Below are 113,081 nucleotides of genomic sequence, written 5' to 3' on the forward strand. Positions count from 1 at the left end.
CCGGTGATGACAAAGCTCAGGGCAGCCAAGGACAGGAGTTGCACGCGCCAGCGCGGTAGTGCGAACGCGGCCAGACCGAAGACCACGGCCGCGATATGCGGCCAGCGTTGCCAGTGGCACATCTCGCAGGGCGGCAGGCCGAAGCCGTATTGCGCAATCAGCACCAGCGCCAGCGTGCCGGCAGGGGCCAGGGCGACCAGCAGGCCGGAGCGATTGGGCTTTAGCAGGCTATCGATCATGGTTCAGAAGACATAGCGCACGGCAACGAAGCCGCCAATCAGGGCGATGAGGAATATCCAGCCCAGGATAGCCAGCCGCTTCTCGATGAAGGCCTGAATGGGGGCGCCATAGGCACGCAACAGGCCGGCCAGAACGAAGAAGCGCACGCCGCGGGTGACGATGGAGGCGATCACAAAGACGCCCAAGCTGAAATGTGCGGCACCGCTGGCGATGGTGACGATTTTGTAGGGGATCGGCGTCAACCCCTTGATCAGGATGATCCAGACGCCCCATTCGTCATAGGCGGCTTCGAAGGCATGCCATTTCTCGCCATAGCCGTAGAGGTCGATGATCCAGCGGCCGGCGGTCTCGATCAGGAAATAGCCGATGGCATAGCCGAACAGGCCGCCGATCACCGAGGCGGCCGTGCAAACGAAAGCGTAGTAGAAAGCGCGCTGGCGGTTGGCCAAGCACATCGGGATCAGCATCACATCGGGCGGGATCGGAAAGACCGAGCTTTCCAGGAAGGACACCACGGCAAGCGCGCGGTCGGCCCGCGGGCGGGCGGCCTGACGCATGGTCCAGTCGTAAAGGCTGCGGAACACGGCTTGGATTTCTCCCGAACGGGCTACGTGTATGCCGGAGCCATCGCACCTTGTCCATGCGCCGTCCGGTCGCAACTGCGTGACAAAGATATGTTTTCGGGGATTTTTACGTGCGGGCCGGTGGTTGATTCGGGCCGCGCCTCCGGTAATATCCGGCCGCCGACTGCCGGGCCCCAGTGGTGAAATTGGTAGACGCGACAGACTCAAAATCTGTTATCCGCAAGGGTGTGCTGGTTCAAGTCCGGCCTGGGGCACCACCTTCATCCGCGCAGTCGATCATGAAAAAAGCCGGGCACCCTTTCGGGTGTCCGGCTTTTTCGCATTCAGTCAGTGGAGTCAGTGCCGCGGCTTGTTAGCGTCGCGCAGTGCATCCTTAGCGCCGCCCACGGCATTCTGAATCTTGCCTTCGACCTTATCGACCTTGCCCTCGGTCTGCAGCTTAGCGTCGCCGGTCAGTTTGCCGGCGCCTTCCTTGATGGCGCCCTTGACCTGCTTGGCCGTGCCTTCGATGCGATCCTTGTCCATGATGCTCTCCTGTCTGTGCTGTGGTAACCTTTAACCAACGGTCTCGCACCCCGCACGTTCCGGTCAGATTGTCGCAGCAGATAAAGGCTTATCCGCTGTTTTCTGCGATCCCGTTTTTGGAACTCTGCTTTTCTTTGCGGGTTGTCCTGATAACAGGCAAAGGAGAGCGCCATGGGACAGCAAGCCAAACCGGGAAAACCACAATCGGTGAAAGACCCGACGTCTGCCGATACCGATCACTCGCGTCTGCGTCGCCGCCGTCGCGCGGATGATATGGCGCAGCAGGAGAAAGCTCAGGCGGCGAAGGATCATTCCGAGGTCGGTCAGCAGGGCAACATCAGGCAGAATACGCATAATCAGGGTTACCAGCAGGATCGCTAAGCATGGAGCGCGCACCGCAGATCGTATTTCGCAACATGGACAGTTCTCCGGCTCTGGAAAATGCCATCTTGGATCGCCTCAACCGGCTGGAGCAGTTTCATTCCAACATCATCGGTTGCCGCGTGGTGGCGGAAATCCCCCATCGCAGTGCTGGCGGCGCCAAGCCACCGCTGGCATTGTCAGTTGAGGTGGAAGTGGGCGGTCGCCCGCTGATTATTGCCAAGGACAGCGAGACCCGCCGTGACGCTAAGAATGACCAGAGCGCCATCATCACGCATGTGTTCGGCAGCATTGAACGTCAGCTGCGTGAAACGGCGGCCGTGCAGAAAAGCACCGTGAAGGCCCAGACCGACAATAGCCTAATCGACGGCACTTAGCGGTCGCGCCACGCCTTCCAGCGCCTTGCGCTCCGCGGCCGTCCCCCAGATCGCCTGCACGATGCCGGCGACCAGCATCAGGCCTGCGCCCAACAGGTAGCCGGCGAAGACGCTGTTGCGAGAGCCGGTCTCGATCAGCGCGCCGAACAGCGCCGGAGCGGCAACGCCGCCGAGTCCGGTGCCGATCGCGTAGAAGATCGCAATCGCCAGCGCGCGGATTTCCAGCGGGAAGGTTTCACTCACCGTGAGATAGGCCGAGCTGGCGGCGGCAGAGGCGAAGAAGAAGATCACCGTCCAGGCCATGGTCTGGGTCCGGCTGGTCAGCAGGTCCTGCTGGAACAGCCAGCCGCTGAGCGCCAGCAGCAGCGCGGAGATGATGAAGGTGCCGGCGATCATGGGGCGGCGCCCCACGCTGTCGAACAGGCGGCCGAGTAGCAGCGGCCCCAGTACATTGCCTACTGCGAAGGGCAGGATATACCAGCCGACATCGGCCGAGGGCACGGCATAGAAGTCCGTCAGCACCAGGGCATAGGTGAAGAAGATCGCGTTATAGAAAAAGGCCTGCGCCGCCATCAGGCAGAGGCCGACCAGTGCCCGTTGGCGATGCTGGCGGAACAGGATATCGGCCAGTTCGCGCAGGCTCACATGGTCGCGCTGCCGGATGTTGATGTGCCTCACTTCTGCCGTCGGGATCGCTTCGGCTTTTGCCTCAATGTCCCTGACAATCGCTTCCGCTTCGACGTGGTGGCCATGGATGATCAGCCAGCGTGGACTTTCCGGCAGCCACAGGCGCATGGCGAGGATGGGCAGCGTAAGAACCGCGCCGATCAGGAAGCAGATGCGCCAGCCCCAGTCAGGTCCGAAATACGCCGTATCCAGCAGCACCAGGGTGCCGCTGGCGCCGAGCGCTGCACCAACCCAAAAGGTGCCGTTGATGGTGAGGTCGCTCCAGCCGCGATAGCGGGCGGGGATCAATTCCTGGATCGTGGAGTTGATGGCGGTGTATTCGCCGCCAATGCCGCCGCCGGTGAGGAACCGGAACAGCGCGAAGCTCCATATATCCCATGAGAGGGCCGTGCCCGCTGTCGCCAGACCGTACAGCGCCAGCGTGATGAAGAAGAGTTTGCGACGGCCCAGCCGGTCGGTCAGCCAGCCGAAGAACAGAGCCCCCAGCACGGCACCGGCCAGATAGGCGCTGCTGGCCAGGCCGATTTCCAGATTGCTGAAGGCCAGGCTTGGGCTTTCCTTCAGGGCACCGGCCATAGCGCCGGCCAGCGTGACCTCCAGTCCGTCCAGAATCCAGGTGATGCCCAGCGCCACGACCACCAGGGTGTGGAAACGTCCCCAGCGCAGGTTATCCAGACGGCAGGGGATATCCGTGCGCAGAATGATCATGCCTGATGCTTCCGCAGGGACGGCGCGGTTTTCGGCCGGGATTCAGTCCTCTTGCCATTCCGGACAAAATAGTTATGCTTCATAACAATTCTTTACCGGACAAAAAAGATAACCGCCATGCGTCTCGATCCTGTTGACCGCCGTCCGACCGCCGAATTCAGCCTGCCGCCTACCCTGGGTGTGGTTGTGCAGGACGATATCGCTCTGCTGACCCTCAAGCGGGCTGAAAAGCGTAACGCCCTGGACAACGCCACGGTTCTTGGGCTGCAGACCTTTTTCCTCAGTCCGCCCGATGGCGTGAAGGTTGTAGTGCTGGCCGGCGAGGGCGATCACTTCTCTGCCGGGCTGGATCTGAGCGCGACGCAGGAACTGTCCTCCACGGACGGCGTGTTCCATTCGCGCATGTGGCATGAAGCGTTCCGTCATATCCAGTTCGGCAAGGTGCCGGTGATTTCGGTGCTGCATGGCGCGGTGATCGGCGGCGGCCTGGAACTGGCGGCTTCCACCCATATCCGTGTGGCCGAGGCCAGCACCTTTTATGCATTGCCGGAAGGCCAGCGCGGCATCTTTGTGGGCGGCGGCGGTTCGGTGCGCATCCCCAAACTCATCGGGGTTGCGCGCATGATGGACATGATGCTGACCGGCCGCGTCTACAAGGCCGAGGAAGGCCACGGCATCGGCCTGACCCATTATCTCGTTGGCGAGGGTCAGGGCATGGCCACAGCGATGGAACTGGCGAAAAAGATCGCCGCCAATGCACCGATGACCAATTTCGCTGTGATGCATGCGTTGCCGCGCATTGCCGACAGTTCGCCTGAAGCCGGCTACATGATGGAAGCGATGATTTCCTCCATCGCCCAGGCTGATGTGGAGGCGAAGGTGCGCATCAAGGATTTCCTGGAGAAGAAGGCCGGCAAAGTCGGCAAGGACTGACAATCGTTATAGGCCCGACTGCGTATACCGCAGCGGGCGACCCGGGCCGGCTTCCGGAAGCGGTCGGCCAGTCATTACGGGTCATTCGGGAGGAGTGAACGCGTATGACGCATCCGCATCGTCAGGTCCGCTACGGTCGCGCCGATACCGAACTGACGCGCCTGCCTGACGGCACCATCCTGATGCGCTCACCCGAAGCGCTGGACGCCTATCCCGACAAGCTGACCGAGCGGCTGGTGCACTGGGCCCGCGTGGCGCCCGACCGCACCTTCATGGCGCAGCGTGACGGGAACGGCGAGTGGCGGCGACTGACCTATGGCGACCTGCTCGGCCGCGTGCGCGCCATCGGTCAGGCGCTATTGGACCGCAAACTGTCTGCGGAACGCCCGGTCGCGATCCTGTCAGACAATGATCTCGAGCATCTGCAGCTGGCGCTGGCCGCGCAGTATGTCGGCGTACCATCGGCAGCCATCTCGCCGGCCTATGCGCTGGTCTCGACCGACTTTGCCAAGCTCAAACATGTGCTGGGTCTGCTCAAGCCCGGTCTGGTCTTTGCCGCCGATGGTGCGCGCTTTGCCAAGGCGATTGCTGCCGCTGTACCGGCCAATGTCGAAGTGGTGGTGACGACCGGCGTAGCCGGCCGGGTTGCGACCGCCTTCGAGGCTCTGCTGGCAACGCCGGCCACGGCTGCGGTCGAACAAGTCCATGATGCGGTCGGCCCGGATACGGTGGCGAAATTCCTGTTCACCTCGGGCTCCACCGGGATGCCTAAAGGCGTGATCAACACACAGCGCATGCTGTGCAGCAACCAGCAGATGATCGCGCAGTCCCTGCCGGTTTTTGCCGAGGAGCCGCCGATCTTCATCGACTGGCTGCCGTGGAACCACACCTTTGGCGGCAACCACAATATTGGCATCACATTGTATAACGGCGGCTCGCTTTACATCGATGACGGCAAGCCGGTGCCGGCGCTGATCGAACGCACTGTGCGCAATCTCAAGGAAATTGCACCCACGGTGTATTTCAATGTCCCCAAGGGCTTTGAGATGCTGGTGCCATACCTGCGCGCCGACAAACAGCTGCGCGAGACCTTTTTCAGCCGCCTGAAGATGATCTTTTTTTCCGGCGCCGCGCTGCCCCAGCATGTCTGGACCGCGCTGGAAGAGCTGGCCGTCGAGACCATCGGCGTGCGGATTCCGATCATCAGCGGACTGGGCTCGACCGAGACCGCGCCTTTTGCGCTCTGCGCCAACTGGCCGGTGGATCGCTCCGGCGTGATTGGTCTGCCGGCGCCGGGGTTGGAGCTCAAGCTGGTGCCGAATGGCCAGAAACTGGAAGTGCGTGTGCGCGGGCCGAATGTCACGCCCGGCTACTGGCATATGCCTGAGATCAGCGCCAAGGCCTTCGATGATGAAGGCTATTACATGATGGGGGATGCGGCGCGCTTCATCGATCCGGCTAGCCCTGAGAAGGGCCTGATGTTCGATGGCCGCATCTCTGAGGATTTCAAGCTCACCAGTGGCACCTGGGTCAGTGTCGGACCGCTGCGCGGCAGGTTCATCGCGCATTTTGCGCCCTATGTGCGCGATGTGGTGATCGCCGGCCATGACCGCGACGCTCTGGCCGGCCTGGTTATTCTCGACCTCGACAACTGCCGCGCCCTTTGCCCCGACCTGCCGGCGAATGCTGGTGTCGAACAGTTGGCCCATGCGGCGCAGGTGCGGATGGCCTTTGCCCGTCTGCTGGCCGATTTCATCGCCCAGGCTACCGGCAGCGCCAGCCGCATCGAGCGCCTGGTGCTGCTGGACGAATTGCCCTCGCTGGATGTCGGCGAGGTCACCGACAAGGGATCGATCAATCAGCGCGCCGTGCTGAACCATCGCGTGGCGCTGGTCGAAGACCTCTATGCCACTTCTCCCTCAGACCGTGTCATCACCGCCAACGAGAGAATCGCCCATGTCGCCTAATCCCGGCCTTGCCCAAAGCTATAACGACATCTGGCTGCTGGATGGCGTGCGCACCCCCTTTGCCGATTACATGGGGCCGCTGGCCGATATCTCGCCCATCGATCTGGGCATCAAGGTGGCGCGTGAGGCTCTGAAGAAAGCCGATGTGCCGGCTGCCGATATCGGCACGGTCGTCGCCGGCAACATGGCGCAGGCGTCCTACGATGCCTACATGCTGCCGCGTCATATCGGGCTTTATGCCGGCGTGCCACTCGAAGTGCCGGCGCATCTGGTGCAGCGGGTCTGCGGCACCGGCATCGAGGCGATCATGCAGGTGGCAGGGCAGATCATGCTGGGGCAGACCGAAGCTGGTCTGGCCGTCGGCGCGGAATCGATGAGCCGCAATCCGGTGGCGTCCTACACCCATCGCAACGGCTTCCGCATGGGGCAGGTGGAATTCAAGGACTTCCTGTGGGAAGCCCTGATCGATCCGGCGCCCGGCATCATGATGGGCGACACGGCCGAGAATCTGGCGCGCGAATACCAGATCACCCGCGAAGAGGTGGATGCCTATGCGGCCGAAAGCTTCGGTCGCGCCGTGAAAGCGAAGAAGGACGGATTCTTTGCCGGGGAGATCACCAGTGTTGGCAGCGAGGAGTTCGCGCTGTCCGGCTATAACAGCCGTGGCATCAAGATGAGCCGCAAGGCGCCCGAGGTCAGTGAAGACACTCACGTACGGCCCTCGCCGGTGGAGGCGCTGGCCAAGATCCGTGCGGCCTTCGGCGGCGTGCAGACCGGCGGCAACTCATCAGGCGTGGTGGATGGTGCAGCTGCCGCCATTGTCGTGTCGGGCGGCTATCTCAAGGCTAAGGGCAAGGCGCCGCTCGGCCGCATCGTGGCGGGTGCCAGTGTCGGCGTGAAGCCCGAGGTCATGGGCATCGGTCCGGTGCCGGCGATCCAGGCGCTCTGCGCCAAGGCTGGCATTACCGTCGACCAGATCGACCGCTTCGAGATCAACGAGGCCTTCGGGGCGCAGGTGATGGCCTGCATGCGGGCGCTGAATATTCCGCGCGAGAAGCTGAACGTGAATGGCGGTGCCATTGCCATCGGCCATCCGTTGGCGGCGACAGGTATCCGACTCTCGGTGACGGTCGCGCGCGAGCTGAAGCGGTCCGGCCTGCGTTACGGCGTGGCCTCGGCCTGCATCGGCGGCGGCCAGGGTATTGCGTTGCTGATCGAGAATCCGGACGCAGTGAGGGATTAAAGCGTGTTGAGCTTTTCCAGCAGAGAGAGCAACTGCTGTTTGTCGGGACCAAGTACGGCCTCGACGCGTTTCTCATGGTGCATCAGCAGGCGCTTGTAGGCGTCCTTCAGGAACGTCTCGCCCTTCGGCGTCAGGTAGAGTGCGTTCGAACGACGGTCGTCGGGCGCGGGTTCGCGACGCGCTAATTTACGCTGCTCCAGTTCATCCAGCAGGGCGACGAAATTGGCACGGTTGATCCCCAGCGCTTCGCTGACACGGGATTGCTTCAGGCCCGGATTGGCGTCGATGATGGCCAGTACCGAGAATTGCGCCGGCCGCAGGTCGAAGGGCTTCATCACGATGAGGAAGTCCTGGAACACCGCGAGCTGGGCACGGCGCAGGCGATAGCCGAGCAGGCCCTGCAACGGGCCGAGATCGACGGCCGGATCAGTATCGGCGACCAAAGCGGTGGTGGCAGGTTTGCGACGGGGCGAGGCCATATCTGTGCTTAGACAATAATATGGCCGGGGGCAATCTTCGTCATTACGCCAAGTCTATCAAGCCAGGGCCATCCGGATACCTTCGGCGGCATAGAGCAGCGGCGAGAGGTAGCGTTGCTGCATTTCCTCCGCGGTGATGCGGGTGGCATGGCCGCTGACATTCATTGCCGCCAGCACGCGGCCGGCCTGGTTGCGGATCGGCACGGCGATCGAGCGCAGGCCGATCTCCAGTTCTTGGTCTACCATGGCATAGCCGACGCGGCGCGCCTCACCGATCTCTGTGCGCAGGCGCTCCGGGTCGGTGATGGTATGCGGCGTCAGTGCGCCGAATGTGGTGTCGGTGAAATACTGGTCCAGCTCGCTGGGGCGCAGATCGGCCAGTAGCACGCGGCCCATCGAGGTGCAGTAGGCGGGCAGGCGGGTGCCAATGCCCAGCGCCACCGACATGATACGCTTGGTCGGCACGCGCGCCACATAGACGATATCGCTGCCTTCCAGCACCGAGATCGAGCAGGACTCGTTCACTTGCTCTGTGAGGCGTTCCATGAAGGGCTGCGCACGTTCCCAGATATGCATCGAGGTCAGGAAGGCGAAGCCGAGCTCGAGCACGCGCGGGGTGAGGCGGAAATACTTGCCGTCGCCGGTGACATAGCCAAGCTCGCACAGCGTCAGCAGATAGCGGCGGGCGGCGGCGCGCGTCATGTCGGCGCGGCGTGCGACTTCACTGAGCGTCATTTCGTCATTGTCGCGGTCGAAGGCGGTGATGACCCGCAGGCCGCGGGCCAGCGAGGTCGAAAAGTCGCGTGCATTGATGGTCGTTGACATCGTCGGACGACCTCCCCGTAATGTTTCTTTATAAAACTATTGTGCGTTATACGCACATTAAGTCAAGGAAATGTCGAAATTTTTGACGAAACGAGCGTCAAATCCGCTCCAGCGGGCTATAAAGGTTCAAAGAGTCAGGAGGAAACCAATGTCCCAGATCAGCGGCTACAAGCGCCCCGCAGCGGGCACCCAGCCGAACTACCTGCATGCCCCCTACCAGTCCTCAATCAAGCGCGCGCCCGGCAAACCGCTGGTGTTGCTGCCGCATACGCTATCCGAGGTGACGGGCCCGCTGTTCGGTCATGAGCTGGTCGGTCCGACCGACAACGACCTGACCAAGCAGCATGCCTCCGAGCCGCTGGGTGAGCGCATGATCCTCTCGGGCCGTGTGGTGGATGAGGCCGGTCGGCCGGTGCCGCGCACCCTGATCGAGCTGTGGCAGGCCAATGCCTGCGGTCGCTATCGCCATGCGCTGGACCAGCATGATGCGCCGCTCGATCCGAATTTCACCGGCTACGGCCGCACCGTTACCGACGACGAGGGCCGCTACCGCTTCGTCACCGTGAAGCCTGGCGCCTATCCGTGGCGCAACCATCATAATGCCTGGCGTCCACAGCATATCCACCTGTCGCTGTTCGGCCCCAGCTTTATGACCCGCCTGGTGACGCAGATGTATTTCCCGGGCGATCCGCTGCTGCCGCTCGACCCGATCTTCAATTGCGTGACCGACCAGCGCGCGCGCGACAGCATGGTCGCCACCTTCGATCTGGAATCCACCATCCCCGAATTCGCCCTCGGCTATCGCTGGGATATCGTTCTGCGCGGCCGCGACGCCACGCCGGCCCACGCCTGATCACGGATTTTCTGTCATGACGCTCGTTCCCACTGCCTCGCAGACGGTCGGCCCCTACCTGCATCTCGGCCTCACCGTCATCACTGTCGCCGATATCGCCAAGGATGCTTCCAAGGGCGAGAAGATCGTGATCTCCGGCCGCGTCTTCGATGGTGAAGGCCAGCCGATCCCCGATGCGCTGCTGGAATTCTGGCAGGCCAATGCCGATGGCAAATACGCCCATCCGGAAGACACCCAGTCCAAATCGCTGGATGGCAAATTCATTGGCTTCGGCCGCGTGCCGACCGACAAGGAAGGCCGCTACAGCTTCACCACCGTGAAGCCGGGCACCGTGCCGGGCGGCGACAATAGCCAGCAGGCCCCGCATATCGTGGTCTGTCTGTTCATGCGCGGCATGCTGCGGCATCTCTATACCCGCATTTATTTCTCCGATGAGACCGCCGCCAACGCCAACGACCCGATTCTAGGTCTGATCGAGGATGCCGGCCGGCGCCCGAGCCTGGTCGCCGAGCGAATCGCCGGCAAGGCGGAGTATCGCTGGGACATCCACATGCAGGGTGCGCAAGAAACCGTCTTTTTCGATTGCTGATCCGGTCGCGGCTCAGCAACATGCATCCATGACAAACGATAACAAGACGGGCCTGCTGGGCCCGCTATTCCACGGCACGGCCATCGGGGCGGTCTTCACCGATCGCGCCCATCTGCAGGGCATGCTGGATTTCGAGGCCGCACTGGCCCGTGCCGAGGCGAAGACCGGCGTGATCCCGGCCGCAGTCGCTGCGCCTATCGCGGCGCAATGCGATGCCGGGCTTTATGATCTGGATGACCTGGCGCAGGCGGCGGCGCGCGCCGGCAACACCGCCATCCCGCTGGTCAAGGCGCTGACCGCTAAGGTCGCAGCCAAGGACAAGGAGGCGTCCGGCTATGTGCACTGGGGCGCCACCAGCCAGGATGCGATGGATACCGGGCTGGTTCTGCAGCTGCGCAAGGCTGTCGGTCTGATCGAAGCCGATCTGTCGCGGCTTTCGGCTGCTCTCACCGTTCTGGCGAAGGCACACCGCCAGACGCCGATGGTGGGGCGCACCTGGCTGCAACATGCGTTGCCGATCACCTTCGGCCTCAAGGTTGCTGGTTGGCTCGATGCCGTCGAGCGTCACCGCGATCGCCTGAATGAACTGAAACCGCGCCTGCTGGTGCTGCAGTTCGGCGGCGCGGCTGGCACGCTGGCAGCACTGGGCGATAAAGGTCTCGCCGTGGCCGAAGCCCTGGCCGCTGATCTGAAGCTCGGCCTGCCGGCGATGCCCTGGCATGGCGCGCGCGACCGCGTCGTTGAACTGGGCGCCCTGCTGGCCCTGCTGACCGGAACGCTGGGCAAGATGGCGCGCGATATCGCGCTGCTGATGCAGACCGATGTGGGCGAGGCTTTCGAGCCCGCCGGCGAAGGGCGCGGCGGATCGTCGACCATGCCACACAAGCGCAACCCGGTGACGGCGGCCTGCGTGCTGGCGGCTGCCACCCGTGCGCCGCATCTGGCCGGCAGCCTGCTGTCGGGCATGGCACAGGAGCATGAACGCGGCCTGGGGGGCTGGCATGCCGAATGGACCGCCCTGCCTGAACTGGTGCAGATCAGTGCCGGTGCCCTGCAGCAGATGGCAGACACCATTGCCGGGCTCGAAGTGCAGGCTGACCGGATGCGAGAGAATCTGAATGCGACCGATGGTCTGATCATGGCCGAGGCCGTGACCATGGTGCTGGGCGCGAAGATCGGCCGCAGCGCGGCGCACACGCTGGTCGAAGCAGCCTCGAAGAAAGCCGTCACCGAGAAACGTCATCTGCGCGATGTGTTGGCCGAAGACAAGGACGTCATGGCGCAGATCGACCGTGCTGCGCTGGACCGCCTGTTTGACCCGCTGGGTTACAGCGGCGTCGCGACCGGCTTCGTCGACCGTGTGCTGGCGGCGCGCAAGCCGTAAAGGTTCAGGAGAGTTCCATGTCCCACATCACCACCGATGATGACGTATCCATCCATTACAGGCTGGAAGGCCCGGAAGATGCACCGGTGCTGGTGATGTCCAACTCGCTGGGCACCGATCACACCATGTGGGACCCGCAGATGCCGGCGCTGCTGCAGCGTTTTCGTGTGCTGCGCTACGACACGCGTGGTCATGGCAAGTCTTCGGTCCCCAAGGCGCCGTATCAGGTTGATCGCCTGGGCAGGGATGTGATTGCGTTGATGGATGCGCTGGATATTCCGAAGGCGATGTTCTGTGGCCTGTCCATGGGCGGCATGACCGGCATGTGGCTGGGCGTGCATACACCAGATCGCTTCAGCAAGCTGGTATTGTGCAACACGGCGGCCAAGATTGGCACGGCGCAGGTGTGGAATGACCGTATCGCCACAGTGCGCAAAAGCGGCATGGCCGCGATCACGCCGGGCGGAATCCAGCGTTGGCTAACCGAATCCTTTATCAAGGCCAATCCGGCAGTGGTGGAAAAGGTCTCGGCCATGCTGCTGTCGACCAATCCCGAAGGCTATTGTCTGGCCTGCGAGGCCGTGCGCGACATGGATCAGCGCGAAAGCATCGCTGCTATCCGTGCGCCCACGCTGGTGATCGCCGGCACTCATGATGTGCCGACACCACCTGCCGACGGCAAGGCGGCGGCCGATGCCATCCCCGGTGCCCGTTATGTCGAATTGCCGGCCGCGCATCTGTCCAATGTGGAAGTGGTGGCCGATTTCACCAAGGAACTGACCGGCTTCCTGGCCGGCTGAGGAGAGTGCGCATGGACGATAAGCAGCGTTACGATGCCGGCATGAAGGTGCGGCGCGCCGTTCTGGGCGATGCCCATGTCGACCGTTCAATAGCCAAGATCACGCCCTTCAACGAGGAATTCCAGAATTTCATCACCCGCTATGCCTGGGGTGAAATCTGGACTCGGCCAGGCCTGGAGCGCAAGACACGCAGTTGCATGACGCTGTCGATGATGATCGCACTGAATCGTCCCGACGAATTCAAACTGCATGTGAAGGCGGCTTTCAACAACGGCCTGACGCGCGACGAGATCAAGGAAGTGATCATGCAGGCCGCGATCTATTGCGGCGTGCCGGCCGGCAACAGCGCCTTCCACTGGGCCGAGGAAGTTTTCGTCCAGATGGAGAAGGATGGCCTGAAGACCTGAGGCCGCTGTACCTGACCGAAAAGAAAACGGCGCCGTGAAGGCGCCGTTTCCGTATCTGCTATGCAGAATAAAGGTCAGTGCGTGGTCGCCTTGGCCTGCTGACCACCATTGTGGCGGGGGCGTTGGCCCTGGCCGCCCTGCTTGGGGCGGTTCTGCTGCGGGCGCTGGCCGTCGCGCTGACCGCCGCCACCTTCGCTGCGCGGGCCGCCGTGACGCTGTCCCTCGCTGCGACGCTGGTTGTTGCCGCGCGGGTTGTTGCGGTTCTGGCCATGCGGACGCTGCTGCTGCGGGCGGTTCTCACCCTTGGGCTCGGCAGCAGTGGCCGCTGCCAGTTTCGTGTCGCCGCGACGGTCGGTCGTGACGATGCGCTGGCGGGTAATGCGCTCGATGTCACGCAGATAAGGACGCTCGTCCTGGGCGCAGAACGAGATCGCCTGGCCAGCGGCGCCGGCGCGCGCGGTGCGGCCGATGCGGTGGACGTAGCTTTCCGGCACGTTCGGCAGTTCGAAATTCACCACATGGCTGACGCCGGTGACGTCGATGCCGCGGGCGGCGATATCGGTGGCGACCAGCACGCGGATGCGACCGGCCTTGAAATCGGCCAGGGCCCGCTCGCGCTGGCTCTGCGACTTGTTGCCATGGATGGCAGCGGCGGGGACGCCGCCGCCGACCAGATGACGGGCCACCTTGTCGGCACCATGCTTGGTGCGGGTGAAGACCAGGGCGCGGGTGATGGCCGGGTCGGCCATGATTTCAGCAAGCAGGGCGCGCTTGCGCTCGGCTTCGATGAAGATCACCTGCTGTTCGACACGCTCGGCCGTGGTGGCGACCGGAGTAACTTCCACGCGGACCGGATCCTTCAGGAAGCCGGCAGCGAGCTGGGCGATGTTCTGCGGCATGGTGGCCGAGAAGAACAGGCTCTGGCGCACCTTCGGCAGTGCCTGCGAAATGCGCTTGATGGCATGCACGAAGCCCAGGTCCAGCATCTGGTCGGCTTCGTCCAGCACCACGGTCTCGACCTGATCGAGCTTCAGGTTGCCCTGCTGCATATGGTCGATCAGGCGGCCCGGCGTGGCGACGAGGATATCGACGCCGCGATGCAATGCCTGGGTCTGCGGGTGCATGCCGACGCCGCCGAAGACGGTGACGACATTCAGCTTGGTCTCGCGGCCATAGGCGCGGAACTTGTCGGCGATCTGCGAGGCCAGCTCGCGGGTCGGGCTCAGAATCAACGCGCGGCAGGTCTTGGGCGCCGGACGACGGTTGCCGGCGGCCAGACGCTGCAGGATTGGCAGGGCGAAGGCAGCGGTCTTGCCGGTGCCGGTCTGGGCGATGCCGAGGATGTCGCGGCCGGCGATCACCGGCGGAATGGCCTGCGCCTGGATCGGCGTCGGCTGGGTGTACTTGCCCGCGGCAATAGCGTTGAGCAGGGCCTGGTCGAGACCAAGGTCATTGAAAGTAGTCAAAGGAAAATCCTTGAAACAAGGCGTACGACGGCGCGGGGCGGGATTCCGCCTGCAGCACAACGGTCATACGCGGGGACCGATGAAACGCCCCGCGTGACCTGGGTCGTATATGAAGAGAACTGAAGGCGCTGGCAGGACGAAAGAGCGGTTGGAGTGCTCCTCGTTCACGCGGCCCGGCGCGAAAGGCCATCGACGCCCAGAAGAAGATCTGACGGTCGAACGGCAGGCGCTATATGGAGTCTGGAGCGCCCGCCGTCAAGTGAAATAACCGGTAATGCCTAGAAACCGTACAGTTCGACGGGGTTATCGACGAAAATCCGCTTCCGGTCCGCCTCACTGGGCACCCAGTCAAGCATGAGGTCGAGCAGGGCGGCTTCGTCCGGATAGCCGAATTTGTCGGCCTGGGCATGCGGGAAGTTGCTGGCCCAGATCATGCGCTGGGGCGCGTGCTTCACCAGCGTCTTGGCCAGTGCGCCGACGTCTTCGTATGTCGGCTTGCCGGTCTTCGAGGTCTCATACACGCCGGCCAACTTGACCCAGACATTGCCGGTATCCACCAGGCGCAGCAGCGACTGGAAGGAGGGGTGGTCCACCGGCACCGGGTCGATGAACTTGCCCACATGATCGATCACGACGCGGCAGGGCAGGCGCTTGATCATCGCCTCATGCTCGGGCAGTTCGCGGCCGTTGAGCTGCAGCAGGATGCTCCAGCCGAATGGCGCGATCCGGTTGGCCATCTCTTCGGCCACATCCAGTTTCAGAGTGCCGCCCAGCAGGTTCATGGTGCGCAGGCCGCGCGCACCGCCCTTGGTCAGGCGCTCGAGTTCGGCGTCAGGGACGCCGGGTTTCACCACGACGACCGCGCGGGCCTTGTCGCCCAGCTCGGCCGTGGCATCCATGACCAGACGGTTATCGTCGCCGTAGGCATTGGCCTGCACGACGATGACGCGTTCGATACCCAGCCAGTCCATCACCTGACGATACTCGGCCACGCCCACGGCCGGCGGCGTCGGCGTATTCGGCAGGGGCTTATAGCGGTCATCGTAGAAATGGATGTGGGTGTCGCAGGCACCTTTGGGCATCTGCAGCTTCGGCTTGGGGCCGGTAAAGACGCGGGTATAGGTCATGATGCGCTCCGCTTAAGGCAGCTTTTTCAGTTTTTCGAAATCGCCATCGAATTCCTGGCTGCAGAAGGGTGTGCCGCCCTGGAAATAGCCGCCGATGGGATCGACCGGCAGCGACTTCTGCGCTTCGATGGCTTCTGCTGCGAAGTCTTCCGACTGGCCGGCCGGCTTGTAGCCCAGCGACAGCGCATGGCTGTTGTCCCACCAGGCGCGCTTGTTGTCGGACATGCCGTAGACGACCTCGTAGACCAGGCCGGGCTTTTCCAGGCCGAGGCGGATCAGCTGCACCAGATCATCGGGCCGCAGCCAGATCGCCAGGCGCCGCTCGTCGATCGGCTTGTCGCCGAAGTTGCCGATGCGGATCGACAGCACGCCCATGCCATGCTTGTAGGCATAGAGCGAGCCCAGACCTTCGCCAAAGAGCTTGCTGAGTCCGTAGCGCGTATCGGGCAGGGGAATGGCTTCGGTATCGATCTTCTTGCTGCGCGGATGGAAGCCCATCACGTGGTTGGACGAGGCAAAGACGACCCGCTTGGTGCTGGCCTTGTGCGCGGCCTCGAACAGATTGTAGCAGCCGATGATGTTGGAATTCAGGATGGTTTCCCAGGGACCTTCCACCGAGAAGCCGCCCAGATGCACGATACCGTCGATGCCCTTCACGATTTTCTCGACCGCACCGTAATCGGCCAGATCGGCGGCAATGAATTCCTCGTCGCTGCGCAGGTCGGCGGGCGACTTGAGATCACTCAGTACCAGTTCAGGGTACAGGGGTTTCAGCAGCTGGCGGAGACGGGTGCCGACGCCGCCGCTGGCGCCGGTGAGCAGAACGCGCTTCATCGTCGTTTTCTCCTTTGGGTCTTTTATTGCGGGCCCATCTTGTCGATCAGGGTCTTGAGCATCTTGTGCTCTTCTTCGCTGCAATCAACCAGCGGGGTGCGCACCGGGCCGGCATCATAGCCGACCAGCCGTGCGCCGGCCTTGATGATGCTGACAGCATAGCCCGGGCGGCGGTTGCGGATCGCCGAATAGGGCATAAAGAACTCGTCCAGGATCTTGGTCCAGGTGGTGATGTCATCGGCGGCGATGGCGCGATAGAAGTCCATCGCGGTCTTCGGGATGAAGTTGAACACGGCCGAGGAATAGACCGGCACGCCCATCGCCTTGTAGGGCGCGGCGAAGAATTCGGCTGTCGGCAGTCCGCCCAGATAGCTGAAGCGGTCACCCATCTTGCGGCGCACCGCCACCATCAACTCCAGATCGCCAATGCCATCCTTGAAGCCGATCAGGTTGGGGCACTGGTCGGCCAGCTTGGCCAGATGATCCGGACCGAGGCGGCAGATGCCGCGGTTATAGACGATGACGCCGATCTTCACGCTCTTGCAGATGGCGGCGACATGGCGGCTGATGCCCTCGGCATCAGCTTCCACCAGATAATGCGGCAGCACCAGTAGGCCGGCCGCGCCCAGGCGTTCGGCTTCTTGCGCATAGGCAATGGCCTGGCGCGTGCCATAACCAGTGCCGGCGATGATCGGCACCTTGCCCTTGCAGGTGTCGACGGCGATCTTCACTACGGCGCTGTATTCATCGGGCGCCAGCGAGAAGAATTCGCCAGTGCCGCCGGCGGCGAACAGGGCGGTCGCGCCATAGGGCGCCAGCCATTCCAGGCGGCGGCGATAGCCCTTGGGCTCGAAATTGCCGGCGGCATCGAAATCGGTCACCGGGAAGGAAAGCAGCCCCGACGAGATCGCGGCCTTCAGCGCATTGGGTTCCATGTTTCACCTCTGAACGAAAACGGGGAGGCGGCTTCAGCCGCGTGCTGCGGGTTGATCCCGCGTCTGTTCCATGGCGCGGCGCAGGCGCTCGCGGCTATTGCTCAAATGCAGGCGCATGGCCGAGCGGGCGGCATCACTGTCCTGACGAAGGATCGCCTGATAGATGTCTTCATGCTCGCTGTTGACGCGATTGAGATAGGCGGTGCGGTCATCGGCGAAGAAGCGGAAAGTCTGCACGCGGGCGCGCGGGATCATCAGCGCGCCGAGATAGCCGAACAGATGCGTGAAATGCACGTTGCCGGTGGCCTCGGCGATGGTCTGGTGGAAATCCAGGTCCGGCGCCACGGCGTCTTCGGAGGCAGCGATCGCCCGCGCCATGCGGTCAAGCGCCTGGCGCATGGCTTCCAGATGTTCGGGCTTGCGGCGCTGGGCAGCGAGTGCTGCGGCTTCGGCCTCCAGGCCGGTACGCAGCTCCAGCACATTGATCACTTCCTTGATCAGGTCGAGGCTGGTCTCGTCGATGCGGAAGGGCTGGGCGGCGGCGGCAGCCTGCACGAAGGCGCCGACGCCCTGCTGGGTAGCGACCAGGCCGGCGGCGCGCAGGGACGAGATCGCCTCCCGCACTACGGTGCGGCTAACGCCAAATTCCCCAATCAGTTCCTGTTCGCTCGGCAGCTTGTCGCCGGGCTTGAGCACGCCCTTGGCGATGCGCTCGGTCAGCGACTTGCTCAGCTGCGAAGTCAGGGTTTCGCGTCGGCGTAGGGCCGTCACGGCATGCTCCTCAAATCCGGACGGCCAGCGGTCGGCCTTCCCCTTGGGGCAAGCTGTAGCATCCGTCTACTTGTATGACAACTGATGGGTTTGGGAAATTAACGCACATGACCGAGTCGGAGCTAGGATCCGCAACTCATGCCTGTTTCACATAAAAACGGCATAAAACTGGGTAATACTTGAGAGTGAGGGGAAAGTGGTGGTCGGCCCGTTGACTCTAATTCTTAAAACTGTTGTATGATAACACGACGACTAAAGGTCGCTTAGGGAGGATATAATGACCATGCGCACAGCAACCCGCGCCCTTATTGGGCTCGCCATCGCCACCGGTTTCGCCGGCGCGGCCTCGGCCAAGGAATTCCGCTCCGCCGACGTGCATCCGGCGGATTATCCCACCGTGCAGGCGGTCGCCTATATGGGCAAGCTGATCGCCGAGCGCACCGGCAACAAGCACAGCATCAAGGTCTTCGGCCAGAGCGCGCTCGGCTCGGAGAAGGACACCATCGAGCAGACCAAGCTCGGCGCGCTCGACATGGTGCGCGTCAACATTTCCGCCTTCAACAACATCGTGCCCGAGACCATCGTCCCGGCGCTGCCTTTCGTCTTCAAGTCGACCGAGCATATGCGCCGCACGCTGGATGGCGCTGTGGGCGAGGACATCCTGAAGACGCTGGAGCCGCAGGGCTTCATCGGGCTGGCCTATTACGACAGCGGTTCGCGCAACTTCTACAACACCAAGAAGCCGATCAAGACCGTGGCCGACATGAAGGGCCTCAAGGTCCGCGTGCAGCAGTCCGACATGTGGGTCGCCATGATCCAGGCGATGGGCGCCAACGCCACGCCGCTGCCCTATGCCGAAATCTACACCGCGCTGAAGACCGGCGTGGTGGATGCGGCCGAGAATAACTGGCCGTCCTACGACAATGCGCGCCATTACGAAGTGGCCAAGCATTTTAGCCTGACCGAGCATTCGCTGGCGCCGGAGCTGCTGGTGTTCTCGAAGCGCATCTTCGACGGCCTGTCGAAGGAAGAGCAGGCGGTGATCCGTCAGGCCGCCAAGGACTCGGTGCCCTACATGCGCAAGCTGTGGGACGAGCGCGAGGCGGCGTCGCGCAAGACGGTCGAAGCTGGCGGTTCGCAGATCACCACCGATGTCGACAAGAAGTCGTTCCAGGATGCGATGAAGCCGGTCTATGACAAGTTTGCCGGCGAAGCCAAGCTGCAGACGCTGGTCAAGCGCATTCACGACAGCAACTAAGTCGCATACAGCAACAGTCGAAGCCGGGAGTATCCATGCTGAGTTTGTTGAATGCGCTCAATGCCTGGATTTCCCGGCTTTGCATGTATGTGGCGGTGGCGGGCCTGCTGGGCATCGTCACCGTCGTTACCTACCAGGTCTTCGGCCGTTATGTGCTGAACGACACGCCCACCTGGGCCGAGAGCTTCGCCCTGGTCCTGGTGCTTTACGTCACCATGTTCGGCGCTGCCGTGGGCGTGCGCGATGCAGGCCATATCGGCCTTGAATCGGTGCTGGTCATGATCATGCCCGAGCGGCACCGCATCTGGGTCGAGATTCTGATCCATGTGCTGGTCGCAGTCTTCGGCATCGTCATGGGCTGGAATGCCTGGCTGTTGGCTGAATCCGTCATGCCCTACAAGATTCCGAACCTGGGCCTTTCCGAGGGCCTCAATCACATTCCCCTGGCGATTGCCGGCGTGCTGATCACGCTATTCTCGCTTGAGCACATCCTGGCCCTGTTCGCGGGCAAAGAGGTTCGCCCGTCATGGCACTGACCATTCTGGCCGTCAGTTTCTTCGGCTTCCTGGTTCTCGGCGTCCCTGTCGCCTTCGCAATCGGACTCTCGGCGGTCGCCGCCATCGTTTATGAAGGCCTGCCGCTGGCCGTCGTGTTCCAGCGCATGTCGGCTGGCATGAACATCTTTTCCTTCCTGGCGATCCCGTTCTTCATCTTTGCCGGTGAACTGATGCTCTACGGCGGCGTCGCTGACCGCATCGTGAAATTCGCCAAGGACATGGTCGGCCATATCCGCGGCGGCCTCGGCATGTCGAATGTTGTGGCCTGCACGCTGTTCGGCGGCGTATCCGGTTCGCCGGTCGCCGACGTCTCGGCCATGGGCGCCGTCATGATCCCGATGATGAAGAAGGAAGGGTATGACGCGGATTACGCCGTCAACGTCACCACCCATGCCTCGCTCGTCGGCGCATTGATGCCGACCAGCCACAACATGATCATTTATTCGCTGGCCGCCGGCGGGAAGGTCTCGATCGCCGCGCTGATTGTGGCCGGCATGATCCCGGCGGCGCTGCTCACGCTCTGCATGCTGGTGGCGGCCTATCTGGTGGCGATCCGGCGCGGCTATCCCGCCGGCACCTTCCCGGGCTGGCCTGTAGTGCTGGGCTCGGGTGCGGCTGCCCTGCCGGGCCTGTTCGTGGTCGTCATCATCATTACCGGCATTCTCACCGGCGTGTTCACGGCGACCGAGTCTGCCGCCATCGCGGTGGTCTATGCCATCCTGCTGGCGACCCTGTTGTACAAGTCCCTGACCTGGCCTCAACTGCTGAAGGCGGCTGCCAAGGCTGTGAAGACCACTGGTATTGTTCTCTTGCTAATCGGCGTATCCAATACGTTTGGCTATCTGATCAGCCTGTATAGTGTGGCCGAGCTGACCGGCGAGGCGCTGTCCAAGATCACCACCAATCCCTGGCTGATGTTCTTCCTGGTCAACCTGATCCTGTTCGTGCTGGGCACTTTCCTCGACATGGCAGCAACCATCCTGATCTGCACGCCGATCTTCCTGCCGATCTGCATGCAGTACGGCATGGGGCCGGTGCAGTTCGGCATGCTGATGCTGATCAACTGTGCACTCGGCCTGAACACGCCGCCGGTTGGCACCACGCAGTTCGTCGGCTGCGCCATCGGCGAGGTCTCGATCGGCCATGTGATGAAGACGATCTGGCCATTCTACGGCGCGCTACTGGCTGCGCTGTTCCTCGTCACTTATGTGCCGCAATTCTCGCTGTTCCTGCCCAACCTGATCATCGGGCCGACTCACTGATCGGGATTGCACAGAAAAATCTCGTGAAAGGCTTGGCGGCAGAGGATCCGATGGCTATGGCTTAAGGCCAGCCAGAAGGAACCATCGCATGTCCGTCGCCCCGGTTCAGAATTCTTATCCGCGGGATTGGGTCAACGAGGCGCTCCGCCGCATCGAGGCCGATTTCAACCGTTCAGCCGATACGCATCTCTTCCGTCTCGAGCTGCCGGCCTTTGCCGGGCTCACGCTCTATTTCAAGGATGAATCGAGCCATCCCACCGGCAGCCTGAAGCACCGGCTGGCGCGGTCGCTGTTTCTCTATGGCCTGTGCAACGGCAAGATCGGTCCGCAGACTACCGTCGTGGAGGCTTCGTCCGGCTCGACTGCCGTGTCGGAAGCCTATTTCGCCCGGCTGCTGGGATTGCCCTTCGTCGCGGTGATGCCGAAGACCACCTCAGCCGAAAAGATCGCGCAGATCGAATTCTACGGTGGCCGCTGCCATCTGGTGGAGCAGGCCGGCCATGTCTATGCCGAGGCCGAGCGGCTCGCCCGCGAATGCGGCGGACATTACATGGATCAGTTCACCTATTCCGAGCGCGCCACCGACTGGCGCGGCAACAACAACATCGCGGAATCGATCTTCGAGCAGATGGCCCATGAGGAGCATCCTGAGCCGCGCTGGATCGTGGTGGGCGCGGGGACTGGCGGCACATCCGCCACCATCGGCCGCTATCTGCGCTACAATCGCATGGCCACCGAGCTCTGTGTGGTCGATACGGAATATTCCGTCTTCCACGACTTCTGGCGGCTGCGCGACCCATCGCTGGTCTGCGACCGCGCCTCGCGCATCGAAGGCATCGGCCGCCCGCGCGTGGAAGCCTCCTTCCAGCCTGAAGTCGTGGATCGCATGGTGACTGTGCCTGATGCGGCGTCGCTGGCGGGCATGCGATTGCTGTCGCGCCTGCTGGGCCGCAAGGTCGGTGGTTCCACCGGCACCAACTTTGTCGGCGCATTGCAACTGTTGTGTGAGATGAAGGCGGCGGGCGAGCGCGGCAGTGTGGTCACGCTGCTCTGTGACAGCGGTGAGCGCTATGCACGCACTTACTGTGACGATACCTGGTTGGCTGCACAAAACATGGATATCGCACCGCATCTGCAGCGGTTGGACTCCATTGTCCGGGATGGCCGCTGGCAGTAATCTGCAGCCGGAGGTTCCCGTACATGTCCGACGCTGCGTTGCCTGAATCCGTCGATATGGTCATCACCCCGCGGCTGCGTGATCTGGGTGAGGGCTTCAGTGTCCGCCGCGTGCTGCCGGTGGCCAAACACCGCCATATTGGGCCTTTTGTCTTTTTTGATCATATGGGGCCGGTGCAGTTCGAGCCCGGCCATGGCCTGGAGGTGTGGCCACATCCGCATATCGGTCTGGCCACGGTCACTTACCTGTTCGAAGGCGAGATCATGCATCGCGACAGTCTGGGCGTGGTGCAGCCGATCCGGCCGGGCGATGTGAACTGGATGGTGGCCGGTCGCGGCATCGCGCATTCAGAGCGCACCCGACCTGAAATTCGCCAGTCCGGCTCGCCGTTGCACGGCATCCAGTCCTGGTTCGCGCTGCCGCAGAGCCATGAGGAAACCGAACCGACTTTCCATCATCATCCGGCCAGCACACTGCCCCAGATCGAGAAGCCGGGCGTCCACCTGCGCCTGATCGCCGGCACGGCTTTCGGGGTCACCGCTCCCGCGCAGACTTTCGCGCCGATGTTCTATCTGGATGCCCAGCTGCAGGATGGCGCGGTCGTGCCGCTGCCGGATGGTTATGAGGAACAGGCCGTCTATGTCGCCATCGGCAAGGTGATGCTGGATGGTGTGGTGTTCGAGAGCGGTAACATGCTGGTGCTCAAGCCCGGCGCGCGGCCGCAGATCACGGCGGATGGCTCGGCGCGGCTGATGCTGCTGGGCGGTGCACCGCTGGATGGCGAACGGCACTTGTGGTGGAATTTCGTGTCATCGTCAAAAGATCGCATCGAGCGGGCCAAGGCCGATTGGCGTGCGGGCCGTTTCGACAAGGTGCCGGGTGAGACCGAGTTCATTCCACTGCCGGAGGGCATGTGAGCAAGGCCGGCAGCGAGGGCGACTATCGCGCTGAGTTGCGCGACCTGCAGATTGAATTGGTCCGCCTGCAGCGGTACCTGATCCGCACCGGCGGCAAGCTGCTGATCCTGTTGGAAGGCCGCGACGGCGCCGGCAAGGATGGCGCGATCAAGGCCATCCTGGAGCATATGAGCCCGCGCGAATCCCGGGTGGTGGCGCTGGGCAAGCCATCGGACCGCGAAGAGACCCAGTGGTATTTCCAGCGCTATGTGGCGCATCTGCCGGCTGCCGGCGATTTCGTCCTGTTCAACAGAAGCTGGTATAACCGCGCCGGCGTCGAACGCGTCATGGGGTTCTGCAGCAAGGGCGAATACGAGGATTTTCTGGCAACCGTCCCTGTTTTTGAAGACATGCTGATCCGGTCCGGCATCCAGCTGTTCAAATACTATCTCGATATCGACAAGGCCGAGCAGAAACGCCGGCTGGATGCGCGCCGCAAGGATCCGCTCAAGCAGTGGAAGATCAGCCCGATCGACGAGGCGGCGCTGAAACACTGGAAGGATTATAGCAAGGCACGCGATGTCATGCTGAGCCGCACCAGCACGCCGGCATCGCCCTGGACCGTCGTGCGGGCGAATGACAAGCGCATGGCGCGGCTGAACCTGATCCGCGACCTGCTGGCCCGGGTCGATTACAAGGACAGGGCCAAGCCGGCGCTGCTGACGCCGGATCGCAAGATCGTGTTTCCGTTCCAGCCACGCGCCCTGCGTGACGGCCGTTTGGCCGAATAACCGCTGAAATTGCAGCATTATCACGGCCCCGCCACTGGAAGGGCGGGGGCACGCGCGCTACCTTTTCGCAAAACAAGAGGAGCGCCGCCATGACCCACATCAAACATGCCGACCTGCTGCGTCGTCAGGCCTATATCGACGGTGCCTGGGTAGGGGCTGATAGCGGCAAGACTTTCAAGGTGACCAATCCTGCCGATGGCGCGGTGATCGCCGAAGTGCCGGATATGGGCCGTGCCGAAACCAAACGCGCCATTGATGCGGCAGCGGCGGCGGGTGCCGGCTGGGCGGCGCTCACTGCCAAGCAGCGCACAGCTATCCTGCGCAAATGGTACGACCTGATCCTGCAGCACCAGGATGATCTCGGTGCGCTGATGACCCTGGAGCAGGGCAAGCCGCTGGCCGAGGCCAAAGGCGAGGTGGTCTATGGCGCCAGCTTCGTCGAGTGGTTTGCCGAGGAAGCGCGTCGTATCTATGGCGACACCATTCCCGGTCATGCTGCCGACAAGCGCATCGTGATAATCAAGCAGCCCATCGGCGTGGTGGCGGCGATCACGCCGTGGAATTTCCCGATCGCCATGATCACCCGCAAGGTTGCGCCGGCACTGGCCGCCGGCTGTACCGTGGTGGTCAAGCCGGCGGAAGACACGCCGCTCTGCGCCCTGGCGCTGGCCCATCTGGCGGCCGAAGCCGGTATCCTCAAGGGCGCGTTCAATATCATCACCTCGTCGCATGGCGCCGAGGTCGGCACCGAACTCACCACCAATCCGATCGTGCGCAAGGTTTCCTTCACCGGCTCCACCGAGGTCGGCAAGATTCTGATGCGTCAGAGTTCGGATACGCTCAAGAAACTGTCGCTGGAGCTGGGCGGCAATGCACCCTTCATCGTGTTCGACGACGCCGATGTTGATGCCGCCGTGACCGGCGCGATGATCTCCAAATACCGCAATACCGGGCAGACCTGCGTCTGCACCAACCGCTTTTTCGTGCAGGAAGGTGTTTACGACGCCTTCGCCAAGAAGCTGACCGAGGCCGTGAAGAAACTGAAGACCGGTCCGGGCTTCACCGATGGTGTCAATCAGGGACCTCTGATCAACACGGATGCGCTGGACAAGGTCGAGCGGCTGGTCGCCGATGCCAAGGCCAAGGGCGCCAAGGTGCTGGTCGGCGGCGAACGCCATGAGTTGGGCGGCACCTTCTACCAGCCTAGTGTGATCGTCGACGCCACGACGAAGATGGATTCCGCGCAGGAAGAAATCTTTGGTCCCGTCGCGCTGATTTACAAGTTCAAGGACGAGGCCGAGGCGATCCGGCTGGCCAACGACACCGTGTATGGCCTGGCCGCCTATTTCTACAGCCGCGATATCAGCCGGGTCTGGCGCGTGGCCGAGAAGCTGGAATACGGCATGGTCGGCATCAACGAGGGCCTGATCTCGACGGCCGAAGCGCCCTTCGGCGGCATCAAGGAATCTGGCCATGGCCGCGAAGGCTCGAAATACGGCATCGACAGCTTCGTTGAGCTGAAATACCTCTGCTTCGGCGGGGTCTGACGTCGCAGGATTGAGTTTTCAGACATCGTGTCATGACCTGAAGGCATTGGTTATGGCGGATGCCGGGTCCTATAGTCGAGGAACGCTGACGGCCCGACAGAATGGCTGCGGCGCTCCCCGGACTGAAAGAGGATCGCATGACGGACCGTTGTGACGTGGTGATTATCGGCGGCGGGATTGCCGGTGCCGGTGCGGGTTACACGCTGGCGCGTGAGGGCAAGAAGATTGTCCTGCTCGAGCGCGAAAGCCAGCCGGGCTATCACACCACCGGCCGCTCGGCGGCGCTGTTCGCCGAAACCTACGGTAATGCACCGATCCGCGCGCTCACGGTTGCCAGCCGCGACTTCCTGATGAACCCGCCGGCCGGCTTCGCGTCCGTGCCGATCCTCACGCCGCGCGGCGCGCTGCATATCGGCAGCACGGAGCAGGCGGCCGAGCTGGATCGCAAATACGAGGACATGCGCAGGCTGGTGCCGAGCGTGAAGCGGATTTCGGCTGCCGAAACCGCAGCGCAGGTCTCGGTGCTGAAGCCCGATGCCATCGCCGGTGGGGCGCTGTCGGAACCCGATGCCATGGATATCGAGGTGCATGCCCTGCATAACGGCTTCCTGCGCGCCATGACGGCAGCCGGCGGCCGCATGATCACTGATGCGGAGGTCACCGGCCTGCAGCAAGCAGCAGGCAACGACTGGATTGTCGAAACCACCAGGGGCGCATTCTCGGCGCCGGTGGTGATCAATGCTGCCGGCGCCTGGGGCGATGTGGTGGCGCAGATGGCTGGCGCCGCGCTCATCGACCTGAAGCCGAAGCGGCGCACCGCCGTCACCTTCGATCCGCCGGCTGGCACTGATATTCATGGCTGGCCGATGGTGATCGACGCCGACGAAGCCTATTACTTCAAGCCTGACGCCGGCCGCATCCTGCTCTCGCCCTGCGACGAGACAGATTCCGAGCCCACCGATGCGCAGCCGGACGAGATGGATATCGCCATCGCAGTCGACCGGCTGGAAGCCGTCTCCACGCTGCAGGTGCGTCGTCTGGCGGCGAAATGGGCGGGGTTGCGCAGTTTCGTCGCTGATCGCACCATTGTTTGCGGCTTTGATGCGCAGAAATCAGGATTCTTCTGGCTGGCGGCGCAGGGCGGCTATGGTATCCAGACATCTGCCGCCATGGCCCGGGTCGCCGGAGCGCTGGCGCAGGGCCGGGGCCTGCCGCAGGATGTGGCTGATCTCGGTGTCACCGAACAGAATCTGAGCCCAAGTCGTCTGAGATAGTTGGCAGGTTGAGATGAACGCGCCTTTCGCCCCCAAGCCGACCATCGGCCACAGCGCCTGCCCGCATGATTGCCCTTCGACCTGCGCGCTGGAGATCGAGCTGCTGCCGAATGGCCAGATCGGCAAGGTGCGTGGCGCGGAAGAGAACAGTTACACCGCCGGCGTGATCTGCGCCAAGGTCGCGCGCTATGCCGAACGCGCCAACCACAAGGAGCGTCTGCTGCAGCCCATGCTGCGGACCGGTCCGAAGGGCAGCGGGCAGTTCAAGCCGATCTCGTGGGAGGAAGCACTCGACCGCACGGCCGAGGCTTTCCTGGCGGCCGAGAAGAAGCATGGCAGTGAAAGTGTCTGGCCATACTACTACGCCGGCACCATGGGTTTGGTGCAGCGCGATGGCATCAATCGCCTGCGGCATGTGAAGAAATATTCCGGCCAGCATTCCACCATCTGCGTGACGCTGGCGCGTGCCGGCTTCATCGCCGCGACGGGACATCTGAGCGGTCCCGATCCGCGCGAGATGGCGAAAAGCGATCTGGTGGTGATCTGGGGCACCAATGCGGTGCATACCCAGGTCAACGTGATGACGCACGCGATCCGCGCCCGCAAGGAGCGCGGCGCCAAGATCGTTGTGATCGACGCTTATCACAATGCCACCGCCCAACAGGCCGATATCGCGCTGATCGTGCGGCCGGGTACCGATGGCGCGCTGGCCTGTGCCGTGATGCATGTGCTGTTCCGCGACGGCCTGGCCGACCGCGACTACATGGCGCAATACACCGACGCGCCGGCCGAGCTGGAAGCGCATCTGCAGAGCCGCACGCCGGCATGGGCCGCAGCCATCACCGGCATTCCGGCCGCCGAGATCGAGGCCTTTGCGCATCTGCTGGGCGAGCGCCGCCGGCACTATATCCGGCTCGGCTACGGCTTTGCGCGCAGCCGCAACGGCGCGGTCAACATGCATGCCGCCACCTGCATCGCCAGCGTGACCGGCGCGTGGAAATACGAAGGTGGCGGCGCCTTCCACAATAACGGCGCGATCTTCCACTGGGACAAGACACTGATCGATGGCCTGGATGCGGTCGACCCGACGATCCGCCAGCTCGACCAGTCGCAGATCGGCCCGGTGCTGACCGGCGATGCGGCAGCCCTGAAGAACGGTCCGCCGGTCACCGCGCTGCTGATCCAGAACACCAATCCGATGGAAGTTGCGCCGGAATCGCTGCTGGTCAAGCGCGGCTTCGAGCGCGAGGATCTGTTCACCTGCGTGCATGAGCAGTTCATGACCGCCACGGCGAAGATGGCCGACATCCTGTTGCCGGCGACGATGTTCACCGAGCATGATGACATCTACCAGGCCGGCGGGCAGCAGCACATCCTGCTGGGGCCGAAGCTGGTGGAAGCACCGGGCGAGGCGCGCGAGAATCATTATGTGCTCTCGGAGCTGGCCAAACGCCTGGGTGCGACGCATGCGGGCTTTGACATGACGGCGGAAGAAATCGTCGAGGCGACTCTCAAGGCCTCGGGCTGGCCCGATGTGGCGACCTTGCGCGCGCAGCGCTGGCACGACTGCCAGCCGGACTTCGACACCGCGCATTTCCTCGGCGGTTTCGCCTGGCCCGACAAGAAATTCCGTTTCAAGCCCGATTGGAAGGGCATGGGGCCGAATGCCGCGGGCATGCCGGCGCTGCCCGATCACTGGCTCAGCATCGAGACGGCGACGGCGGAGCATCCATTCCGCATGATCACCTCGCCGGCGCGCAACTTCCTCAACACCAGCTTCACCGAAACTCCGACATCGGTGAAGAAGGAAAACCGCCCGACGCTGTTCATTCACTCCGAGGACGCGGCGGCGCTGACCATCGCCGATGGCGATCTGGTGCGGATCGGCAACACGCGCGGTGACATCCGCATCCATGCCAAGCTGTATGACGGCGTGCAGCGCGGCGTGGTGGTGGTGGAAAGCATCTGGCCGCATGCGGCCTTCGTCGACGGCATGGGCATCAACGCGCTGACCGGCGCCGATGCCGCCCAGCCCAATGGCGGCGCCGCATTCCACGATAATGCTATCTGGATTCGGGCGGCATAGCCGCCCAGGGCCATCTGGATTCGCGCGTCTTAAACGCTAAGTCGCTGTAATCACTGATCCGGTGCGGGCCGATTGAAGCCCGTTCAGGGCCTGTTGCGTCCCATTGAGAGCCAATTGGGAGCCAGTTCGAGCCCATTCAGGACCAATTGAGTCCCATTCGGAGCCAGTTCGGGCCAAGTCTGTCCCGTTCCGGACAGGCAGGTCTTCACGATGGGCAACAGCGGCGCTTCAGAGGTAGGGCGCCTTGGTCGCCGATCAAGACTTGCGGGTCTTGAGTAGGTCGACCAGGTCGTCGAAGACGAAAGCGCCGGTGGCGATTACCGAAGGATGCCGGTGCGTCGCGGTGCTGTAGGTGAGCGGTGCGCCATCGGCCGTGGTGACGCGGCCGCCGGCCTCGCGCACCAGCAGGTCGGCGGCGGCGATGTCCCAGTCGCTTTTCTCGGTCAGGCTGATGGCGGCATCGAACCTGCCGGCCGCCACCAGCGCCATGCGATAGGCGATGGAGTTGCGATAGCCGAAATCGGCCTTGGCAGCGCGGCTCAGCCAGCCGTGCTTTTCAAAGGTGCGGCGCGAAGCAAGGAAGCGCGCTTCCATCAGGCTGGCATGGCCCGAGGCATGGATGCTCTTGCCGTTCAGTTTGGCGCCGCCGCCATGGGTAGCTTCGAAGAATTCCTCGCTGGCCGGATTGTAGATGGCGGCGAGGATGGGCTGGTCATCCTGCAGCAGGGCGACGCAGACGGTGAATTCCGGCTTGCCTTCAAGAAAAGCGCGGGTGCCGTCGATGGGATCGACCACCCAGATGCTACGGCCCTGTGAGGGACGACGTTCGCTTTCCTCGCTGAGCCAGCCGTAATCGGAACGGGCCACGGCCAGCCGTTCATGCAGCAGCCTGTCAACGGCAATATCGGCTTCCGAGACCGGATCGTTCGGCTTCTTGTGCCAGGACTTCACGCCGTTGTTGAAATAGCCCAGCGCCAGCGCGCCGGCCTCGCGCACGGCGGCGAGCAGGAGATCGCGATCCTGAGTCAGGATGCTCATCAGCGACCGGCGACCGTCATGCCCTCGACACGCAGGGTGGGGGCATCGACGCCATGGCGGAAGCGCAGGTCGTTGGCGGCGGTGATGTTCATGAACATCTGCTTCAGGTTGCCGCCGATGGTGATTTCCGACACCGGTTCGGCGATCTGGCCGTTGCGGATCAGGAAGCCGGCGGCGCCGCGGCTGTAATCGCCGGTCACGCCATTCACGCCCTGGCCCATCAGGTCGGTCACGTACAGTCCTTCCTTGATATCGGCCATCAGTTCGGCCGGGCTGAGTTTACCGGCCTTCATGTAGACATTGGTGGCACCGGGCGAGGGCGGCGAGGATGTCCCGCGCGAAGCATGGCCGGTGCTGGTCAGGCCGAGCTGGCGCGCGGTGGCGCAGTCGAGCAGCCAGGTGAGCAGGCGGCCGTCCTCGACCAGTGCACGCGGCACGCTGGCCACGCCTTCGCCATCGAACCAGCGCGACCGCAGGCCACGCTTGCGCAACGGATCGTCCATGATGGTGATGCCGGGTGCGAAGATGATCTCGCCCATCCTGTCTTTGAGGAAGGATGTGCCGCGCGCCACCGAGGCGCCGTTGATGGCGCCCGTCAGGTGGCCGACGAGGCCAATGGCGACACGCGGATCGTAGACCACCGGCATCGGCTTGCTGTCCAGCTTGCGCGGATTGAGACGCTTCACCACGCGTTCACCGGCCTTGCGGCCGATCTCTTCCGGCGAGGGCAGGTCGGACAGGTAGAGCCGGGATTCGGACTCATAGTCGGTTTCCATGCCGGTATCCTTGCCGGCGATGCAGGAGACCGAAAGGCTGTGCCAGCCGGCCCAGTTGGCGCCGCTGAAGCCTTCGCTGTTGGCATAGGCCGACATGCTGAAACCGCGACCGGCGCTGCCGCCGTCGGAATTGGTCACGCCGGAGACGGCCAGAGCCGCTGCCTCGGCCTCACGCGCGCGTTCCAGCAACTGCGGCATTTCCAGTTCGACGCCGTCGAAGAGATCCAGGTCCTGCCGCTGCGTCGCCAGCTGGCTCGCATCAGGCAGGCCGCAAAATTTGTCCTCGGGCGCGGCGCGCGCCATGCTGACCGCGCGGGTCACCAGTTCGTCCAGCGTGGCGGCGGCGAAATCGGTGGTGGAGACGCAGGCCTGCTGCCTGCCGACCAGCACGCGCAGGCCAAGATCGCGGCCTTCCGAGCTCTCGACATCCTCGGGCTTGCCATGGCGTACACCGGCGCCCAGGGAGCGTGATTCGTAATACAGCGCATCAGCCGCATCGGCGCCGGCCTTGCGGGCAGCCTTGATCAGGTCGGCAACGAGGGTCTGTGCCTTGGCGGCACGCTGGGCGGTATCGGACATTCCGGGCTCAATTTGAAAAACGGTGGGAGACGGATCAATCGGTCTTATCGTCCATCCTGTAGGACATATATGCAACGAAGGCGACAAAACAACCGATGGCCCAGGCAAAGGGCTTGAGCGGATCGTGCCACTCCATCCAGTCGCCGCCAGCCAGCTTGGCCGCGATCTGGGCCGCCAGGTCGAGCAGGATGGCGCCAATGGCGGCGCCCAGGCCGGCGGAAAAGGCGAGATTCCATCCGGCCCGCATCAGGCTGGCAGGATGCCACCAGGGCAGCAGGTCGCGATCAGCCGGTTTGGCTTTGCGGAACAGGGAGAGCGGTGGACGGAACGGCATGTGCTCAGGCTGCCGTATTTCGGGCCGCAGCGCTAGTCCATGGGCCGGTCAGCAGGCTGGCCAGTCAGTGAATGGTGGGAATGGCTTCCGGTGCGTCAGGCTCGGGCGACAGCGCCGGGCGGGACAGGATCCACAGCACCATGCGGTCGCGCAGGCCGCGGATCGGCTGCGGCTTCAGCGCCACCAGATCACGCACGGCGCCGAGATCGCCGCGGGTTTCATCGCCCAGCTTGTCGATGAAGGCCTGGCTCAGGCAGAGCTGGGCATTCAGCGAGCGGGTCATCTGTTCCAACCGGTGCGCCACATTCACGGTCTCGCCGATCAGGGCGTATTCCACCCGGGTCTCGTCGCCGATATTGCCCAGCGTCAACGGGCCGTAATGGATGCCGACGGCCAGATGCAGCGGCGTCTGGTGCAGCAGTTTGCGCTGGCGATTGAGATGCTCCATCTCGCGCAGCATGGCGCGGGCGGCCAGCAGGGCGGCAGAGGCATCGCGCGGGCCGGGGCGCGGCGTGCCGAAGGAGGCCATGATGCCGTCGCCCAGATACTTGTCCAGCGTGCCGGCATTGTCGTTGACGGCGCGGGTGAGGCGCTGGTGTACCTCGCGCAGGATGGCGATGGTCTGCTCGGGCGTGTGGTCGTCGGCGATCTGCGTGAAGCCGACCAGATCGGCGAACAGCACGGCGGCGTCCAGTTTTTTCACCTGGCCCATCGCGTCATCCATCTTCGACAGTTCCTCGGCCATATGCGGCGAGAAGTGGCGCGACAGGTTGCGGCGCGCGCGTTCGCTTTCCACCTGACGGGCGATCAGGTGGCGGGCGCGCTGCACGGATACGGCCAGCAGGATGCCGATCATGCTGATCAGGATCATGCGCGGCAGGAATTCACCCAGCCGCACATTCCAGGGGTCGAGGATGTAGGCGATGCGGTCCTGCACCGGCATATGCAGGATGTTGTCGAAGCGGCTGCCGAAGGTGACGCCGTCCTGCATGACGACATAGATGGTACCGATGGTCCAGGTGATCACAGCGGCCAGCGTAGTGGCGAGCACGGCGCGCGGAGATTGGCCCAGCGCCGACAGCACGACAAACAGCGCGACGTAAAGAATGGTGTCGAAGCCGAGCCGCATGGGCGCCGGCAGCGGATTGATATCGAAGGGATTGGGCAGGGCGATGGCGGCGATGAGCAGCGCCATGTCGATGAAAGGAAACAGCCAGAGCATCCATGGCTGGTCGGTGCCGGGCTTGCGCATCAGCATCTGCAGGTAGGATGAGAAGGCGAAGCCGCCGAGATAGCCGTAGTAATTATAGGCGAGCGGGAAGCCCATCTCGACGCTAAGGATGCAGGCGACGATAAAGCAGACGGCGAAGCGCAGGCCCATGGTCATGCGCAGCGCGTCGTATTCCTCGGCCTGGAAGGCGGTTTGCAGACGCGCGACCTCGGCGGCGTCGGGCTGCACCTTGTGCCAGCCGCCGCAGATTCGTGTGTGCATCAGGTCATGCAGGCGCTTCAGCAGCCGCATGGACATCACCCTTAAATCCCTGTTCTATCAGGCGATTGCAGCAGTGAACGAGACTGCCGTCAATCGGCCGCCCTGTGACTTAGGCCACAGGACAGGCCGAATTGATCATTTCCAGATCGGCTTGCCGCTGCCGGGCAGGCCGAGTTTGGCCCATTTCTCGGTCACGGTGCGGATCACATCCTCGTCCATGCGGATTTTCTCGCCCCATTCGCGCTTCGTCTCAGGCGGCCATTTATTGGTGGCATCCAGACCGATCTTGCTGCCAAGGCCGGATTCCGGCGAGGCGAAATCCAGATAGTCGATGGGGGTGTGCTCGACGAAAGTGATGTCGCGGGCAGGGTCCATGCGGGTCGACATCGCCCAGACCACATCCTTCCAGTCGCGGGTATTGATGTCGTCGTCCACCACGATGATCCACTTGGTGTACATGAACTGGCGCAGGTAGGACCACACGCCCATCATCACGCGCTTGGCATGGCCGGGATAGGCCTTTTTTATGCTGACCACGGCGACGCGATAGGAGCAGCCCTCGGGCGGCAGCCAGAAGTCGACGATCTCGGGGAACTGCTGGCGGATCAGCGGCACGAAGACATCATTCAGCGCCTCGCCCAGCACGCTGGGTTCATCCGGCGGCCGGCCGGTGAAGGTGCTCAGGTAGATCGGCTGCTTGCGGCGGGTAATCGCCGTGACGGTGAAGACCGGGAACTGCTCGACCGAATTGTAATAGCCGGTGTGGTCGCCATAGGGGCCTTCGTCGCGGTAATCCTCCAGCGACACATGGCCTTCCAGCACGATCTCGGCTTCGGCCGGCACTTTCAGCGGAATGGTCTTGCAGTCGACCAGCTCGACCCGCTTTCCGCGCAGGAGACCCGCGAACTGGTATTCCGACAATGTCTCGGGCACCGGCGTGACAGCGGAAAGAATGATGCCGGGATCGGCGCCGATGACCACAGCGGCGGGAAACGGCTCGCGTTTGCCGGCCTGCTTCCAGCGCTGGTGCTGCTGCGCGCCACCGCGATGCTTGAGCCAGCGCATCAGGGTCTGGTTCTTGTTCAGCACCTGCATGCGGTAGATGCCGAGATTGAAGCGGTCGGTCTTGTCCGTCTTGCTCGGACCCTGGGTCACCACCAGCGGCCAGGTGATCAGCGGTGCCGGCTCGCCCGGCCAGCAGGTCTGGATCGGCAGCGCGTTCAGATCGATGTCGTCGCCCTGCAGCACGACTTCATGCACCGGCGCGCTGCTCACCGTTTTCGGCTGCATTGCCATCACGGTCTTGACCAGCGGCAGCAGGTTCAGCGCTTCGCGGAAGCCGCCGGGCGGTTCGGGCTGGCGCAGGAAGGCCAGCGTCTCGCCGATATCCTTCAGCTCTGCCGGCTCACGGTCCATGCCCCAGGCAACGCGTTCGACCGTGCCGAACAGGTTCACCAGCACCGGAATGTCGCTGGGCGTGCCGTCGGCGCGCACGGGCTTTTCGAACAGCACCGCCGGTCCGCCTTCGGCCAGCAGGCGGGTCTGGATTTCGGTCATCTCGAGCACGGTGGAGACCGGTTCGGTCACGCGCACCAGACGGCCGCGCTGCTCCAGCTGCGTCATGAAATCGCGAAGCGAGGCATAGGGCATCAGGCTTGGTCCGGCTTGTGGGTCGCGAGGTAGAGGCCCGGCAGAACCAGCGCCGCGCCGAGCCAATGGTAGAATGCAAACGCCTCGCCGAGAAGCAGCCAGGCCATGGCGGCGGTATAGATCGGCGACAGATACAGCATCAGGGCGGTGCGGCTGGCCCCCAGATGCTTGGTCATGTAGCTGAAAGTCGCGTAGGCGCCCACGCCGGGGACGACAATGAGCGTGGCCACGGCAGCCACCGTGGGCAGGTCGAAGCTAGGCGGGCCGATCACGGCCAGTTCCCAGGCTTGCACCGGCAGCATGACCAGCACGCCAGCCAGCGCGATGGCGGCCAGACGCGCGGTGACGCTCAAGGAGCTCGGCCAGTGCTTCAGCAGCACGCTGTAGAGCGCCCACGAGACCGAGGCACCGAAGATGATCAGGTCGCCGGCCGAGAAGCTCAGATGCAGCAGTGCCGCCGGATCGCCGCGCAGAATGATCACCAGCACGCCGAGCAGTGCGATGGCCGTGCCGAGCCCCTGGCGCAGGCTGAAGCCCTCGCCGAACAGCGCGCGGCTGAGCAGGATGATCTGCACCGGCGAGGTGGCGTAGATCAGTCCGATATTGGTGGCGGTCGTCGTGGCCGCACCGTAGTAGACAGCGGCGCCGCAGATGCCCATGCCGAGGAAACCGAGCATGGCGAGCTGCTGCCAGTCGCGCAACAACTGCGCGCGGGCCTGCCAGAGTTCGCGGCCGCAGAAGGGCAGCAGCAGAAGCACCACGCCGATCCAGCGCATTTCGGCCAGCGCCACCGGCGGGATCAGGCCGGCGGTGGCACGCGCCAGCACCATGTTGGTGGTGAACATGGCGGGTGTGACGAACAGCAGGATCTGGGCGATGCGCAGGTCGCGCGGCGAGGTGGTGGACTCCATGGCCGGAGATTAGGCGGCGGGGATCGGCCAGACCAGTGCTTGACCAGGGCTTAAGCCGGGCTTAAGCCCATGGCATGCGCCGCTTTCCCGCTGAATTCGCCGACCTGCTGACGCCCAAGGGCCGCGCGCTGCTGGCTGGCCGCCATGCGCAGGCCGGCGCGTTGGCCAACCCGCGCACGCGCTTCCTGGCGCTGGATGGCATGATCGATCCGCGCCAGGCCCGAGCCGTCTCCGGCCTGCTCGACAAGGCGCTGCTGTCCGAACTGCGCGAGATGGCGCAGCCGATCCCGCCCGAGACGATCTGGGAGCAGACGCAGAATTACGCGGAAGCCCTGCCCAAGACGATGCGCCAGCGCACCACCCATCTGGACAATGCACGCTCCAGCGCCTTCAAGGTCGCGACTGGTATCGGCCTGATCGGCTGCCTGCGCTCGGAGAGCTATCGCGCTTTTGCCGCCGCTCTGGCCGGCCGTCCACTGAAAAAGAAGTATGGCCTGCAGGCGATTGCCTATGCGGCCGGCGATTATGCCGGGCCGCATACCGACCATCATCCGGAAGAACCGGAGGCTGCACGCGGCTATCTGGATGTGCATGTCAGCTTCGCCACGCCTGCGGTGCGCGACCAGTATCTGGTCTACGCCAAGACCGGGCATTTCACCGAGATGGTGGAGGTGACGCAGAAGCCCGGACTGGTGACAGCCTATCGGCTGCCGTTCTGGCACTACACCACGCCGCTGCGGGCGAAGCCGAAGAAAGAGAAGGATGCCCGGCGCTGGGTGCTGCTCGGGACGTTCCTCTTCTCGGATCAGGGTGCCAGATAGCCACCCTTGGGGACCGGCTCCAGTTTGCCGCCGGCGGCCTTCACGGCCTTGATATAGGCGGCTTCGGACTTGTAGGGGCCGAACTTCTTGAAGTCGTCCGGCGTGCAGGCGGTCAGCTTGCCGCCGTCCTTGGGCTTGATCTTGAAATAGCCGCCGTCGCGGTGGATCACCGGGATGATCTTGCCCTTGCGGCTGAACACGCGGCGCATGGTGGCCGAATGGTCGCGCATGGTCTCGTATTCTTCCTGGTCGAGCTTGAAGATGCGCTCGAAGGCGGCGACCATTTCCTGGACGAACTTGCGCTCGACCACCTGCATATTGGAAATGATCCAGCAGCGATCTTCGAAATCCCAGTAATAGGTCAGCCCGATGAACTTACCGGTCTTGTCCAGGTAGGGATAGAAGGGGAAGGAGCGGCAGGCGATGGTGCGGTTGTCGCGCTCGCAGAAAGCGGCGCCCTTGCACTCGACCGCGCAGGCATTGTCGGTCAGCTCGTTGACGATCTTGCGCGAGGCGGCGTCATTGGGCTTGTAGCTGAACCAGAGGTCGGTGCGGCTTTTCAGCAGCTTGAACTCGGCCTTGTCGACCACCGGAATGGCGTTCTCGGTGCTGCAGCAAACCGGCTGGCCATTGTTCAGCGGCGCACATTTGCGGCCGCAATCCACGAAAGCCAGATTGGCGTTGTACTGCTTGTACAGGCTCGCGAAGTCCTGCGGTGTGATTCGGCGCTGGGTCATGGCGCGCACCATACGCAAGAGACCCTGCTTCGCCAAGGACTATGCTGGGGCAGCGCTAGCCCAATAAGAAGGCAGCAAAGATGATCAGACCGACATCGCGATTTGCCCGGAATTTGGCGAGGCCGTCGGCGCTGTCATCGGGCTTTAACGTCAGCACCTGCCAGGCGAAGTGCAGCGCGGCCAGCCCCAGGCAGACCCAGAAAGGCCAGCCCAGGCTCGCCATCCAGCCCACAAGGGCGAGGCCGGCCAGCGTCAGGTCATAGAAGCCGGCAATCCACAGGCGGGCATGGCGGCCGAACAGGCGCGCGGTGGACTTCACGCCGATCAGGGCGTCGTCTTCCTTGTCCTGCAGCGCATAGACGGTGTCGTAGCCCAGCGTCCAGACGATGCCCGAGACGTAAAGAACTAGCGTGACCCAGTCGAGCCGGCCGGCGATGGCGGCATAGCCCAGCACCGCGCCCCAGTTGAAAGCCAGCCCCAGGAAGAACTGCGGCCACCAGGTGACGCGCTTCATGAAGGGATAGATGGCGACCAGACCGAGCGAGGCCGCGCCCAGCCCGATGGCCAGGCCGTTCATCTCCATGAGGATGACGAAGCCGATCAGGGCCTGCAGCGCCAGCCAGAGCCAGGCCCGGAGGACAGTGACCTGGCCCGAGGGGATGGGGCGCAGCCGGGTGCGTTCGACCTTGCCGTCGAAATCGCGGTCGACGATGTCGTTGAAGGTGCAGCCGGCGCCGCGCATGACCAGTGCGCCGATGCCGAACAGGATAATCAGCCCGATATCGAGGTCCTGACCTTCGCGCCGGGCCAATGCTATGGCCCACCAGCCCGGCAGCAGCAGCAGCCAGGTGCCGATCGGGCGATCCAGGCGTGACAGCCGGGCATAAGGGCGCAGGCCGGCCGGCAGCCAGCGCTCGACCCAATGGCCAGCGACAGCGTCGGCGGGGGCCTGATCGGTGACTTCGGGGCCGGGCTTTGTCATAACGCTGCTGTAGTCCAGCTATTGGCACCAGACAAGCCTAATGACCGACGTGACCAGGACCCGTCTTTACGTTCCCGACGATCTGAGCATCGGCGGCGGCATCCTGCTGGCCGAGGAGCAGGCGCATTACCTGCGCCATGTGCTGCGGCTGGAGGCCGGCGCGGCAGTCGCGCTGTTCAATGGCCGGGACGGCGAGTTCCGCGCCGTCATCGCCGAAGCCGGCAAGAAGGCCTGCCGCCTGACCGTCGAGGCACTGCTGCGTCCCCATCAGGCAGCGCCCGATATCTGGCTCTGCTTCGCGCCGATCAAGCAGGGTCGCATCGAGATCATCATCGAGAAGGCGACCGAGCTGAATGTCGGCCGCCTGCTGCCGGTGATCACCCGGCGCGTGCAGATGCAGAAGGTGAATGCTCCGCGTCTGGCCGCCCATGCGCGCGAGGCGGCCGAGCAATGCGAACGGCTGGATGTGCCGGCCGTGGCCGAGGCAGTCACGCTGGAGAAACTGCTGCAGGACTGGCCGGCCGATCGTCGCCTGCTGGTCTGTGCCGAACGTGCGGATGCCGAGCCTCTGCTGACGGCGGCGCAGGCCCTGCCGCCGGCTGCGTCCTGCGCGCTGCTGATCGGGCCGGAAGGCGGCTTTGCGCCGGAAGAGTTGCAGCGTCTGGCGGCTGTTCCGCAGGCCCGGGCCGTTTCGCTGGGGCCGACCATCCTGCGGGCCGAGACAGCGGCCATTGCCGCCCTGGCCATTTTACAATCGGCCCGGCGGAATTAGGCGGGCCGGCGAAATTGGGCCGGTTGTTTAGGCGGCGGTTATACCATCCGCCGAACGCCGGACTGTCATCCAGTCGCGGTATTCCGGTACTAGACACGAACCAATAACTGCCCCATATGCCCCGGTACAGTCTTTGAACCCCGCTCTGTCCGGCCCCGTCCAGCCAGCGTAACGATAATAAAAATCACCCGAGGTTTCCTGCATGTCCGGACCGGCCCAGGCCCCTGAGACGCCGATCTCATCCAAGACCCAGCTTGTCGAATACCTCGCCCAAGGATCGAAGCCGGCCGCCGACTGGCGCATCGGCACCGAGCACGAGAAATTCGCCTTCAACAACGCGGACTATCGCGCGCTGCCCTATGAGGGCAAGGTCGGGATCAAGCGTCTGCTTGAAGAGATGCAGCGCTTCGGCTGGGAGAAGGTCGAAGAGAACGGCAAGGTCATCGCACTGACCATGAACGGCCAGTCGGTGACGCTGGAGCCGGGCGGGCAGTTCGAACTGTCCGGCGCGCCGCTGGAAACCATCCACCAGACCTGTATCGAGGTCTCGACGCATCTGAAGCAGGTGCGCGAGATCGGCACCGAACTCGGCTTCGGCATGATGGGGCTGGGCTTCAACCCGAAATGGCGTCGCGACGATATCCCGGTGATGCCCAAGGGCCGCTACGACATCATGCGCGCCTATATGCCCAAGAAGGGCAATCTGGGCCTCGACATGATGCTGCGCACCTGCACGGTGCAGGTGAATCTGGATTACGCTTCTGAAGCCGACATGGTGAAGAAGTTCCGCGTCGGCCTGGCGCTGCAGCCGCTGGCCACCGCGATGTTCGCCAACTCGCCCTTCACCGAGGGCAAGCCGAACGGCTTCCTGAGCTATCGCAGCCAGATCTGGACCGATACCGATCCCGACCGCACTGGCATGCTGGGCTTTGTCTTCGATGATTCCATGAGCTTCGAGCGCTATGTCGATCATGCGCTGGATGTGCCGATGTATTTCGTCTATCGCGACGGCGCCTATGTCGATGCCTCGGGCCAGAGCTTCCGCGACTTCATGGCGGGCAAGCTGCCGGCGCTGCCGGGCGAGACGCCCACGCTGCGGCATTGGGCCGATCACATCACCACGCTGTTCCCCGAAGTGCGCATGAAGCGCTTCCTGGAGATGCGCGGCGCCGATGGCGGTCCGTGGTCGCGGCTCTGCGCCCTGCCGGCGCTGTGGGTCGGCCTGCTGTATGACCAGGGCGCGCTGGATGCGGCCTGGGACCTGTGCCGTGACTGGACGCTGGCCGAACGCGAGCAGCTCCGTCTGGATGTTCCGAAATACGGCCTGCACACGCCACTGCGCGGACGGCCGCTGAAGCACTATGCCGAGCAGATGGTGCAGATCGCCATGGGCGGGCTGAAGGCGCGCAGCCGCCTGTCGCCGGCTGGCGAGGACGAGACGCATTTCCTGGAACCGCTGGTGCGCATCGTGGAAAGCGGCGAGACGCCGGCTGAAGCGCTGCTGAAGCTGTATAACGGCCGCTGGAACCAGTCGGTCGATCCGGCCTTCACCGAGCTGGCGTATTGATCCAAGTTTTCAGGCGCTCTGCATTGTAAAGCGAGTTTGCTTCGGCATCGCGCAGCGCCTTTGGTGCTGAGATTATTTCCACGCCCAAATCCCAAAGGGCTTGGCGAGCGGCGGGCCATTGCCCTACTTGAGCCTGCTGGTCGATAGCGGCAAGGCGGCGTGACCAGTTCTCGAGCAAACTCTGAGCTTCTGCGAAACCTTCAAATCGTTCATGAATAAACCCGATCTGGCCGCGGACCATGGTGATGGTGCGGTTGGTCAGGGCAACATCTTCTTCTAGAAGAGGAACGATGATTGTCGTACCGACCCGAACGAGATCATTAAGGTCTCCCTTTAGCGTGATGGGCTCTTCAGTAGCGGCGACCGGCTGCAATTTTTCCTGATAGGCAACGAGCGCATCCAGCAGCAGGCCGTCCGGCTCGGCGCCGGCAAACTCGGTCACGATCACCCGGCGGGTGAATTCACGCAGTGAGCCCATGCGCTTGTCATGGCCGAAACGCTCTTTCGTTTTCACGCCGCGCAGGCTGGGGATTTCCAGCGGATTGAACTGGTCATCCTCGCCGCGCAGGTTCCAGAAGGCGTTGCTGACGTCGATGGTGCCCGGCTTGTCAGAGAGGCTGGGGATGAAGAAGGCCGTGGTGGCATGGCCGTTGGCGTGGCAGGCCTGACAGGACAGCCCGGCCTTGCGCGCGGTGCCACCCAGGATGTCGGGGCTGCGGAAGGCCAGCCGACCGAACTCGACGTAGAAGCTCTGCTTCTCGCCGCCTTCAAGCGATTCCTGCGGACGCTGGCTGAGGGATTGCACCGACAGGCTGCCGGGCGGCAGCCATTCCAGCGCGCCGATCAGGGATTGCGCGGCAACGGGCCGTGGCGCAGCAGATTGGGCCGCGAGAAGCAGCAGGACAAAAGCCAGCCGACGCATGTCAGGACTCAGTCGTTGCGGTGATCGGGGAAGCTGTGGTTCATCTCGCGCGAGGGCTGCTCACACTCGCAATTGCCCACGATCTTGGCCGGGACGCCGGCGGCCGTGCAATGGGGCGGCACCGGGATGAGAACCACGCTGCCGGCGCCGATCTTGGCGCCTTCACCGATTTCGATATTGCCGAGAATCTTGGCGCCAGCGCTGATCAGCACGCCGCGACGGATCTTCGGATGGCGGTCGCCGGTTTCCTTGCCGGTTCCGCCAAGCGTGACGTTCTGCAGGATCGAGACATCATCCTCGATCACGGCGGTCTCGCCGATCACCACACCGGTGCCATGATCGATCAGGATGCCGCGACCGAACTTGGTGGCCGGATTGATGTCGACGGCGAAGGTTTCCGAACTGCGGCTCTGCAGCAGGAAGGCCATGGTCTCGCGGCGCTGGTGCCACAGCCAATGCGCCACGCGATGCGCCTGCAGCGCCTGGAAGCCCTTGAAGAACAGCAGGGGCTTCAGGAAACTGCGGCAGGCCGGATCGCGCTCATTCACGGCGACCAGGTCGGCCCGCACGGCATGGCCGATATCGGGATCGGAGTCGAAGGCTTCTTCGATCACTTCGCGCAGGCCCAGCGCCGGCAGTTCGGCGCTGCCCAGCTTCTGCGCCAGGATGTAGCTCAGCGCATCTTCCAGACGCTCGTGATGCAGTACAGCGGAATGCGCCATGCTGCCCAGCAGCGGTTCCTGCTGGGCGACGACGGCGGCTTCCTCGCGGATGCGCTGCCACACCGGATCGTGCTTGAGCAGATCGGCGCTGCTATGTGTCTTGCCTAGGCTGGCGGGCATGGGACCTTCCCCCTCGGATACCTGTGGATAGTTTACGCGGCTTTGGCGGTTCCGCCCACCGTTAATCCTTCAATCAGCAGGGTCGGCTGACCCACACCCACCGGCACGCCCTGGCCCGACTTGCCGCAGGTGCCGACGCCGGCATCCAGCTCCAGATCGTTGCCCACGGCGGTCACCTTCTTCAGCACCTCGGCGCCGGCGCCGATCAGGGTGGCGCCCTTGATGGGCGCACCGACCTTGCCGTTCTCGACCATATAGGCCTCGGTGCAGGAGAAGACGAACTTGCCCGAGGTGATGTCCACCTGACCGCCGCCGAAATTCACCGCATAGATGCCTTTGTCGACGCCGGCGAGGATTTCGCCCGGGTCGCGGTCGCCGGCCAGCATGTAGGTGTTGGTCATGCGCGGCATCGGATTATGGGCAAACGACTGCCGCCGGCCGTTGCCGGTCGACTTCACGTTCATCAGGCGGGCGTTCATGCGATCGTACATGAAGCCCTTCAGGATGCCGTCCTCGATCAGCATGGTGTTCTCGGTCGGTGTACCTTCATCGTCGATGCTGAGTGAGCCGCGGCGGCTTTCGATGGTGCCGTCATCCACGATGGTGACGCCCTTTGCCGCAATGCGCTCTCCCACCATGCCGGAGAAGACCGAGGTCTTCTTGCGGTTGAAGTCGCCTTCCAGGCCGTGGCCGATGGCTTCATGCAGCAGCACGCCGGGCCAGCCCGGACCAAGCACGACTTTCATTTCGCCGGCCGGCGCCGGGATGGAATCCAGATTGACCAGTGCCTGGCGCAGGGCATCGTCCACTTCAGCCTGCCAGTGGACCGGATCGAAGAAGCGGCTGTAGCCGACGCGGCCACCGGCGCCACGGCTGCCGGTTTCCATGCGGTCACCCTGGCCTGCGACAACGGCCACGTTCAGACGAACCAGCGGGCGCACGTCCTGCATCAGGCTGCCATCGGCACGCAGGATGCCCACCGCCTGCCAGCTGCCGGCCAGCGAGACCGAGACCTGCTTCACGCGCGGGTCCTTGGAGCGCGCATAGGCGTCGATGGCCTGCAGCAGCGCCACCTTCTGCTCGAAGGGAATTTCGTTCAGCGGATTGTCGTTGCCATAGAGATGGCGGTTGGTGGCCGGCGGCGGGCCGCTCATCTCGCCGCCATGGCCATCGCGCACGGCGCGGACGGTGGTGGCGGCGCGCTTGATCGCCTCCTCGCTCAGGTCGGAGGCATGGGCATAGCCGGTCTGCTCGCCCGAGACGGCACGCAGGCCAAACCCTTGCGTGGTGTCATAGGAAGCCGATTTCAACCGGCCGTCATCGAAACTGAAGCTTTCGGACTGGCTGTATTCCAGGAAGAGCTCGCCGTCATCGGCGCCATGCAGCGCATCGCCGACAATGCCGTCCAGCCGCGTACGGTCGAGCCCGGCGCGGGTGAAGAACAGTTCCTGGGCAGTGGTGGCGGCCATGGGGACCTCGTCAGGGGAAAGCGGTCGGGAATTATATGGCGTCGGGGTTAAGGAAAATACAGCCCCCGTCTGCCCGGATAGCGCGGCTGTGACCGGCGTCCTGTCGCCGTAACGGCGGCACCAAATCCTTTTCCGCCTAACGGCGGCGCCTGTCGCTGGTTTTCAGCAGGGCGGTGATCTCGGCCGGCGGGACCGGCTTGCTGATCAGATAACCCTGCAGCTCGCTACAGCCGACGCCGCGCAGGAAATCGCGCTGCGCCGGGGTTTCCACACCCTCGGCCACCACCGGCAGATCAAGACCGTTGGCCATACCGATCATGGCGCGGACCAGCGCGATGTCGCGATCATTGCCCGGCAGGTCGGCGATGAAGGCGCGGTCGAGCTTGATCTTGCGGATCGGCAGCCGCTGGATGTAGCTCAAGCTTGAATAGCCGGTGCCGAAATCGTCCAGCGCCGCGTCGATGCCGATCTCGGCAAGTTCGCGGATCGCCTGCACAGTGGCTTCCATGTTCTGGATCGCGGCCTGCTCGGTGATCTCGATGCCGAGGAAGGGGATCAGTTCGGGTTCGTCGGCCGCCATCTTGCGGAAATGGGCGGGCAGGTCGTCGCGGATGAACTGCTGGCCCGAGACATTGACGAAGACGCGGCGCGGTTCGACGCCGTCGCGCAGCCACTGGCGAATCTGGTCCGAGACATGGGCGAAGACCCAGCGCGTGATCGCCACAATGGAGCCGGTTTCTTCGGCCAGCGGGATGAATTCCGATGGCGAGATGGCGCCGAGATCGGGATGGTGCCAGCGCAGCAGCGCCTCGATGGCGCAGATCGCGCCGCTCGTCGTCTCCACCACCGGCTGGTAGACGACATGGAATTCGTTCTGCGTGATGGCGGCGTCGAGATTCATGGTCAGCCGCAGCCGGCGTTCGGCCGCACGGGTCATTTCCGGGCTGTAGAAACGCGTGGAATCGCCGCCGGCGGCGCGCACCAGCTTCATCGCCAGTTCGGCCTTGGCCAGCGCATCGCTCATCTTCTCGGACGGATCGTCGATGATGGCCGCGCCCATGCTGACCTTCAGCGTCACCACCCGGCCCTCGACGGTGAGCGGCTTGGTCAGGTGCGCATGCAAGGCCTGCGACAGGTTCAGCGCGTTGTTGAGATCGGTGACGGCGGCCAGGGCAGAGAACTGGTCGGCGGCGATGCGGCCGACCAGCGCTTCGCGCGGCAGCACTTCGGCCAGGCGGTCGGCGGTGCTTTTCAGCACACTGTCGCCGATGTGGTAGCCGAAGCCCTCGTTGATGTCGCGAAAACCGTCCATGTCGAGGTTGAACAGCACCCACAGGCCGCCATCGAGACGATGCTGGGCGCCCAGCATGCGCTCGGTCTCGGCGATCAGGCTGGCGCGGTTGAGGATGCCGGTAAGCGGATCGTTGCGGCTGGCGAATTCGGCGCGCAGCTCGACGTCGCGACGGTCGGAGATGTCGCGCACGATGCCAACGAAGCCCGCGCCGTTCTCGCCGTTGTATTCGCCGACGCTGAGGTGGATCGGGAAAATCTCGCCTGATTTCTTGCGGCCCAACGTGTCGCGACCCAGGTTGAGAATCTTGGCACGCTTGGTGGTGAGATAGTTGCGCACATAGGAATCATGACCCGACCGGAACGGCTCGGGCATCAGAATCTTCACATTCTGGCCGACCAGTTCGTCAGGCTGGTAGCCGAACATCTGGGCGCAGGTGTCGCTGACGCTGACCAGCAGGCCCTGGCCGTCGATGCTCAACACGCCCTCGTTCATGGTGGCGAGCAATTCGCGCAGCGTGTCGCCAAGGCCGCCTTCATGGGTGGCGGCGGGCTCGGCGACGCGCTGCTTCACCGGTGCGATGGCGGCCGGCGGCGGTTCGGGCGGCTGCGGCGGCGTGCTCGGCTGCTCCGGCGGCGTCCAGTTCTCGTCCACATCCGACAGCATGCGCCAGGCGGGGAAGGTCATCTGCGCCTGCGTGCCGCTGCCGATCGTGCTGCTCAGCATCAGCGAGCCGCCATGCAATTCCATCAGGCGCTTGCTGATCGACAGGCCAAGGCCGGTGCCGCCATGCTGGCGCGCCACTTCCGCCTTGGCGAGCTGGAAGGGTTCGAAGATATGTTCCAGGCGCTCGGGCGGAATGCCGATGCCGGTGTCGACCACGGTCAGCGCCGGCGTGCCGTCGGGCAGTTGGCGGAAGATCACATCGATGGTGCCGCCACCGGGCGTGAATTTCACGGCGTTGCCCAGCAGGTTGATCAGCACCTGCTTAACCACGCGTTCGTCGGCGCGCAGTTGCGGCAGGCTGTCGGGCGACAGGTTGCGCAAGGAGATGCCGCCGCGTTCGGCCTGCGGCCGCACCATGGTCAGGGCCGAGGTGATGACGGCCGAGAGATCGACGGCCTTTTCATCCAGCGCGTAATAGCCCGCCTCGATGCGCGACATGTCGAGAATGTCGCCGATCAGCGCCAGCAGATGGGTGCCCGAGCCGTTGATGTCGCGCGCGTAGTCGACATAGCGCGGGATGCCGACCGAGCCGAACATCTGGTCGCGGATGATTTCCGAGAAGCCGATGATGGCGTTCAGCGGCGTGCGCAGCTCATGGCTCATATTGGCCAGGAACTGGCTCTTGGCGCGGCTGGCTTCCTCGGCCTGGCGCAGGGCGGCTTCGATGCGGCGCTGCTGGCGGTACTGTTCGGTGATGTCGCGGCCCGAGCCGCGATAGCCCATGAAACGCCCGCTGGCGTCGAAGACCGGTTTGCCGTTGATCTCGATCCACAGCTCGATGCCGGTGTTGATCGAGCAGTAGCGGAAGCCGCGGAAGGGCTCGTGGCGGTCGAGCTGGCGGCGATGCTCGTCCCAGAACAGCAGGTCGGCCTCGGAATCGCCCTGGACGGCGACCTCCCAGCGGCAGCGGCCGAGGAACTGGGCACGCAGCGCCGTGGTATGCGTCGCCGATGACTCGGAAATCCAGGTAAACTTATGATCCGCATCGGTTTCCCAGAACCAGTCCGATGCCAGTTCGGCGAAATCGCGCAGCTTGTACTCGGCCACCTGCAGGGCGACCTGGTGCATCTTTTCGGGCGTGCTGGCCTCGGCGATCACCATCAGGCCAGCGACGCGGCCGTCATTGTCATTGAGCGGGGCGACGGTAAGGCCCTGGCAGAGCCAGCCATTGGCCCAGCGGATCAGGGTGTTGCCGATCTGGCGGCGGCCTTCCCGGCGGGTGGTGTCGAGCAGCTCGCGCACCTTGTCGACTTCGCCCAGGGCAAAGCCCGCCGACAGGCCCTGACCGGTCAGGGCTTCAGCGTTCATCTCCGTCAAAGCGGCGTAAGCGGTGTTGCAGGACACGTATCGGTAGTCATCACCGGGGCCGTATTCTACCGTGAATGCGGGCCGATCAAGCCAGTCGAGTATGTCCTGCGTCAGTTTCCGCTGGTTCGGATCGAGCATGCCTCTGGCCCCCAGGAAAGGGCAGATTAGGGGGCTGGTCGCGATGGCGCAAGCGCAAGCCAAATCAATGCTTAAGGGGGTGGTTCGGGGGCCTGTGCGGGCGGAGCGACAAATCGTCGCAGAATGCCCTCCGACCGCCGCCGGCAGACTGGGCGGCCGGCAAGGGCCGGTGTATGGTCCGGCCTCGAAATAGAGTCAGACTCCCAAGTCATTAAGCGAGGGTATTGAACGATGGGGTGGAATTCGTTTGCGGCCGTCCGCTGGGCCGCCCGCCGTGTTGCGGCTGTGGCCGCGTTTGTCGCCATGCTTCCGGCAGCCGCCATGGCCGCCGAGCAGACGCCGGGCCTGCCGGCGCCGTGGCTCCTGGGCATGCAGCCCGCCGTGAGCCCGGTCGCGCGCGACATGCACACCTTCCATGACCTGCTGATGTGGGTGATCACGCTGATCACGCTCTTCGTGCTGGCCCTACTGGTCTACGTGGTGTGGCGCTTCCGCGCCGGTGCCAACCCGGTGCCGTCGAAGACCTCGCACAACACGCTGATCGAAGTGCTGTGGACCGTGGTGCCGATCCTGATCCTGATCGTGATCGCGGTGCCGTCCTTCAAGCTGCTGTATTTCGGCGACAAGACCAAGAATGCCGAACTGACCATCAAGGCGATCGGCAAGCAGTGGTACTGGTCCTACGAATATCCGGACAACGGCAACTTCACCTTCGATGCCACCATCATTCCGGAAAACGAGATCAAGGCCGGCCAGCATCGCCTGCTGGAGACCGACAACATCGTCGTCGTTCCGGTCGATACCAACATCCGCCTGCTGGTCACCGCCGCCGACGTCATCCATGCCTGGGCCATGCCGGCCTTCGGCGTGAAGAAGGACGCCGTGCCGGGCCGCACCAACGAGACCTGGTTCCGCGCCGAACGCGAAGGCACCTATTACGGCCAGTGCTCGGAAATCTGCGGCGCCTATCACGGCTACATGCCGATCAAGGTGCAGGTCGTTTCCAAGGCCGCTTATGCCAAGTGGGCTGAGGAAGCGAAGCAGAAATTCGCCACTGTCGACGGTGTGTCGCCGCGTCTCGCCGACGCGCGCGTCGCCCAGTAATCGCATCAGATAGAGTAGGGGAACGTCATGGCTCAGGCTCACGCCCACGCGGCCCACGACCATCACGACGATCATCATCTGCCGACCGGCTGGCGTCGGTGGATGTATTCGACCAACCACAAGGACATCGGCACGCTGTACCTGATCTTCGCCGTCATGGCGGGGCTGATCGGCGGCTTCTTCTCGGTGCTGATGCGCGCCGAACTGATGAACCCGGGTGACGGCATCCTTGCCGGCAACCACCATCTGTTCAACGTGCTGGTCACCGGCCACGGCCTGATCATGATCTTCTTCATGGTCATGCCCGCGATGATCGGCGGCTTCGGCAACTGGTTCGTGCCGCTGATGATCGGCGCGCCGGACATGGCCTTCCCGCGCATGAACAACATTTCCTTCTGGCTGCTGATCCCCTCGTTCGGCTGCCTGCTGCTCTCCACCATGGTGGAAGGCCCGGCTGGCGGTCTCGGCATGGGCGGCGGCTGGACGATCTATCCGCCGCTGTCGTCGGATGTCGGCCATCCCGGCCCGGCCGTCGGCTTCGCCATCCTGAGCCTGCACATCGCGGGCGCGTCCTCGATCCTGGGCGCGATCAACTTCATCACCACCATCTTCAACATGCGCGCGCCGGGCATGACCCTGCACAAGATGCCGCTGTTCGTGTGGTCGGTGCTGATCACTGCCTTCCTGCTGCTGCTGTCGCTGCCGGTTCTGGCCGGCGGCATCACCATGCTGCTGACCGACCGCTATTTCGGCACTTCGTTCTTCAAGCCCGATGGCGGCGGCGATCCGATCCTGTTCCAGCATCTGTTCTGGTTCTTCGGCCATCCCGAAGTGTACATCCTGATCCTGCCCGGCTTCGGCATTGTCAGCCAGGTGATCTCGACCTTCTCGAAGAAGCCGGTGTTCGGCTATCTCGGCATGGCCTACGCCATGGTCGCCATCGGCGTCGTCGGCTTCGTCGTCTGGGCGCACCACATGTACACCGTGGGCCTGGACGTCGACACCCGCGCCTACTTCACCGCTGCCACCATGGTGATTGCGGTGCCGACCGGCGTGAAGATCTTCTCGTGGATCGCGACGATGTGGGGCGGCTCGATCCGCTTCAGCGTCGCGATGCTGTTCGCCATCGGCTTCATCTTCCTGTTCACGGTCGGCGGCGTCACCGGCGTCGTGCTGGCGAATGCCGGCGTCGACACCTACCTGCATGACACCTATTACGTGGTGGCGCATTTCCACTACGTGCTCAGCCTTGGCGCCGTGTTCGCCATCTTTGCCGGCTTCTACTACTGGTTCGGCAAGATGTCGGGTTACGAGCTGAGCGAGACCGCCGGCAAGATCCACTTCTGGACCACCTTCCTGGGCGTCAACCTGCTGTTCTTCCCGATGCACTTCCTGGGCCTGCAGGGTATGCCGCGCCGTATCCCGGATTATCCGGATGCCTTCGCCGGCTGGAACTATGTCGCTTCGATCGGCGCCTATATCGCCTTCGCCTCGACGCTGTTCTTTGTCGGTACAGTGATCGCCGCCTTCATCCGCAAGAAGAAGGTTGCCGATAATCCGTGGGGCGAGGGTGCGACCACTCTGGAGTGGACCCTGACCTCGCCGCCGCCGTTCCACCAGTACGAAAAGCTGCCGGTTATCAAGTAAGGCCGGAGTTTCGGGAGCAATCGGTTTGACCGACGCGAGCTTCATCTCACAGCGTAACGAGGCCGGCAATGCCGGCCTCGATGCTGCCTATGCCCAGTCTGGCGAGGCCCGTCCGGCCGACTATCTCGCGCTGCTGAAGCCGCGCGTGATGTCGCTGGTCGTCTTCACCGGCCTGGTCGGGATGGTGCTTGCGCCAGGCTATCTGCATCCCACCCTGGCGATCACGGCATTGCTCTGCATCGCCATCGGTGCCGGCGCCTCGGGCGCCATCAACATGTGGTACGACGCCGATATTGATGCGGTGATGCAGCGCACGCAGGGTCGTCCGATCCCGCAGGGCCGTGTCACCCGTGAGGAAGCGCTCGGCTTCGGCTGCGTGCTTTCGGTCGCCTCGATCCTGGTGATGGCGCTGGCCGTCAACTGGGTCGCCGCCGCGATCCTGGCCCTGACCATCGGCTTCTACGTTTTCGTCTACACCATGTGGCTGAAGCGCCGCACGCCGCAGAACATCGTGATCGGTGGCGCCGCCGGCGCTTTCCCGCCGATGATCGGCTGGGCCGCCGTCACTGGCGATCTCAGCCTGCTGCCGGTGCTGCTGTTCGCCATCATCTTCATGTGGACGCCGCCGCATTTCTGGGCGCTGGCGCTCTATCGTTCGGACGACTATGCCCGCGCCGGCGTGCCGATGCTGCCGGTCGTGGCCGGCGAACGCGAAACCCGCCGCCAGATCCTGATCTACAGCCTGCTGCTGGTGCCGCTGACGCTCAGCCCCTGGGCACTCGGACTGGCCGGCCCGCTCTATGGCGGCGTGACTGCCGTGCTGGGCGCGATCTTCCTGGCGCTGGCTGTGCGCATCTGGCGCGGCACCGGCGACCGCGCCGCCAAGCACATGTTCGCCTATTCGATCCTCTACCTGTTCCTGCTGTTCGCCCTTCTGCTGGCCGAACACAGCCTCGGCTGGGGAGCGTGACCGCCATGTCGCAGCCCAACGATCACAAGCGCCGCCGGGCGCGCAATATCGCATTGGCGCTGGCGCTCGGCGCGCTGGTGGTGCTGTTCTATTTCATCACCATCGCCAAGATGACGGGGGTTCATCCGTCATGAGCCTGACGCGCGAGCAGCAGCAGAAGAACCGCCGCGTGGCCTTTGCCTGCGTGGCTGTGTTTGCCGGCATGGTCGGGCTGTCCTTCGCCTCCGCGCCGCTCTACGACATGTTCTGCCGCATGACCGGTTTCGCCGGCACGCCACTGCGCGCCAAGGCGGCGCCGGGCGTGACCGATCCCGACGAGGCGACCGTGACCGTGCGCTTCAACGCCGATATCGCACCGGGCATGCCGTGGAAGTTCCAGCCGGTGCAGCGTGAAGTGACCGTGAAGCCCGGCGAGGAGACCCTGATCTTCTATCGCGCCACCAATCCGACGGCGCGCGCCGTTTCGGGTCAGGCCAGCTTCAACGTCACGCCAGAAAAGATCGGCCAGTATTTCAATAAGATCGCCTGCTTCTGCTTCGAGGAGCAGGTGCTGCAGCCCGGTCAGAGCGTCGACATGCCCGTCTCCTTCTTCGTCGATCCGGAGATTCTCAAGGATCCGAAGACGCGCGACGTCACCCAAATCACTTTGAGCTACACCTTCTTCCGCAAGCCGGAAGAATCCCGAGTTTCCGACCGCGGCAACGCGGCCGGTTCAACCAACTAGCGTTTGTAACCAGGGGGTCTGATATGGCCAGTAGTGCCCGCAACCACGATTATCATCTCGTTGATCCGAGCCCGTGGCCGTTTATCGGTTCGATGGGCGCCTTCGCGCTGGCGATCGGTTCGGTCTATGCCTTCCATGGTCACAGCTATCTGTGGACCGTGCCGGGTCTGGTGGTCGTGCTTTACACGATGGCTGCCTGGTGGCGCGACGTCATCCGGGAAGCCGAGCATGACGGTCACCACACCCCGGTGGTGCAGCTGCACCTGCGCTACGGCATGGTGATGTTCATCGCGTCTGAAGTGATGTTCTTCGTCGCCTGGTTCTGGGCTTATTTCGGTGCGGCGCTGTATCCGACCCAAGCCATCGGCCACCAGTGGCCGCCGGCGACAATCGAGACCTTCAATCCGTGGGAACTGCCCTTCGTCAACACGCTGATCCTGCTGCTCTCGGGCACCACGGTCACCTGGGCGCACCATGCGCTGCTGCACAACGACCGTAAGGGTCTGGTGCAGGGCCTGACGCTGACCGTGATCCTGGGCGTGCTGTTCACTGCCTGCCAGGCCTTCGAGTACAGCCATGCCGCCTTCGGCTTCAAAGATGGCATCTATGCCTCGACCTTCTACATGGCGACCGGCTTCCACGGCTTCCATGTCATCGTCGGCACCATCTTCCTGCTGGTCTGCCTGCTCCGCGCCATGAAGGGCCACTTCAAGCCCGACCATCACTTCGGCTTCGAGGCTGCCGCCTGGTACTGGCACTTCGTTGACGTGGTGTGGCTGTTCCTGTTCACCGCCATCTATTGGTGGGGCTCGGGTACGCCGGCCGCCCATTGAGTAAAGACGACCTGGTAGCGGGGGCCTACTATCCCCTGCTATCGCCGTTCTCGACGGGGCTTCGCTGTCGCTGTCCGCGATGTGGCGAAGCCCCGTTGTTCGATGGGCTGCTGACGGTCAAACCGCGCTGCCCGTCCTGCGACCTGGATTACGCCACGGTCGATTCCGGCGACGGGCCGGCAGTCTTCGTCATCCTGATCCTTGGCTTCATCGTCGTCGGCCTGGCGTTATGGGTCGAATTGCGCTTCCAGCCGCCGATGTGGTTGCATCTGGTGCTCTGGACCCCACTTATCCTTGGCGGCGCCATTGGTATGCTGCGTCCCTTCAAGGGCGTGCTGATCGCGCTGCAGTTCCGCCACAAGGCGTCGTCCCATATCGCATTGCTAGATGAGTAACCCGTGAGAATCTTCGGCTTCCGGCCGGCCTTCTGGCCGACCATGTTCACCATTCCCGCTCTGATCCTGCTGCTCTTCCTGGGCAGCTGGCAGGTGCAGCGCCTGTTGTGGAAGCTCGACCTGATCGAGAGCGCCGAGGCCGGTCTGCGCGCACCGCCGGTGATGCTGCCGCCGGGCGCGCTCGACGCCGAGGCCTGGCACTTCCGCCGCGTGGTGGTGAAGGGTGTGTTCGACCATACCAAGGAAGCCCATCTGCTGGCGCATTCCGAACGCGGCAATTTCGGTTACCACGTCATCACGCCACTCAAGCGCAGCGATGCACCCGGCTGGGTGCTGGTCAGCCGCGGCTGGGTGCCGGCCGAGGACAAGGATCCGGCGCGCCGCATGCCCGGCCAGGTGACGGGCGAGCAGATCATCACCGGCATCGGCCATGCGCCCTGGGGCAAGGGCTGGTTCACGCCCGACAACGACCTGGTCCGGAACCTGTGGTATTACGGCGATGCCGCCGGGATGCTGAAGGCCGCCGGCATCACCGATGCGCCCGTGCTGTTCGTGGATGCCGATGCCGAGGTCACCGTGCCCGGCACCTGGCCCCGGGCCGGCCATACCCGGGTCACCTTCACCAACAATCACCTGGCCTATGCCTTCACCTGGTACAGCGGTGCCGTGGTGCTGATGGTGATTTATGTGCTATGGCATCGGCGGCGGGAACGCGACGCCGGCAACAAGGCATAGACATCCATGAAGCGTTACAAGGCTCTGGAGCAGCAGTTCCGCCGCATCGGCGCCGTGAATGGCGCGCTGGCCATGCTGGGCTGGGACCAGTCCACCATGATGCCCGAAGGCGGCGCCCGCTCGCGCGCCGAGCAGATGGCGACGCTGAGCGTGCTGCGCCATGAATGGATCACCGATCCGAAGCTGGGCGAACTGCTCGATGAGGCCGAGGCCCAGAAGAAGCAGCTGAACCAGTGGCAGAAGGCCAATCTGCGCGAGATGCAGCGCCAGTGGCGTCATGCCACCGCCGTGTCGTCCAAGTTGGTCGAGGCGCGCTCCAAGGCGGCGATGGCTTGCGAGATGGTCTGGCGCAAGGCGCGCCAGAACGACGACTTCAAGAGCTTCGCCAAGGCCTTCAAACCGGTGCTGGAACTGACCCGCGAGGCAGCCGCTGCGAAATCGGCGGCCTTCGGTCTCAGCGAATATGATGCGCTGCTGGATGAATATGAGCCTGGCGGCCGCTCGGAGCATATCAACAAGCTATTCGCCGATCTGGGCGGCTTCCTGCCCGGCTTCATCGACAAGGCGCTGGCCAAGCAGGACAAGCGCAAGGCGCCGCTGGCCTTGCAGGGGCCATTCTCTGCCGAGACCCAGCGCGCGGTGGGTCTCAAGTTCATGAAGGCGCTCGGCTTCGATTTCAAGCATGGCCGCCTGGATGTCAGCCTGCATCCTTTCACGGGCGGCACTCCGGACGATGTGCGCATCACCACGCGTTATGAAGACGCCGATTTCACCAAGTCACTGATGGGCGTGCTGCACGAGACCGGCCATGCGCTCTACGAGCTCGGCCTGCCCAAGGCCTGGCGTGACCAGCCCGTGGGCGAGGCGCGCGGCATGGTGCTGCATGAAAGCCAGAGCCTGCTGATCGAGATGCAGGTCTGCCGTGGCATGGAATTCCTGACCTATGCCGGCCCGGTACTGCGCAAGGCTTTCAGCGGCACGGGCAAAGCCTGGTCGGATGCCAACCTGCAGCGCATCTATGCGCGCGTGCGGCCCGACCTGATCCGCGTCGATGCGGATGAGGCTACCTATCCGGCTCATGTGATCCTGCGCTACCGCCTGGAGCAGGCGATGCTGAGCGACGATCTGCCGCTGGCTGACCTGCCATATGCCTGGAATGACGGCATGCAGACCTTGCTGGGCGTGGATGTGCCGAACGACCGCCAGGGCTGCATGCAGGACATCCACTGGGCAGTCGGCTCGATCGGCTATTTCCCGACCTATACACTCGGCGCGCTGTCGGCGGCTCAGCTGTTCGCGGCGGCCAAGGAAAAGGACAAGACGATCCTGCCGGGCATCGCCAAGGGTGATTTCAAGCCGCTGCTGCGCTGGCTGCGCGCCCATGTGCATGGCAAGGGTTCGCTGCTCACCACCGACGAACTGCTGCGCCAGGCGACCGGCAAACCATTGAGCACCGCTGCCTTCAAGGCGCATCTTAAAGCCCGCTATCTGAACTGAGATCCACGATGCGTTACGTCAGCACCCGCGGCCAGGCCCCGACCCTCGACTTCGAGGGCGTGCTGCTAGCCGGCCTCGCCACCGATGGCGGCCTGTATGTACCGGAAAGCTGGCCGCAGTTTTCTCTGGCGGATTTTCGCGCCATGCGCGGGTTGTCCTATGCCGAGGTCGCCTTCCGTGTCATCAAGCCGTTTGTCGGCGGCTCCATTCCCGATCCCGATCTGAAGCGCATGATCGACGAGGCCTACGCCACCTTCGGGCACAAGGCGGTCGTGCCGCTGCGCCAGAGCGGCGACAATGACTGGGTGCTCGAGCTGTTCCATGGTCCGACGCTGGCCTTCAAGGATGTGGCGCTGCAACTGCTCGGCCGGCTGTTCGACTGGGCGCTGGCGCGTTCGGGCAAGCGCGCGACCATCGTGGGCGCGACGTCCGGTGATACCGGTTCGGCCGCCATCGAGGGCTGCCGCGGCCGCGCCAATCTCGACATCTTCATCATGTTCCCGCATGGCCGCGTCTCGGACGTGCAGCGCCGGCAGATGACCACCGTCGCCGATGCCAATGTCCATGCTATCGCGCTGGAAGGCACCTTCGACGACGCGCAGTCGATGGTAAAGGCGCTGTTCAACGATGCTGCTTTCCGCGAGCAGGCCGGCCTTACTGCGGTGAATTCGATCAACTGGGCCCGCGTGATGGCACAGATCGTCTATTACGTGACGGCCTCGCTCAGTCTGGGCGGCCCGGAGTGTGCGCCGGCCTTCTGCGTGCCCAGCGGTAATTTCGGCGACATCTTCGCCGGCTATTGTGCCGCGAAAATGGGCTTACCCGTTTCCAAGCTGATCGTCGCGACCAACCGCAACGACATTCTGGCGCGGTTCTTCTCGGGCGGTGACTACCGCAAGAGCGGCGTCGAGCCGACCATCAGCCCCAGCATGGATATCCAGGTGGCGAGCAACTTCGAGCGCCTGTTGTTCGACATGCATGGCCGCGATGGCGCGCAGGTGCGCCAGCTGATGAGCGATCTGGACAAGAATGGCGGCTTCTCGGTCTCGGCGAATGCGCTGGCCGAAACCAAGCAACTCTTCGCCGCCGGCAAGGCCGACGAGGCCGCAACCAAGGCCATGCTGAAGACCGCCTTCGTGGCCGGCAACGGCCTGCTGGTCGATCCGCATACGGCCGTGGGTCTGGCGGTTGCCGCCGAACAGCGCAAAAGCCGCGCCGTGCCGACCGACACCCCGCTGGTGACCTTGGCCACCGCCGATGCCGCCAAATTCCCCGCAGCCGTCGAGGCTGCCACCGGGCGACATCCGGCCCTGCCGCCGCGCCTGGCCGATCTTTTCGAGCGGCCCGAGCGCCAGACGGTGCTGCCCAACGATTACAGCAAGGTGCGCGATTTCATCGAAGCGCGTAGAGTGAAGTCATGACAGTTCGTATCGGTACCCTTTCCAACGGTCTGCGCGTGGTCTCCGAGGCCATGCCGCAGGTCAAGACCGTGTCCGTCGGCATCTGGGTCGATGCCGGTGCCCGCGACGAGACGCCCGAGATCAATGGCGTCGCCCATATGCTGGAGCACATGGCCTTCAAGGGCACCGAGAAGCGCTCGGCCCTGGCTATCGCCGAAGAGATCGAGGCGGTTGGCGGTCATCTGAACGCCTTCACCTCGCGTGAGCAGACCGCCTATTACGCCCGCGTCATGGCCGAGGATACCGGTCTGGCCCTCGATATCCTGTCCGACATCCTGCAGCACTCCGTCTTCGACAAGGACGAGCTGGAGCGCGAGCGCGAGGTCATCATCCAGGAAATCGGCCAGTCGGAAGACACGCCCGACGACATCATCTTCGACCATCTTCAGGAAACCGCTTTCCCCGGCCAGTCGCTCGGTCGTTCGATCCTCGGCACCGTGGATCGCGTCACGGGCATGAAGCGCGAGGATCTGCAGGGCTTCCTGTCGCGCTTCTATCATGGCCCGAGCCTGGTGCTGGTCGCGGCCGGCGCGGTCGACCACGACATGCTGATGGCCGAGGCCGAACGCCTGCTGGGCAAGCTGAATCGTGCCGCCCGTCCGGCGCAGCAGACGGCGCTCTATGGCGGCGGCGGCGAAAAGCGCGCCGTGCGCGATCTGGAGCAGGCCCATGTAGCGATCGCGCTGCCGGGTCTGGCCTATGACGATCCCGATTATTACGCCATGCAGGTCTATGCCACCGTGCTGGGCGGCGGCATGTCCTCACGGCTGTTCCAGGAAGTGCGCGAAAAGCGCGGCCTGGCTTATTCGGTCTATGCCTATCCGGCCTCTTATCGCGACGGCGGCCTGATGACCATCTATGCCGGCACCGGTGGTGAGAAGCTGCCGGAACTGATGCCGGTGCTGGCCGAGGAGCTGGGCAAGCTCTGTGGCAAGGTCGAGTCCGACGAACTGCAGCGCGCCCGCGCGCAGCTGAAGGTCGGCCTGGTGATGTCGCTGGAAAGCTCGGGTGCGCGCATCGAGCAGCTTGGTCGCCAGATGCTGCTGTTCGGCCGTCCGCTCGATCTGGATGAGGTGCTGGTCTCGGTCGACAAGGTGGATGCCGCGGCCGTGCAGAAGGTCGCCGAACGCGTCATGTGCTCGGCGCCGCCGACGGTGGCAGCGCTCGGCCCGGTGCAGCAGCTTGAATCCTACGCGCGCTTCGCGGCGCGGTTCGGCTAAAGCCGGCGGGGCGGGGGAGGCGAAGCACGATGCTTTTCGGCCGCTTCCTGCCTCCAGTCAGCCCGCATCTGCATGGCGAACGCATCTACATGCGGCCGCCCGAGATCAACGATTACGAAGCCTGGGCCACGCTGCGTGCGATCAGCCGCGAGCATCTGCAGCCCTGGGAGCCGACCTGGGCGGAAGACTCCCTCACGCGCGAAGGCTTTCGCCGTCGGCTCGCCTGGTTCGAGCGCCTGCGCCGGCAGGAGCATGGCGAGGCCTATTTCATCTACCTGCGCCGCAATGACGGCCTGATCGGCGGCATCACGCTGTCGAACATCCGCCGCGGCGCTTCGCAATGCGGCGAGCTGGGCTACTGGATCGGCAAGCCGCATGTGGGGCAAGGACATATGACCGAGGCGCTGCGCACCATGGCGGCGCATTGCTTCGAGCTACTGAAGCTGCATCGTCTGGAAGCCGCCTGTTTGCCGGAAAATACGCCGAGCCGGCGTCTGCTGGCGCATGCCGGGTTTCGCAGTGAAGGCGTGTTGCGGGAATACCTGAAAATCGATGGCGTGTGGCGCGATCACCAGCTCTATGCGCGGCTGGCTACCGATCCGGAGACGGCAGTATCAGGCGTGGCCTGACACGCTGGCCAGTTTGGCCACGTCGATGCCGATCTTGCGCACCGCGCGATCCCACAGCGTTTCCAGTTCCGGGTGGAAGATCAGGTCGAAATCGGCCGGCGCCGCCAGCCAGGCATTTTCCTGGATTTCGTTATCGAGCTGTCCTGCACCCCAGCCGGCATAACCGAGCGCGAACAGACTGTGCTGCGGACCGGTGCCGCTGGCGATGGCGCGCAGCACATCCAGCGTCGCGGTCAGGCCGATGCCGATCGACTCATCGATCTTCACGCTGCCCTGCTTCATGTAGTCGGTTGAATGCAGCACGAAGCCGCGTCCGGTTTCGACCGGGCCGCCCAGCCGCACGATGATCTCGTTGTCCGTTGATGGCTCGATGCCGAGCTGGGTCAGCAGATTGGGGAAGGTGAGGCCGGGATAGGGCTTGTTGATCACCAGACCCATCGCGCCTTCGGCATTGTGCGAGCACATATAAATGACCGTGCGCGCAAAACGCGGGTCGCCCATGGTCGGCATCGCGATCAGCAATTGCCGTTCCAGATAGCCCGAGATCGCCTTGGCTTCGCTGCTGTCCGTCATGTGACACGCTCCGGTTTCACCTGAATGTTACCCCAGCCGGTCGGCTTGTCCATACGGCCAGCCTGACAGACCTCTTGCAATTGGCAGGCCAAAAGACAGACTCGGGATATGAAATCCTTGATCTGCCGCGCCATTCGCGCCGTAGCCCCGACGGCTGCCGCTTTTCTTGTCATTTGGCCATTCCTGGCGTCAGCGCAAGGGGTGCAATTGCCCCATGTTCCGGTGCGTCTGGCTTTTGTGCAGGGCAATGGCGATGAGGTCGGCCTGTCGATCCGACTCGCGGCGGGCTGGAAATTCTACTGGCGCACGCCGGGCGAAGGCGGCGTGCCTGCGCAGTTCGACTGGTCGATGTCGCAGAACCTCGCACGCGCCGATGTGCAGTGGCCGGCCCCGCAGCGCATCCCACTCGGCAAGAGCGACATCTATGGCTACACCGATGACGTCGTGCTGCCGATCCAGATCGAGCGCAGCGATGCCGCGCAACCGGTGAAGCTGCACCTCAGCCTGGAATACGGCGTGTGCAAGGAGATCTGCATCCTGCGTACCGATCGTCTGGAACATACGCCAGGCAAGCTGATGGCCGAAGACTTGGCGGCACTGATCAAATGGAAGCGCCGTGTGCCGGTGGCCGCCGCCGCTGCCGATCTGCGCCTGCAGTTCCTGAAGCAGAAGCCCGACCATCTGGTGGTCGCCCTGCGCAGCGCCACGCCCCTGCGCAACCCCGACCTGTTCGTGGAGGGTACACCGGACAGCTGGTATGGACGGCCACAGGTGGCCCTGATGAATGATGGCCGCGAGGTGCGGTTTGAAATTCCGGCGACCCTGCCGCCGGGTGCGCTGGGCCGGCCATTGCGGCTGACGCTGGTGGAGTCATCCCTGTCCGCCGAACTGGTGGTCCAGCCTTGAGAGGTATCAAGGGCCGGTGAACAGGCTGGCCGGGCCTTGTATCTGACGCCGGGCCGGCTCATTTTACCCCGGCCGTTCCAGACGGCGCAGATCGGCCAAAAGATTCAAACCAAGACGAGGAAATCATGACCATCAAGGTTGGCGACCGTATCCCCGATGCCACGCTCTATGTGATGGGCGAGCAGGGTCCGCAGGCGGTGAAGCCCGCAGAATTCTTCAAGGGCAAGAAGGTGGCGTTGTTCGCTCTGCCGGGCGCTTTCACCCCGACCTGCTCGGCCAAGCATCTGCCGGGCTTCATCGAGAAGTATGACGACCTGAAGAAGAAGGGCGTGGACACCATCGCCTGCCTCTCGGTCAACGACGCCTTCGTGATGGGCGCCTGGGGCAAGGCCCAGAATGCCGGCGACAAGGTTGTGCTGCTGGCCGATGGCGCCGGCGAGCTGACCAAGGCGATCGGCATGGAATTCGACCTCACCGCCCGCGGCATGGGCGTGCGGTCGCAGCGCTATTCGATGCTGGTGGATGATGGCGTCGTGAAGCAACTGAACCTAGAAAAGCCCGGCGCCTTCGAAGTGTCGGATGCCAATACCCTGTTCGGCCAGATTTAAAGCCCGCAGGCAGACGACCAAAGCCGGTCCGGGTTTACCGGGCCGGCTTTTTCTTTTTCGGCGGCTTGATGCTGTCGCCGGCGATGGCCGTGGCGGCGTCGCGCGCCAGGACGTCGACGCGCTCATTCTCGACATGGCCGTCATGGCCACGCACCCAGTGCCAGCTCACCGTATGAGGCAGCACGGCTTCCTCGAAGCGCTGCCACAGGTCGACATTCTTCACCGGCTTGCGGTCGGCGGTTTTCCAGCCGCGCGCCTTCCAGGAGCGCAGCCAGCCGGTGGCGCCGTCGATGACATAGCGGCTGTCGGAATAGAGCGACACGATGCAGGGCTTTTTGAGCGCTTCCAGCGCCATGATCGCCGCCAGCAGCTCCATCCGGTTGTTGGTGGTGGCCGGATCGCCGCCGCTCATTTCCTTCTCGGTCTCGCCATAGCGCAGCAGCGCGGCCCAGCCGCCCGGACCCGGATTGCCGAGGCAGGCGCCGTCGGTGAAGATTTCAACGCTCTGTGGCGCGTCAGGCATCGTCAGCGTTCAATGCCATAGGCGGAAGCGCCCAGCACCTGGCGGTGGAATTTCAGCTTCTTCCAGTATTCCAGCGGATCCTTCGGCTTCACCAATGCGCCCGGCACCTGGTTGAGCCAGTCATAGAGCCGGGTCAGCAGGAAGCGCAGCGCCGAGCCACGCGCGAACAGTGGCAGGGTGTGCACTTCGCCATCGGTCAGTAGCCGCACACTCTCATAGCCGTTGATCAACGCTTTTGCCTTGGTGACGTTGAAGGCGCTATCGGCCTCGAAGCACCAGGCATTCAGGCAGATGGCGAGGTCATAGGCAAAATAGTCGTTACAGGCGAAATAGAAGTCGATCAGACCGCTGAAATTCTCACCGACGAAGAACACATTGTCGGGGAAGAGATCGGCATGGATCACGCCATGCGGCAGCGGCCGGTCGCCGGCGCGGCCGGGCGTCTCGGGCCATGCGGCCTTCAGGGTGTCGTATTCACGCGCCAGTTCACGGCCCAGGCCGGCCAGCACGGTATCGGCGTTGCCTTCGCAGTCGGCCACCAGCTTGGCCCAGCCGTCGACGCTGAGCGCGTTGGGCCGGTTCATCGGGAAGTCCTGGCCAGCCACATGCATGCGGGCCATGGCCGCGCCCAGTTCCTGACAATGACGCGCAGTCGGCTTCCTGGGCCAGACGCCGTTGAGGAAGCTGATGATGGCGCAGGGGCGGCCGGCCACTTCGTTCAACGTATTGCCGTCGCGATCATGCAGCGCGGTCGGGCAGGCGAGACCTTTACCGGCCAGATGGTTCATCAGGCCGAGAAAATAGGGCAGGTCGTCGCGTTTCACCCGGCGCTCGTACAGCGTCAGGATATAGCTGCCGGTTTCGGTGCCGAGTAGGTAGTTGGAATTCTCCACGCCCTCGGCGATGCCCTTGACCGACAGTGCGCAGCCGATGTCATAGCGCTTCAGCAGCGCATTGAGCTGGTCTTCGTCGATTTCGGTGTAGACGGCCATGGGTGCGGACGATCAGGCGGCAGAGGCGTCAAGCGCAGCGGGCAGCTTGAACTGCACGGCCTCGGTGGCGGTCTCGATCTCGCGAACAGTGACGGTGTACCGCTCGCGGAAGGCGGCGATCACTTCCTCGACCAGCACTTCCGGCGCGCTGGCGCCGGCCGTGATGCCTACGGATTTTATATCCTTGAGCGACGCCCAGTCGATATCGACGGCACGCTGCACCAGCAGGGCAATGCGACAGCCCTCACGCTTGGCCACTTCGACCAGTCGTAGCGAGTTGGATGAATTCGGCGCACCGATCACCAGCACCGCTTCGCTGTGGGCCGCAATCGCCTTCACCGCGACCTGACGATTGGTGGTGGCGTAGCAGATGTCTTCCTTCTTCGGCCCTTCGATCCGGGCGAAGCGCTGCTTCAGCGCCGCGATGATGTCGGCGGTATCGTCCACCGACAACGTGGTCTGGGTGATATAGGCCAGCGGTTCGCCGTCCTTCACCTGCAGCGTGGCGACATCGGCGATGGTTTCGATCAACAGCACGGCATCGGGCGGCAGCTGGCCCATGGTGCCGATCACCTCGGGGTGGCCGGCATGCCCGATCAGGATGATGCGACGGCCTTCCCGATGATGGCGTTCAGCCTCGCGATGCACCTTGCTGACCAGCGGGCAGGTGGCGTCCAGATAGGACAGCTTGCGGGCCTGGGCATCGGCGGGAACGGATTTCGGCACGCCATGGGCAGAGAAGACGACATGGGCGCCGGCCGGCACTTCATCCAGTTCGTCGACGAAGATGGCGCCCTTGGCGGCCAGGCTGTCGACCACGAAGCGGTTATGCACGATCTCGTGGCGCACATAGACCGGTGCGCCGAACTGCTCCAGGGCACGCTCGACGATCTGGATGGCCCGGTCGACGCCGGCGCAGAAGCCGCGCGGCGCTGCCAGGACAAGGGCGATCGAAGGACGGTCAGGGTTCATCGGTTCAAGGGTCTGGGGTCGTTAATCAGTCCGGTCAGATCGCCGGGGTGGATCATTGGGCCGGATCAACGGGTTGCGGGCCTGTCGCTTGTCTCCCGGGGGCTGCTCTTCTATACAGGGAAGCCCCGGGAAATCTGCCCGGCAAGCTAATACACTCGTCGCGTGAAGGAAAGGCCGCCATGACCCGGATGGCCGTTCCGCAGCGCTCTCCCGGATGGTAACGGCTCGTCATGACCCTGCGCTTTTCCCGTTCTTCGCTGGTTGCTGTTGTGGCTGTCGGCCTGAGCGTTGTTCTGGCCGGCTGCTCGAACAAGGCGCCGAACCTGCCGCCTTGCCCGAAGGTCGGCATCCTGGGTGATGCCTTCAAGGCCACGCAGTATCGCGATGGCCCGGGCCGCGATCTCACCGATGTCGCCTATGACGTGCAGCTTCTCGACTACAATGGCGGCTGCAAATACGACGACCCCAAGAACATCAAGGCCGTGACGATCAGCTTTGCGCTGCAGGTGGCCGCCACCCGTGGCCCGGCCGCCAGCGGGGCTGAAGCCCAGGTGCCGTATTTCGTCGCCATCGTCGACAGTGACAAGAACGTGCTGACGCGCGAACGCTTCGTCGCCCGTGTGCCCTTCAAGGAAGGCCAGCGTCGCGTCGTGGTGGCCGAAGACCTGGAACAGACCATTCCGCTGGCCGGCCGCCGGACCACCCAGGTGGAAATCCTGGTCGGCCTGGAATTGCCGCGCGACCAGCTTGAGCGTAACCGCCAGCAACGCGGCTTCTGATGCGTAAACTGCCGATGTTCGCTTTCCCCGGAGTCGTGCTGACGCCGGAGGAATGTGACCGCATTATCGCCCTGGCAGAAGCCACCACCCTGCGGGACGGAACCGTGGGTGACGAGGTCACCATCAATGTGAAGGCACGCAATTCCGCGGTTACGTTCGTGCCGCAGAAAGAGGGTGCCTGGATATACGACAAGGTTGTCGGGCTGTCGCTGCAGTCCAATCGCGAACTCTGGAATTTCCAGCTCGATGGCGCGGAACCGATGCAGATCGCCCGGTATGAGACCGGACAGCATTATGTCGGGCATGTTGATATCGGCCTGGAAGAACCCTTCTCGCTGCGCAAGCTGAGCGTGGTGATCCAGCTTTCAGACCCTGCCGATTACGACGGTGGTGAGCTGGCGCTGTATAGCGGCGGCGAAAAGGTCGAAAACGCCCCACGTGAACGCGGGGCCATGACTGTATTTCCCAGCTACACCCTCCATCAGGTCAAGCCGGTTACGCGTGGACGCCGGTATTCGCTGGCACATTGGATCATTGGCTGCGAACCTTTCCGCTGAACGGATTCCCGTGTCTTGCCTGTTTTCCCGATAGAAAAACTTAAACATCCCCTGCCGGGCCTGACAGTTGCGGCCACCGTGGCGCTCGCGGTCGGTTTCATTTCCGACCACTACGGCGGCCCACCCTTCCTGCTTGCCCTGTTGCTGGGCATGGCCTTCAATTTCCTGAGTGCCGATCCGCGCGTACGGCCCGGCATCGATCTGGCCGCGCGCAGCGTGCTGCGCATCGGCGTGGCCCTGCTTGGCATCCGCATCACGGTTGAGCGCATCGCCGATCTCGGCCCGGTGCCGGTGCTGCTGGCCGTTTGCGGTGTGGTGGTTGCCATCAGCAGCGGCCTGCTGCTGGCCAGATTCGCCGGCCGTAGCAGTTCCGAAGGTCTGTTGTCAGGTGGTGCCGTGGGTATCTGCGGCGCATCGGCGGCGATGGCGATTTCTGCCGCCCTGCCGCGCTCGCCGCAATCCGAACGCCTGACCTTGCTTACCGTGATCGGCGTAACCGCGCTGTCGACGCTGGCCATGGTGATCTATCCGCTGCTGGCGAAAACCATCGGTCTGTCGGAAACCGCGTCCGGCGTGCTGTTCGGCGCCACGATTCATGACGTCGCACAGGTGCTGGGCGCAGGCCTCACTGTCTCGCCGCAGGCCGGCGATGTCGCCACCTTCGTCAAACTGGTGCGCGTCGCCTGCCTGTTGCCGGTCGTCGTCGGCATCGGCCTGATCTATCGCAAGACGGGCGAAGTCGGCATGAAGCAGACGCAGCCGCTGCTGCCGCATTTCCTGATCGGGTTTGTCGCACTGGTGGTGCTGGGCAGCATCGTGACCCTGCCGCCGGTGCTGGTGGAGGGCGTGTCAGATGTCTCGCGCTGGTGCCTGCTGGTCGCCATTGCGGCGCTTGGCGTGAAGACCTCGTTTGCCGAACTCTTCGCGCTGGGCTGGAAACCGCTCGCCCTTATCCTGGCCGAGACGGTGATCCTGCTCGCCTTCGTGCTGATCGGCCTACTGCTTTTCCTCTAACTCTTCCGACCAGACTTCGGCCCAGTCCTGCAGGGCGAGCAGCGTCGGCATCAGCCGGCGGGCCGTCATGGTGAGCGCATAGCCGCTGCCGTCATGGTCCAGCAATCGGGCCGCCCGCAGGTCTTTCAGCCGCTGTTGCAGCACGCTGGGCGAAACCTCGCCACAGGCCGTCTGGAGCGCTCGGAAGGTCAGGGCGCTCTCACGCAGCTCCCACAGGATACGCAGGCTCCAGCGCCGCCCCAGCAGGTCCAGAGCGGCCATGACCGGCCGGCCGGACCGGGAACCGCGCACGGGCTGGCGAGGCAGGGGCGTCGTCATGGCATTTCTCCGCGGTTTTCGCTCTTGTGCTACGAAAACAGTAGCATTAGGTTGCGCTACGAATTCTGTAGCACAGCAGGAGGTTTCCGTCATGGCCCGTCTCGATCCCATCCAGCAGCCCTATTCCGCCGAGGCCGCCGCAGCACTGGCGCAGATGCCGGCTGATATCGCGCTATTTCGCACCGTTGCGCATAACCCGCGCGTCCTGACGCGCTGGGCCGGCGGCGGCCTGCTTGATCGCGGCTCGATCAGCTTGCGCCAGCGCGAGCTGGTGATCCTGCGCACCACGGCGCGGCTGAAGGCGGAATACGAATGGAGTGTGCATGTCGGCTTCTTCGCCGCCAAGGCGAAGTTCAGCGAGGCGGAAATCCGCGCCACCCTGCATGGCGATGCATCCGCCTGGAATGACGGGGAAGCAGTGCTGGTCCGGATCGCCGATGCGCTGGTCGATACCGGCACGGTGGACGATGCGCTGTGGCAGGCGGCATCCGCGCATTATAAAGCCGACCAGCTGATCGAGATCATCGCGCTGGTCGGCTTCTATCATCTGGTGTCGTTCACCGTGAACGCCACCGGTGTCACGCTTGAGCCAGGCTCGCCGCGCTTTCCTGTTCAATAAGCCAGCGCGCAGCCGTCCTTGCGCGGATCGGAGCCGGCCTGCAGCACGCCGTTGACGCGGTCGATCAGGATGGCCTGACCGCCGCCATGCGGCATCTCGGACTGCTTGATCTCATGGCCGAGGCTGGACAGGCCCAGCAGCACATCCTCGCGGATGCCGCGTTCGGCCTCGAACTTGCCGGCGACATGGAAGCCGCGCGCGCAGTCGATGGCTTCCTGCACGTTCATGCCGAAGTCGACCATGTTGGTCAGCACATGACTCTGGCCGACCGGCTGAAAGCCGCCGCCCATCACGCCGAAGCTGAGCCAGGGTTTGCCGTCCTTCAGCGCCATCGCCGGAATGATGGTGTGCAGCGGTCGCTTCAGCGGCTCGACGCAGTTCAGATGGCCGGGCTGCACCTTGAAGCCGCAGCCGCGGTTCTGCAGCAGCACGCCAGTCTTGGGGCTGCTTAAGCCCGTACCGTAGGGCCAGAACAGCGAGTTGATGAAGGAGCAGGCATTGCCTTCGGCATCCACCACGGTGAGATAGACCGTGTCGCGATAGGCCTGGCCGCCGACGGGCCCTGGCGCCGGCATCGCCTTCTTCAGATCAATGCGGCTGCGCAGTTCGTCGGCGAATGCCATCGACAGCAGTTTTTCGACTGGCACATCGCCGAAAGCCGGATCGGCCACGTAAAGGTCGCGCGCCTGGAAGGCGAGGCGCGTGGCTTCCGCTTCGATATGGAAGCGCTCGACGCCGACCGGATCGTATTTGCCCAGGTCGAAGCCGCTCAGGATGTTCAGCATCAGCAGCGTGATGATGCCAACGCCGTTCGGCGGAATCTCCAGAATCTCGACGCCCTTGTAGGCGGTCGCGATCGGATCGACCCAGTAGGCTTCCTGGGTGGCGAAGTCTTCCAGCGTATGGGTAGCGCCGACGCTCTGCAGATACTGCACGATGTCTTCGGCGACCCAGCCGGTATAGAAGCCATCGCGACCGTTCTTGGCGATCTCACGGAACACCTTGGCATGCTCGGGCTGGCGGAAGGTCTCGCCGGCCTTGGGCGGCAGGCCATCCTTCAGCCACATGCGTGCGGTGTTGGGATCGGCCTTCAGTTTGGCCTCGTTGCGATGCCAGTCGGTGCTGACGCGCTCGGTGACGGCGAAGCCCTTCTCGGCCAGATCGATGGCCGGCTGCAGCAGCTCGGCCAACGGCAGCTTGCCGAACCGCGTGTTCAGCTTGCTCCAGGCATCGACGGCGCCGGGAATGGTCACCGCATGCGGCGAGGTCAGGCCGATTTCCTTGATGTCCTGCTTGAGCAGGTAATCGGCGCTCAGACCCTTGGGCGCGCGGCCCGATCCGTTGAGGCCGTAGACCTTGCCGCCCTTGGTGGTGTCGGTGCCGGCCGGTGCATAGAGCACGAAGTTGTCGCCACCGATGCCGGTAGAACCGGGCTCGACCACGCATTGCACGGCGCAGGCGGCAATCGCGGCGTCGGTGGCGTTGCCGCCGCGGCGCAGGATCTCGATGGCGGTGAGCGTAGCAAGGCTGTGCGATGTGGCGGCGGCGGCGTGGCGGCCCATGGCCACCGAACGGCCGGGCAGATGCAGGTCACGCATGTGGTCTGAACTCCGGTGCAGGACGAGCCGCGAGCCTACACCAGACTATTCAGCATGCGACAGTGTTTGTCAGTTTTCATCCCGGCGCGCGCGCTGCTTTGCGAAAGAGTCCGTGGCTTTTGCTTCTTCGCGTTCGCGAGTGCGCAATTGGTACAATTGGTCCCGCCCGGCATGATACTGCGGCGGCCAGTAAATGCCGCGCCAGTCGTAATCGGCTGCAGCATGCAAGGTGAAGTAGGGGTCGGCCAGATGCGGCCGCGCCAGTGCGCAGAGATCAGCACGGCCCGAGGCCACGATGGTGTTGACCTGATCGGCCGATGTAATCGCACCGACAGCAATGGTGGCGATGCCGGCTTCCTGCCGGATGGCATCGGCGAAGGGAGTCTGGAACATCCGGCCGTATTGTGGCCGGGCCTCGTTCGAAGTCTGGCCAGCCGAGACATCGACCAGGTCGCAGCCGTGCTGCTTCAGCATTTTCGCGATGGCAACGGAGTCCTCCACGTCGAGGCCGCGGTCGGGCACCCAGTCGACGGCCGACAACCGCACCGACATCGGTTTCTCTTTGGGCCAGACCGCCCGCATGGCGTCGAAAACCTCCAGCGGGAATCGCATGCGGTTTTCCAGGCTGCCGCCGTACTCGTCATTGCGAGTGTTGCTCAGGGGCGAGATGAAGCTGGAGAGGAGATAGCCATGCGCCATGTGCAGTTCGATCATGTCGAAGCCGGCGCTGCCAGCCAGTTTCGTCGCCGCCACGAAATCGTCGCGCACGGCATCCATGTCGGCCCGCGTCATCGGCCGCGGCACCCGGCTGTTTGGCAGATAGGGAATGGCCGAGGCCGCCACGATCTCCCAGGCTTCGGCTTCCGGCAGCGGCTGGTCATAGCCGCCGGCCCAGGGCAGGCAGGTTGCGCCTTTGCGGCCGGCATGGGCGAGCTGCACGCCGATCTTGGCCCGGCTATTGCCGTGCACGAAATCGGTGATGCGACGCCAGGCTTTTGCTTGTGTTTCATTCCACAGGCCGGTGCAGCCCGGCGTGATGCGCGCGGTCTCGGCGATGTCGGTCATCTCGGTGATGATCAACCCGGCGCCGCCGATGGCGCGGCTGCCCAGATGCACCAGCGTCCAGTCGTCGGGGATGCCATCTTTCACTGAGTACTGGCACATCGGCGAGACGACGACGCGATTCTCCACTGTCATGTCACGCAGGCGGAATGGCAAGAACATCGGCGGCGGCACATGGCCGCTCTTGGGTAGCGCGAAGCCCTGTTCACGTGCGGTCTTCTCGGCGAACCAGCGGTCGACCTGGGCGATCAATGCCGGATCGCGCAGTTTCAGATTTTCGTAGGTGATCCGCTTGGAGCGGGACAGCAGGCTGAGCGCCAGCTGGATCGGCTCGAAGGACGCGTAGCGATCTGTATGCTCAAACCATTCCAGTGATACCTGCGCGGCATGCTGCAGAATCGAGACTTCCGCCTGTCGCGCCTCTTCGAAGGCCTTCAGGGCATCCTGCACCGTGGCATGGCCGGCATTCAGCGTGCGGCTGAGCGCGATGGCGTCTTCCATGGCCAGCTTGGTGCCCGAGCCGATGGAGAAATGTGCGGTATGCACTGCATCACCGATCAGCACGACATTGTCATGTACCCAGCGGCGGCATTTGACGGTCGGGAAGTTGCGCCAGATCGAACGGTTGCTCAGCAACTTGTGGCCGTTCAGGTGCTTGGCGAACAGCGTCTCGCAATAGGCGATGGTGTCGGCTTCGCTGGCCTTGTCGAGACCGGCGCGCGCCCAGGCTTCTTCCGTGGTTTCGACGATGAAGGTTGAGAGGCCGTCCTCGAAGCGATAGGCATGCACCTGGAACATGCCATGTTCGTTGGCTTCAAAGATGAACGTGAAGGTATCCAGCGGCAGTGTCGTGCCGAGCCAGACGAATTTGTTGGGGCGCCAGTCCAGACTGGGCTGGAAGGTATCTTTCCAGTGTTCGCGCACCTGGCTGTTGATGCCATCCGCGCCGACCAGCAGGTCACAGTCGCGGCGCAATGCCTCGAAGTCCTGCTGCTCGGCGCCGAAATGCAAGCTGACGCCAACCTCGGTGCAGCGTTGCTGCAGGATTTGCAGCAGCACCTTGCGGGCGAGGCCGCAGAAGCCGTGGCCGCCGGAGCGGATGCGGTCGCCGCCGGCGATCACGTCAATTTCATGCCAGTAGGCAAAATGATTGCGGATCGCCTGATGGGTACCGGCATCCTCGGCCAGGAACTGGTTCAGGGTTTCGTCGGAGAAAACGACTCCGAAGCCGAAGGTGTCGTCGGGTTGGTTACGCTCGTAAACGGCAATGTGATGGCCGGGGTCGGCCTTTTTCATCAGCAGGGCCAGATACAGGCCGGCCGGGCCGGCTCCGACAATGGTCACGCGCATGCTGTTCCCCGAACTCTGGCTAGGTCCTTATGTCGGACCGGCGTGCGATTTATTTTATATCTAAAATAAATTCGGGCAAGTCACTGAATTGGTCCCAATGGCTCCGTCGGCGGATTAGCGGACCCGTGCCTTCAGCGCGCCCTGTGCGCTGTCATCCCGAAGGCTGCCAGGGCGATGCCGAAGCAGATATGTCCCAGACCGGCTGCCAAAACCGGCAGGCGACCGAGATAGCCGTAACGGGCCAACTCGGTGGTCGCCAGCGCCAGTACGGCAAGCAGCAGCCAGCGGGCCGGGGCCGGGCGGTGGCGCAGGCCCACCAGCACAGCCAGCAGGAGTATACCGAGCAGGATCAGGGGCAGCGGCAGGGCGCCGATCGGCAGCCGGTCGGCGGCCACGCCCATCAGCACCGCCAGCGCGATGCCGCTGTATAGCAGGAGGCGCGGACTGCCCGAGGGTACGATCAGGCTGAAGAGGGCACCGAAGGCCAGACCGGTCAGCCCTAGCGTAAAGGCGAGGTAGCGGATGTCGGATTCCAGTCCGGCCAGGCCGGGCCAGCCGACAAGGGCGGCAAATTCGGCAACCGCCAGCGCCACATGCAGAACGATACCGGTGCCCCAGAACAGGGCGGCGGGCAGGGGACTGCGCATGATCAGGATCAGGCCTGCGACACCGCCGAGCAGGTAGATAACTTGAGCGATCAAGGCGATGTCAGGCATCGCGGCACTATGGCGGCGGCGGTGGCGGCTCGCAAGCGGCCCCGCCCTGCCGGCGACATGTCGCAACGGCGGGAATCGGGCTGTAAACCATTCGGAAAATGCGATGTTTGCAGGGTTGACGCCTGCCGGGGGCGGGGCTATAACGCCCGCCTTGAATTTCGCCGCAAGGCTGTAACAACTATCGGAAAATCGCAAGCTATGGCTCAGCACAAGTCCGCGGAGAAGCGCGCCCGCCAGACCAAGAAGCGCACCGCCGTCAATCGCGCGCGTCGCAGCAAGGTCCGTACCGCCGTCAAGCAGCTGGAGACAGCAATCGCTGCCGGCGACAAGAAGGCTGCGGCCGACGCGCTGAAGCAGGCGCAGCCTGCTCTCGACAAGAGCGTCACCACCGGCGTGGTCGCCAAGCGCACCGCCTCGCGCAAGCTGTCGCGTCTGAACGCCCGCGTCAAAGCTATGGCTTGATTCCTGCCGCGCGCTTCACGCGCGCGTCATGGTCTCGCAGTGATCGAAACATCGCCCGTCTGCTCTGCAGCGGGCGATGTTTTTTTATGCGACTGCGAAGGTCTTGAGCGTGCAACTGCCGCGTTCACAGACGTTTTACACCCCGGGGATTAGTCAGGGCATTAGTCCGTGCGCTATAGCTGTTCGCTATGCGCCCAAGCGCGGATTGCAATGACAAGTTCTAATTCTGCCACAGGGAAAATTTTTTTCGGGGAGTCTTCATCTGTCCGCTTGCGTGGCCCCTGCGATTTCACTTTAATGCCCCGGCTGACGCGCACAGACGGGGTTCTGCAACACCTCTCAAGGGCGCAAGAAAAGCGCTCCACCGATGGTGGGAAGTTCTTCTGATACGCGCCGGCACGCGTGACGAAAATACAGTTTTAAAACAACAAACGTGGCGCGAGGTTTGGGGATGTTGGCTTCGGTGAAGGCGGGGGATGATGACTATGCAGGCGATGTCTCGACGACCGAAACCTGGAACCAGCTCGCTAGCGACCCGAACGCTCAGCTGATCGACGTAAGAACCCAACCGGAATGGAGCTTCGTCGGCGCGCCGGATCTCGGCAAGCTGTCCAAGCGTCCTGTCCTCGTATCCTGGCAGATGTATCCTGAGATGAGTGTTAATCCGCGTTTTGCCGATGAACTGCGCGCCCAGGGCATCAAGCCGGGCCAGCCGCTGTATTTCATCTGCCGTTCGGGTGCCCGTTCGCGCGCCGCCGCCAAGGCGATGACGGCCGCCGGTTTTGCGCCCTGCTTTAATGTCGCCGGCGGTTTCGAAGGCGATCTTGATACTGAAAAACATCGTGGACGATTGAGTGGCTGGAAGGCTGCCGGTCTCGCCTGGATCCAGAGCTGAGGTCGGTCATGGTCAAGTCGTCGCATCCGCAGCCGCAATCTGCCTCCATGCCGGACCTCTCCGAGGGCCCGCGCCAGTCCGTCACCGGTGAACCGCTCGACGTCCAGTGGCAGCGCGTGCGCGCCCGTCTGCGCGTCTCGTTCGGCGATGCCGCCTTCAATTCCTGGCTGAAGCCGCTGGCGCTGGCCGAGGAAGGTCTGGCCAAGGACGGCGACGTCCATCTGGCCGTGCCGACCCGTTTCATGCGCGACTGGGTCGCCAATCATTACAGCGAGCGTCTGCGCGAAATCTGGCGGCTGGAAAATGCCGAGATCCGTCGCGTGATCATCCATGTGCGCCCGACCGGCGCCAGCCAGGCGCCGCAGACCAAGGCGGCCGTCGCCGGCAACCCGATCATCGAGACCGTCGCGCCCGTCGCCGGCCGTCCGGCTCCGGTCAAGCCCGCCATGGCTGGCCTGCCGACCCTGCAGGTCCGCGACATGGACGATATCGAGCGCGAGCTGTCCGCGCCGCTCGATCCGCGTTTCACCTTCGAGAGCTTCATCACCGGCAAGTCCAACGAGCTGGCGCGTGCCGCTGCCCTGCGCGTGGCCGAAAGCCCGACGGTGACCTACAACCCGCTGTTCCTCTATGGCGGCGTGGGCCTGGGCAAGACCCATCTGATGCATGCCATTGGCTGGCATATCCGCCAGCGCTTCCCCGAGCGCCGCGTGGTGTATCTCTCGGCCGAGAAGTTCATGTACCAGTTCATCCGGGCCTTGCGTTTCAAGGACACGATGGCCTTCAAGGAGCAGTTCCGCTCGGTCGACGTGCTGATGATCGATGACATCCAGTTCATCGCCGGCAAGGAAAGCACCCAGGAAGAGTTCTTCCACACCTTCAACGCGCTCTGCGACCAGAACCGCCAGATCATCGTCTCGGGCGACCGCTCGCCGTCGGATCTGGAAGGCATCGAGGAGCGCATGCGCTCGCGCCTAGGCTGGGGCCTGGTCGCCGACATCCATCCGACCGATTTCGAGCTGCGTCTGTCGATCCTGCAGGCGAAGGCCGAGAAGAACGGCCTGACCAACATCCCGCAGGACGTGCTGGAATTCCTCGCCCGTCGCATCACGTCGAATGTGCGTGAGCTGGAAGGCGCGCTGAACCGCATCTCGGCCTATGCCAGCCTCGTCGGCAAGCCGGTGACCGTCACCTCGGCCCAGGAAGTGCTGCAGGACCTGCTGCGCGCCAACGACCGCAAGGTGACGATCGAGGAAATCCAGAAGCGCGTGGCCGAGCATTACTCGATCCGCTTCGCTGACATGCATTCGCCGCGTCGTGCGCGCGCCGTTGCGCGTCCGCGTCAGGTGGCAATGTATCTGGCCAAGCAGCTCACCTCGCGTTCACTGCCCGAAATCGGGCGCAAATTCGGCGGCCGCGACCACACCACGGTGATGCACGCCGTGCGCAAGATCGAGGAGCTGCGCGAGATCGATGCCGCCTTCGCGGAAGATATCGATTTGCTGCGCCGCAAACTCGAAAGCTGATTTTTCAACTTTATCTAGGAAAATCAGATAGTTGAATGTGTTTAGGGGCTGCCGGAAGGCGGCCCCTTCGCATATGCAAAAACGGGTCAAAACGGGGGCAAATCCCTCGCGTGTAAGTAAGCCCTTTGATATACTTAACAGACTCGGCAGGAGGCTGCCGCAAAGCAACAAAAACAGACCGGTTTTCAGCTATGAAACTCACTATCGAGCGTGCCGTCCTGCTGACCGCCCTCAGCCACGTCCAGAGCGTGGTCGAGCGCCGCAACACGATCCCGATCCTGTCGAACGTGCTGCTGGAAGCCGAAGGCGACAAGCTCGCGCTCACCGCCACCGACCTGGATATCGCCGTGGTCGAGAAGCTGCCAGCGAAAGTTTCGAAGCCCGGTGCCACCACGGTGGCCGCGCATACCTTCTACGACATTGTGCGCAAGCTGCCTGAAGGCGCCGAGGTCGAATTGACCTTCACGGCATCCGAGCAGCGCCTCGATCTACGCGCCGGCCGGTCGAGCTTCAAGCTCAGTTGCCTGCCGAAGGAAGACTTCCCGGTGATGGCCGCCGGCGAACTGCCGCATGGCTTCAGCCTGCCGGCCGACCAACTGCGCCGCCTGATCGACAAGACGCGCTTTGCGATCTCGACCGAAGAGACCCGCTATTACCTCAACGGCATCTACGTCCATGCCGCCAGCAGCGCCGGCGTGCCGATGCTGCGTGCAGTCGCCACCGACGGCCATCGTCTGGCCCGCGTCGAAGCGCCGCTGCCTGCCGGCGCCGCCGGCATGCCGGGCGTGATCGTGCCGCGCAAGACCGTGGGCGAGCTGCGCAAGCTGTTGGAAGGTGGCTCGAACGAAGCCCGCATCGAACTCAGCGACACCAAAATCCGCTTCGCCATTGGCGACCTGGTACTGGTGTCCAAGCTAATCGATGGCGCCTTCCCCGAGTATGAGCGCGTGATTCCGCGTGACAACGACAAGGTGATGGAAGTCGACAGCAAGGCCTTCGCTGCCGCCGTCGACCGCGTTGCCACCATCTCCACCGAGAAGAGCCGCGCGATCAAGATGTCGCTGAAGCCCGATGGCATCGAGCTGTCGGCCACCAGCCCCGACCAGGGTTCGGCCTCCGAGCAGCTGACGGCCGCCTATAGCGCCGCGCCGGTCGAGGTTGGTTACAATTCCCGCTATCTGCTCGACATCGCCGGGCAGATCGAAGGCGAGAATGTACGGTTCCTGCTGGCTGATGCGCTGGCGCCCACCGTTGTCCGCGATCCGAGCGACGACGATGCGCTCTATGTGCTGATGCCGATGCGAGTCTGATTTTGGTGCGCAGCGCGGTACGGGTTGCGGAAGGGTCTTACGAAGGCGAGGCAGCAGGCGGTAGCGCCGTTTTGTCGCTGAGTCTGCGCGATTTCCGCAACTACGCCGAGCTGCAGCTGCATTTGAGCGGCGCGCCTGTGGTGCTGACCGGTCCGAACGGGGCCGGCAAGACCAACATCCTGGAGGCGCTGTCCTTCCTCAGTCCCGGCCGCGGCCTGCGCCGCGCCAGGCTGTCGGAAGTTAGTCGCAGCAGTGTTTCGTCCTGTCGCTGGGCCGCCCATGCGGAACTGGCCAGCAATGTCGGTCCGGTCGCCATCGGCACCGGTCTGGCCGAAGGTACAGGCGAGGATGAGAGTTCCGAGCGCCGCGTCGTGCGTATCAACGGCGAGGCGGCGAGCAGCGCCAACGGGCTGTCGGACTATCTTGATGTGGTGTGGCTGACGCCCCAGATGGATCGTCTGTTCGTCGACGGGCTGTCGACGCGGCGGCGGTTCATGGACCGGCTGGTTTACGGTCTGGACAGCGGCCATGCCCGTCAGGTGGCGGCGTATGAGCGTGCGACGCGCGAACGCAATCGCCTCCTGAAGGCCGGCAATGCGGATGCGCGCTGGCTGGGCGCGCTGGAAAGCCAGATGGCCGAGCATGGCCTGGCGGTGGCCGCAGCGCGGCGCGAGGGACTCGCCCGACTGGAAGCCGGCATGGCGCTGGCGACGGGACCGTTTCCGAAGGCGCGGCTGGCGGCACAGGGCTTGATCGAGGGCTGGCTCGCCGATATGCCGGCGCTGGCGGCCGAAGAGAAGTTTCGCGGCCTGCTGGCCGAGCGGCGCGGCATCGATCGCGACGCCGGCACGGCGACCGAGGGGCCGCATCGCAGCGACATGGCGGTGTGGCATGCCGACAAGGATCAGCCGGCGGCACAATGCTCGACGGGCGAGCAGAAGGCGCTGCTGATCGCCATTACGCTGGCCAATGCGCGGCTGATCCGTGCACGTCGCCATGTGGCGCCGCTGATGCTGCTGGACGAAGTGTCGGCGCATCTGGACGGCACGCGCCGTGCGGCGCTGTACGAGGAATTGCTCGCCATTGGCGGGCAGGTTTGGTTGACCGGGACGGACGAGGACCTGTTTGCAGGGCTCGACGGCCAGGCCGAGTTTTTCACGGTGGCCGACGGCGTTGTGACGTCGCGCGCCCCGATACGTTGAGGTTGTAGGATATGAGCGAAGCAGTGATGCCGCAGGGCAACGACGGTAACGGCGAGAATTACGATTCCTCCGCCATCAAGGTGTTGAAGGGTCTGGATGCGGTGCGCAAGCGCCCGGGCATGTATATCGGCGACACCGATGATGGCACCGGCCTGCATCACATGGTCTACGAAGTTGTTGACAACGCGATCGACGAATCTCTGGCTGGCTATTGCGACGAAGCCTATGTCGGCCTCAATCCCGATGGTTCGGTGACGGTGCGCGACAACGGCCGTGGCATCCCGGTCGACATCCATCCCGAGGAAGGCGTGTCGGCGGCCGAGGTCATCATGACCCAGCTGCATGCCGGCGGTAAGTTCGACCAGAATTCCTACAAGGTGTCGGGCGGCCTGCATGGCGTGGGCGTCTCGGTCGTGAACGCGCTGTCGGTCACGCTCGACCTGCGCATCTGGCGCGGCGGCAAGGCCTATCACATGCGCTTCCGCCATGGCGAAGCCGAGGCTCCGCTGGCCGAAGTCGGCGCGGCCGATGGCAAGCGCGGCACGGAAGTGACTTTCCTGCCGTCGGCGGAAACCTTCACCAAGACCGAATTCGATTTCGCCACGCTTGAACACCGCCTGCGTGAGCTGGCCTTCCTCAACACCGGCGTGAAGATCGTTCTGGAAGATCTGCGCGGCGTCGAGCCTAAGCGCGTCGAGTTGCGCTATGAAGGCGGCGTCGAGGCTTTCGTGACCTATCTGGATCGTAACCGCACGCCGCTGCACAAGCCGCCGATCGCCATCCGCGGCGAACGCGACGGCATCAGTGTTGAAGTGGCGCTGGAATGGAACGACGGCTATCACGAGACGATGCTGTGCTTCACCAACAACATCCCGCAGCGCGATGGCGGTACGCATCTGGCCGGTTTCCGTGGCGCGCTGACCCGTTGCGTGAACGGCTATGCCAATGAAAGCGGCATCGCCAAGAAGGAAAAGGTCACGCTGACCGGCGATGACGCACGCGAAGGCCTCACCTGCGTGCTGTCGGTCAAGGTGCCCGATCCGAAATTCTCGTCGCAGACCAAGGACAAGCTGGTGTCGTCGGAAGTGCGTCCGGCGGTGGAAAGCCTGGTCAACGAACTGCTGACCAGCTGGTTCGAAGAGCATCCCGCCGATGCCCGCACCATCGTGGGCAAGGTGGTGGAAGCCGCTGCTGCGCGTGAAGCTGCCCGCAAGGCGCGTGAGCTGACCCGCCGCAAGGGTGCGCTGGATATCTCCTCGCTGCCGGGCAAGCTGGCGGATTGCCAGGAACGCGATCCGGCCAAGGCCGAACTCTTCCTCGTCGAGGGTGATTCGGCGGGTGGCTCCGCCAAGCAGGGTCGCAACCGCGCCTTCCAGGCCGTCCTGCCGCTGCGCGGCAAGATCCTGAATGTCGAGCGCGCGCGTTTCGACAAGATGCTGTCCTCGCAGGAAATCGGCACGCTGATCACCGCGCTGGGCACCGGCATTGGCCATGAGGATTTCGATCCGGCCAAGCTGCGCTACCACAAGATCATCATCATGACTGACGCGGACGTGGATGGCGCCCATATCCGCACCCTGCTGCTGACCTTCTTCTATCGCCAGATGAAGCCGCTGATCGATGCAGGCCATCTCTATATCGCGCAGCCGCCGCTTTATAAGGTCAAGCGCGGCCAGTCCGAGCGCTATCTGAAGGATGAGCCGGCGCTGGAAGAATTCCTGATCAACGAAGGCATGGAAGGCACGGTCCTGCAGCTGCAGGACGGCAGCCAGCGTGCTGGCAACGACCTGCGCGTCCTGCTGGAGCATGCCCGTGTTTCGCGCGCGCTGCTGACCGCCATCGGCAAGCGTTACAATCCCTGGATCGTCGAGCAGGCTGCCATCCTCGGCATGCTGCAGACCGATATCGCCGCCGATCCGGTCAAGGCGGCGGCCACGGCCGAAGCTTTGGCCAAGCGCCTCAACATGCTGGCGCCGGAACTGGAGCGTGGCTGGGTCTGCGAGCCCACGGGCGATGGCGCCTTCAGCGTGAAGCGTTCCTTGCGTGGCTATACCGAAAGCTATTTGCTGGATGGCCAGCTGTTCCGCTCAGCCGAGGCGCGCAAGCTGAACGAGATGGCGGGCGAGCTGCAGGCGACCTACCTGAATGCCTCCGAGCTGCGTCGCAAGGATGACCTGCACAAGATCCGCGGGCCGCTCGACCTGCTTGAGCGAGTGCAGACTGCCGGCCGCAAGGGCATTACCATGCAGCGCTATAAGGGCCTGGGCGAGATGAATCCGGAGCAGCTGTGGGAAACCACGCTGGACACCGAGGCGCGCAGCCTGCTGCAGGTCAAGGTCGACCATGCCGAGGATGCCGACAACGTCTTTGAAACGCTGATGGGTGATGTGGTGGAGCCGCGCCGCGACTTCATCCAGAGCAACGCACTGAACGTCGCCAATCTGGATATCTGATCGGCAAGGATTCGCGGATTGAAGCGGCCCGCTTTCAGGACTGAAGGCGGGCCGTTTTTTTGTTTTTGACTTACGCCGGTGTGTTCGCCGGCAGGCGCGCGATGGCTTGGGCCAGTTCTTCCGGGAAAAACGGCTTGTGCAGCTTTGCCACGGCTACGCCGGTGGGCAGGTCGGAATAGCCGGTTACCACGATAATCGGCATATCGGGCGTCGCCGCTCGGATGCACTCGGCAAGCTCGACGCCCGTCATGCCCGGCATCGACTGATCGGTGATGACGAGGTCGATGGCTTTTTCACGGGCAAGGATGCTGAGTGCCTGACTGCCGGAGACGGCTTCGAAAACGGTATGCCCCAGATATTCCAGCATGGTGCGCATGGTCATGAGCAGCAGTCGATCGTCGTCGACCGCCAGGACGCAGCGGGCAGAGGGTGAAGAGGCAGGGCGCATGGAGTTCGTCTCAGGTTGCAGCCTTCAATCTGCCATAGGGCGACAAATCTTTGCCAAGAATAATCCCTTATTCTACCTGACCATTGATAGCGCCGGTCCCTATACCCGTTTTGGGCGCGAAGCACGGGATCACTTCCACGATGGAGGAGATAGGCTACACTGTCGCTCCGTTCCAGTTCCCATTCTCTGGCGCTTTGCGGAAGGACGTCTGCAATGTCTTGGCGAGTAGCAGAATACGCGCCGTCACTGCGATGGTTCCGCATCGGCATCGGCCTGTTGCCGCTGGCGGTGGCGGCGATCTGGGCGTGGCAGGTCTGGTCTGACAAGCGCGCTGTGGCCATCGAGAGCGCGCGGCAGAACACCGCCCTGATCAATGAATATGTTCTGCGCATCATGCAGAGCCAGAAGCTGCTGCTGCTGCAGATCGATAACATCGTCTCTGAAGATCCGGATGCCAACGAGGAGATGCTGCATCGCAAGTTGCGCATTCTGGATGCGGGGTTTGAATTCACCACCAGCCTGGGCATCGTCGGGCCCCATGGCCAGGCGCGTGCCGGCAGCCGGACCTATCCGTTGATGCTCGACATCAGCGAGCGGGAGTATTTCACCGCCCTGCGTGATCATGACCTGCCGATCTTTATCGACCGCATCGTTCTGCGGCCCAATAACCTGGATACGCTGCTGCTGGGTCGCCGGCTGTCCGGGGACGGTTTTCGCGGTATTGCGACGGCCTCGATCGAGATCAAGAACCTGACGGATTTCCTGTCCACTGTCAGCGCCAGCCCTGATGCCGCGGCTTTCCTGCTGCGGGCCGATGGCAAGCTGCTGGTTCGCCCTGATCCGAATGCACCAGCCGCGACCATGCGGCCTGATGGTCCGGTGATGAGTGCCATCGCACGGGCCGATGCGGGCATCTTTGATGCGCCAGGTTATATGGACGGCGTCGGCCGGACTTATGCGTATCAGAAGATCGAGAATTTTCCGCTCTATGCCATCCAGGGATTTTCCCGGTCGACTTTGATTCGCGGCGTTGCCACGGACATGGCACCGATCGTGGCTTTTCTGGTGGTTCTCGCCCTGTTGGGTTCCATCGCGCTATCAGCCGTCGTGAAGCGCATCGAAGCGGATCGCGCGCGACAGCTGGCCGAGTTTGACCGCAAGCTGCTCGATGATGCCCGCCGCGTTGCCGGGTTCAAGGAGACGCTGCTCAAGGAAATGAATCATCGCATCCACAATAATCTGCAGATGATCCAAGCCCTGATTTATACCCGCAGTCGCGCACCCGCGGGCGATACGGCCAGCACGCTGAAGGAAATCGGCAAGCGGGTCTGGGCGATCTCGGAGGTGCACAATCTGCTGTACAACACGGCGGAGTATTCCCGGATCGACCTTGGCGCTTTCCTGCGCACTATGGCGAACAACCCCGGCATCGTTCCGCCCGAGCAGGGCATCCTAGTCCGGTGCGAGACCGACAAGGTGGAGGTTGCGCTGGAGCAAGCGGTGCCGGCGGCGCTGATCGTGCTGGAATTCCTGACCAATGCGCTGAAGCACGGCTTCCCCGATGGACGGGCAGGCAGTATTGCCATCACCCTGCTGCGCTGGGAAACCGAAGCCGAGATCACGGTGATGGATGACGGCATCGGTATGCCGCTCGCTCGTGGTCGCGATTCCGGCATGAAGCTGACCCAGACCCTGGCCGATCAGATCGGCGGGATCATCGAGGTCAGCAGGATGGGCGGCGGGGGTACCATGGCCCGGCTGCGTTTCCGGACTGATAGCGGCGAAACCACACGGCCGACACCGGAATTGGCCCAAGCAGGCTGAAAAGCCAAGCGTTTTTGCAGCCTCGCTCCTTGCCAAGCAGATCAAGAATTAAAGTAGAAACAGTCACTTATGTTGTATTAGCGGCCTGTTTTTCATATTAAACATATTATATTTGTTAAAAAAATAAATTAACAATAATTCGTAGTTAAAAAAAATTGACGCTCTGCCATATATGTGGAACTCTCCGTCCCGCCAAGAACCGGGTCGGTCCGGCAGGCGCATGAAGGGTTCCAGGGGTATGACCATCGACATTCAGGGCATCGTCAAACAGTTCGGCAGCACGCCTGTGCTGCGCGGCATCGACCTGAAAATTGCCGATGGCGAACTGATCGCCCTGCTAGGTGCGTCCGGTTCGGGCAAGACGACGCTGCTGCGTATTCTGGCCGGCCTCGACTGGCCGAATGCAGGGCAGGTGAGCGTGGATAGTGTGGATTGGCTGTCGCTTGAACCGCAACGCCGCCAGGTTGGTTTTGTGTTCCAGCATTACGCGCTGTTCCAGCATATGACAGTCGCCGACAATATCGCCTTCGGCCTGCAGGTGCGGCCGCGCGACCTGCGTCCGGCCCAGAATGAAATCGCCGCCCGCGTCGACCAGCTGTTGGAGCTGGTGCAGCTCGGCGGTCTGGGCAATCGCTATCCGTCCCAATTGTCCGGCGGTCAGCGGCAGCGCGTGGCGCTGGCGCGTGCGCTGGCGATCCAGCCCAAGATTCTGCTGCTCGACGAACCCTTCGGCGCGCTGGATGCCCGCGTGCGCAAGGACCTGCGCCGCTGGCTGCGTGAGCTGCATGAACAGCTTGGCACCACCACCATTTTCGTCACCCATGATCAGGAAGAGGCATTCGAGCTGGCCGATCGCGTCGTGGTGATGGGCGAAGGTCGCGTCGAACAGGTGGGCACGCCCGATGAAATCTATGAACATCCCGCGAGTCCTTTCGTCGCCCGTTTCCTGGGCGGTGTGAACGAGCTGCCGGCGGCCCTGCAGAATGGCCGCCTGGTGCTGCCCAATGCCGATGCTTCTGCTGTTGGCCGTATTGCCGCTGGCGATGGCGATGTGACGCTCTTTGTGCGCCCGCATGAAATCGACCTGCTGCCCGACAGCAGCGCTACGGCGCGGATCGCCGGCACGGCCTCGAATGGCCCGAGCTTCCGCTACGATGTGGAACTGCCGGGTGTGGACCGCACGGTGGAAGTGGAGCTGTCGCGTGAAGCCATGCGCGACCGTCCCCTGCGTCGCGGCGATACCGTGCGGCTGCAGATTCTGCGTGGCCGCATCTTCGCGCCGCCGCATGCCCGGGTGCAGCCTGCGACAGAAACACGCGCGGCGCTCAGCCTGACGCACTGAATACCCAAAAAAGGAAATCCGTCATGATCCGTATTGCCAGCCTCGCGGCAGCCTTTGTCATTGCAGCCATGCCTGTCATGGCGCAGGACAAGCAGGTCGACATCCTGAATGTGTCTTATGACGTGGCGCGCGAGCTCTTCGTCCAGATCAATCCGGTCTTTGCCGCCGAGTGGAAAGCCAAGACCGGCCAGACGCTGGAGATCAAACAGTCGCATGCCGGCACCTCACGTCAGGCGCGCTCGATCATGGAAGGCCTGCAGGCCGATGTGGTGACCTTCAACCAGTTCACCGACGTGCAGATCCTGGCTGACCGCGGCAATTTCGTCTCCAAGGACTGGCAGAAGAAATTCCCTAACAACGCTTCACCCTTCTATTCGCTGCCGGCCTTCCTGGTGCGCAAGGGCAATCCGAAGAACATCAAGGACTGGGGCGATCTGGTTCGCCCGGACGTGAAGTCGGTCTTCCCCAATCCGAAGACCTCGGGTAATGCGCGCTACACCTATCTGGCTGCCTATGCCTTCGCGCTGGAACAGTCCAAGGGCGATCAGGCCAAAGCCAAGGATTTCGTGAAGAAGCTGCTGGCCAATGTGCCGGTCTTCGATACCGGTGGGCGCGGTTCGACCACCACCTTTGTCGAGCGTGAAATCGGCGATGTGCTGATCACCTTCGAGTCCGAGACCAACGGCATCCGCCGCGAATACGGCGACAAAGGGTTCGACCTGGTGACGCCGTCGCTCAGCGTGCTGGCGGAATTCCCGGTCGCCGTGGTCGACAAGGTGGCCGAGAAGCGCGGCACCCGCGAGGTGTCGACGGCTTACCTGCAGTTCCTCTACAGCGAGGCCGGCCAGGACATTCTGGCCAAGAACTTCAACCGTGTGCACAACGCCAAGGTGGCCGAGAAATACAAGGCGCAGTTCCCGGCCGTGAAGCTGGTGACGGTGGACGATGTCTTCGGCGGCTGGGAGAAGGCCACCAAGGATCACTTCTCCGAAGGCGGCATCCTCGACCAGGTATTCGTCAACCGCTGATCGCGGTTCTCAAGGCATAGTTTCATGACGACTGTGACACAGCATGCCGGACCCCGGGTCCGGCATGTTCTCCCCGGCTTCGGCCTTACCATTGGTAGCACGCTGCTGTATCTGGCGGTGATCGTGCTGCTGCCGCTGGCGGCGCTGATGCTCAAATCCACCGAGATCGGCTTCGGTGGTTTCTGGCGCCTGATCACCAGCCCGCGCACCATGGCCTCGCTGGAGATCACCGTGGCTGCCGCCGCCCTGGCAACGGTCTTCAATGCGGTCTACGGCCTGCTGATGGCCTGGATTCTGGTGCGTTACGACTTCCCCGGTAAACGTTTCATCGATGCGTTGATGGACCTGCCTTTTGCGCTGCCCACGGCAGTGGCCGGCATCGCGCTGACAGCGCTGTTCGCCAAGAACGGCTGGTATGGCCAGGTGCTGGATGGTGCCGGCATCCAGGTCGTCTACACCATCACCGGCGTTGCCATCGCCATGGCCTTCACCAGCGCACCTTTCGTGGTGCGTACGCTGCAGCCGGTGCTGGAAGATATCCAGCCCGATGTGGAGGAAGCCGCATCGACGCTGGGCGCCTATCGTGGCACGATTTTCCGCAAGGTGATCTTCCCGGCGATCTTCCCGGCCTATCTCACCGGTTGTTCGCTGGCCTTCGCGCGCTGCCTGGGTGAGTTTGGTGCCGTGATCTTCATCGCCGGAAACCTGCCGCTGAAGACGGAAATCGCCGCGCTGCTGATTTTCATCCGGCTTGAGGAATTTGATTATCCGGCCGCCGCCGCCATTGCCATGGTGCTGCTGACGGCCGCCTTCACCATCCTGCTGCTGACCAACGCGCTCCAGGCCTGGCATACGCGCTACCGGCGGAAAGTGGTCTGACATGGTCGTTTCCGCCTATCAGCCGCCGCAGGGTGGACGCTGGCTACCACGCCTGCTGATCGGTGCCGGCATCCTGCTGACCCTGCTGTTCATCCTGGTGCCGGTGGTGTTGATCTTCACTCAGGCTTTCTCCAAGGGGCTCGATACCTACATCGCCAACATCCTGCATCGTGAAACCCTGCAGGCGGTCCTGCTGACTGTCGTCGTCGCGGTGGCTGTGGTGCCAGTCAATATCCTGTTCGGAGTAGCGGCGGCCTGGGCAATCACAAAATTCGAATTCCGTGGCAAGAAACTGCTGCTGACCGTGATCGAGATTCCCTTCTCGATCTCGCCGATCGTGGCCGGCGTGATTTACATTCTGCTCTATGGCGGCCAGGGCCTGCTCGGCCCGCTGCTGGAAAGGCTGGACCTGCGCATCATGTTCGCGCTGCCGGCGATCTTCCTGGTCACGCTGTTCGTCACCAGTCCCTTCGTGGCGCGAGAGTTGATCCCGCTGATGCAGGCGCAAGGCACCGAACAGGAAGAGGCGGCCGTGACACTGGGCGCCAGCGGCTGGCAGACCTTCTGGCGCGTTACCTTGCCCAATATCCGCTGGGCGCTGCTGTATGGCACGGTGTTGTGTGCCGCGCGCGCCATTGGCGAATTCGGTGCGGTTTCGGTGGTGTCGGGCAATGTGCGCGGTGAGACCAACACACTGCCGTTGCAGGTCGAACTGCTGTATCACGACTATAACGCGGCAGGTGCTTTCGCTGCCGCCAGCACGCTGACGCTGATCGCCCTGATCGCGCTGGTGGTCAAGACCGTGCTGGAGCGCCGGATACAGACCCGGCGCGCCGTCGGTCACTAAACAGATTATTCCGCCGCTGCGGCGAAATCCCGCTGTGCCATGTCTGCCAGCAGGCGGAAGCTGTGGGTTTCCGGATTCCATTCCAGCAGCCATGAACCACCGCGGCCATTGCTGCTGCGCTCCAGCGTGACCTGCAGCCAGATCAGGCGGCCATCGCTGCGCGCCGCGTCGATGCGCCAGCGGGTAGCGGCCAGGGCCGAAGGCTGACGGTCGCGACGCACCACGATGCCGACGCTGTTGCTGCGCGCAGCGGCCATCTGCAGGCGCTGCATGTCTTCTTCATTGAGCGTATCGAATTCACCGATCACCGCGCCGTAACCCAGTTCGCGCAGGCTCTGATCCATGGCCCAGAGGCGGTCGGCCGGGCGATGCGTCCAGGCGATGGTCAGGCGGCGATGGTCCAGGCCCTGACGCGAGAGCGCCGGCGCCTTCAGTTGCTGGTCCGGAGTGATCCACAACACCGGCTGCTGGCGCGGATTGCGACTGGTCAGCGCCGCCAGGAAAACGGTGATGGCGGTGTAGTCGCCGGTCAGTTCATGCAGGCCGCCGCAGGCAAGGCCATGACCGGGCAGAACCCGGTCGATCTGCGACAGGCCGAACCGCATGGTGCCGCCCGGATGCAGAAAGGCATTCTCGAAGGCCAGATGGGACAGGCGGTCGCGCAGACGTTCGATGGTGGCAAGGCGGGTCATGTCGGGCCTCCGGATCAGAATGTTCTCATGTTCTAATCTTGATCCAGTTTGAGCGCAATATGTTCTTTTTAAATTCGCGAATTTTCCGGAATCTGGCATTAATAATGAGAACATTATTGATCAAAAAGACTGAAAAACGGGGTTTTTCATTTAAGACGTCAAGTTAGGTTGCGCCTCATATCTTGACTCGGTTGCGCCTGACCGGCAGCGTAACGGAACGGCTGCGGAGCGAGTCCATGGCCCGATTTCGGGGGAACGGCCATGCCGGTAACGACCATTGGCGTGAAGATCGATGAAGACCTGAGGGCGCGGCTGAAGCGGGCGGCCGATGGGATCGGGCGGTCGCCGCACTGGCTGATCAAGCAGGGCATCTTCTCCATGCTGGATCGCGTCGAACGCGGTGATGCGCTGGACGACCTGCTGGGTGAGGGCAGATCGACCATCGACCTGCTGGAAGCACCGGCCGATACCGCGCAACCGCCATTTCTCGAATTCGCCCAAACGATCCAGCCGCAGAGCGTGCTGCGCGCCAAGATCACGGCGGCCTATCGCCGGCCCGAACCGGAATGCCTGCCGCTGCTGATCGCGGAGGCCACACTACCTAAGCCGATGCTTGCTTCCGCAAAACAGCTGGCGCATCGCTTGGTCGAAACCCTGCGCAGCAAGAGCGAAGGCGGCGGTGTCGAAGCGCTGATCCACGAATATTCGTTGTCGAGCCAGGAGGGCGTGGCACTGATGTGCCTGGCCGAGGCACTGCTGCGTATCCCGGATCGCGCCACCCGCGATGCGCTGATCCGCGACAAGATCGGCGTGGGCGACTGGGAGGCCCATCTGGGGCACAGCCCGTCGCTGTTCGTAAATGCCGCCACCTGGGGGCTGCTGGTGACCGGCCGGCTGGCTGCGACCAATAGCGGCAAGGGGTTGTCGACAGCGTTGACCAAGCTGATCGCCAAAGGTGGTGAGCCACTGATCCGCAAGGGCGTCGATATCGCCATGCGCATGATGGGCGAGCAGTTCGTCACTGGTCAGACCATCGCTGAGGCATTGGCCAACAGCCGGAAATTCGAGGCGCAGGGTTTCCGCTATTCCTATGACATGTTGGGTGAGGCGGCGGCCACTGCGGCCGATGCGCAGCGCTATTACGCCGAATACGAGCAGGCCATCCACGCCATCGGCCGGGCAGCGGCGCGGCGCGGCATCTATGAGGGGCCGGGCATCTCGGTGAAGCTTTCGGCGCTGCACCCACGCTACAACCGCGCCAATCTGGAACGGGTGAAGGCCGAACTGCTGCCGCGCCTGAAGGCGCTGACGCTGCTGGCGCGACAATATGATATTGGCCTCAATATCGATGCCGAGGAAGCCGACCGATTGGAAATCTCGCTCGATCTGCTGGAGGCGCTTTGCTTCGATGCCGATCTGGCCGGCTGGAACGGCATCGGCTTCGTGGTGCAGGCCTACCAGAAGCGCGCGCCCTTCGTGATTGACTGGCTGATCGACCTCGGCCGGCGCAGCAGCCATCGCCTGATGGTGCGTCTGGTGAAAGGTGCCTACTGGGATAGCGAGATCAAGCGTGCGCAGGTCGACGGCTTGGAAGGGTTTCCTGTCTATACGCGCAAGATCCATACCGATGTGTCGTATCTGGCTTGCGCCCGCAAGCTGCTGGCGGTGCCCGATGCAATCTATCCGCAGTTCGCGACCCATAATGCGCAGACGCTGGCCACTATCCACACGATGGCGGGTGCGAATTACTATGCCGGCCAGTATGAATTCCAGTGCCTGCATGGCATGGGCGAGCCGCTATATGAGGAAGTGGTCGGCCGTGACAAGCTCAATCGACCCTGTCGCATCTATGCGCCGGTCGGCACGCATGAGACGCTGCTGGCCTATCTGGTGCGGCGCCTGCTGGAGAACGGCGCGAACACGTCTTTCGTCAACCAGATCGCCAATGCCGAGATCGCCATCGATGACCTGATCGCCGATCCTGTGGGCATGGCGAAGGCTATCGAGCCGCCGGGGTCTCCGCACCCCAAGATCGCCTTGCCGCGGGATATGCTGGGCACACGGCTGAATTCCGCCGGCATAGACCTGTCCAACGAACAGCGCCTGGCGTCGCTATCGGCTGCACTGCTGGCCGGCAATGACATGATCTACCGCGCCGGCCCGATGCTGGCTGCCGGAGCCGTTGAGGGAACGGCGCATCCGGTGCGCAACCCGGCCAACCGCAGCGATGTCGTCGGGATGGTGAGCTATGCCACCGCTGAAGTCGTCAAAACTGCGATCGATAGTGCGATGGCTGGCGGCCAGATCTGGCAGGCCACACCAGCAGAGGAGCGGGCGCAATGCTTGCGTCGCGCTGCCGATCTGCTGGAAGTGCGCATGCCGCAACTGCTTGGCCTGATCGTGCGCGAGGCCGGAAAGTCGTTGCCCAATGCGATCGCCGAGATACGCGAAGCTGTCGATTTCCTGCGCTACTACGCCGATGCCGTGACAGATTTCTCGCCTGACACGCACCGACCGCTGGGGGCCATCGCCTGCATCAGTCCCTGGAATTTCCCGCTGGCGATCTTCACGGGCAAGGTCGCTGCGGCACTGGCGGCCGGCAATGTGGTGCTGGCCAAGTCGGCGGAAGAGACGTCGCTGATTGCCGCTCAGGCCGTTCAGATCCTGTGGGAGGCCGGCATTCCGCCCGCAGCCGTGCAACTGCTGCCGGGCGAGGGCGATATCGGTGCGGCGCTGGTGGCCGATGCACGCATTCGCGGCGTGATCTTCACCGGTTCGACCGAAGTCGCGCGGCTGATCCAGGCACAGCTGGCCCAGCGGCTCAATCCCGATGGTCGGCCGGTGCCGTTCATTGCCGAAACCGGCGGACTGAATGCGATGATCGTCGATTCTTCGGCGCTGCCGGAGCAGGTGGTCGGTGACGTGCTGGTGTCTGCCTTCGATTCCGCCGGCCAGCGCTGTTCGGCACTGCGCATTCTCTGCGTGCAGGAGGATATCGCCGACGCCGTACTCACCATGCTGAAGGGTGCGATGGCGGAGCTGGCCGTCGGATCGCCGGACCGGTTGTCGGTTGATGTCGGTCCGGTGATCACGGCGACCGCACGCCAGTCGATCCTCAGGCATATCGAGCAGATGCGTGCCAAAGGTTGCCGCATCGAACAGTTGCCGCTGCACGGCAAGCAGGGCACCTTCGTGCCGCCAACCCTGATCGAACTGGATCGCGTGTCTGACCTGCGGCAGGAGGTCTTCGGTCCGGTGCTGCATGTGGTGCGCTATCGGCGCGACCGCCTGGATGCCCTGATCGAGGAGATCAATGCGGCCGGCTATGGTCTGACTTTCGGCCTGCACAGCCGCATCGACGAAACGATCGCGCATGTGACCCAGCAGATCGAGGCCGGCAATCTCTATGTGAACCGCAACATCGTGGGTGCAGTAGTGGGCGTGCAACCTTTCGGCGGCCATGGCCTGTCAGGCACCGGGCCGAAAGCCGGTGGACCGCTTTACATGCATCGTCTGTTGGCATCGGTGCCTGCACTGGCAATGAAGGGGCAGGGCGACCATGCGCCGGCCGGGTCCTATCTGGCCTGGCTGGGCCAGCAGGGCCATGTGGCTGCGGCCGAGCGCTGCAAGGTCGCGATGGAGCGCAGTCCGCTGGGCTTTGGCGCCGAACTTCCGGGGCCGGTGGGCGAGCGCAACCTGTATGCCCTGTTGCCGCGCGGCGATATTTTCTGCCACGCGCAAAGCCAGGATGGCCTGCTGATTCAAATGGCAGCCGTATTCGCCACGGGCAATCGCGTGGTGATCAGAAAAGATATGCCGCATGCGGCCTTGATCAAAGGGTTGCCGGCGGACCTGCGAGCGTTTGTATCAGTTGGTGAAGCGGAGGTGGCGGGGGCCATCCTGTTCGAGGGTGATGGCGATGCCTTGTGTCGTCTGGCCCAGACGGTGGCCGGGCGAGGGCAGAGGGTATTGCCGATCCATAGAGCCGATGCGAACGGCGATTATCCGCTGCACTGGCTGCTGGCCGAGCGCAGCATCAGCACCAATACGGCCGCTGCCGGCGGCAATGCCAGTCTGATGAGCGTCGGATAAGGGAAAGGCCTGCCGCGGATAGCCGCGACAGGCCTTGTTTATCAGGCGACGGCGGACACGCTGGCGCTGGGGGCGCGATGGCTGGGCTCGCCGTCATGCAGGATGCCGTCGATCTCGCCAGCCGGAATGCCGGCGCCGGCCAGCTGCTTGCCCAGCGCCTGTTTCAGGCGTTCCAGGCCGGCCTCATCTTTGGCCTCGCAGCGTGCGACCAGCACATTCTGGGTGTTGGAAGCGCGCAGCAGCCACCAGCCATCCTCGGTTTTCACCCGCACACCATCGATGTCGTTCACATCGGCATTGGCAGCGCGCAGGCGGTTGCGGACCTGTTCAATAATGGGGAACTTGCGTTCCTCGCTGACCTCGAAGCGCAGTTCGGGGGTGTTGATGCTTTTCGGTAGGCGGTCATACAGGTCGGCCAGGCTGCGCTGGCCTTTCGAGACGATGTTCATCAGCCGGATCGAGGCATAGAGAGCATCGTCGAAGCCGAAATACTTGTCGGCGAAGAAGACGTGGCCGCTCATCTCGCCAGCCAGCAATGCGCCGGTCTCGCGCATCTTGGCCTTGATCAGCGAGTGGCCGGTCTTCCACATCAGCGGCTTGCCACCCAGACGTTCGACGGTGTCGAACAGACTTTGGCTGGTCTTCACATCGGCGATGATAGTGGCGCCGGGCTGGCGGCGGAGGATTTCCTCCGACCAGATCATCAGTAACTGGTCGCCCCACAGCACGTTGCCTTGGTTGTCGATCACGCCCAGCCGATCGCCATCGCCATCGAAGGCGATGCCAAAGTCCAGCTTCTGCGACAGCACGGTTTCACGCAGCTGGTCCAGGGTTTCGGGCAGGGTCGGGTCGGGATGGTGATTGGGGAAGGTGCCGTCGACGTCGCCATTCAGCACCACATGGCGGCCGGGCAGGCCCTTGGTGATGCGTTCGACGATGGGGCAGGCAGCGCCGTTGCCCGGATCCCAGGCAATCGACAGCGGCCGCGCCAGATCGGCATCGCGCAACAGGCGCATGGCATAGGCGCCGCTGACTGCACGGCGATGGGTACGGCCCAGGCCGGTGGAGTAATTCCCTTCACGGATGATCTGGCCGATCTTCTGGATATCCTCACCATAGATCGTCTTGCCGCCGATGGTCAGTTTGAAGCCGTTATAGTCGGGTGGGTTGTGCGAACCGGTGATCATCGCGCCAGCATCGGCCTGCAGGTGATGCTCGGCGAAATACAGCATCGGCGTCGGCCCGAGGCCGATTCGCAGCACATCGACGCCCGCCATCTTCAGGCCCTTGGAGAAAGCACGGCTGATTTGCGGAGAACTCAGGCGGCCATCGCGGCACAGCGCCACGCTGCGTCCACCTTGGCGCCGCACCAGCGTGCCGAAGGCCTGGCCAAGAAGCTGGGCATCAGAGAGATGCAGTGTTTTTCCCACGATACCGCGAATATCGTATTCGCGTAGGATGCTGAAATCGAACTTAGGGGAGACCATCGTGAACTCCTGATCGTTTTTTGCATGAAGTCGTCTGGGGTCGAAGCGACCCGCATATCATGAGAAAAACGATGGGCGCGGTGTGTGGTAATCGCGTGTTTCCGGCAATCTGTCTGTGACCATGCGGTGTGATCATTTTGTGGCCCAGCCACAGAATGGCCTCACCAGTCTTGAACAAGCATGTACCGCTCATAAGATTGGCATCGGTCCGATGATCGAATTGTGATCGAAAAGGCTTGGGTTCAGAGAACTTTCGCTCCGCTACGTCGTTGATTGCGGAGATTTCAAGCCGATACACCGTCAGCGCACTCTGGCGGGCCTCAGGGGGAAACTCGGGAAGGAAACGCTGCGAGCCTTAAGGGCGAGTGGTGCACATGTTTTTACGCGGCATGCGGTAAGGAGGCCTGTTGTGGCTCCTGCACATGACGGGAGGCTTATTTATGGCCGCAGACGGCCGATCACTGACCGGACAGACCGTATGGTCTGGGCCGAAAGGGTTTGGATCGAAGTGGCTGGGCCTTGGCGCATGCCTGCTCGCTCTGGCGGCTTGCGATGCGCGCCAGTGGCCGATGGGTACGGCTGGCGGCGCTTCCACATCGCGTCCGGCGGCCAAAACCCAAGCCGTCAAGCAAGGCAGTCCGACGGCTGTGGCATCGACCTCCGCCCCCTCCGTGTCCACCGATTCTGTCAGTGTCCGTGGCGGCGATCTCGTCGGTATGGATATTGACCAGACGCAGAAACTGTTCGGGACGCCGTCGGCGGAAGAAACCCGTCCACCCGGCAAGGTGATGCGGTACCGCTACGACCAATGCACCCTCGATGTGTCCTTCTATCCGGACGTTCATACCCAGGTCTTCCGAGTTCTCAGCTATGAGGTGAATGGCAATGACGGAACTGAACAGAGAAAACGTCAATGCAGCGCAGGCCTTCGCTCCCGTATCGGCGCAAGATGATCTGACTGCCGCGCAGGGCAATGGCATTCGTGTTGTGCTGGTGGATGACGATGACGACTATCGCGAGGCAATCAGTGGAGAGCTGACCGATCTTGGCTTCCATGTGGTCGGCATGTCCGAAGGCGCGGCGATGTTCGAGTACTTCGCGCAGGGCAACAGCAGCGATGTCATGTTGCTTGACTGGCGCATGCCGGGCGTGACTGGTCTGGATTTGCTGGGGCAGGCACGCCGTCGCGGCATCATGGTGCCGGTCGTGTTTCTGACTGGCATGCTGGCCGCCACCTATGAGAACGCGGCGCTCGAGAATGGCGCGGTGGACTTCGTCAACAAATCGCGGGGCGCCGAGATTCTGGCCAAGCGCCTCAACCTGATTGTGAAGGCTGGCAAGCAATTACCGGAGCAGAAGAGTGAAGAGCTGATTGAAAGTGGCAACCTTGTGCTGCGGCCGAGAATCAGCCGTGCCTACTGGCGCGACACCGATGTGAATCTGACTGTGGTTGAGTTCAACATCGTGCACCTGCTGGTCCAGAACGCAGGCGAATATGCTACCTACCGGGCCATATACGACTGTGTCCATCATGCGGGCTTCATCGCAGGAGCCGGCGAAGACGGGTATCGCACCAATGTCCGCTCCTCCATCAAGCGCATCCGTAACAAGTTCAGAGCCATCGACGCTGACTTCGGCGAGATCGAAAACTTCCTCGCCTTCGGTTACCGCTGGCGTACGGCTGCACAACAGGCAAGCTGAGGGTCTGTCGCTGCGCCGCTACGGCGCCTCGCTGACCATCAAGCTTGTCGCCCTGATCGCGGTGTTTATCGCGCTGCCGATTGTCCTCTATGGGCAGTTCGAAAGCGCGGATAAGCAGCGGCGTGATCTGGTCAGCCGCGGCATTCAGCAACGCAGCTGGCTGATCGCACAGGCGTTGGCGCCAATTCTGGATCGGCCTGATGGCCCGCCCCATAAGTCGCTCAATAGCGAGCTGGAGCGATTCAATGATGGCCGCACTCTTTTGAAGGTTATGTTCCGCCCGCCGACCACCGGCAGCGGAGAGGGTAATTTCTATTATATCGCTTCTACGCCTGAGGCGCGGCCCGAGCAGATCGGCACCGAGCTGGAAACCCTGGCGCAGCGCGGCATCCTGGCGCATCTGGCCGAGAGCTGTGCCTGGGACAAGCCAACCGACATCCGCTATCGCCAGCCCGACGGTCATGAAGAGATCATGACCTCTATCCTGCCGATTCAATCGCGCTGGGGCTGCTGGGTGTTGATCTCGGCGCATCCCACTTCGGAATTCGTCAATGTCTCGATCGGACGTTCATACTGGCAGACCCGGGAAATCCGCATTGCTGCAGCAATCTATTTTGCCTTTGCCCTGCTGGCGATGCTGATCGCCGTCAGCGTCTGGCGCAGCCTGCATCATTTCCGCCGTGTTGCCCGCGAGATCCGTCAGGGCCGCATGACGGAATATTCCTTTGCCGACCGTAACGTTGTGCCCGAACTGACCAGCGTCGCGATGGACTTCGACCATCTGGTGCGCGACCTGCGTCACATCGCCCAGGATATCCGCCAGACGGCGGAAGACAACGCGCATTCCTTCAAGGGCCCGCTCAGCACGATTCAGGCCTCGCTGGAGCCGATCAAGCGCATTCTACCCGAAGACAGCCGTCGCGCCGTGCGGGCCGTGAGCCTTATCGAGGCTTCGCTCAGCCGACTGAATGCCATGGTCAATGCCGCGCAGCGGTTCGACCACAACACCGCGGATCTGATCGACTCGCCGCGTCCACCCATCGATCTTACGCAGGTGGTGGCGGAAGCGTTGCTGCGGTATCGCGACATTCTGGCTGAACGCGATATCCGGCTGGTGCGTACGCTGGAGGAAAGCGCCGTACTGCGTGCCGGCATTGGTGTGATGGATATCGCATTCGAGAATATCCTCGACAATGCCATCAGTTTCTCGCCGCCCAGGGGCACGATTGCCGTCTATCTGTTCCGTGAGGGTAACAATCTGCATTTGCATGTGGATGACGAAGGGCCGGGTGTCGATCCACGCAAGGTCGATCATATCTTCGATCGCTATTACTCGTTGCGGCCGAAAACGGGCCGTCATCAGGTGACCCACAGCGATGGCAGCACCTCGAACAATGCCGGCCTCGGCCTATGGATTGTCCGTCGCAACATGGAAGCCATCGGCGGTAATATCAATGCGGTGAATCGGATTGGTGGCGGTTTAAGTGTGCGAATCATCCTGCCCGCCATGCGTTGAATTTCTGGCGCTAAATTTCTGCCACAATTCGCACCGCAGCAGACACAGCTTGATCACTGGCTAGACCTCAGGGGCGTCGACATAGTCGGACTGCCTTTCCCCTGTTATCATGAGGTCGACAATGAATGCCGTGATCGAATCCAGTCGGGTTTTGGATCAAACCACTTTCCGTATTCATCCGGTGATCCTTGCCGGCGGATCCGGAACGCGCCTCTGGCCGCTGTCGCGCTCGGCTTACCCCAAGCAGTTGCTACCGCTAATGTCGGAGCGCAGCCTGCTGCAGGAAACAGTGCGGCGCAGTGGTACCGATCTGGGTTTCGCCGGCCCTGTTGTGATCTGCAATGACGATCATCGCTTTCTGATCGACGATCAGTTGCGCGAGGTCGGTCATGAGGCACAAAAGATCATTCTCGAACCCGCCGCCCGCAACACCGCGCCTGCCTTGGCGGCCGTTGCGCTCTGGCTGGTGGAACAGGATCCGCAGGCCGTGATGCTGGTGCAGCCGGCCGATCACTCCATCGGTGCGCCGGAAGAATTGCATCGTGCCGTGCAGGCCGGCCTGGCCGCCGTGGCCGATGGCCGCCTGGTGACATTCGGCATCAAGCCGTCGCGCCCCGAGCCTGGTTACGGCTATATCAAGGTTGGGCCGCTGCTAGATGGCAGCGATCATGTGCGTGTTGTCGACCGCTTCGTCGAGAAGCCGGATGTCGCGACGGCCACCCAGTATGTCGATAGCGGCGCCTATTGCTGGAATAGCGGCATCTTCCTGCTCTCGGCCAAGCGGTATCTGGAAGAGCTGCAGCGCCTGCATCCCGATATGTATGACGCCTGCGTGCAGGCGGTGAACCGGGGCAAGGACGATCTGGGCTTCTTCCGTCTGGATGCGGAATCCTTCCGTCAGGCTTCGGCACTCTCGATCGACCATGCGGTCATGGAGCATACCAAGTCCGCCGCCGTGGTCCCGGTGGACATGGCCTGGAGCGATCTCGGCTCGTGGAAGGCATTGCGCGAAGCTGTCGATGCCGACGGGGAGGGTAATGTGGTCAGCGGCGACGTGCTGAGCCGTGACGTTCACAATTCCTACCTACGTACCGAAGACAAGCTGCTGGCTGTGATCGGCCTGGATGATGTGGTTGTCGTTTCGACCGATGATGCGGTGCTGGTGGCGAAAGCCGACCGGGTCGACGAAGTGTCTCGTCTGGTCGACCAGATGAAACAGCGCAACCGCTCTGAATCTGTCTCTCACAGCACGGTCTACCGCCCCTGGGGCTCGTACCGCTCGGTTGATACCGGCGATCGTTTCCAGGTCAAGCGCATCACCGTGAAGCCGGGCGCAAAGCTAAGCCTGCAGAAGCATTACCATCGCGCCGAGCACTGGGTGGTGGTCTGCGGCACGGCGCTGGTGCAGCGTGATGAGGAAAGCCTGCTGCTGCGCGAGAATGAATCGGTCTACATCCCGATTGGCGCCGCGCACCGGCTGGAGAATCCGGGCAAGCTGCCGCTGCATCTGATCGAGGTGCAGTCGGGCGCCTATCTGGGTGAGGACGATATCGTTCGCCTGGTGGACAGCTATGGTCGCTGCTGATCACGCCAAGGTGGATTCTGGGCGGCCGGCCCTGCTGATCACTGGCGGAGCTGGCTATATCGGCAGTCATGTCTGCAAGGCCGTTTTCGAGGCCGGCTACCTGCCCATCACCTATGACAACCTCTGCACTGGTCATGCCTGGGCGGTGCGGTGGGGGCCGTTTGAAATGGGCGATCTGCTCGATGCCGCGCGGCTCGATCAGGTGATGCAGAAATACCGCCCACTGGCGGTTATCCATCTGGCCGGTCTGATTGCAGTCGGTGAATCGGTTGTCGATCCGGCGATCTATTACAGCAGCAATGTCAGCGGCAGCATCAGTCTACTGGATGGCATGCGTCGCAATGGCATCGATCGCATCGTTTTCTCATCCACAGCTGCCGTCTATGGCGAGCCGGAAGTGACACCGATGCCGGAGACCCATCCGCAACTGCCCCTCAACCCTTATGGTCGCAGCAAGCTGATCATCGAGCGCATCCTGCAGGACTATGCGCGTGCCTATAGCCTGCACTCGGTGTCCCTGCGCTATTTCAATGCCGCCGGTGCCGATGCCTCGGCTGAGATCGGCGAAGCCCATCCGGTCGAGACCCATCTGATCCCGCTGGTGCTGGAAGTGGCGGCCGGGAGGCGACACCACATCGCGATTTATGGTGATGATTATTCCACCCATGATGGTACATGCATCCGCGACTATATTCATGTCAGCGATCTGGCCGATGCTCATGTCCTGGCGCTTCGGTACATGGACCGTTCCGTCGGGGCTCATGCTTTCAATCTCGGAAATGGTGCTGGCACAACTGTTCGCGAGGTTATTGACGTTGCCCGACAGGTAACCGGGGCCCCCATTCCGGTTCGGATCGAGCCCCGCCGGGCGGGCGATCCAGCGGCCCTGCTGGCCGATCCGATCCGCGCCAGGCAACTTTTAAACTGGGAACCGCGTTATTCTGCCCTGGAAACCATGGTGAGCTCGGCCTGGGCCTGGCATCAACGGGTTTCGACAAAACACCAAGTCGTGGTATAAGCGACTGGGATTCAACATTTTTCTAGTGGGGGAGCCGGCGAATGCGGTTTTTCAGCTTGGCGGGCGCGCTGGCGCTCAGCGCCGCAAGTATAACTATACTGTCTGGTCAGCCGGTTTCGGCGCAGCAGCCTCCGCGTGCATCCCAGGATGTCCAGAGTCCGACGGACGTTGATCGCGGTGACACCGTCATGGGGCGCCGCCGGCCGGACTATGATCCCGTCGGCGTACGGATGGGGGGCTTCTTCCTGTTTCCGGATCTCTCGGTGCAGGAAAGCTACAACAGCAACATCTTCGCCACACCGAACAACGAGAAGAGCGATTTCATCACCTCGATCGAGCCGACCCTCGATCTGCGGTCGAACTGGAACAATCACGCCCTGAACTTCCATGCCGACAGCCGCGTGGTTCGCTACTGGGACCATGACGATGAAAACTTCACCGACTATACGCTGAGCGCTGACGGCAAGGTCGATGTGCTGCGCGATTTCCGCTTCCTCGGCGGCGCGGGCTATCAGGTGCGCCATGAACCGCGCTTCTCGCCGGATAACCAGGGTGGTGTCGAGCCGACCGAATACAATGTCACCGGCGGCAATCTGGCCATGGAAAAGGAATTCAACCGGCTCCAGTTCCGTCTCGACGGAAAGGCCGAGCGTTACCGCTATGAGAATGTGCGCAACGCTGCCGGCGCGGTGCTCGACCAGAGCGGCCGTGATCGCGACCAGTTCGAGACCGGCCTGAAGGCCGGCTACGAGATCGGGCCGCTGCGTCAGGTCTACCTGTTGGGCAATTATAACACCCGCGAATATGAAAAGCTCACCGGCGGCTTCAACCGCGATTCCGACGGCTACCTGCTCGGTGCCGGCGCGCAGTATGACCTCACCGGCATCATCTTCCTGGATGCCTATGCCGGTTACCGGCAGCAGAAGTACAGCGACTCCCGCCTGGGTGATATGGGCGGCTGGGCCAGCGGTATGAAGCTGACCTGGAATGTGACGCGCCTGACCACCATTACCGGCACGCTGGACCGCGATATTGAGGAAACCACGCTGGCGAATTCGCCGGGCTATTTCTCGACCCGCGGCGAAGTGCGTGCCGATCATGAATTGTTGCGCAATCTGATTTTGACGGCATCGCTGGGCTACCAGAATGATTCCTTCGAGGGCATCACCCGCGACGATGATTACTATCTGGCGGGTCTGGGCGCGAAATATCTGATCAGCCGGAATTTCTCGCTCTCGGGCGGCTACAGCTACCGCACGCGCGAGTCTAATATCCCCGGCAGTGATTTTGACGAAAATGTGTTGATGCTGCGGCTCAGCAGCCATCTTTGATTTTTGCCCTCTTTGGCGCGTTTTTCGCGCCAAAGAGGCCTCCGTTTGGTCACACCGCTCCAAAATCTTTGTTGATAGAAGCATAGACCTGCACGGCGCTTCCCGCAGGTCTATGCTGTCTTGCCACGCCGTGCTCTTCGCTATCAGCAGAGGTGCCGGTCATGAGCAATTCCCTAGGTGCCGTAGCCAGTAAATTCACCGCCCTTGCCTTGGCCTTCTCCCTGGCTCTGGGCGCAATCATCACCACTAGTCAGGTCGCGGCGCAGAGTGTGCAGCCGATTGCCGCCAGTGGTCCGTCCGCCAATCCGCAGACCTCTTCCCTGCCGTCTGGCGCGGAAGGATATCGCCTCGGTTCGGGCGATCGGGTCCGTGTGACCGTTTTCGGCCAGCAGGAACTGACAGGCGAGTATGCCATTGATGGCGGTGGGCAGATGTCGTTTCCACTGATCGGCCAGTTGCAGGCCGGTGGCATGACTGCCGCCGAACTGGAAAAGGCCCTGATCGGAAAACTGTCCCCGGATTACCTGAAGAACCCGAGTGTCAGCGTTGAAGTCCTGACTTATCGCCCGTTCTACATTGTGGGCGAGGTGCGTACACCGGGCAGCTATCCTTTCGTCAATGGCATGTCGGTACTCAATGCCGTGGCGCTTGCGGGCGGGTTTACCTACCGCGCCCGGGAGAACTCGTTCTACGTCATGCGCTCCGGCCAGGATGGCAACAAGGCGAAGATCACGGCAACGCCTGAAACCGTCATCTTACCGGGCGATATCATCACTGTTCGAGAGCGGTATTTCTGATGCCCCTACCTGATCGCCTCCCCAGTCGCCTGCAGCCCGCAGCCCCGATGGTGCCCGCTACGTATGCGGCGCCACCGGTCTACGTGCCGCAACAGACCCAGAATGCCGATTTCGCCGACATGCTGCGGCGACTGTGGCGGCATCGCGTCACCATCGCGGTCAGCACGCTGATCTTTGCGGCGATTGCCATCATGGTGGTGCGGCAGATTCCGTCGCATTACATCGCTAATGCCCGAATCCTGGTCGGCGTGCCGGCCATGCGGGCCTTGAATATCGAGGCGATCGTTGCCGATATGAGTCCGGATGCCGAGCGCATCCAGAACGAGGCATATATCGTTCAGTCGCGCGACGTGGCGCGCCAGGTAATCCAGAATCTGCGGCTGAATGAAAATCCGGAATTCAATCCAGCCCTACGTCCTGAACCGAGCTGGATCAGCTATCTGGACCCGACTCGTTATCTTCCGGATGCCATCAAAGCCTATATGCCAGGTCAGAAGCAGGCCGATCCGAAAGGTGAGCTTTCTGTCGAGGCCAAGGCCGAGCAGCATATGAATACGATGATCGACACGCTGCTGGCAAAAATCGATGTCACGACGCTTGGCCGGTCGCATGTGCTCAATGTGGAAGGCCGTTCGATTGCGCCTGATACGGCAGCATCCGTCGCGAACGGCTTTGCCAGTGCCTATCTGGCGCGCCAGAAGAGCGACAAGGTCGAAGCCAGTAACGAGGTCGAGAAATTCCTGGCCGACCGTATCGCGGCCCTGCGCGACCAGGTGGAGAAGTCCGACCAGGCAGTCGAGACTTATCGTCGCCAGAACAATCTGTATCAGGGTGCCAGCACCAGCGTGACGGCGCAGCAGATGACCGAGCTGAATACCCAACTGATCATCGCCCAGACCGCCAAGGCCGAGGTCGACGCCCGCCTGGGTGAGGCGCAAAGCCTGCGTCGGGCCGGTATAGATAACCAGAGCGTGCCGCAGGTCCTGCAGTCACCGGTGATCCAGCAATTGAAAGGCCAGCAGGCCGAGGCTGAACGCCGCATGGCGGATATCCAGGGCAGCCTGGGGCCGCAGCATCCCCGTGTGGTCAGCGCCCGGGCCGAGGTGGCTGATATTCGCAGCAAGATCGCCGCAGAAGTCAGTCGCACCATTGAAAGCCTGCGTCATGAAGCGCGCAGCACGACGGCACGGTATGACGCCTTGAAGCAAAATTTCGACAAGCTGCAGAATCAGGCCGGTGGCGTGAATGAGAAATCCATCCGTCTGAATGCACTGGAGCGCGAAGCCACCGTGAACCGTAATCTGCTGGAGCAGATGATGGGGCGCGCCAAGGAAACCATAGGGCAGGATACGCTACAAAAGCCGAATGCCCGCCTGATCTCTTCGGCCGCACCGCCGGCACGACCGGGCTTCCCGCCGAAGACACTGCTGATCTTCCTGGGTGCTCTGGCGGGCGCCATCATCGGCACGGTCTACGCTCTGCTGCGTGAAGGCATTGACCGCACCTTCCGGCGCGGCGACCAGATCGAGGCGATGACCGGCCTTCCGGTCCTTGCCATGGTGCCGACGCTGAACAATGCGATGACGCCGATCGCCCATGTGCTGCGCAAACCGGTCTCGCCTTACAGCGAAGCGTTGCGAAAGTTGCATATCGGCTTGGAGCTGTCGGAAGCGGCGCAGTCGCCCAAGACCATCATGTTCGGCTCGGCCGTGCCGGGCGAGGGCAAGTCGGTCATGGTCGGCTCACTCGGCCGCATGCTGGCCAGCCATGGCCGCCGCGTCCTTCTGATCGACTGCGATTGGCGTAATCCGCGCTTGCACAAGCTGTTCCAGTGTCAGAACCGCAACGGTCTGGCCGAGCTGCTCTGTGACCAGCCAGACAGCGTGGATGACTGCATCTTCACGGATACGCTGTCTGGTGCCGATATCATCCCGGCCGGGGTGTTCACGCCGCAGGCGATGCGGTATCTGACCTCGGATCGCATGAAGCTGATCCTGCAGGCGCTGGCGCCCCGTTACGACATGATCCTGCTGGATACAGCGCCGGTCTTGGTCGGTGCGGAAGTCCTGACCCTGTCGCGCATGGTCGACAAGGTGGCCTTCGTGGTGCGCTGGGGTGATACCTCGCGCGATGCCGTGATGGAAGGTCTGAAGGAACTGGTCGAGGTGCAGGCCGATATCGCCGGTGTGGTGATGAGCCGGGTCGATCCGAAGGGTTACCGGAAATACGGCTACAGCCACATGAATTATGAATACGACCGGCCGGTTCTGGTGAAGCCTGGTGAGTGGAGCTGAGCCGATGCGGCAGGCCGACCTGCGCGATCCGGTTCTTCTGGTCACCCAGCATTATACCCCCGAGGTCATAGGGTCCGGCCCCTTCTGCACGGATATGGCCGAAGGGCTGGTGGAGCGCGGCCGGCCGGTGACGGTTCTCACCGGTCTGCCGCATTACCCAGACGCAGACGATTACCGGGCCTTCAATGACGCCCCCCCGGTGCAACAGACCATTTCCGGCGTGAAGGTCGAGCGTGTCCATAGCTGGCTGCCGCAGAAACGGTCGGCACTGATGCGCATCGCTGCCGAGCTGGCTTTCCTGTTCAGTGGCATCTGGGCACTGCTGCGCGGCCGGTTGCAGCGGCATGAAGAGGTGATCTCGCTCTGTCCCTCGATCTTCACGGTCCTGCTCGGAATTTTGGCGACCGCGCGCGGCGGCCGGCATGTTGCGCTGGTCCATGACATCCAGTCCGGTCTGGCCCAGGGGCTCGGAATCGTCCGGTTTGGCCTGCTGGTGACGCTGATGCGTTTCTGCGAACGGCTGGTGCTGAACCGGGTCGATCTGGTTCTGGTGCTGTCGGAAGAGATGGCGATCGAGCTGCGCCTGCTGGGCGTCACGACGAAAACCGAATTGCTGCCCATCTGGATTGATAGCGAATCGATTACGCCCATGCCGATTCCGGCGCGGCGGGGACCTGTGCTGGCCTATAGCGGCAATTTCGGCCGCAAGCAGGGGTTGGAACAGATTGTGGCGCTGGCCGAGCGGCTGAAGCTGGAGCGCCCGGATGTCACCTTCATTCTGCGCGGTGCCGGCGGTGAACGCGCCATGCTGGCTGCGGCGATTGCCGAGCGCAATCTGACCAACGTACGTCTGGAAGACCTGCTGCCACGCGAACGCCTAAGCGAGGCATTGGGCGCCGGCGATGTCCATCTGGTGCCGCAGAAGCCCGATGGCGCGAACTTCGCCGTGCCCTCGAAAATCTACAATATCATGGCGGCCAGCCGCTGCTTCGTAACGACGGCTCTGCCCGGTAGTGCACTTTGGGCGTTGCAGGCAGAGAGTCAGGCTTTCCTCTGCGTTCCGCCGGACAACCCGGCAGCCCTACTTGAGGGGGTTGAACGTCTGCTGGATGATGCCGGATTGCGCCAGGAGATGGGCGAGCGCGGCCGGCGCTACGTGGAACGTCATCACGACCGCAAGCTGGTTCTCGATAATCTGGATCACATGCTCACATTGCTCAGCCGGGAGGGCGATGTCGAGGAGCGGGCGCAGCGTGACCTCCTGATCCTCGAGCCTGACCAGGACGGCCACCCCGAAGAATGGCTGCAGCATCTGTTGCACCACCTGAGTCGGCAGCAGAATGTCGACCGTATCTGGCTGGTTCTGCCGCCAGCATTGCGGATGCGGCTGTCGACCAGCCTTCCACCCGGATTGCGTCGTCGCGTTCGCTTCATCGAACTCACCGCGCAAGAGCGTAAGTACTGCACTCATCGCCGGCTGGCCCTCAGCGGCCTGGCGCGCTGGTGGGTGATGCGACGTTATCTGCGCCGCACCGGAGCGGAGTTCGGATATTTCCTGTCGCTGGATCACCTGTCCCTGCCGCTCGGCCTCGGCCTGGGAGCGGGCAGGGCAAAGCTCGGCGGCATCCTGTTCCGCCCGTCCGTGCATTACCATGTCATGGGGCCGACGCCGTATCGCCCGACTCCGGCCGAGACCCTGCGCGACTGGCGCAAGCATTTGCTGTACAGGGGCATGCTTCGCAATCCCGCCGTATCGGTGGTGCTGACCCTGGATCCGTTTTTCCCCGATTACGCAGTCGAACATTATGCGGGCGGCTACAAGGTGCGTACGGTTCCCGATCCGGTCTTTCCGGTTAAGGCGCCTGCGGCCAATGACGACAGCCTCCCGGTTCGGGTGCCGGAGGGAAGGGTGGTTTTCCTGCTGTTTGGTGTGCTGACCGAGCGCAAGGGTATTCTGCATCTGGTCGATGCCTTGCGCCTGCTAGACCCCAGGGTATGTGAGAAGGTCGCCGTCATCATGGCGGGCAAGGTGTCGGGAGATATCCAGCGCGACCTGTCATTACGTCTGGGGCGGTTGAAGAAGGACCGTCCCGGCCTATGGCTGCATCTGGAAAATCGCTGGCTCGACAGCATGGAAATCGCCGCCATGGTGCGCCGCTGCGACGTCGTGCTGGCACCGTATCAGCGCTTTGTTGGTTCCAGCGGCGTTCTGCTCTGGGCTGCGCAAGCACACAAGCCGCTGCTGACACAGGATTACGGCCTTGTAGGGCGGTTGGTGCAGGATAACCGGCTGGGCCTTGCGGTTGATGCCACTGATCCGGCGCGTTTGGCACGGGGCATTGCCGACATGGTCACGCAAGGGCCACAGAATTTTCACGATGCGAAGACCGCTGACTCATTTGTGTCACAGCACACACCGCAGGCATTCGCTGAACAGGTTTTCGGCACACTGCGAATATCTTAGTCGCATTGCTGCACTGCGGCGCGAACAACCCCAGCTTGGTCACAAGTCCAGGCTCGCTCTCTATGCATCATCACACCAGATACAGCTGGACGTTATGTCCAGCGTGATGTGAAGCCGATTACGGAGCTAGCGCATGTCCTTCGATCTTATGTCGGGCTCGATCTCCAGCAAGCAGCAGGCGGCTTCCAGAAAGCCCACGCAGGCTGCGGTTGCGATACCGTATCCCCAGTCACCGCAGGGCCGTGCCGCTGATCAGGCGGCTCGCACTATCCGCGTTGGCCATCGCCCGCTGGAGCGGGCACCAACGGCACCGATCTCGCTGCCTATCGTGAGCGGCCTGCTGCGCGGGTACGACGCTGTGGTGATCTTGGTTGCCGGTCTTACAGCCTTCGGGCTGGCCGCACCCGACCTGACCATGACGGCTTCCTATTACATTGTCCTTTCGCTGTTCGGCGCGGTGGTGGCGATGAATACCCTGCATCTGGCCGGCAGCTACCGGATCGAGGTCCTGCGGCAGCGTAGTGTCGCTTGGACGAGGGTATTGGGTGCCTGGGGCGCCAGTGCCGTGGTGATGGCGCTGGCTCTCGTCGCCAGCGGTGGAGCCGGGGCCGAATATAATTGGGTCTGGCTGCTGCTCTGGTTCACCATTGGCCTGTTCCTGCCGCTGGTGGGGCGAGGTGCGCTTGCCATGCGGATGGATTACTGGCGCAAGGCCGGGCGACTGCGCCGTCGTGTTGCCATTCTGGGTGCCGGTCCTGCTGGTCAGGCCCTGCTACGTCGTATTGTCGGCCGTCGCGAGAAGGATGCCGTGATGGTCGGCCTCTACGACGACCGCCCGGCCCAGTCGGCTGCCGGTTGGCGCGGCCATATCGTTCGTGGCAACGGCGATGACCTGATCGAGGATATCCGTCGCGGGAAGATCGACATGGTCCTGATCGCGACACCGATGACCGATGGTCATGGCCTGGAGGAAGCGATGGCGCGTTTGCGCTGTGTCGCCGTCGATGTTTGCGTCTGCCCTGATCCCTATGGTCTGAACCTGTCGGAGGACCACAAGGCCGACCTGTTCTGCGGAGTGCCGCTGATGTGTGTCGAGCGCCGGATGTTCCGCGACTGGGAAGGCGTGGTGAAGACCTTGGAGGATCGTCTTTTCGCGGCGGCCATCATCGTGCTGATCTCGCCGTTGCTGGCAGCTATCGCCGTCGCGATCAAGCTCGAGACGCCGGGGCCAATCATCTTCCGGCAGAAGCGCTACGGGCTGAACAACCAGCTGATCGAGGTCTTCAAGTTTCGCAGTATGTATCATGAGGCGAGTGACCCGAACGCGACCCAGCTGACACGCCGCAACGATCCGCGGGTAACCCGCGTTGGTGCCTTCATCCGCCGCACCAGCTTGGACGAGCTGCCGCAGTTCTTCAATGTGCTGCTCGGCGACATGTCAGTGGTGGGACCGCGTCCCCATGCCACCCTGTGCAAGGCTGGCGGCGTTCTCTACCAGGATGCCGTGCAGAACTACGACTGGCGCCATCGCGTGAAGCCGGGCATCACCGGCTGGGCCCAGGTCAACGGCTGGCGGGGCGAAACCGAAACGGTGGAGCAGATCCGCAAGCGCGTGGAGCACGATATTCATTACATCAAGAACTGGTCCCTGCTTCTGGACGTTCAGATCATCATCCGCACCGTTTTTGGCGGATTCACCGGAACCAAGGCTTATTGAGAAGGCGAGCCACCCTCTATGCGATGTCTCTGGCTGACCCTCGCGGACCCTGAGCCGCGTCACAACGGACAATACATCTACTCCGGCGGTCTCATCGATGCGATGACGACCGCCGGAGCCGATATGCATGTCCTGGGACTGGCGCGTCCGGATTCACCACCGCGTCCGGCCGGACGGTTGAACGGTCATGGGGTGCATTGGTGGCTGGCCGGTCACCAGCCCCGTTCCAGTTTCCAGAGCCTGATTTCGGTGCTGCCTCATATGGCGGACCGGAGCTGGACCCCGGATTTGCGCCACCTGCTGTCTCTGAAACTGCGGGAAGAGCGCTGGGACGCCATTGTCTTCGACAGCCTGTCGGTCGGCTGGGCGTTGGCCCCGGTGCTGCGGCACTATCCCAGCCGCAGTCAGCGACCAAAGCTGGTTTATGTGTCGCATAACCATGAGGCCAGCCTGCGCCGGGAAGTGGCCCGGGAGCAGGAGAATTTCCTCAAACGGCAGGTGCTGCAATACGACGCCATGAAGGCGGCACGCCTGGAGAATGCCCTGGTCGATGCTGTCGATCTGGTTACGGCCATCACGGCCGAGGATGCGGCCCGCTACCTCGCGCGCTATCCGGCCCGCCGCATCGAGGTCCTGACGCCTGGCTATGACGGTGTCCGCACGGATCGCCGGCGCATCACCGCCGATACACCACGGCGTGCGATCATCGTGGGCAGTTTCGACTGGATCGCCAAGCGCATGAACCTGGAACAGTTCGTCGCCATCGCCGATCCGATGTTTGCTGCACAGGGTGCGGAACTGCAGGTTATCGGCAGCGCCGAGGCGGGGTTCCTGAGCCAGATGCGGCGCAAGGCGCTGGCGACGGAATTCACCGGTCCGGTCGACAAGGTGCCAAGCTTCATGGAGGAGGCGCGTATCGCCCTGGTGGCGGAACGTCATGGCGGCGGTTTCAAGCTGAAGGTTCTGGATTACATCTTCAACCGCATGCCGATTCTGGCCCTGGACGGTTCCGTGTCCGGCGTGCCGCTGCGCCAGGATGACAGCATCCTGCTATATGAGGATTACGAAGCGCTGGCGCGCGGCGTTCTGCAGGTGATGGACGATTGCGACCGGCTCAACAGCCTGCAGGAACGGGCCTATGACGCCTGTCGCGACCGCTTCGACTGGACAAGCCGTGGCGAGGCTTTAATGACGGCGATGGCAGCCTGATGAAAACCATCAACCTGAACATCATATCGGAGCCGCGCTTGAGCGGCGTCGATATGATGTTGCTCGTCATCTTCTTCGTCGGAATTTATCTCGGCGTGTCGATTGCCGTCACCGACAAGGTACCATTCCCGGCAGCGCCCTCTGGCATTGTTGGCATCATCATGCTCTGGCGGCGTCGCGACCAGATACAGCCAGCCCATCTGGCCGCAATCCTGTGCATTATCCTGCTGTATGTTGCAGCCAGCCTCTCGGCCACCAACGTGGCGAACCTGCCAAAACGCTTCAATGGCATTATCCAGATCACATATTCCTTCGTGATCGGCTACGCCATGTTCCTGACCATGCTGCAGGCCAGTCGCAAGCAGCTCACAACCCTGTTTTTTGGATTCAGCCTTTTCATCCTCGTGGGCAGTCTGCTGGAGAGCTATGCCGGTCTGGATGTGGTCAGCGATGCCGTGCGCCAGAAGATTTATGATTCCGGCATCTATGACTCGGACCGGCGCGACGAACTGCTTTATGGCAAGGTGCGCCCCAAGCTGTTCACTTCCGAACCTTCGGCGGTGACCTTCGGGTACACGCTGTTCACCTTTGCCTGGTTCGTGATATCCCAACATCGTCATAAATTGATCATCTTTCTGGGCCTGCTGGCTGCCGGCATTGTGGCCATGCCGGGCCCGACGCTGTTGCTCTCGCTGCTGCTGCTGCCGCCTTATTATTTCTTCGTCCTCCCGTCGACACCGCCGATCGGGCAGTTTGGCTCGGGCTACCGGGTCGCCATTCTGGTCTTCGGCGGCACCCTGCTGGTCGTATTCGCGCTGGTCGGCGCCACCATCTATGCCGAACGCCTGGGCGATATCACGCGCGGCAACGATCCCAGCTTCTTCTACCGTGTGATTGGCCCGGCCCTGGTGGCCATGGAAGTGGTGAAGCATTACCCTTGGGCGGGGGCGGGCCTGACCAGCGAGCCTTATATTGCCGACCTGGTATTGAATGTCTTCGTCAAGTCCTCCCACTTCTCGGCTGGCTGGCGCATCAACAAGATTTCCGAGGTGCTGACCAACTATTTCTGGCTGCACTGGATTTACCTTGGCCTGGTCTGGGGCGTAGTTCTGCTGGGTGGGCTGTCGCTGTGGCTGCGGAGCCTTGGAACACCGAATATTTTCTTCTGCTGGATCGTCTGGGCCGTGTTCGGCCAGGCTTCGGGCGCCTATGTCAGTCCGAAGACCTGGGTCGTCCTGCTGCTGGCCGCGGCGCTGGCCATCCTGCACCAGCGCGTTCCAGTGCCAAGCATCAATCCCCAGGTGCCGGCCGAACCGCTCCTGAAGGCAAAGATACGTCACGCACGCAGCCTGCGTGGGGTACGGCCGCTGTTGCAGCCATGACCGGTCCTGCCGTTCCGCGTCGAGATCTTCTCGCCCTGGGTGGCGGGCTGGCACTCGCGGCCGGCATGGGGATGCCCTCTGTGCAAGCGACCCCAACGGCTTCGTCAATGCCCTTCGGCAAGCTGGTATCGGCCGCCGATCATGGCGTGATCGGTGATGGCGTGGCCGATGATACGGCGGCACTGCAAGCCGGACTGGACGCGGCCTTTGCGCAGAAGGATGGCGGCATCCTGTTGATCCCGCCAGGCCAGTACCGTATCACGCGGACACTGCGGATTGCGCCGACGGGCAACGTGACCCGGCAGTCGGGGATCTTCGGCCTGGGTGCACGGATCATATCTGCCATCGAGAATGGTGACTCGGTTCTGGAAGTGAACAGTCAGTCGACCTTCCGGTTTCTGCTGATCCATGGATTGGATATCCACGGCAGTGGCCGTGATGGCCACGGCATCCGGCTGGTCTGCAATGGCAACAAGAATTTCCTCTATAATTTCTGCCTGCGCGATCTGGTGATACAGGGCTGCGGCAAGAATGGCTGTCAGCTGACCGGCAATGTTTTCGAGGGCCAGCTGATCAACTGCTACTTCCGCGGCAACAAGGGGCATGGCGCCGCTTTTCACCATGAGGCTGGCGGGAAGGGCATCCTGTCGGCTGTGCGGGTGATCGGCGGCGTGTTCGGCGAGAATGGAGTGCATGGCGCGGCACTGCTGGATGGCTGCTACGACGTCAGTTTCCATGGCAGCTATTTTCTGCTGAACAAGAAATTCGGACTGGTGGCCGAGAATGGCTGCACGCTGCTGACCAGTTGTGGTTTCGAGAACAATCACGAAGGCGTATCGGATTTCAGCCATGGCGATACCGGCATCTGGTTGCAGGGCTTTGGCACCGTGGTCGGCTGCACCGCTTATTCGATGTTCAAGCAGACGGGCTTGCTGCGCGCCACGCTGACCGGACGGCTGGTGATGGTGGGTTGCAGCGGCAGTGGCGATGCCAAGGCGGCCGGTGCCGGTCTTGCCACCTTGCGCGGCGATCCGCGCAGTGCCGCGACTGTGATCGGATGCAGCGGGGCGCTGACCTGCGATGGCGGTTTCGAGGCCACCGAGATGGGCAGCGAGGGCGTGGGCCTGCGTTGCGGCGGCGGCTGGCAGAGCCGCAACCTGATGCAGCTTGGTGACTTTCGTCTGTGGGTGGACCGCCAGGGTCGTCTGCGGATCAAGAAGGGCCGGCCGGAGCGGGATGAGGACGGCAGTGTCGTGGGCGTCTAGCCCGGTCATTCTTTAACTGGGCGAAACCGGCCCGTGACGCAGCCGCTGTGGCAGGTGCCAAAGGAAGCCCAACGCGCGCCGGCTCCGCGGAATGGCCAGGAAACACCCGAAGATCATCAGGATGCCAAGCAGCCCGGCAATCGCAAGATTGCCCAGTGGGCCATGCTGGCCGATGGCGCCGCTCATGCGCAGCAGCAGGATGCCACCAGCCGTGACGCCAGCGGCGCCCAGTGCCGGCAGGATCGCCGGCAGCATGTCACGCATGGTGACCGGACCCTGGCGGCCGCCAAGCCAGCAGGCCATCGGCAGGCGCGCTACCAGCCCTGCGACGGCATAGGCCATGGCAATCCCCAGCGGGCCGAAGGGCAGGCCGATCAGGATGGCGGCCGCGACCAGCAGAGAATCGATCAGGGCGGCGCGCAGCAGTTCGCCTGGACGGTTCTGTGACTGGTACAGCAGGCCGATGGCAAGGGTGATCGGCAGGGTGATAGCCGCGGCAGAGAAGCAGGCCACAAAGCCGGTGGCCTCATGCCATTGCGGTCCGAACAGGACGGCCACCACCCAGTCAGCCGTGACCATAGCCAACGCAGCTGGCGGCATGGTCACCATGGCGAATTTTTCCAGAATCAGCAGGAAGGCCGCACGATAACGTTCGGGTTGGCCGTCCAGACGGCTCAGGGCTGGCATGGCGACGGCATAGAGTGGTGCGTTGATGTTGTTGACCGGCACCAGCACCAGCTTGGCGGCGCGTTCATAGAAGCCGAGAAGCGCCGGCCCCCAGAGCCAACCGATCAGCACCTGATCCAGGCTGCGTGATGCCGCCGTCATGAGGTTGAAGCCGGTTACCGATGCGCCAAAGCGGACGAAATCGCGAAGGTCGGCCTGACGGCTGGGCAGACCGGGGCGCCAGGGGCAGAGCAGCCAGGTGGCGATCAGTGTGATGCCGGGAACGGTGAGACGCTGTGCTACCAGCGCCCAGTAGCTCCAGCCGTCCAGCGCCAGCCAGATCGCCAGCGCCATGCCAACCAGTTCCGCGCCGGTCTCGATGCCGGCGATGGCGGCAAAACGCATTTGGCGGCGCAGCAGCGCCCAGTGCTGGATGGCGGGACCGCTCAAGGCAAAGCCGGCGGCAAGCCAACAGGTGATCATCGCCAATTCAGGTTCGCCGTAGAAATGCGCAATGGTAGGTGCCGCCAGTACCAGCAGTCCAGCAAGGCCTAGGCCAAAAGCAGTGTTGATCCAGAAGAGAGTGGAAACCTGTTCCTGCGTGATATTCGGACGCTGGATAGTGGCAGCTGAGAGGCCCAGTTCCTTCACCAGATCCAGCAGCACGGTGAGCGCTGCGATCATTGCGATCAGGCCGAAGGCATGAGGTGGCAGCAGACGGGCGAGGATAATGGTGCCGCCGAACTGGGCGGCAAAGCGGATGCCCTGACTCCCGAAGGAGATCAGGGCACCACGAAGGCTGCGCCGGCCCAGATCGGTCTCGAGATGATCGGTAGCCAGTGGATCAATGGAGGGAGCGTCACTCAAGCGATTGCCCGCAGCCCGCTCAGATGATGATTCAGGTACCATTGGTAGGTCGTGGCCAGGCCAGCTTCGAGGCTGGTACCGGCCTGCCATCCCAGTTCGCGCAACCGCGTGGTGTCGATCACCTTGCGAGGTGTGCCGTCTGGCTTGCTGGTATCGAAGGCCAGCTTGCCCCGATAGCCCATGACCCGGCACATCAGGCCGGCAAGATCGCGGATCGAGATTTCAAACCCGGTGCCCAGATTGACGAAATCATGGCCGGAGTAATGCTTCAGCAGATGTACGATGCCATCAGCGGCATCGTCCACGTACAGGAACTCACGCATGGCCTTCCCGGTGCCCCAGATTTCGACGGCCTCGGCACCGGTTTCCTTGGCACGATGGATTTTCGACATCAGTGCCGGAATGACATGACCCTGCATGACATCGAAATTATCGCCCGGCCCATAGAGATTGGTCGGCATGGCCGAGATGAAGTCGCAGTCATACTGCTTGCGATAGGCCTGACAGAGCTTGATGCCGGCAATCTTGGCGATGGCATACCATTCGTTGGTCGGTTCCAGCGGCCCGGTCAGCAGGGCCGATTCCGGAATCGGCTGCGGCGCCATGCGGGGATAGATGCAGGACGAACCCAGGAACAGCAGCTTCTCGACGCCATACTGCTTCGAGGCTTCGATGATATTGGCCTCGATCATGAGGTTGTCATAGAGGAATTCAGCCGGCCGGGTGTCATTGGCATGGATGCCACCGACCTTGGCGGCTGCTACGATCACCGCATGCGGCCGGGTTTCCCGGAGCCAGATATTCACGGACTCCGGGTTGCGCAGGTCGAGCTGCTGGCGGGGTGCCATCAGGATTTCGCAATCCTCTTCCTGCAAGCGACGAGCGACGGCCGAGCCGACCAGGCCGCGATGGCCGGCAACCCAGATGCGCTTGCCGGCCAGAGAGTAGGTGGTCTGTTTATGCATAGGTCAGCACTCCGGCTCCGTCATGGTTCTGCTTCAAAGCCGCGCGATCGGCTTCGACCATCTCGGTGACCAGCTGTTCGAAACTGGTCTTGTGCTGCCAGCCGAGCTGGCGCCAGGCCTTGTCGGGGCTACCGAGCAGGAAGTCGACCTCGGTCGGGCGATAGTATTCAGGGTCTACTGCGACCAGGATATCGCCGCTCTTGCTGCAATAGCCCTTTTCATCGACGCCCTTGCCGTCCCACTCGATCGGGCGGTTGATCTTGTTGAAAGCCAGTTCGACAAACTCGCGCACGCTATGCACTTCACCGGTGGCAAGCACATAATCGTCGGGCTTGTCCTGCTGCAGGATCATCCACATGCCTTCGACATAGTCGCGGGCGTGGCCCCAATCGCGCTTGGAATCGATGTTGCCGAGATACAGGCGATTTTGTATGCCACTTTCAATGGCGGCCACGGCGCGGGTGATCTTGCGGGTGACGAAGGTTTCGCCGCGGATCGGGCTTTCGTGATTGAACAGGATGCCGTTCGAGGCATGCATGTTATAGGCCTCGCGGTAATTCAGCGTGATCCAGTAGGCATAGAGCTTGGCGGCGGCATAGGGGCTGCGTGGGTAGAATGGCGTGGTCTCGCGCTGCGGGATTTCCTGCACCTTGCCATACAGCTCCGATGTCGAGGCCTGGTAGAAGCGGGCCTTGTCC

General features: G+C 63.1%; 102 protein-coding genes and 1 tRNA gene (2 of these 103 only partly in view). 66 read left to right on the forward strand and 37 right to left on the reverse strand.

Features of this window, described 5'->3' with window-relative positions:
• Window positions 1–239, reverse strand: the 5' portion of a protein-coding gene (locus AC1RRE_RS06680; RefSeq protein WP_492980331.1) for a disulfide bond formation protein B. It extends 241 nt beyond the left edge of the window; 239 of the gene's 480 nt are visible here — the first part of the coding sequence; it begins with the start codon at window positions 237–239; the stop codon falls past the left edge of the window.
• A gap of 3 nt (window positions 240–242) precedes the next feature.
• Complete coding sequence (locus AC1RRE_RS06685) at window positions 243–824, reverse strand: YqaA family protein (RefSeq protein ID WP_492980332.1); 582 nt, start codon at window positions 822–824, stop codon at window positions 243–245.
• A 170-nt stretch (window positions 825–994) separates the two neighbouring features.
• Here AC1RRE_RS06685 and AC1RRE_RS06690 point away from each other — a divergent pair.
• Window positions 995–1,081 (forward strand) — tRNA-Leu (locus AC1RRE_RS06690).
• A gap of 79 nt (window positions 1,082–1,160) precedes the next feature.
• Here the strand turns inward: AC1RRE_RS06690 and AC1RRE_RS06695 are convergent.
• A complete protein-coding gene (locus AC1RRE_RS06695; protein ID WP_492980333.1) occupies window positions 1,161–1,349 on the reverse strand; it encodes a CsbD family protein in 189 nt (62 codons plus the stop codon).
• Window positions 1,350–1,520: 171 nt separating this feature from the next.
• Between AC1RRE_RS06695 and AC1RRE_RS06700 the strand changes: the two genes are divergently transcribed.
• Together AC1RRE_RS06700 and AC1RRE_RS06705 are read left to right on the forward strand one after the other, a co-directional pair.
• Window positions 1,521–1,730, forward strand: coding sequence for a hypothetical protein (locus AC1RRE_RS06700; protein ID WP_492980334.1), 210 nt, complete (start codon window positions 1,521–1,523; stop codon window positions 1,728–1,730).
• A 2-nt stretch (window positions 1,731–1,732) separates the two neighbouring features.
• Window positions 1,733–2,107: an HPF/RaiA family ribosome-associated protein gene (locus tag AC1RRE_RS06705; protein ID WP_492980335.1), complete on the forward strand. Its 375-nt coding sequence runs from the start codon at window positions 1,733–1,735 to the stop codon at window positions 2,105–2,107.
• Here the strand turns inward: AC1RRE_RS06705 and AC1RRE_RS06710 are convergent.
• On the reverse strand, window positions 2,090–3,502 hold the full coding sequence (locus AC1RRE_RS06710; protein WP_492980336.1) for an MFS transporter: 1,413 nt from the start codon (window positions 3,500–3,502) through the stop codon (window positions 2,090–2,092). The two genes, AC1RRE_RS06705 and AC1RRE_RS06710, sit on opposite strands and share 18 nt — an antisense overlap.
• Before the next feature lie 117 nt (window positions 3,503–3,619).
• Between AC1RRE_RS06710 and AC1RRE_RS06715 the strand changes: the two genes are divergently transcribed.
• From AC1RRE_RS06715 to AC1RRE_RS06725, 3 genes are all read left to right on the forward strand, one after another.
• The gene (locus AC1RRE_RS06715; protein WP_492980337.1) at window positions 3,620–4,435 is read left to right on the forward strand and encodes a crotonase/enoyl-CoA hydratase family protein; all 816 of its coding nucleotides are present in this window, start codon (window positions 3,620–3,622) and stop codon (window positions 4,433–4,435) included.
• 104 nt (window positions 4,436–4,539) lie between these two features.
• Window positions 4,540–6,402: a feruloyl-CoA synthase gene (locus AC1RRE_RS06720; protein ID WP_492980338.1), complete on the forward strand. Its 1,863-nt coding sequence runs from the start codon at window positions 4,540–4,542 to the stop codon at window positions 6,400–6,402.
• The gene (locus AC1RRE_RS06725; RefSeq protein WP_492980339.1) at window positions 6,392–7,645 is read left to right on the forward strand and encodes a thiolase family protein; all 1,254 of its coding nucleotides are present in this window, start codon (window positions 6,392–6,394) and stop codon (window positions 7,643–7,645) included. The genes AC1RRE_RS06720 and AC1RRE_RS06725 overlap by 11 nt, the downstream gene beginning before the upstream one ends.
• On the opposite strand, the gene AC1RRE_RS06730 is transcribed toward AC1RRE_RS06725, so the two are convergent.
• A complete protein-coding gene (locus AC1RRE_RS06730; RefSeq protein ID WP_492980340.1) occupies window positions 7,642–8,124 on the reverse strand; it encodes a MarR family winged helix-turn-helix transcriptional regulator in 483 nt (160 codons plus the stop codon). The genes AC1RRE_RS06725 and AC1RRE_RS06730 overlap by 4 nt on opposite strands.
• A 57-nt stretch (window positions 8,125–8,181) precedes the next feature.
• Complete coding sequence (locus tag AC1RRE_RS06735) at window positions 8,182–8,949, reverse strand: IclR family transcriptional regulator (protein WP_492980341.1); 768 nt, start codon at window positions 8,947–8,949, stop codon at window positions 8,182–8,184.
• A 148-nt stretch (window positions 8,950–9,097) separates the two neighbouring features.
• Here AC1RRE_RS06735 and pcaH point away from each other — a divergent pair, with 148 nt between their 5' ends.
• Genes pcaH through pcaC form a run of 5 tightly spaced genes read left to right on the forward strand, consistent with a single transcriptional unit; the run spans window position 9,098 to window position 12,982 of the window.
• Complete coding sequence (gene pcaH / locus AC1RRE_RS06740; RefSeq protein WP_492980342.1) at window positions 9,098–9,802, forward strand: protocatechuate 3,4-dioxygenase subunit beta; 705 nt, start codon at window positions 9,098–9,100, stop codon at window positions 9,800–9,802.
• A gap of 16 nt (window positions 9,803–9,818) precedes the next feature.
• The gene (pcaG, locus tag AC1RRE_RS06745; RefSeq protein ID WP_492980343.1) at window positions 9,819–10,391 is read left to right on the forward strand and encodes a protocatechuate 3,4-dioxygenase subunit alpha; all 573 of its coding nucleotides are present in this window, start codon (window positions 9,819–9,821) and stop codon (window positions 10,389–10,391) included.
• 28 nt (window positions 10,392–10,419) lie between these two features.
• The gene (locus AC1RRE_RS06750) at window positions 10,420–11,775 is read left to right on the forward strand and encodes a 3-carboxy-cis,cis-muconate cycloisomerase (protein ID WP_492980344.1); all 1,356 of its coding nucleotides are present in this window, start codon (window positions 10,420–10,422) and stop codon (window positions 11,773–11,775) included.
• Between the two features lie 17 nt (window positions 11,776–11,792).
• Window positions 11,793–12,575: a 3-oxoadipate enol-lactonase gene (gene pcaD / locus AC1RRE_RS06755; protein ID WP_492980345.1), complete on the forward strand. Its 783-nt coding sequence runs from the start codon at window positions 11,793–11,795 to the stop codon at window positions 12,573–12,575.
• A gap of 11 nt (window positions 12,576–12,586) precedes the next feature.
• On the forward strand, window positions 12,587–12,982 hold the full coding sequence (pcaC, locus tag AC1RRE_RS06760) for a 4-carboxymuconolactone decarboxylase (protein WP_492980346.1): 396 nt from the start codon (window positions 12,587–12,589) through the stop codon (window positions 12,980–12,982).
• A 74-nt stretch (window positions 12,983–13,056) separates the two neighbouring features.
• Here the strand turns inward: pcaC and AC1RRE_RS06765 are convergent, their stop codons facing one another.
• The 5 genes from AC1RRE_RS06765 to AC1RRE_RS06785 form a co-directional block, all read right to left on the reverse strand.
• Entirely contained in the window at window positions 13,057–14,448 is a 1,392-nt protein-coding gene (locus tag AC1RRE_RS06765; RefSeq protein WP_492980347.1) for a DEAD/DEAH box helicase, read from the reverse strand.
• Window positions 14,449–14,726: 278 nt separating this feature from the next.
• Window positions 14,727–15,575, reverse strand: coding sequence for an amidohydrolase family protein (locus tag AC1RRE_RS06770; protein ID WP_492980348.1), 849 nt, complete (start codon window positions 15,573–15,575; stop codon window positions 14,727–14,729).
• A 12-nt stretch (window positions 15,576–15,587) separates the two neighbouring features.
• Entirely contained in the window at window positions 15,588–16,409 is an 822-nt protein-coding gene (locus AC1RRE_RS06775) for an NAD-dependent epimerase/dehydratase family protein (protein WP_492980349.1), read from the reverse strand.
• Between the two features lie 23 nt (window positions 16,410–16,432).
• Complete coding sequence (kdgD, locus tag AC1RRE_RS06780; protein WP_492980350.1) at window positions 16,433–17,344, reverse strand: 5-dehydro-4-deoxyglucarate dehydratase; 912 nt, start codon at window positions 17,342–17,344, stop codon at window positions 16,433–16,435.
• Between the two features lie 33 nt (window positions 17,345–17,377).
• The gene (locus AC1RRE_RS06785) at window positions 17,378–18,115 is read right to left on the reverse strand and encodes a FadR/GntR family transcriptional regulator (RefSeq protein ID WP_492980351.1); all 738 of its coding nucleotides are present in this window, start codon (window positions 18,113–18,115) and stop codon (window positions 17,378–17,380) included.
• Window positions 18,116–18,392: 277 nt separating this feature from the next.
• On the opposite strand from AC1RRE_RS06785, the gene AC1RRE_RS06790 reads away from it, so the two are divergent.
• The 9 genes from AC1RRE_RS06790 (at window position 18,393) to AC1RRE_RS06830 (ending at window position 28,963) form a co-directional block, all read left to right on the forward strand.
• Complete coding sequence (locus tag AC1RRE_RS06790; RefSeq protein ID WP_492980352.1) at window positions 18,393–19,373, forward strand: TRAP transporter substrate-binding protein; 981 nt, start codon at window positions 18,393–18,395, stop codon at window positions 19,371–19,373.
• 35 nt (window positions 19,374–19,408) lie between these two features.
• Entirely contained in the window at window positions 19,409–19,909 is a 501-nt protein-coding gene (locus AC1RRE_RS06795; protein ID WP_492980353.1) for a TRAP transporter small permease, read from the forward strand.
• A complete protein-coding gene (locus AC1RRE_RS06800) occupies window positions 19,900–21,192 on the forward strand; it encodes a TRAP transporter large permease (RefSeq protein WP_492980354.1) in 1,293 nt (430 codons plus the stop codon). Before AC1RRE_RS06795 ends, AC1RRE_RS06800 begins: the two co-directional genes overlap by 10 nt.
• A gap of 88 nt (window positions 21,193–21,280) precedes the next feature.
• The gene (locus AC1RRE_RS06805) at window positions 21,281–22,369 is read left to right on the forward strand and encodes a PLP-dependent cysteine synthase family protein (RefSeq protein ID WP_492980355.1); all 1,089 of its coding nucleotides are present in this window, start codon (window positions 21,281–21,283) and stop codon (window positions 22,367–22,369) included.
• 23 nt (window positions 22,370–22,392) lie between these two features.
• Window positions 22,393–23,286: a pirin family protein gene (locus AC1RRE_RS06810; RefSeq protein ID WP_492980356.1), complete on the forward strand. Its 894-nt coding sequence runs from the start codon at window positions 22,393–22,395 to the stop codon at window positions 23,284–23,286.
• Entirely contained in the window at window positions 23,283–24,056 is a 774-nt protein-coding gene (ppk2, locus tag AC1RRE_RS06815; protein ID WP_492980357.1) for a polyphosphate kinase 2, read from the forward strand. The genes AC1RRE_RS06810 and ppk2 overlap by 4 nt, the downstream gene beginning before the upstream one ends.
• A gap of 89 nt (window positions 24,057–24,145) precedes the next feature.
• Window positions 24,146–25,603, forward strand: a complete 1,458-nt coding sequence (locus AC1RRE_RS06820) for an NAD-dependent succinate-semialdehyde dehydrogenase (RefSeq protein WP_492980358.1) — start codon at window positions 24,146–24,148, stop codon at window positions 25,601–25,603.
• A 137-nt stretch (window positions 25,604–25,740) separates the two neighbouring features.
• Complete coding sequence (locus tag AC1RRE_RS06825; RefSeq protein ID WP_492980359.1) at window positions 25,741–26,877, forward strand: NAD(P)/FAD-dependent oxidoreductase; 1,137 nt, start codon at window positions 25,741–25,743, stop codon at window positions 26,875–26,877.
• 13 nt (window positions 26,878–26,890) lie between these two features.
• Window positions 26,891–28,963: a molybdopterin-containing oxidoreductase family protein gene (locus AC1RRE_RS06830; protein ID WP_492980360.1), complete on the forward strand. Its 2,073-nt coding sequence runs from the start codon at window positions 26,891–26,893 to the stop codon at window positions 28,961–28,963.
• A gap of 255 nt (window positions 28,964–29,218) precedes the next feature.
• Here the strand turns inward: AC1RRE_RS06830 and AC1RRE_RS06835 are convergent, their stop codons facing one another.
• The 6 genes from AC1RRE_RS06835 to AC1RRE_RS06860 all read right to left on the reverse strand — a co-directional run bounded on the left by AC1RRE_RS06835 (window position 29,219) and on the right by AC1RRE_RS06860 (window position 35,743).
• Window positions 29,219–30,001, reverse strand: coding sequence for a 3'(2'),5'-bisphosphate nucleotidase CysQ (locus AC1RRE_RS06835; protein WP_492980361.1), 783 nt, complete (start codon window positions 29,999–30,001; stop codon window positions 29,219–29,221).
• A complete protein-coding gene (locus AC1RRE_RS06840) occupies window positions 30,001–31,356 on the reverse strand; it encodes a TldD/PmbA family protein (protein ID WP_492980362.1) in 1,356 nt (451 codons plus the stop codon). The genes AC1RRE_RS06835 and AC1RRE_RS06840 overlap by 1 nt, the downstream gene beginning before the upstream one ends.
• Before the next feature lie 34 nt (window positions 31,357–31,390).
• Complete coding sequence (locus AC1RRE_RS06845) at window positions 31,391–31,690, reverse strand: hypothetical protein (protein WP_492980363.1); 300 nt, start codon at window positions 31,688–31,690, stop codon at window positions 31,391–31,393.
• Between the two features lie 64 nt (window positions 31,691–31,754).
• Window positions 31,755–33,218, reverse strand: a complete 1,464-nt coding sequence (locus AC1RRE_RS06850) for an adenylate/guanylate cyclase domain-containing protein (RefSeq protein ID WP_492980364.1) — start codon at window positions 33,216–33,218, stop codon at window positions 31,755–31,757.
• A gap of 99 nt (window positions 33,219–33,317) precedes the next feature.
• A complete protein-coding gene (locus tag AC1RRE_RS06855; RefSeq protein WP_492980365.1) occupies window positions 33,318–34,832 on the reverse strand; it encodes a UbiD family decarboxylase in 1,515 nt (504 codons plus the stop codon).
• Entirely contained in the window at window positions 34,832–35,743 is a 912-nt protein-coding gene (locus tag AC1RRE_RS06860) for a DMT family transporter (protein ID WP_492980366.1), read from the reverse strand. Before AC1RRE_RS06860 ends, AC1RRE_RS06855 begins: the two co-directional genes overlap by 1 nt.
• Before the next feature lie 74 nt (window positions 35,744–35,817).
• Here AC1RRE_RS06860 and AC1RRE_RS06865 point away from each other — a divergent pair, with 74 nt between their 5' ends.
• On the forward strand, window positions 35,818–36,564 hold the full coding sequence (locus tag AC1RRE_RS06865; protein ID WP_492980367.1) for a hypothetical protein: 747 nt from the start codon (window positions 35,818–35,820) through the stop codon (window positions 36,562–36,564).
• Here AC1RRE_RS06865 and AC1RRE_RS06870 read toward each other — a convergent pair.
• Window positions 36,549–37,301 carry a hypothetical protein gene (locus tag AC1RRE_RS06870; protein WP_492980368.1) on the reverse strand — a complete coding sequence of 251 codons (753 nt, stop codon included), beginning with the start codon at window positions 37,299–37,301 and terminating at the stop codon, window positions 36,549–36,551. The two genes, AC1RRE_RS06865 and AC1RRE_RS06870, sit on opposite strands and share 16 nt — an antisense overlap.
• Before the next feature lie 55 nt (window positions 37,302–37,356).
• Window positions 37,357–38,283 carry a 4-hydroxybenzoate octaprenyltransferase gene (gene ubiA, locus AC1RRE_RS06875; protein ID WP_492980369.1) on the reverse strand — a complete coding sequence of 309 codons (927 nt, stop codon included), beginning with the start codon at window positions 38,281–38,283 and terminating at the stop codon, window positions 37,357–37,359.
• Between the two features lie 40 nt (window positions 38,284–38,323).
• Here ubiA and AC1RRE_RS06880 point away from each other — a divergent pair, with 40 nt between their 5' ends.
• Complete coding sequence (locus tag AC1RRE_RS06880) at window positions 38,324–39,055, forward strand: 16S rRNA (uracil(1498)-N(3))-methyltransferase (protein WP_492980370.1); 732 nt, start codon at window positions 38,324–38,326, stop codon at window positions 39,053–39,055.
• Between the two features lie 202 nt (window positions 39,056–39,257).
• Complete coding sequence (locus AC1RRE_RS06885) at window positions 39,258–40,622, forward strand: glutamate--cysteine ligase (RefSeq protein WP_492980371.1); 1,365 nt, start codon at window positions 39,258–39,260, stop codon at window positions 40,620–40,622.
• Here AC1RRE_RS06885 and AC1RRE_RS06890 read toward each other — a convergent pair.
• The 4 genes from AC1RRE_RS06890 to AC1RRE_RS06905 all read right to left on the reverse strand — a co-directional run bounded on the left by AC1RRE_RS06890 (window position 40,603) and on the right by AC1RRE_RS06905 (window position 47,318).
• Window positions 40,603–41,544 (reverse strand): hypothetical protein, encoded by a 942-nt coding sequence (locus AC1RRE_RS06890; protein ID WP_492980372.1) that lies wholly within the window; start codon window positions 41,542–41,544, stop codon window positions 40,603–40,605. The genes AC1RRE_RS06885 and AC1RRE_RS06890 overlap by 20 nt on opposite strands.
• 8 nt (window positions 41,545–41,552) lie before the next feature.
• Entirely contained in the window at window positions 41,553–42,386 is an 834-nt protein-coding gene (cysE, locus tag AC1RRE_RS06895; RefSeq protein WP_492980373.1) for a serine O-acetyltransferase, read from the reverse strand.
• 32 nt (window positions 42,387–42,418) lie between these two features.
• On the reverse strand, window positions 42,419–43,855 hold the full coding sequence (tldD, locus tag AC1RRE_RS06900) for a metalloprotease TldD (RefSeq protein ID WP_492980374.1): 1,437 nt from the start codon (window positions 43,853–43,855) through the stop codon (window positions 42,419–42,421).
• Window positions 43,856–43,991: 136 nt separating this feature from the next.
• A complete protein-coding gene (locus AC1RRE_RS06905; protein WP_492980375.1) occupies window positions 43,992–47,318 on the reverse strand; it encodes an EAL domain-containing protein in 3,327 nt (1,108 codons plus the stop codon).
• Between the two features lie 231 nt (window positions 47,319–47,549).
• Here AC1RRE_RS06905 and coxB point away from each other — a divergent pair, with 231 nt between their 5' ends.
• The 12 genes from coxB (at window position 47,550) to AC1RRE_RS06965 (ending at window position 58,532) form a co-directional block, all read left to right on the forward strand.
• Window positions 47,550–48,422 carry a cytochrome c oxidase subunit II gene (gene coxB / locus AC1RRE_RS06910; RefSeq protein WP_492980376.1) on the forward strand — a complete coding sequence of 291 codons (873 nt, stop codon included), beginning with the start codon at window positions 47,550–47,552 and terminating at the stop codon, window positions 48,420–48,422.
• A 27-nt stretch (window positions 48,423–48,449) separates the two neighbouring features.
• Window positions 48,450–50,069, forward strand: a complete 1,620-nt coding sequence (ctaD, locus tag AC1RRE_RS06915) for a cytochrome c oxidase subunit I (protein ID WP_492980377.1) — start codon at window positions 48,450–48,452, stop codon at window positions 50,067–50,069.
• A gap of 25 nt (window positions 50,070–50,094) precedes the next feature.
• Window positions 50,095–51,039: a heme o synthase gene (locus AC1RRE_RS06920; RefSeq protein WP_492980378.1), complete on the forward strand. Its 945-nt coding sequence runs from the start codon at window positions 50,095–50,097 to the stop codon at window positions 51,037–51,039.
• Window positions 51,040–51,044: 5 nt separating this feature from the next.
• Window positions 51,045–51,173, forward strand: a complete 129-nt coding sequence (locus AC1RRE_RS06925) for a cytochrome c oxidase system small membrane protein (RefSeq protein ID WP_492980379.1) — start codon at window positions 51,045–51,047, stop codon at window positions 51,171–51,173.
• Entirely contained in the window at window positions 51,170–51,763 is a 594-nt protein-coding gene (locus tag AC1RRE_RS06930) for a cytochrome c oxidase assembly protein (RefSeq protein ID WP_492980380.1), read from the forward strand. The genes AC1RRE_RS06925 and AC1RRE_RS06930 overlap by 4 nt, the downstream gene beginning before the upstream one ends.
• A gap of 23 nt (window positions 51,764–51,786) precedes the next feature.
• A complete protein-coding gene (locus tag AC1RRE_RS06935) occupies window positions 51,787–52,596 on the forward strand; it encodes a cytochrome c oxidase subunit 3 (protein ID WP_492980381.1) in 810 nt (269 codons plus the stop codon).
• 95 nt (window positions 52,597–52,691) lie between these two features.
• Window positions 52,692–52,991: a DUF983 domain-containing protein gene (locus AC1RRE_RS06940; RefSeq protein ID WP_492980382.1), complete on the forward strand. Its 300-nt coding sequence runs from the start codon at window positions 52,692–52,694 to the stop codon at window positions 52,989–52,991.
• Window positions 52,992–52,994: 3 nt separating this feature from the next.
• Window positions 52,995–53,726, forward strand: coding sequence for an SURF1 family protein (locus AC1RRE_RS06945; RefSeq protein WP_492980383.1), 732 nt, complete (start codon window positions 52,995–52,997; stop codon window positions 53,724–53,726).
• Window positions 53,727–53,732: 6 nt separating this feature from the next.
• Complete coding sequence (locus AC1RRE_RS06950; RefSeq protein ID WP_492980384.1) at window positions 53,733–55,223, forward strand: carboxypeptidase M32; 1,491 nt, start codon at window positions 53,733–53,735, stop codon at window positions 55,221–55,223.
• Window positions 55,224–55,231: 8 nt separating this feature from the next.
• The gene (gene thrC / locus AC1RRE_RS06955) at window positions 55,232–56,644 is read left to right on the forward strand and encodes a threonine synthase (RefSeq protein ID WP_492980385.1); all 1,413 of its coding nucleotides are present in this window, start codon (window positions 55,232–55,234) and stop codon (window positions 56,642–56,644) included.
• Window positions 56,641–57,903: a M16 family metallopeptidase gene (locus AC1RRE_RS06960; protein WP_492980386.1), complete on the forward strand. Its 1,263-nt coding sequence runs from the start codon at window positions 56,641–56,643 to the stop codon at window positions 57,901–57,903. The genes thrC and AC1RRE_RS06960 overlap by 4 nt, the downstream gene beginning before the upstream one ends.
• Before the next feature lie 29 nt (window positions 57,904–57,932).
• On the forward strand, window positions 57,933–58,532 hold the full coding sequence (locus AC1RRE_RS06965) for a GNAT family N-acetyltransferase (RefSeq protein ID WP_492980387.1): 600 nt from the start codon (window positions 57,933–57,935) through the stop codon (window positions 58,530–58,532).
• Here the strand turns inward: AC1RRE_RS06965 and AC1RRE_RS06970 are convergent.
• Entirely contained in the window at window positions 58,518–59,105 is a 588-nt protein-coding gene (locus AC1RRE_RS06970; RefSeq protein WP_492980388.1) for a YqgE/AlgH family protein, read from the reverse strand. The two genes, AC1RRE_RS06965 and AC1RRE_RS06970, sit on opposite strands and share 15 nt — an antisense overlap.
• A gap of 207 nt (window positions 59,106–59,312) precedes the next feature.
• Between AC1RRE_RS06970 and AC1RRE_RS06975 the strand changes: the two genes are divergently transcribed.
• Both AC1RRE_RS06975 and AC1RRE_RS06980 read left to right on the forward strand, forming a co-directional pair.
• Window positions 59,313–60,011 (forward strand): protein-disulfide reductase DsbD domain-containing protein, encoded by a 699-nt coding sequence (locus tag AC1RRE_RS06975; protein WP_492980389.1) that lies wholly within the window; start codon window positions 59,313–59,315, stop codon window positions 60,009–60,011.
• A 125-nt stretch (window positions 60,012–60,136) separates the two neighbouring features.
• Window positions 60,137–60,619, forward strand: a complete 483-nt coding sequence (locus tag AC1RRE_RS06980) for a peroxiredoxin (RefSeq protein ID WP_492980390.1) — start codon at window positions 60,137–60,139, stop codon at window positions 60,617–60,619.
• Between the two features lie 34 nt (window positions 60,620–60,653).
• Here AC1RRE_RS06980 and rnhA read toward each other — a convergent pair whose 3' ends face one another.
• From rnhA to ispH, 3 genes are read right to left on the reverse strand one after another with little or no spacing between them, the layout of a single operon-like run.
• Window positions 60,654–61,142 (reverse strand): ribonuclease HI, encoded by a 489-nt coding sequence (gene rnhA, locus AC1RRE_RS06985; protein WP_492980391.1) that lies wholly within the window; start codon window positions 61,140–61,142, stop codon window positions 60,654–60,656.
• 2 nt (window positions 61,143–61,144) lie between these two features.
• Window positions 61,145–62,134 carry a homoserine kinase gene (locus AC1RRE_RS06990; protein ID WP_492980392.1) on the reverse strand — a complete coding sequence of 330 codons (990 nt, stop codon included), beginning with the start codon at window positions 62,132–62,134 and terminating at the stop codon, window positions 61,145–61,147.
• Window positions 62,135–62,146: 12 nt separating this feature from the next.
• Window positions 62,147–63,106 (reverse strand): 4-hydroxy-3-methylbut-2-enyl diphosphate reductase, encoded by a 960-nt coding sequence (ispH, locus tag AC1RRE_RS06995; protein WP_492980393.1) that lies wholly within the window; start codon window positions 63,104–63,106, stop codon window positions 62,147–62,149.
• A gap of 230 nt (window positions 63,107–63,336) precedes the next feature.
• Here ispH and AC1RRE_RS07000 point away from each other — a divergent pair, with 230 nt between their 5' ends.
• Genes AC1RRE_RS07000 through AC1RRE_RS07010 form a run of 3 tightly spaced genes read left to right on the forward strand, consistent with a single transcriptional unit; the run spans window position 63,337 to window position 65,456 of the window.
• Window positions 63,337–63,885 carry a hypothetical protein gene (locus AC1RRE_RS07000; RefSeq protein WP_492980395.1) on the forward strand — a complete coding sequence of 183 codons (549 nt, stop codon included), beginning with the start codon at window positions 63,337–63,339 and terminating at the stop codon, window positions 63,883–63,885.
• Window positions 63,885–64,442, forward strand: coding sequence for a 2OG-Fe(II) oxygenase (locus tag AC1RRE_RS07005; protein ID WP_492980396.1), 558 nt, complete (start codon window positions 63,885–63,887; stop codon window positions 64,440–64,442). Before AC1RRE_RS07000 ends, AC1RRE_RS07005 begins: the two co-directional genes overlap by 1 nt.
• Window positions 64,443–64,457: 15 nt before the next feature.
• Entirely contained in the window at window positions 64,458–65,456 is a 999-nt protein-coding gene (locus tag AC1RRE_RS07010; protein WP_492980397.1) for a YeiH family protein, read from the forward strand.
• Here the strand turns inward: AC1RRE_RS07010 and AC1RRE_RS07015 are convergent.
• Window positions 65,439–65,774, reverse strand: a complete 336-nt coding sequence (locus AC1RRE_RS07015) for a winged helix-turn-helix transcriptional regulator (protein WP_492980398.1) — start codon at window positions 65,772–65,774, stop codon at window positions 65,439–65,441. The two genes, AC1RRE_RS07010 and AC1RRE_RS07015, sit on opposite strands and share 18 nt — an antisense overlap.
• 91 nt (window positions 65,775–65,865) lie before the next feature.
• On the opposite strand from AC1RRE_RS07015, the gene AC1RRE_RS07020 reads away from it, so the two are divergent.
• Window positions 65,866–66,393, forward strand: a complete 528-nt coding sequence (locus tag AC1RRE_RS07020) for a carboxymuconolactone decarboxylase family protein (RefSeq protein ID WP_492980399.1) — start codon at window positions 65,866–65,868, stop codon at window positions 66,391–66,393.
• On the opposite strand, the gene ggt is transcribed toward AC1RRE_RS07020, so the two are convergent.
• The 3 genes from ggt to AC1RRE_RS07035 form a co-directional block, all read right to left on the reverse strand.
• A complete protein-coding gene (gene ggt, locus AC1RRE_RS07025; protein WP_492980400.1) occupies window positions 66,387–67,991 on the reverse strand; it encodes a gamma-glutamyltransferase in 1,605 nt (534 codons plus the stop codon). The two genes, AC1RRE_RS07020 and ggt, sit on opposite strands and share 7 nt — an antisense overlap.
• A gap of 69 nt (window positions 67,992–68,060) precedes the next feature.
• Window positions 68,061–70,403: a bifunctional salicylyl-CoA 5-hydroxylase/oxidoreductase gene (locus tag AC1RRE_RS07030; protein ID WP_492980401.1), complete on the reverse strand. Its 2,343-nt coding sequence runs from the start codon at window positions 70,401–70,403 to the stop codon at window positions 68,061–68,063.
• A gap of 131 nt (window positions 70,404–70,534) precedes the next feature.
• Window positions 70,535–71,119 carry a hypothetical protein gene (locus AC1RRE_RS07035; protein ID WP_492980402.1) on the reverse strand — a complete coding sequence of 195 codons (585 nt, stop codon included), beginning with the start codon at window positions 71,117–71,119 and terminating at the stop codon, window positions 70,535–70,537.
• 198 nt (window positions 71,120–71,317) lie between these two features.
• Here AC1RRE_RS07035 and rpsT point away from each other — a divergent pair, with 198 nt between their 5' ends.
• From rpsT to gyrB, 6 genes are all read left to right on the forward strand, one after another.
• The gene (gene rpsT / locus AC1RRE_RS07040; protein ID WP_492980403.1) at window positions 71,318–71,581 is read left to right on the forward strand and encodes a 30S ribosomal protein S20; all 264 of its coding nucleotides are present in this window, start codon (window positions 71,318–71,320) and stop codon (window positions 71,579–71,581) included.
• A 451-nt stretch (window positions 71,582–72,032) separates the two neighbouring features.
• The gene (locus AC1RRE_RS07045) at window positions 72,033–72,476 is read left to right on the forward strand and encodes a rhodanese-like domain-containing protein (protein ID WP_492980404.1); all 444 of its coding nucleotides are present in this window, start codon (window positions 72,033–72,035) and stop codon (window positions 72,474–72,476) included.
• A 47-nt stretch (window positions 72,477–72,523) separates the two neighbouring features.
• Complete coding sequence (gene dnaA, locus AC1RRE_RS07050) at window positions 72,524–74,002, forward strand: chromosomal replication initiator protein DnaA (RefSeq protein ID WP_492981335.1); 1,479 nt, start codon at window positions 72,524–72,526, stop codon at window positions 74,000–74,002.
• Window positions 74,003–74,193: 191 nt separating this feature from the next.
• Window positions 74,194–75,312, forward strand: coding sequence for a DNA polymerase III subunit beta (gene dnaN / locus AC1RRE_RS07055; protein ID WP_492980405.1), 1,119 nt, complete (start codon window positions 74,194–74,196; stop codon window positions 75,310–75,312).
• 71 nt (window positions 75,313–75,383) lie between these two features.
• Entirely contained in the window at window positions 75,384–76,514 is a 1,131-nt protein-coding gene (recF, locus tag AC1RRE_RS07060; protein WP_492980406.1) for a DNA replication/repair protein RecF, read from the forward strand.
• Window positions 76,515–76,525: 11 nt separating this feature from the next.
• A complete protein-coding gene (gyrB, locus tag AC1RRE_RS07065) occupies window positions 76,526–78,967 on the forward strand; it encodes a DNA topoisomerase (ATP-hydrolyzing) subunit B (protein WP_492980407.1) in 2,442 nt (813 codons plus the stop codon).
• 70 nt (window positions 78,968–79,037) lie between these two features.
• Here gyrB and AC1RRE_RS07070 read toward each other — a convergent pair whose 3' ends face one another.
• The gene (locus AC1RRE_RS07070) at window positions 79,038–79,415 is read right to left on the reverse strand and encodes a response regulator (RefSeq protein WP_492980408.1); all 378 of its coding nucleotides are present in this window, start codon (window positions 79,413–79,415) and stop codon (window positions 79,038–79,040) included.
• A gap of 213 nt (window positions 79,416–79,628) precedes the next feature.
• Between AC1RRE_RS07070 and AC1RRE_RS07075 the strand changes: the two genes are divergently transcribed.
• From AC1RRE_RS07075 to cysW, 5 genes are all read left to right on the forward strand, one after another.
• Window positions 79,629–81,239 (forward strand): sensor histidine kinase, encoded by a 1,611-nt coding sequence (locus AC1RRE_RS07075; protein WP_492980409.1) that lies wholly within the window; start codon window positions 79,629–79,631, stop codon window positions 81,237–81,239.
• Between the two features lie 238 nt (window positions 81,240–81,477).
• Window positions 81,478–82,581 carry a sulfate/molybdate ABC transporter ATP-binding protein gene (locus tag AC1RRE_RS07080; RefSeq protein WP_492980410.1) on the forward strand — a complete coding sequence of 368 codons (1,104 nt, stop codon included), beginning with the start codon at window positions 81,478–81,480 and terminating at the stop codon, window positions 82,579–82,581.
• Between the two features lie 23 nt (window positions 82,582–82,604).
• The gene (locus tag AC1RRE_RS07085) at window positions 82,605–83,609 is read left to right on the forward strand and encodes a sulfate ABC transporter substrate-binding protein (protein WP_492980411.1); all 1,005 of its coding nucleotides are present in this window, start codon (window positions 82,605–82,607) and stop codon (window positions 83,607–83,609) included.
• 24 nt (window positions 83,610–83,633) lie between these two features.
• Window positions 83,634–84,488 carry a sulfate ABC transporter permease subunit CysT gene (gene cysT, locus AC1RRE_RS07090; protein WP_492980412.1) on the forward strand — a complete coding sequence of 285 codons (855 nt, stop codon included), beginning with the start codon at window positions 83,634–83,636 and terminating at the stop codon, window positions 84,486–84,488.
• A gap of 1 nt (window position 84,489) precedes the next feature.
• On the forward strand, window positions 84,490–85,335 hold the full coding sequence (cysW, locus tag AC1RRE_RS07095) for a sulfate ABC transporter permease subunit CysW (RefSeq protein ID WP_492980413.1): 846 nt from the start codon (window positions 84,490–84,492) through the stop codon (window positions 85,333–85,335).
• A gap of 5 nt (window positions 85,336–85,340) precedes the next feature.
• On the opposite strand, the gene AC1RRE_RS07100 is transcribed toward cysW, so the two are convergent.
• A complete protein-coding gene (locus AC1RRE_RS07100) occupies window positions 85,341–86,027 on the reverse strand; it encodes an ImuA family protein (protein WP_492980414.1) in 687 nt (228 codons plus the stop codon).
• 261 nt (window positions 86,028–86,288) lie between these two features.
• Between AC1RRE_RS07100 and putA the strand changes: the two genes are divergently transcribed.
• Window positions 86,289–90,119, forward strand: a complete 3,831-nt coding sequence (putA, locus tag AC1RRE_RS07105; RefSeq protein ID WP_492980416.1) for a trifunctional transcriptional regulator/proline dehydrogenase/L-glutamate gamma-semialdehyde dehydrogenase — start codon at window positions 86,289–86,291, stop codon at window positions 90,117–90,119.
• Window positions 90,120–90,160: 41 nt separating this feature from the next.
• Here putA and pgmG read toward each other — a convergent pair whose 3' ends face one another.
• Window positions 90,161–91,606, reverse strand: coding sequence for a phosphoglucomutase/phosphomannomutase PgmG (pgmG, locus tag AC1RRE_RS07110; protein WP_492980417.1), 1,446 nt, complete (start codon window positions 91,604–91,606; stop codon window positions 90,161–90,163).
• Window positions 91,607–92,046: 440 nt separating this feature from the next.
• Here pgmG and AC1RRE_RS07115 point away from each other — a divergent pair, with 440 nt between their 5' ends.
• The 13 genes from AC1RRE_RS07115 to AC1RRE_RS07175 all read left to right on the forward strand — a co-directional run bounded on the left by AC1RRE_RS07115 (window position 92,047) and on the right by AC1RRE_RS07175 (window position 109,885).
• Complete coding sequence (locus tag AC1RRE_RS07115) at window positions 92,047–92,559, forward strand: hypothetical protein (RefSeq protein ID WP_492980418.1); 513 nt, start codon at window positions 92,047–92,049, stop codon at window positions 92,557–92,559.
• Entirely contained in the window at window positions 92,492–93,307 is an 816-nt protein-coding gene (locus AC1RRE_RS07120) for a response regulator transcription factor (RefSeq protein ID WP_492980419.1), read from the forward strand. The genes AC1RRE_RS07115 and AC1RRE_RS07120 overlap by 68 nt, the downstream gene beginning before the upstream one ends.
• Before the next feature lie 61 nt (window positions 93,308–93,368).
• The gene (locus AC1RRE_RS07125; protein ID WP_492980420.1) at window positions 93,369–94,823 is read left to right on the forward strand and encodes a sensor histidine kinase; all 1,455 of its coding nucleotides are present in this window, start codon (window positions 93,369–93,371) and stop codon (window positions 94,821–94,823) included.
• A gap of 121 nt (window positions 94,824–94,944) precedes the next feature.
• Window positions 94,945–96,408 (forward strand): mannose-1-phosphate guanylyltransferase/mannose-6-phosphate isomerase, encoded by a 1,464-nt coding sequence (locus AC1RRE_RS07130; protein ID WP_492980421.1) that lies wholly within the window; start codon window positions 94,945–94,947, stop codon window positions 96,406–96,408.
• Window positions 96,395–97,426, forward strand: a complete 1,032-nt coding sequence (gene galE / locus AC1RRE_RS07135) for a UDP-glucose 4-epimerase GalE (protein WP_492980422.1) — start codon at window positions 96,395–96,397, stop codon at window positions 97,424–97,426. Before AC1RRE_RS07130 ends, galE begins: the two co-directional genes overlap by 14 nt.
• A gap of 188 nt (window positions 97,427–97,614) precedes the next feature.
• Complete coding sequence (locus AC1RRE_RS07140; protein ID WP_492980423.1) at window positions 97,615–98,757, forward strand: outer membrane beta-barrel protein; 1,143 nt, start codon at window positions 97,615–97,617, stop codon at window positions 98,755–98,757.
• A gap of 161 nt (window positions 98,758–98,918) precedes the next feature.
• Window positions 98,919–99,554, forward strand: a complete 636-nt coding sequence (locus tag AC1RRE_RS07145; RefSeq protein ID WP_492980424.1) for a polysaccharide biosynthesis/export family protein — start codon at window positions 98,919–98,921, stop codon at window positions 99,552–99,554.
• Between the two features lie 47 nt (window positions 99,555–99,601).
• Window positions 99,602–101,848: a GumC family protein gene (locus tag AC1RRE_RS07150; protein WP_492980425.1), complete on the forward strand. Its 2,247-nt coding sequence runs from the start codon at window positions 99,602–99,604 to the stop codon at window positions 101,846–101,848.
• A 4-nt stretch (window positions 101,849–101,852) separates the two neighbouring features.
• A complete protein-coding gene (locus AC1RRE_RS07155; protein WP_492980426.1) occupies window positions 101,853–104,312 on the forward strand; it encodes a glycosyltransferase in 2,460 nt (819 codons plus the stop codon).
• 133 nt (window positions 104,313–104,445) lie between these two features.
• Window positions 104,446–106,029 (forward strand): undecaprenyl-phosphate glucose phosphotransferase, encoded by a 1,584-nt coding sequence (locus AC1RRE_RS07160; RefSeq protein ID WP_492980427.1) that lies wholly within the window; start codon window positions 104,446–104,448, stop codon window positions 106,027–106,029.
• Between the two features lie 102 nt (window positions 106,030–106,131).
• Window positions 106,132–107,238 carry a glycosyltransferase gene (locus AC1RRE_RS07165; protein ID WP_492980428.1) on the forward strand — a complete coding sequence of 369 codons (1,107 nt, stop codon included), beginning with the start codon at window positions 106,132–106,134 and terminating at the stop codon, window positions 107,236–107,238.
• Window positions 107,238–108,620, forward strand: coding sequence for a hypothetical protein (locus tag AC1RRE_RS07170; RefSeq protein ID WP_492980429.1), 1,383 nt, complete (start codon window positions 107,238–107,240; stop codon window positions 108,618–108,620). The genes AC1RRE_RS07165 and AC1RRE_RS07170 overlap by 1 nt, the downstream gene beginning before the upstream one ends.
• Window positions 108,621–108,727: 107 nt before the next feature.
• On the forward strand, window positions 108,728–109,885 hold the full coding sequence (locus AC1RRE_RS07175) for a glycosyl hydrolase family 28-related protein (RefSeq protein WP_492980430.1): 1,158 nt from the start codon (window positions 108,728–108,730) through the stop codon (window positions 109,883–109,885).
• Window positions 109,886–109,897: 12 nt separating this feature from the next.
• On the opposite strand, the gene AC1RRE_RS07180 is transcribed toward AC1RRE_RS07175, so the two are convergent.
• The 3 genes in view from AC1RRE_RS07180 to gmd are tightly spaced (each overlapping or abutting the next) and all read right to left on the reverse strand, a layout consistent with a single transcriptional unit that may run on beyond the window.
• Window positions 109,898–111,418, reverse strand: coding sequence for a lipopolysaccharide biosynthesis protein (locus tag AC1RRE_RS07180; protein ID WP_492980431.1), 1,521 nt, complete (start codon window positions 111,416–111,418; stop codon window positions 109,898–109,900).
• Window positions 111,415–112,383: a GDP-L-fucose synthase gene (gene fcl, locus AC1RRE_RS07185; RefSeq protein ID WP_492980432.1), complete on the reverse strand. Its 969-nt coding sequence runs from the start codon at window positions 112,381–112,383 to the stop codon at window positions 111,415–111,417. The genes AC1RRE_RS07180 and fcl overlap by 4 nt, the downstream gene beginning before the upstream one ends.
• Window positions 112,376–113,081, reverse strand: the 3' portion of a protein-coding gene (gmd, locus tag AC1RRE_RS07190; protein ID WP_492980433.1) for a GDP-mannose 4,6-dehydratase. Its footprint extends 371 nt past the window's final position; the window shows 706 of its 1,077 coding nt (coding positions 372–1,077); the start codon falls outside the window, past its right edge — the gene reads right to left on this strand; it ends in the stop codon at window positions 112,376–112,378. Before gmd ends, fcl begins: the two co-directional genes overlap by 8 nt.

This window comes from Ferrovibrio sp. GW821-FHT12D07 (assembly GCF_058807275.1).

What these genes read in the sequence shown, in the direction of transcription:
- AC1RRE_RS07145 (WP_492980424.1), top strand. Translation starts at nt 98,919, where the DNA reads ATGAGCAATTCCCTAGGTGCCGTAGCCAGTAAATTCACCGCCCTTGCC.
- AC1RRE_RS07085 (WP_492980411.1), top strand. Translation starts at nt 82,605, where the DNA reads ATGATCCGTATTGCCAGCCTCGCGGCAGCCTTTGTCATTGCAGCCATG.
- AC1RRE_RS06750 (WP_492980344.1), top strand. Translation starts at nt 10,420, where the DNA reads ATGACAAACGATAACAAGACGGGCCTGCTGGGCCCGCTATTCCACGGC.
- AC1RRE_RS07015 (WP_492980398.1), bottom strand. Translation starts at nt 65,774, where the DNA reads ATGACGACGCCCCTGCCTCGCCAGCCCGTGCGCGGTTCCCGGTCCGGC.
- AC1RRE_RS07045 (WP_492980404.1), top strand. Translation starts at nt 72,033, where the DNA reads ATGTTGGCTTCGGTGAAGGCGGGGGATGATGACTATGCAGGCGATGTC.
- cysT (WP_492980412.1), top strand. Translation starts at nt 83,634, where the DNA reads ATGACGACTGTGACACAGCATGCCGGACCCCGGGTCCGGCATGTTCTC.
- AC1RRE_RS06700 (WP_492980334.1), top strand. Translation starts at nt 1,521, where the DNA reads ATGGGACAGCAAGCCAAACCGGGAAAACCACAATCGGTGAAAGACCCG.
- AC1RRE_RS06965 (WP_492980387.1), top strand. Translation starts at nt 57,933, where the DNA reads ATGCTTTTCGGCCGCTTCCTGCCTCCAGTCAGCCCGCATCTGCATGGC.
- AC1RRE_RS06845 (WP_492980363.1), bottom strand. Translation starts at nt 31,690, where the DNA reads ATGCCGTTCCGTCCACCGCTCTCCCTGTTCCGCAAAGCCAAACCGGCT.
- AC1RRE_RS07165 (WP_492980428.1), top strand. Translation starts at nt 106,132, where the DNA reads ATGACGACCGCCGGAGCCGATATGCATGTCCTGGGACTGGCGCGTCCG.
- AC1RRE_RS07170 (WP_492980429.1), top strand. Translation starts at nt 107,238, where the DNA reads ATGAAAACCATCAACCTGAACATCATATCGGAGCCGCGCTTGAGCGGC.
- AC1RRE_RS06990 (WP_492980392.1), bottom strand. Translation starts at nt 62,134, where the DNA reads ATGGCCGTCTACACCGAAATCGACGAAGACCAGCTCAATGCGCTGCTG.
- pcaH (WP_492980342.1), top strand. Translation starts at nt 9,098, where the DNA reads ATGTCCCAGATCAGCGGCTACAAGCGCCCCGCAGCGGGCACCCAGCCG.
- AC1RRE_RS06705 (WP_492980335.1), top strand. Translation starts at nt 1,733, where the DNA reads ATGGAGCGCGCACCGCAGATCGTATTTCGCAACATGGACAGTTCTCCG.
- rnhA (WP_492980391.1), bottom strand. Translation starts at nt 61,142, where the DNA reads ATGCCTGACGCGCCACAGAGCGTTGAAATCTTCACCGACGGCGCCTGC.
- AC1RRE_RS06790 (WP_492980352.1), top strand. Translation starts at nt 18,393, where the DNA reads ATGACCATGCGCACAGCAACCCGCGCCCTTATTGGGCTCGCCATCGCC.
- AC1RRE_RS06825 (WP_492980359.1), top strand. Translation starts at nt 25,741, where the DNA reads ATGACGGACCGTTGTGACGTGGTGATTATCGGCGGCGGGATTGCCGGT.
- dnaN (WP_492980405.1), top strand. Translation starts at nt 74,194, where the DNA reads ATGAAACTCACTATCGAGCGTGCCGTCCTGCTGACCGCCCTCAGCCAC.
- AC1RRE_RS06870 (WP_492980368.1), bottom strand. Translation starts at nt 37,301, where the DNA reads ATGACCCAGCGCCGAATCACACCGCAGGACTTCGCGAGCCTGTACAAG.
- AC1RRE_RS07035 (WP_492980402.1), bottom strand. Translation starts at nt 71,119, where the DNA reads ATGCCTGACATCGCCTTGATCGCTCAAGTTATCTACCTGCTCGGCGGT.
- ispH (WP_492980393.1), bottom strand. Translation starts at nt 63,106, where the DNA reads ATGAACCCTGACCGTCCTTCGATCGCCCTTGTCCTGGCAGCGCCGCGC.
- AC1RRE_RS07030 (WP_492980401.1), bottom strand. Translation starts at nt 70,403, where the DNA reads ATGCGCGTGACCATTGTCGGAGCCGGCCCGGCCGGCCTGTATCTGGCC.
- pcaC (WP_492980346.1), top strand. Translation starts at nt 12,587, where the DNA reads ATGGACGATAAGCAGCGTTACGATGCCGGCATGAAGGTGCGGCGCGCC.
- kdgD (WP_492980350.1), bottom strand. Translation starts at nt 17,344, where the DNA reads ATGGAACCCAATGCGCTGAAGGCCGCGATCTCGTCGGGGCTGCTTTCC.
- AC1RRE_RS07155 (WP_492980426.1), top strand. Translation starts at nt 101,853, where the DNA reads ATGCGGCAGGCCGACCTGCGCGATCCGGTTCTTCTGGTCACCCAGCAT.
- pcaG (WP_492980343.1), top strand. Translation starts at nt 9,819, where the DNA reads ATGACGCTCGTTCCCACTGCCTCGCAGACGGTCGGCCCCTACCTGCAT.
- AC1RRE_RS06715 (WP_492980337.1), top strand. Translation starts at nt 3,620, where the DNA reads ATGCGTCTCGATCCTGTTGACCGCCGTCCGACCGCCGAATTCAGCCTG.
- AC1RRE_RS06775 (WP_492980349.1), bottom strand. Translation starts at nt 16,409, where the DNA reads ATGAAGCGCGTTCTGCTCACCGGCGCCAGCGGCGGCGTCGGCACCCGT.
- AC1RRE_RS07120 (WP_492980419.1), top strand. Translation starts at nt 92,492, where the DNA reads ATGACGGAACTGAACAGAGAAAACGTCAATGCAGCGCAGGCCTTCGCT.
- AC1RRE_RS06925 (WP_492980379.1), top strand. Translation starts at nt 51,045, where the DNA reads ATGTCGCAGCCCAACGATCACAAGCGCCGCCGGGCGCGCAATATCGCA.
- AC1RRE_RS06795 (WP_492980353.1), top strand. Translation starts at nt 19,409, where the DNA reads ATGCTGAGTTTGTTGAATGCGCTCAATGCCTGGATTTCCCGGCTTTGC.
- AC1RRE_RS06805 (WP_492980355.1), top strand. Translation starts at nt 21,281, where the DNA reads ATGTCCGTCGCCCCGGTTCAGAATTCTTATCCGCGGGATTGGGTCAAC.
- AC1RRE_RS06865 (WP_492980367.1), top strand. Translation starts at nt 35,818, where the DNA reads ATGCGCCGCTTTCCCGCTGAATTCGCCGACCTGCTGACGCCCAAGGGC.
- AC1RRE_RS06800 (WP_492980354.1), top strand. Translation starts at nt 19,900, where the DNA reads ATGGCACTGACCATTCTGGCCGTCAGTTTCTTCGGCTTCCTGGTTCTC.
- rpsT (WP_492980403.1), top strand. Translation starts at nt 71,318, where the DNA reads ATGGCTCAGCACAAGTCCGCGGAGAAGCGCGCCCGCCAGACCAAGAAG.
- AC1RRE_RS06730 (WP_492980340.1), bottom strand. Translation starts at nt 8,124, where the DNA reads ATGGCCTCGCCCCGTCGCAAACCTGCCACCACCGCTTTGGTCGCCGAT.
- gyrB (WP_492980407.1), top strand. Translation starts at nt 76,526, where the DNA reads ATGAGCGAAGCAGTGATGCCGCAGGGCAACGACGGTAACGGCGAGAAT.
- AC1RRE_RS06860 (WP_492980366.1), bottom strand. Translation starts at nt 35,743, where the DNA reads ATGGAGTCCACCACCTCGCCGCGCGACCTGCGCATCGCCCAGATCCTG.
- putA (WP_492980416.1), top strand. Translation starts at nt 86,289, where the DNA reads ATGCCGGTAACGACCATTGGCGTGAAGATCGATGAAGACCTGAGGGCG.
- AC1RRE_RS06735 (WP_492980341.1), bottom strand. Translation starts at nt 8,949, where the DNA reads ATGTCAACGACCATCAATGCACGCGACTTTTCGACCTCGCTGGCCCGC.
- pcaD (WP_492980345.1), top strand. Translation starts at nt 11,793, where the DNA reads ATGTCCCACATCACCACCGATGATGACGTATCCATCCATTACAGGCTG.
- AC1RRE_RS06930 (WP_492980380.1), top strand. Translation starts at nt 51,170, where the DNA reads ATGAGCCTGACGCGCGAGCAGCAGCAGAAGAACCGCCGCGTGGCCTTT.
- AC1RRE_RS06935 (WP_492980381.1), top strand. Translation starts at nt 51,787, where the DNA reads ATGGCCAGTAGTGCCCGCAACCACGATTATCATCTCGTTGATCCGAGC.
- AC1RRE_RS07150 (WP_492980425.1), top strand. Translation starts at nt 99,602, where the DNA reads ATGGTGCCCGCTACGTATGCGGCGCCACCGGTCTACGTGCCGCAACAG.
- dnaA (WP_492981335.1), top strand. Translation starts at nt 72,524, where the DNA reads ATGCCGGACCTCTCCGAGGGCCCGCGCCAGTCCGTCACCGGTGAACCG.
- fcl (WP_492980432.1), bottom strand. Translation starts at nt 112,383, where the DNA reads ATGCATAAACAGACCACCTACTCTCTGGCCGGCAAGCGCATCTGGGTT.
- ctaD (WP_492980377.1), top strand. Translation starts at nt 48,450, where the DNA reads ATGGCTCAGGCTCACGCCCACGCGGCCCACGACCATCACGACGATCAT.
- AC1RRE_RS06770 (WP_492980348.1), bottom strand. Translation starts at nt 15,575, where the DNA reads ATGACCTATACCCGCGTCTTTACCGGCCCCAAGCCGAAGCTGCAGATG.
- galE (WP_492980422.1), top strand. Translation starts at nt 96,395, where the DNA reads ATGGTCGCTGCTGATCACGCCAAGGTGGATTCTGGGCGGCCGGCCCTG.
- AC1RRE_RS07080 (WP_492980410.1), top strand. Translation starts at nt 81,478, where the DNA reads ATGACCATCGACATTCAGGGCATCGTCAAACAGTTCGGCAGCACGCCT.
- AC1RRE_RS06840 (WP_492980362.1), bottom strand. Translation starts at nt 31,356, where the DNA reads ATGTCCGATACCGCCCAGCGTGCCGCCAAGGCACAGACCCTCGTTGCC.
- AC1RRE_RS07020 (WP_492980399.1), top strand. Translation starts at nt 65,866, where the DNA reads ATGGCCCGTCTCGATCCCATCCAGCAGCCCTATTCCGCCGAGGCCGCC.
- AC1RRE_RS06885 (WP_492980371.1), top strand. Translation starts at nt 39,258, where the DNA reads ATGTCCGGACCGGCCCAGGCCCCTGAGACGCCGATCTCATCCAAGACC.
- AC1RRE_RS06905 (WP_492980375.1), bottom strand. Translation starts at nt 47,318, where the DNA reads ATGCTCGATCCGAACCAGCGGAAACTGACGCAGGACATACTCGACTGG.
- AC1RRE_RS06820 (WP_492980358.1), top strand. Translation starts at nt 24,146, where the DNA reads ATGACCCACATCAAACATGCCGACCTGCTGCGTCGTCAGGCCTATATC.
- cysW (WP_492980413.1), top strand. Translation starts at nt 84,490, where the DNA reads ATGGTCGTTTCCGCCTATCAGCCGCCGCAGGGTGGACGCTGGCTACCA.
- AC1RRE_RS07175 (WP_492980430.1), top strand. Translation starts at nt 108,728, where the DNA reads ATGCCCTTCGGCAAGCTGGTATCGGCCGCCGATCATGGCGTGATCGGT.
- AC1RRE_RS07000 (WP_492980395.1), top strand. Translation starts at nt 63,337, where the DNA reads ATGACCCTGCGCTTTTCCCGTTCTTCGCTGGTTGCTGTTGTGGCTGTC.
- AC1RRE_RS06970 (WP_492980388.1), bottom strand. Translation starts at nt 59,105, where the DNA reads ATGACGGACAGCAGCGAAGCCAAGGCGATCTCGGGCTATCTGGAACGG.
- AC1RRE_RS06855 (WP_492980365.1), bottom strand. Translation starts at nt 34,832, where the DNA reads ATGCCCTATGCCTCGCTTCGCGATTTCATGACGCAGCTGGAGCAGCGC.
- cysE (WP_492980373.1), bottom strand. Translation starts at nt 42,386, where the DNA reads ATGCCCGCCAGCCTAGGCAAGACACATAGCAGCGCCGATCTGCTCAAG.
- AC1RRE_RS06710 (WP_492980336.1), bottom strand. Translation starts at nt 3,502, where the DNA reads ATGATCATTCTGCGCACGGATATCCCCTGCCGTCTGGATAACCTGCGC.
- tldD (WP_492980374.1), bottom strand. Translation starts at nt 43,855, where the DNA reads ATGGCCGCCACCACTGCCCAGGAACTGTTCTTCACCCGCGCCGGGCTC.
- AC1RRE_RS07070 (WP_492980408.1), bottom strand. Translation starts at nt 79,415, where the DNA reads ATGCGCCCTGCCTCTTCACCCTCTGCCCGCTGCGTCCTGGCGGTCGAC.
- ubiA (WP_492980369.1), bottom strand. Translation starts at nt 38,283, where the DNA reads ATGACAAAGCCCGGCCCCGAAGTCACCGATCAGGCCCCCGCCGACGCT.
- coxB (WP_492980376.1), top strand. Translation starts at nt 47,550, where the DNA reads ATGGGGTGGAATTCGTTTGCGGCCGTCCGCTGGGCCGCCCGCCGTGTT.
- AC1RRE_RS06880 (WP_492980370.1), top strand. Translation starts at nt 38,324, where the DNA reads ATGACCGACGTGACCAGGACCCGTCTTTACGTTCCCGACGATCTGAGC.
- AC1RRE_RS07160 (WP_492980427.1), top strand. Translation starts at nt 104,446, where the DNA reads ATGTCCTTCGATCTTATGTCGGGCTCGATCTCCAGCAAGCAGCAGGCG.
- AC1RRE_RS06850 (WP_492980364.1), bottom strand. Translation starts at nt 33,218, where the DNA reads ATGTCCATGCGGCTGCTGAAGCGCCTGCATGACCTGATGCACACACGA.
- ggt (WP_492980400.1), bottom strand. Translation starts at nt 67,991, where the DNA reads ATGCGTGACCTGCATCTGCCCGGCCGTTCGGTGGCCATGGGCCGCCAC.
- AC1RRE_RS06960 (WP_492980386.1), top strand. Translation starts at nt 56,641, where the DNA reads ATGACAGTTCGTATCGGTACCCTTTCCAACGGTCTGCGCGTGGTCTCC.
- AC1RRE_RS06890 (WP_492980372.1), bottom strand. Translation starts at nt 41,544, where the DNA reads ATGCGTCGGCTGGCTTTTGTCCTGCTGCTTCTCGCGGCCCAATCTGCT.
- AC1RRE_RS06695 (WP_492980333.1), bottom strand. Translation starts at nt 1,349, where the DNA reads ATGGACAAGGATCGCATCGAAGGCACGGCCAAGCAGGTCAAGGGCGCC.
- pgmG (WP_492980417.1), bottom strand. Translation starts at nt 91,606, where the DNA reads ATGGTCTCCCCTAAGTTCGATTTCAGCATCCTACGCGAATACGATATT.
- AC1RRE_RS07075 (WP_492980409.1), top strand. Translation starts at nt 79,629, where the DNA reads ATGTCTTGGCGAGTAGCAGAATACGCGCCGTCACTGCGATGGTTCCGC.
- AC1RRE_RS06720 (WP_492980338.1), top strand. Translation starts at nt 4,540, where the DNA reads ATGACGCATCCGCATCGTCAGGTCCGCTACGGTCGCGCCGATACCGAA.
- AC1RRE_RS07005 (WP_492980396.1), top strand. Translation starts at nt 63,885, where the DNA reads ATGCGTAAACTGCCGATGTTCGCTTTCCCCGGAGTCGTGCTGACGCCG.
- AC1RRE_RS06830 (WP_492980360.1), top strand. Translation starts at nt 26,891, where the DNA reads ATGAACGCGCCTTTCGCCCCCAAGCCGACCATCGGCCACAGCGCCTGC.
- AC1RRE_RS06810 (WP_492980356.1), top strand. Translation starts at nt 22,393, where the DNA reads ATGTCCGACGCTGCGTTGCCTGAATCCGTCGATATGGTCATCACCCCG.
- AC1RRE_RS07130 (WP_492980421.1), top strand. Translation starts at nt 94,945, where the DNA reads ATGAATGCCGTGATCGAATCCAGTCGGGTTTTGGATCAAACCACTTTC.
- AC1RRE_RS07100 (WP_492980414.1), bottom strand. Translation starts at nt 86,027, where the DNA reads ATGACCCGCCTTGCCACCATCGAACGTCTGCGCGACCGCCTGTCCCAT.
- thrC (WP_492980385.1), top strand. Translation starts at nt 55,232, where the DNA reads ATGCGTTACGTCAGCACCCGCGGCCAGGCCCCGACCCTCGACTTCGAG.
- AC1RRE_RS06725 (WP_492980339.1), top strand. Translation starts at nt 6,392, where the DNA reads ATGTCGCCTAATCCCGGCCTTGCCCAAAGCTATAACGACATCTGGCTG.
- AC1RRE_RS06835 (WP_492980361.1), bottom strand. Translation starts at nt 30,001, where the DNA reads ATGAGCATCCTGACTCAGGATCGCGATCTCCTGCTCGCCGCCGTGCGC.
- AC1RRE_RS07115 (WP_492980418.1), top strand. Translation starts at nt 92,047, where the DNA reads ATGGCCGCAGACGGCCGATCACTGACCGGACAGACCGTATGGTCTGGG.
- AC1RRE_RS06980 (WP_492980390.1), top strand. Translation starts at nt 60,137, where the DNA reads ATGACCATCAAGGTTGGCGACCGTATCCCCGATGCCACGCTCTATGTG.
- AC1RRE_RS07140 (WP_492980423.1), top strand. Translation starts at nt 97,615, where the DNA reads ATGGGGCGCCGCCGGCCGGACTATGATCCCGTCGGCGTACGGATGGGG.
- AC1RRE_RS06950 (WP_492980384.1), top strand. Translation starts at nt 53,733, where the DNA reads ATGAAGCGTTACAAGGCTCTGGAGCAGCAGTTCCGCCGCATCGGCGCC.